This window comes from Paraplanobispora siamensis, assembly GCF_016863175.1.
GTDB lineage: Bacteria > Actinomycetota > Actinomycetes > Streptosporangiales > Streptosporangiaceae > Planobispora > Planobispora siamensis.
On record NZ_BOOJ01000051.1, the window covers coordinates 1 to 111,675 of the forward strand.

A 111,675-nucleotide genomic window follows, 5' to 3' on the forward strand; every position below is an offset into this window, starting at 1 on the left:
CTCGTCGAAGAGCAGTTCGTCCTTGTTGGAAGGGGTCAGCCGTTTGAGGGCCAGCTCGGGCTTGTGCAGGATGACCTGCCGGAGCCGGCCGACCTCGGAGTCGACGTGGAAGCTCATGTCCGTTCCTCGATCGGTAGGGGGCGGGCTGTCAGGGGACCGACACCGCTGCAACCGGCACTATCCCCCGCCCACCGGCTCCGACACCCCCGCCCCGCCCACCGGCCCGAGGCTGGGGACCAAAGTCCTCCGCTCCGGTGACCTCGGCCTCAGATGATCGCGCGGCGTCCAGCCGAAAATGAAAGTACACACACCGCACGGGAGGTCGAATAATGAGCACCACGCTTGAAACCGGTCAGATGGCGCTGGACGGTGCCTGGCGAGGGTTCCACCGGGGCGTCTGGTGCTCGGCGATCGACGTGCGGGACTTCATCCGGGCCAACTACACGCCCTACACCGGGGACGACGCCTTCCTCGCCGGGCCCACGCCGCGCACGCTCGCCGTCTGGAACCGCCTGACCGCCATGTTCCCCGAGGAGCGCCGGCGCGGGATCCACGACGTGGACGCCTCGACCCCCTCATCGATCACCTCGCACGCCCCCGGTTACATCGACCGGGAGAACGAGCTGATCGTCGGCCTGCAGACCGACGCGCCCCTGAAGCGGGCGATCATGCCCAACGGCGGGCTGCGGATGGTGGAGAACGGCCTGGCCGCCTACGGGTACACGATCGACCCGCAGGTCAAGGAGATCTTCACCAAGTACCGCAAGACGCACAACGCCGCCGTCTTCGACGCCTACACCCCGCGCGTCCGCGCCGCCCGCCGCTCGCACATCATCACCGGCCTGCCCGACGCGTACGGCCGCGGCCGGATCATCGGCGACTACCGGCGCGTTGCCCTTTACGGCGTAGATCAGCTCATCGCCGCCAAGAAGGCCGAGCTGGCCACGCTGGCCGACGTGCCCTCGCTCGAGGACGTGATCCGCGACCGCGAGGAGCTGTCCGAGCAGATCCGCGCGCTGGGCGAGCTGAAGCAGATGGCCGCCTCCTACGGCTTCGACGTCTCCCGGCCCGCCGCGACGGCCCGGGAGGCGATCCAGTGGCTGTACTTCGGCTATCTCGCGGCCGTCAAGGAGCAGAACGGCGCCGCCATGTCGCTGGGCCGTACCTCCACCTTCCTGGACGTCTATCTCCAGCGCGACCTCGACGAGGGTGTGATCGACGAGACCCGCGCCCAGGAACTGGTCGACGACTTCGTGATCAAGCTGCGGATCGTGCGGTTCCTGCGCACCCCGGAGTACGACGAGCTGTTCTCCGGCGACCCGACCTGGGTCACCGAGTCGATCGGCGGCATCGGCTCCGACGGCCGCCCGCTGGTCACCCGTACCAGCTTCCGCTTCCTGCAGACCCTCTACAACCTCGGCCCCGCTCCCGAGCCCAACCTGACGGTGCTGTGGTCGCCCGACCTGCCCGAGGGGTTCAAGCGCTTCTGCGCCAGGGTCTCGATCGAGACCAGCTCGATCCAGTACGAGAACGACGAGCTGATGCGGCCGGTGTACGGCGACGACACCGCCATCGCCTGCTGCGTCTCGGCCGCGCCCGTGGGACGGCAGATGCAGTTCTTCGGCGCCCGGGTCAACCTGGCCAAGACCCTGCTGTACGCGATCAACGGCGGCCGTGACGAGATCACCGGCGAGCAGGTCGGCCCGGCGCTGCCGCCCGTGACCGGCGAGTACCTCTCCTACGAGGAGGTCGCCGCGGCCATGGACCGGATGATGGACTGGCTGGCCGAGACCTACGTCGACGCGCTGAACGTCATCCACTACATGCACGACAAGTACGCCTACGAGCGCATCGAGATGGCGCTGCACGACTATCCGGTCAAGCGCACCCTGGCCTGCGGCATCGCCGGCCTGTCGGTGGCCGCCGACAGCCTGTCGGCCATCAGGTACGGCGGCGTGCGGGTCATCCGGGACGAGACCGGCCTGGCGGTCGACTACGTCGTCGAGGACGACTACCCCGCCTACGGCAACGACGACGACCGGGCCGACGCCATCGCGGTGGAGCTGGTGCGGAGCTTCATGGAGAAGATCCGCAAGTATCCGTCCTACCGCGGCGCCGAGCACACCCAGTCGGTGCTGACCATCACCTCCAACGTGGTGTACGGCAAGCACACCGGCAACACCCCCGACGGCCGCCGGACGGGCGAGCCCTTCGCCCCGGGCGCCAACCCGATGAACGGCCGCGACCGGCACGGCATGGTCGCCTCGGCGCTGTCGGTGGCCAAGCTCCCCTACGAGCAGGCCAGGGACGGCATCTCGCTCACCAACACGGTGACGCCGGCCGGGCTCGGCCGTACCGCCGAGGAGCGCATCGGCAACCTCGCCGGTCTGCTGGACGGCTACTTCGACGGCGGCGGCTTCCACATGAACGTCAACGTCCTCAACCGCGACATCCTGCTCGACGCGATGGACAACCCCGACAAGTACCCTCAGCTCACCATCCGGGTCTCCGGATACGCGGTCAACTTCGTCCGCCTGACCAGGGAGCAGCAGCTCGATGTCGTCAACCGCACCTTCCACGGCTCGCTCTGAGGCCGGCCTCGTGAAGGACCCCGTGACCGGCTCCGTCCACTCCTGGGACATCTCCACGGGAGTGGACGGGCCGGGCACCCGCTTCGTGGTCTTCACCGCCGGATGCCCGCTGCGCTGCCTGTACTGCCACAACCCCGACACCTGGCAGCAGCGCCGCGGCACCCCGACCACCGTCGACGAGCTCGTGACCCGCGCCGCGCGTTACCGGCGCTTCATCGAGGTGGCGGGCGGCGGGGTGACCATCAGCGGCGGCGAGCCCCTCCAGCAGCCGGCCTTCACCGGCGAGTTCCTGCGCCGCTGCCGCGAGATGGGCCTGCACACGGCGCTGGACACCTCCGGCTTCCTCGGCCACCGCGCCACCGACGCGATGCTCGCCGACGCCGACCTGGTCCTGCTGGACATCAAGTCCTGGGACCCGCAGATCTACCGGCGCGTCACCGGCAACGACCTGGCGCCCACCCTGCGCTTCGCGCGCCGCCTGGCGGAGCTGGAGCGCCCCACCTGGGTGCGGTTCGTCCTGGTGCCCGGCCTGACCGACCAGGAGGAGAACGTCGACGGGCTGGCGGCGTTCGTGGCCACGCTGCCCAACGTCGAGCACGTCGACGTCCTGCCGTACCACCGGATGGCCGAGGGCAAGTACGCCAAGCTGGGGCTGCGCTATCCGCTGCCCGACGTCGAGCCGCCGGACGCCGCTCTGCTGGAGCGCGTGCACGCGCAGTTCCGCGCCCACGGCCTCGACAGCCGCTGAACCCTCTCCCCGCCGTCCTCGGGATCGGCCGATCGCGTACGGCGGGCTGGTCACGCGGGGCGGCCGATCATAAACTGCGGCTGTGACCGATCAGGGGATGCTCCGGGCCGGTGACCGCGACCGCGAACGGATCGCCGAGATGTTACGCCTCGCCGTGGGCGAGGGCCGCATCAGCGTCGACGAGCTGACCGAACGGCTCGACCGCGTCTACGGAGCGCGCACCTTCGGCGAGCTGGACGCCGTCGTCGCCGACCTGCCGGAGGCCGCCGGAGGGCTGTCCCGCCCGGCCGCACCGCCGGTTTCCCGCTCCCATTCGTCCGCGCCGGGCTCCCAGCCGGCCCTCCCGGGCGACGTCCTGCGGCTCCACACCCGCGGCACGCGGGCCATCCGGCAGGTCGGGCGCTGGACCGTCCCCCGGCAGATCATCGTCGACTGCACCTGGCGCACCGCGGTCATCGACTTCAGGCAGGCGGCCTGCCCGCACCGCGAGGTGGACATGAGGGTGGAGTGCCACTCGCCGTTCGGCGACGTCATCATCCGGGTCCCGATCGGCTGGCAGGTCGTCTCCGAGGAGATGACCTCCGGCGGGTGGGTACGGCTCCTGCGCGTCCACAACCGGCCGCCCGAGCCCCTGGGGCCCGACGGCGTCGTGGTGCGATTGTCGGGTCACATCAGCGGCGACGTCTGGGTCCGCTACCGCCGCTGAGCCGCGTCGCCATCCGTCCTCCGCCCGCCGTCTGCCGGCCGCCGTCCTCCGCCTTCCGTCTGCCGGCCGCCGTCAGCGTCTGACGGCCCGCAGGACCACGAACTTCGGGTCGCTGGCGACGACCTCGCAGTTGCCGAAGATCCGGCGCAGCTTCACGTGATAGCCCAGGTGCCGGTTGCCGATGACCCACAGCTCCCCGCCGCGGCGCAGCGCGGCGCGCGAGCCGGTGAACATCCGCCAGGCCGTCGTGTCGCTCGTCGCCCGGTGCGTGTGGAAGGGCGGGTTGTTCAGCACCAGGTCGACCGTCCCGGCCGGCACGTCCGACATGCCGTCGCCCACCAGGAAGCCGGCCTTCGTCCCCGGCGCGGCGTTCGCCTCGAACGTGGCCCGCGCCGAGGCCACCGCCTGGTGGGACTCGTCGACGAACGTCACCTCGGCCTCGCCGTTGATCAGCGCCGCGGCCGTTCCGACCACCCCGTTGCCGCAGCCGAGGTCCACGATGCGCTCGGGCCCGCGGCTGTCGGGGAGGTTGCGCAGGAAGAACCTGGTGCCGACGTCGAGGCGGTCGGCGCAGAAGACGCCCGCGTGGTTGACGACGGTCCGGCCGGAGACCACCCCGACGTCGTCGGGCAGGGCGTAGCTGCGCGGCCACGGGCTGGGGGTCCGCGGGATCGCCGGATCTGGCGAGCAGAAGATGAGCCGCGCCTTGCGCTCCGCCAGCGAGGTCCTGGTCGGCCCGAGGACGCGCTCGAACAGCTTGAGCGTCGAGGTGTGGATCTCGGTGACCATCCCCGTCCCGACCACCAGGGTGCCCTCGTACACCCCGGGCGCCAGCCGGCGCAGCTGGTCCTCCAGGAAGGCCAGGCTCTTGGGCACCCGCACCAGCAGCACCCCGATGCGCTCCGGCGGCGTGTCCAGGGCCGACAGCAGCCGTACCGCCTCCGCGTCGATCCCGTTGCGCTTCAGGTTCGCCCGGGTCGCCTGCTGGGTGAGGAAGGAGTCGGTGACCTGCACGGGACGGCGCCCGGAGAGCGCGGTGACCAGGGCGCCCCAGCGGTCTCCCAGCACGACCACCTCACCCGGCGGATCGGCCGCCTGCCCGCCCATTCCTTCGAGGTGCCGCAGGAGGTATTCGTCGGCGGCGTCCCAGGCACGGAGCTGGTCACGGGGGTCGTCGGGGAAGCGGGCGAGGTCGAACTCACCGGTCGGCGCTGTCAGACGGTTCATCGTGCCCTCAGGCTAGCCGAGTCCCCCGCGGCCTCCCGCCCGGCTACCGGGTGTCGCCACGAGGGGCGCGTCAGAGCGCCCCGGCGTAGACCCACCGGCCCTCGTGGCGGACGAAACGGCTGTTCTCATCCATCAGACCGGCGTTGCCCCGCTCGACGTAGTGGGCCCGGAAGCGGACCGTGCCCTCGGTGTGGAAGGCGCTCCCGCCGGTGGTCTCCAGGACCTCCAGGCGCACCCACCGCACGGTCCCGTCGAGGTCGACGCGCGGCGGACGCGTGGCCGGGTGCCAGGTGCGCAGGAGGTACTGCTCGTCGCCGACGCTGAACGCGCTGAAGCGCGAGCGCATGAGCAGCTCCGCCGTGGTCGCGGCGGCCTCCCCGCGGTGCAGCCGCCCGCAGCAGTCCCGGTAGGGGGCGGGCAGCCCGCACGGGCAGGAGCCGGTGGCCGCGGGCGAGGTCCGGGGTCGTGATCCGCGTCGGGACATGCCCCTCATTGTGCCCGCCCAGCTCACCACCGGATGCGGCGGGAGCCCTCTCGGCACCGCGTCCCTCCTGCACCGCGTCCCTCCTGCACCGCGTCCCTCCTGCACCGCGTCCCTCCACCAGCACCGCGTCCCCCGGCGTCCCGGCGTCCCGGCGTCCCGGCGTCCCGGCGCTTGGAGTATCCCCGGGTTCAGGTGATCGGGGAGGCGCCCGTGGCGGCGGCGACGATCCGTTCGTACTCCTGTGGGGCGGTGGTCTCGCAGCCCAGCCGGTGGCCGGTCAGATCGCCGTGGTCGTCGCTGGAGCCGGTGACGGCCAGCCCGAGATCACCGGCCAGCCCCCGCAGGTCCGCCCGGGCCGCGGCGTCGTGGTCGGGGTGGTCGACCTCCACCCCGGTCAGGCCCGCCTGCGCCAGCTCGGCGATCCACTCGTCCGGGACGGTCCTGCCCCGCTCGACCGCCTTGGGATGGGCCAGCACCGCCGCTCCCCCGGCCGCCCGCGCCAGCCGTACGGCCCGCGCGGGATCCGGGGCGTAGCGCCGGACGTGGGCCCGGCCGCCGGAGCCGATCCACTCGGGGGTGAACGCGTCGGCGGGCCGTTCGACCACGCCCAGCTCGGCCAGGACCCGCGCGATGTGCGGGCGCCCGACCACGCCGCCGCCCGCGACCTGCGCCACCCGCTCCATCGTGATCGGCACGCCCAGCTCGGCCAGCCGCTCCACCATGGCCCGCGCCCGGTCCTCGCGGCCGCCCCGGATCATGGCGCGCTCACGCGCCAGCTCCGGCTCCTCCGGGTCGAACAGGTAGACCAGCAGGTGGACGCTCATCCCGTCCCGGCGGCAGGACAGCTCCATGCCCGGCACCAGCGTCAGGCCGCCCTCCAGGGCCCCGGCCGCCGCCCGGTGACCGGCCGTGGTGTCGTGGTCGGTCAGCGCCAGCACGTCCAGACCCGCCGTCCGTGCCCGCCGGACCACCTCCTCCGGCGGGCACGTCCCGTCCGAGGCGTCACTGTGACTGTGGAGATCGATGCGCACGGTCCCATCCTGGCGGGCGGAGCCGCGCGACGCGTCACCGGGGCGACGACCGTCAGGTGAGGCAGCCCACGTGCGCGAGGGCCTGCTTCAGCAGGACGCCCTGACCGCCGGCCATCTCCTGCTGCACCATCGGCGAGGCCGCCTCCTCCGGCGTGAACCACACCAGGTCGAGGGCGTCCTGACGCGGGCGGCAGTCCCCGGCGACGGGGACGACGTAGGCCAGGGACACCGCGTGCTGGCGCGGGTCGTGGTACGGCGTGACGCCCTTCGTCGGGAAGTACTCCGCGATGGTGAACGGCTGCGGGGAGGCCGGGACGTGGGGCAGGGCCACGGGACCCAGGTCCTTCTCCAGGTGGCGCAGGAGCGCGTCGCGGACCCGCTCGTGGTGGAGCACGCGCCCGGACACCAGGGCGCGGCTGACCGTCCCGTCGGACGCGATGCGCAGCAGCAGGCCGACGTGGGTGACCGATCCGGTGTCATCGACCCGGACCGGCACCGCGTCGATGTAGAGGATCGGCATCCGTGCGCGCGTCAGTTCCAGCTCGTCCGGAGATAGCCAGCCGGGCGTAGTTTCGGTCATTTCGGTCATTCGTCAATCGTACTTCCCGGCACCCCCGGAGAAGTGATCATCCCCCCAAGTCGGGGCGGTCGAATGGCCGTACGTCGTGAACGGCAGCCCGCCCGGCGATCTCCGCGGCCACCGTACGGGCCCGGTCCACTCGGCGATCACGAGTCCCGATCCGTCCCGGCGATCTGCGCGGCCGTCGGGTAGGAGTCCTGGGCGCCGGCCCGGCCCACCGCGTACGACCCGACGCGTACGGCGAAGCGCGCCGCCCGCGCCAGCGGCTCCCCCTCCGCCAGGCGCCACGCGAGCGCCGCGGTGAAGGCGTCCCCCGCCCCCGTGGTGTCCACCGCCTCCACGCGCGGGGCGGGGGCCCGCGTGACGGCGTGCGCGTCCGCGACCACCGCGCCCAGCGGTCCGAGGGTCAGCGCCACGGACCGGTACCCGGCCTCCAGCAGCGCGCGGGCCCACTCCTCCGGCTCCTCGCTCACCGGTCCGCCGGGGGCGGAGGGGCCGTCCAGCAGCGCCGCGGCCTCGTGCTCGTTGACGACCAGCGGGTCCACGGCCTGCCGCAGGTCCCCGGCGAGCGGTCCGGGCGGCGACTGGTTGAGCAGGCAGCGCACGCCCGCCGAGCGCGCGGTCCGGATGGCGGCGAGCACGGCGTCGTCGGGCACCTCGCGCACCACCGACACCACCCGCGAGGCCGCGATGAGCGACCGGGCCGCGAGCACGTCGTCCTCGCCCAGGCGGGCGTTGGCCCCGGGGGCGACGATGATCGAGTTGTCACCGCCCGGCTGCACCAGCACGACGGCCAGGCCGGTGGGGTCCGCGTCCCGGCGCAACGCCGACAGGTCCACTCCGGCCGACTCCAGGGAACGGCGCAGCAGCTCGCCGTACGGGTCCCCGCCGATCCGGGCCACCAGAGCGGCCCGGGCTCCCAGCCTGGCCGCGGCCACGGCCTGGTTGGCGCCCTTTCCTCCCGGATATACGGCCAGGCCGGACCCGAGGACCGTCTCGCCCCTGCCGGGCACCCGCGTGACGTCCATGACCAGGTCGGCGTTGGCCGACCCCACCACGGTCAGATGCGGCCCGATCCCGGCGCCCGTCACCGGAGCCTTCCGACGCCCGTCACGCTGTCCCGCCCCCGCCCCGCCTCGGCCCGTCTTCCACGGTCATCCAGGCTAGGTCGCCGACCGGATCCAGGCCAGTACGGCCAGCACGCGCCTTTGTCGTCCGGGTCGGACTCCAGGTCCAGTTTGGTGAAGATGGCCGCGATGTGACCCTCGATCGTCTCGACGCCGAGGTGCAGCCGGCGGCCGATGGCCCGGTCGGAGCGGCCCTCGGCCATCAGGGTGAGGACCGAGCGCTCCCGCCCGGTCAGCCGGTCCAGAGGGGAGGCGGCCTTGCGGCGGGCGAACAGCCGGCTGATGATCTCACCGTCGATGACCGACTCGCCCTCGATCACCCGGGTGAGGGCGTCACGGATCGCGGCGGCTTCGTCCACCCAGTCCTCCAGCAGGCATCCGACCCCGCGCGGCCCGATCTCCAGCAGCCGTTGCCCGTAGGCGGTCTCCGCGTAGGTGGACCACCAGCACGCCCGGGTACGGACGGGCGGCCCGCAGCTCGGCCGCGCCCGTCAGGCCCTCGTCGGTGAAGGTCGGCGGCATGCGGATGCCGAGGATGACCGCGTCGGGCAGCTGGCCGTCATCGAAGCCGCCACCCGCGCCCTTCGATCGGGACGCCCCACGTGCCCCAGGCCGGCCTGCGGACCTCGCTGGAGCCGGCCCGGGCCGCCCGCCAGGCGGCCCAGGGCCCGTCTCCCCACCCGGCGCCTCCCGAACTGGCCGAGGCCGTCCTCGACGCCGCCGTCAGCCCCGATCCCCGGGCACCCGCCGATGAGCCGGAGCCGTCACGGTGAACGCCGCGCGCCGGTGGACTCGCGTACCACGAGGTTGGTCTCCAGCCGGGCCAGGGTGGCGATCCCGGACTCCCCCGCGCTGACGGCCGCCAGCAGCAGGTCCACCGCCATCCGGCCGGCGGCCGCGGTCGGCATCGTGATCGTCGTCAGCTTCGGCCGGTTCAGCCTGCCGGGCAGGCTGTCGTCCACGCCGATGACGCTCAGGTCCTCCGGCACGCACAGGCCCTGCTTGCGCAGGCCCTCGATCAGGCCCAGCGCGACCAGGTCGTTGTAGCAGAGCACGCCGGTCACCCCGGCCCCGGCGACCGTCTCGGCCGCCGCGAGCCCGCCCTGCTCGGTCGGCCCGGCCGGTCGCAGGACCGTCAGCTCCACACCGGCCTCGGCCGCGGCGGCGGTGGCGGCGGCCTGCATCTCCTCGCTCGTCCACGAGCCGCTCGGCCCGGGCAGCAGCGCCAGCCGCCGGTGCCCCAGCGTCGCCAGGTGGGCGATCCCGGCCCGCACTCCCTGGCCCACGTCCATCAGCACCGTGGCCGACCCCTTCACCCGGCGGTTGACCACCACGAAGGGCACCTGCACCCCCAGTCGCTCGATCACCCGGTTGGACAGGCGCGGGCTGCACAGCAGCACCCCGTCCACCTGCTTGCACAGGGTCTCGATCAGCTCCTGCTCCAGCAGCGGGTCCTCGTCGGTGTCGGCCACGAACACGTGGTAGTCGCGCTCGCGCGCCTGCGCCTGGGCCGCCTTGATCAGCGGGGGGAAGAACGGGTTGGCGATGTCGGCCACGATCAGGCCGAGGTTGTGGGTACGGCCCGTCGTCAGCGCCCGCGCCGCCCGGTTCGGCCGGTATCCCAGCCCCTCGGCCACCGCCAGCACCCGGTTGCGCGTCCGCACGCTCACCAGGTGCGGCGAGGAGAACGTCCGCGACACCGTCGAGACGTGGACGCCCGACTCCCTGGCCACGTCCCTGATGGTCACCGCCATCGTGCGCCTCCGTCCTCCGTCACGTGGCGGGTGAGCCAGCCGAAGACCTGTTCCTGGGCCGTGAGGCCGAACTCGTGTCCCGCCGGGGCGAACACGCCCGTGTAGCCCTGCGGGTATCCCCGGTAGTGCCCGGTGATCGTCTCGTGGGCGCGCCGCATGCCGGCCGGCGGGAGGATCGGGTCGTGCTCGCCGTACCAGACCAGCAGCGGCCGGGGGGCGGTGCAGGCCACCAGGTCGGGCAGGTCGCACAGCCGGGACAGGCCCGGCGGGTACAGCATCCAGGTGTGGCCGGCGACGTAGCCGTCCAGCATGTCCCGGTAGGAGGAGATCATCGCGATCACCGCGACCGCCGACAGGTCCGGGTCGAAGGCCCCGAGCAGGGCCGCGCGCAGGCCGCCGCCCGACAGCCCGGCGCAGCCGACGGGACCGGTGTCCGGGCGCGAGCGCAGGTAGGCGGCCGCGGCCAGGTCCTCCCCCGCCACCACACCCGCGTAGGAGGTGCCGAGCACGGTGCAGTACTTGGCCAGCACGTGCTCGTGGTGGGCGGCCGCCACGTCGTAACGGTCCGCCTCACCGGGCGCCGCCGCAGCACCGTCCGGGGCGGCGGGCCCGGGAAGGCAGGCGAGGGCGGAGGGGGGCATGTCGGCCAGGGGGAACCTGCGACTGCCCCAGCCCAGGGCGTCGGGCACCAGTACGGTGAATCCGCGCAGGGCCAGTTCCCCCGCCCACGCCCGGCCGCCGTAGAGCGTGGTCCGCAGTCTTCTCACCTCGGCGGACGGGGCGTCCGGGCCGTCGGCGATCTTCTCCTTGCCCGCCCGCTTCATCCCGGCGTGGCAGTGCAGCGCCAGGACGCCCGGCAGCACCGCCTCGCCCGCCTCCCGGGGACGCAGTACGTAGGCGCGGGTCCGGGGGCCGAAGCCGACGTCCCAGGAGACCTCCTGCCCCGACAGCCCGCCCGAGGTCCAGGTCCGCTCGGTGCGCACGTCCGCGGCGGTCAGCTCCAGCACGCCCAGCACGTCGCGGGCCTGCTCGCGCAGGCGCGGGCCGGGCCGGGGGAACAGCCCGCGCTGCGCGGCGGCGATCCCGGCGAGGTCGGAGAACTCGCCGAGATGCCGCAGGGAGCGCGGGCCGGTTTCGCAATCCGAGGGCACGGCTCAGCTGTCCGCCATGCGGGTGCCGCCGTCGACCAGGTGGATCGGGCGGCCGGTGCGGATCGACTCGTTGGCCGAGGCGCCCACCATGACGCTGCGGATGCCGTCGAGATAGCCGGCCTGCCGGGCCAGCGGGTCGCCGTCCGGGCCGCGGAACACGTCGTTCAGCAGCAGCCGGTCACCGCCGCCGTGGCCGCCGGCGCCCTGCTCGATCGGGACCTCCTGCGGCTCCTTCCAGTGCTGGTGCAGCACGAGCTTCTCCCAGGCGCCCGTCGCGTGCTCCTTGGAGGCGGCGGTCGGGTCGATCGCGGCGTGCGGCGGCGTCCAGGCGCGCTCGCACACCTCCAGCTCGATCCGCCCGCCGGTGCCGTTGAACACGACCCGGTAGCCCTCGTAGGGCGCGTGCGCGTTGAGCGAGTAGGTGAGCAGGGCCCGGTTGTCGTAGCGGACCAGGACCGCCATGTTGTCCTCGATGGTGACGCCCTCGGCGAAGACGTCCTGGTCGCGGATGTAGCCGTCCTCGTGCTCGGCGTCCAGGTACAGGCGCTTGAGCCGCGGGTCGGCGGAGATGTCCAGGATGAACGGGTCACCGCCGAGGCCGGGCGCGCCCTGGCCGCGCTCGGGCCGGGTCTCCAGGCCGCGGGCCCGGGCGTTCTCGGCGCCGTAGAAGCGCAGGTCGCCCTGGGCGTACACGCTCTGCGCCGCCGCGGCCAGCCACCAGTTGACCAGGTCGAAGTGGTGGGTGGACTTGTGCACCAGCAGGCCGCCGGAGTTGACCTTGTCGCGGTGCCAGCGGCGGAAGTAGTCGGCGCCGTGGATGGTGTCCAGCGCCCAGTCGAAGTGCACGGAGGTGACCTCGCCGATCGCGCCCTCCATGATGAGGCGGCGCACGGCGGAGTTGCGGGGCGAGTAGCGGTAGTTGAAGGTGACGATCAGGGAGCCGGCGCTCCGCTCCGCCGCGGCGGCGATCGCGGCGCAGCTCTCTGCGTCGATCGTCAGCGGCTTCTCGACGATGACGCGCTTGCCCGCGTCCAGCGCCGTGACGACGTAGTGGGCGTGCGTGGCGTCCACGGTGGCCACGACCACCGCGTCGCACAGGTCGAGCATCTTCTCGAAGTCGTCCGGCGCGAAGCACGGGACGTCCTGGCCGATCCGCTCGACGTAGTAGTCCATACGCGTGCGGTTGGTGTCGCACAGGGCGACGACGGTGCCGGTGTCGCGCCAGTCGCCGAGCAGCGCGTCCACGTACATCTGGGCGCGGTGGCCGAGCCCGACGAATGCGTATCTCATTCCTTCTCCCCGATGGTGTGCTGCCGTACGGCCCGAGCGCTCCAGAACGGGCCGTACGGCGGGCGTGAGGGTGTCTCCCGCGGACGGGCGACTTTGAAAAGCCCCGGGAGAGGCCCTAGCCGGCGATGGCGGCGTTGGCGTCCGCGAGGAGCTGGGTGGCCGCCTCGTCAGGGCTCTGCTGGCCGGAGGTCACGGCCTCGGAGTAGCGCCGGATGATGTCCTCCATCTTGCCGCCGCCCTTCGGGGGCACGACGACCTGGTCGAGGTCGCCCTTGATGGAGTCGATGAAGGTCAGGGTCTGCTGGTCGGCCGGCGGGAGCTTGTCCTTGATGGCCGCCAGGACCTTGCTGTTGATCGGCAGGCCGCGGTCGCTGAGCAGGATGGCGCCGGCCTCGGGGTCGTTGAGCAGGAAGTCGACGAACTTCTGGGCCTCGGCCGGGTGCTCGGTCTTGCTGGAGATCGTCCAGTGCATGGCCGGCTGCAGGAACAGCCCCGACTTCTGGGCGTCCGGCAGCTTGGGCAGGCGGAGCAGGGTCAGCTCCTGGCCCGAGGACTTGGTCATGGCGCCGAGCTGGTTGGTCCACCACATCCCGAACCCGCCGGTGTTGGTCGCGATCAGCGACTGCTCCTGGCCGGCGGCGGCGACCTCGGCCATCTTGGCGGCGTCGGGCGAGCCCTTGGTCTTGATCAGCTTGTCGAAGTTCGCCCACCAGGCCTTGAGGGTCTCGGGGGTGATGCCGATCTTGCCGTTGTTGTAGAACTGCTCCCCCCGCTGCGCGGCGAAGATGGTCAGGTAGGCGGGGTTGAAGGTGTACTCGGTGCCGTAGACCGAGCCGCCGCCGCCCTTGCTGATCTTCGAGGAGAGCTCGATGTAGTCGTCCCACGTCCAGGTCGCGTCGTCGGGCATCTTCTCGCCCGCCTTCTCGATGGTGGCCTTGTTGGCGAGCATCGCGAAGACGTTGACGCCGGTGGGCAGGGCGTACTGCTTGCCCTCCACCTGGCCGGAGGGCAGCACGCCCTGGTCGAGGTCGGCGGTGTTGACCTTGCCGGAGAGGTCGGCGAGGGCGCCGCGGCCGGCGTACTCCGACAGGCCCCGGATCTCGAGGGTCATCACGTCCGGCGCGTCGTTGGCCGCGACCTTGGTGGCCAGCGACTCGTAGTAGCTCGCCCAGTCGGAGAACTCGCCGACCACGTCGATGTCCGGGTTCTTCTTCTCAAACAGGGCGATGGCCTGCTCGGTGAGCTTCTGCCGGGAGTCGGCGCCCCAGTAGGAGAAGCGGAGCTTGACCTTGCCGTCGGCGGCTTCGCCGTCCCCGCCGCCGCTGCCGCACGCCGTCAGGGTGAGAGCCGCCACCGCGAGCGCGGCGACCGTCTTGAGAGAGCGCATCTCTCGTCCTTCCTCTTTAGCTTTTCTCAGGGGGTTGAAGAGGACTGCTACTTGAGACCCGTGGTGGCCATACCGCGGATCAGGTACTTCTGGCCGGCCAGGAAGAATCCGAAGATCGGCCCGAGGGCGATGATCGACATGGCGAACATCGGACCCCACGACGACTCACCGCTGGAGTCCAGGAAGCTTCGCAGCGCCACCGGGACGGTGAAGTTGTCGGGGTTGTTCAGGTAGAGGAGCTGGCTGAAGAAGTCGTTCCAGGTCCAGATGAAGGTGAAGATCGCCGTGGTGGTCAGCGCCGGGGTGCACAGCGGGAGGATGACGCGGAAGAACGTGCGCCAGTATCCGGCGCCGTCGATCGCGGCGGCCTCGTCGAGCTCCCGCGGCAGCGTCCTGATGAACTGCACCATCAGGAAGATGAAGAACGAGTCGTGGGCCAGGAACTTCGGCAGGATCAGCGGCCAGATCGTGTTGATCATGTCCAGCTGGGAGAACATGATGTACTGCGGCACGATCACCACGTGCAGCGGCAGCATGATCGTGCCGAGCATGAGCGCGAACCACAGCTTCTTCAGCGGGAAGTTCAGCCGGGCGAAGGAGTAGGCCGCCAGCGAGCACGCCGCCAGGTTGCCGACGACCGACAGCACCGTGATGAGCGCCGAGTTCCACAGGTAGTAGCTGAAGGGGTGCGCGAGCGCGTTCCAACCCTCCAGGTAGTTGTCGAGGGTGATCTCGCTGGGGATCAGGCCCGGCTCCCGGAAGATCAGTTCCTCCGGCTTGAGCGAGCTGGAGATCATCCACAGCAGCGGGTAGAGCATGACCAGGCCGAAGCCGATCAGCATCAGGTGCTTGGCACCCCTGGTGACGCGGCGCCGGTACAGGACCGGATTCCGGCTACTTACTGTCGCCATAGAAGACCCAATACTTGGACGCGAGGAAGTTGATCCCGGTCAGACCGGCGATGATGACCACGAGCACCCAGGCCAGCGCCGAGGCGTAGCCCATCTCGTAGTCCTTGAACCCCTTGGTGTAGAGGTAGAGCGTGTAGAAGAGCGTGGAGTCGGTCGGGCCGCCGGTGCCGTTGCTGACGATGAACGACTGGGTGAACGACTGGAACGACTTGATGATCTCCAGCACGAGGTTGAAGAAGATGATCGGCGTGAGCAGCGGCAGCGTGATCGCCTTGAACTGCTGGACGGTGCCGGCGCCGTCGATCGAGGCGGCCTCGTAGTAGCTGCTGGGGATCTGCCGCAGACCGGCCAGGAAGATGACCATCGGGGCGCCGAACGTCCACACGTGCAGCAGGATCAGGGTGCTCAGCGCGGTGTCGGGGTCGTTGACGTAGCTGGTGCCCTCGATGCCGAAGACGCCGAGGATCGCGTTGATCAGGCCGTTGGCGCCGAAGATCTTCCGCCAGAGGATGGCGATCGCGACGCTGCCGCCGAGCAGTGACGGCAAGTAGTAAATCGACCGGTAGAACGACAGACCGCGCAGGCCGCGGTCGAGCAGCAGCGCCAGGGCGAGGGCGAAGGCGAGCTGGAGCGGGACCGACACGACCACGTAGATCGCGGTCACCTTCAGCGAGGTCCAGAAGCGCGGATCTTCAGTGAACAGCTTGACGTAGTTGTCCAGCCCGACCCACTTGGCCTCCTCCAGGAGGCTGTAGTCGGTGAAGGACAGATAGAACGACGCGACGATCGGCCCGATCGTGATCAGGAACAGGCCGATGAACCAGGGCACGAGGAACAGGTGGGCCGCCCACGCCTCACGGCGGGAACGGAGGGACGGCTGGGGACGCCCGCGCCCGCGCTTGACGGCGGGAGCGGGGGCGGGAGCCGCGGCCTCAGGCTTCAGCGACAGCGAATCAACCACGGCGCGACCCCTGGGCGGGTCGGCGCCGGACACGCGGTGATTCAGTCGTCATCACGGGACCTCCCGGTGAGACGTGATTGGATGGCGCTTTCCTATAGGTCCCGGAAAGTTACGTCAACCCTTTGCATGCGTTACCTAGCTGTTACCGATATATCGCTCACGGCGTTTGTCCAGCTGAAACCGGTAATGACAGATGTCCGTCAGGTAAACAATTTCGTGAGTATGACTTCGTTGCTACAAGCGGTTGCAGAACCAACGGGCGATACATCGAATCATGGGATGAATGGGCCGCAACCATCCCTCCACGAGAGCCGATGACACCGATCCTGCTACCGGTTGCGACGCCTCTCACCGCCACGCGGGGACGAAACCGCAGGTTAACGACACTGTCGAAAATGAGCCCTTGACGTTTCGGGCAGATGCCGACACTGTTCAATGCAACTGGTTGCAGTCCCTGACTCGTCCGGGACTGCCAGAAGGGAAAAGACACCCGTGAGCAGAACTCTTGTCACCGGGAGCGCCGGGCGCCTCGGGCGTAGCGTCGTGTCCGCGCTCGCCGCGGCCGGGCACGAGGTGATCGGCGTGGACCGGGCCCCGGGCACGCCCGCCGACGCCGCCGCCACCCTCCCCGCCGATCTGACCGATCTCGGCGAGGCCTACCAGGTGATCGCGCGCTTCCGGCCGGACGCCGTCGTGCACCTGGCCGCCATCGCCACCCCGTTCAGCCACAGCGACGCGGTGACCTTCCGCACCAACACGCAGCTGGCCTTCAACGTGTGCGACGCGGCGGTGGCGCTGGGCGTGGGCAAGGTGGTCGTGGCCAGCAGCCCGACCGTCATGGGGTACGGCGCGCCGGGCGGCTGGACCCCCTCCTACCTGCCCCTGGACGAGGACCACCCGGTCCTGCCCTGGAACGCCTACAACCTGTCCAAGGTGATCGCCGAGGAGACGGTGCGCTCCTTCGCCCGCACCGCGACCGCCACGAAACTGGCGGCGGTGCGGCCCTGCTTCGTGATCGCGCCGGAGGAGTGGGAGGGCGCCCCGACCCAGTCCGGGCACACGGTCGCCGAACGCCTGGACCGGCCCGAGATCGCCGGAGTCTCGCTGTTCAACTACATCGACGCGCGCGACGCGGCCGACATGCTGATGACCCTGCTCGACCGGCTGCCCGAGCTGCCCAACGGCGAGGTCTTCTTCGCCGGGGCCGCCGACGCCCTGGCGCGCGAGCCGCTGGCCGAGCTGCTGCCGGAGGTCATCCCGGCCACCGCGGGCTTCGCCGACACCCTCATCGGCACCACCCCCGCCTTCTCCTCGGCCAAGGCCGAGAAACTGCTCGGCTGGCAGGCCAAGCGCAGCTGGCGCACCGAACTCTCCTGATCCCCGAGCCATCCTTCCTGGAGCACCGATCATGAATCTCAGCGGAGTCCTGTTCTTCCCCGTGACCCCCTTCGACGGCGCGGGCGCGCTGGCGGAGGACGTGCTGGCCGAGCACGTCCGCCGTGGCCTCGCGCACGGCACCGGCGGCGTCTTCGTGGCCTGCGGCACCGGGGAGTTCTCCGCCCTGTCCCACAGCGAGCACGCCCGCGCCGTACGGGTGGCCGCCGAGACCGTCCAGGGCGCGGTGCCGCTGCTGGCCGGCGCGGGCGGCCCGCTCGGCGCCGCCCTGGAGCAGGCCCGTACGGCCCGCGAGGCGGGCGCCGACGGCCTGCTGCTCATGCCGCCCTACCTGACCCAGGGCACGGCGGCCGGATTCGCCGAGTACGTGCGCGCGATCGCCGCCGAGCTGCCCGTGATCATCTACCAGCGCGGCTCCGTGGTGCTCGACCCGGCCGCGGCGGTGGAGCTGGCCCGCATCCCCGGTGTGATCGGGCTGAAGGACGGCCTGGGCGACATCGACCGGATGCAGCGCATCGTGCTGGCGGTCCGCCGGGAGATCGGCCCGGACTTCACCTTCTTCAACGGCCTGCCGACCGCCGAGCTGACCATGCCCGCCTACCGCGGCATCGGCGTGGACCTGTACTCCTCGGCCGTGTTCGCCTTCGCCCCCGAGATCGCCACCGCCTACTTCAACGGCGACGACCGGCTGCTGACGGAGTTCTACGCGCCGCTGGTCGAGCTGCGCAGCAAGGCGCCGGGATACGCGGTCGCCCTGGTCAAGGCGGGCCTGCGGCTGCGCGGCCTGGACGTCGGCCCGGTGCGGGCGCCGCTGACCGACCTCACCCCCGAGCACCTGGCCGAGCTGGACGCGATCCTCAAGAACGGCCTCGCCCTGGTGGGCGCATGACCGGCGAGATCAAGGATCTGCGGACCACCCTGCGCTCGGCGCCGCTGCGCCGGCCGTGGGGTGCGGACGTGCCGTACAACCACGTGATCGTGTGCGAGGTCGTGCTGTCCGACGGCCGCACCGGCACCGGGTTCTCCTGGACCCCGCAGATCGGCGCGCACGCCGTGCGGGCCCTGCTGGACCACGACGTCCGCGAGGCGCTGATCGGCATGCCCGCCCACCCGGAGCTGGTCTGGGACCGGCTGCGCACGCACCTGAGCGAGGCCGGGCGCGGCGGGCTGACCACGGTCGCGATGGCCGGGGTGGACCTGGCGCTGTGGGACCTGCGCTGCGGGGAGTCCTCCCTGACGGAGGTGCTCGGCGCGCGCCGGGAGAGCCTGCCGGTGTACGGCAGCGGCGTCAACCTGCACTACTCCCTGGCGGAACTGGTCGAGCAGGCGGGCCGCTGGAAGGCCGCGGGCTACCCGGCCGTCAAGATCAAGGTGGGCCGGCCCGACCTGGGCGAGGACGTCGAGCGGGTCGCCGCGGTCCGCGAGGCCGTCGGCCCGGACACGATCCTGATGATCGACGCCAACCAGCGCTGGGACCTGCACCGGGCCCGGCGCGCGATCGCCGCGCTGGAGCCGTACGACCTGCACTGGATCGAGGAGCCGCTGCCCGCCGACGACCTCGCCGCCCACGTGGAGCTGCGCAGGAGCATCGGCGTGCCGGTGGCGGTGGGCGAGAACGTCTACAACGTCCACGGCTTCCGCGACCTGCTGGTGGCGGGCGCGTGCGACGTGGTGCAGCCCAACGTGGTCCGGGTCGGCGGGATCACCCCGTTCCTGCGCGTCGCCGAGCTGGCCCGCGCCTTCGACGTGCCGGTCTACCCGCACCTGCTGACCGAGCTGTCGGGGCAGCTGGCCCTGACGCTGCACCACCCCGCGATGGTGGAGCTGGTCGAGGACGCCTCGCTGACCGATCTCGGGCTGCTGGCCGAGCCGTGCCCGGTGGAGATCGACGGCATCGAACTGCGGTCGGCCGGCAGGCCGGGACTGGGGCTGACATGGACGCCGGCGTGAAGACCGGAGCGGTCGGGATCGTGCTGGCCGGGGCGTACGGCCACGGCCGCTCGCACCTGGAGAACCTGCGGGGGCTGACCGCGCGGGGACTGGCCGAGCTGGTCGGGGTCTGCGACGTGCGCGAGGTGGACGCGGAGTGGCTGCACGGCCTGGGCGCCCCCGAGCAGGCGCGCCCCGAGGGTCTGGCCGATCTGATCGAGCGCACCGGCGCGGAGATCACGATTCTGTGCACCCCCATCAACACCCACGCCGACCTGGCGGTGACCGCGCTGCGCGCGGGCTCCCACCTGCTGCTGGAGAAGCCGCCCGCATCGTCGCTGGCCGAGTTCGAGCGGATCGCCGCCGCGGTGCGGGAGACCGGGCTGGCCTGCCAGATCGGCTTCCAGAGCCTCGGCTCGGCCGCGATCCCGGCGCTGCGCAAGCTGATCGCCTCCGGCGAGCTCGGCGAGATCCGCGGCATCGGGGTGGCCGGCGCCTGGGAGCGGCCCGCCGACTACTTCACCCGCTCGGCCTGGTCGGGCCGGCGACGGCTGGACGACGGGCAGGACGTGGTGGACGGCGCGCTCACCAACCCGTTCGCGCACGCCACGGCCACCGCGCTGGCGGTCGCCGGGGCCGAGGAGCGCGGCTCGGTGACCTCGGTCGAGCTGGAGCTGTTCCACGCCAACCCGATCGAGGCTGACGACACCGCCGCGGCCCGGATCCACCTGGCGGACGGCCAGGTGATCACGGTGGCGGTGACGCTGTGCGCGACCGGGCGGACCGAGCCGTACGTGCTCGTGCACGGCTCGCGGGCCACCGCCCGGCTCACCTACACCACCGACGACCTCGACGGGACCGTCCACCCCCGGGCGAACCTGCTGGAGAACCTGATCGAGCACGTCAGGACCGGCGCGGAGCTGCTGGTTCCGGCGGCCCGCACCGGCGCGTTCATGGAGTTCCTGGAGGCGGTACGGCTGGCCCCCGACCCGCTGCCGATCTCCGACGATCACCAGACGGTCCACGCCGACCGGCGCGAGCTGCCCGGCATCAGGGGGCTGACCGACCTCAGCGCCGAACGGCTGGCCCTGTTCTCCGAGCTGGGCGCGCCGTGGGCGGCCGCGTCGGATCCGAGCACCGCCCAGGGAGCCGCACATGGATGAGACGACCGTCAGGGAACCGCGCGAGGGCGGCAGGGCCGCCCGGGAGCTGCTGGTCGCGGGCACGCCGGTGGCCTCCTACGTGTGGGAGCCCGACCTGCCGGCGACCGACTCGCCGCGGCCCTACCTGCACCCGGTGCGCACCCTCGCGGGCACGCCGGTCACCGAGTTCCGCCCCGACGACCACGTCCACCACCTGGGCGTCAGCCTGGCCGTCTCGGACGTCGGCGCGGTGAACTTCTGGGGCGGGCGGACCTTCGTCCGCGATCAGGGCGCGACCTGGCTGGACGACCACGGCCACCAGCGGCACGACGCCTTCGAGGATCTCGGTGAGGGAGGCGGGGACGGGTTCCGCGAGGCGCTGACCTGGATCGGCCCCGACGGCGCGACCGTCGCCCGCGAGGAGCGGACCGTGCTCACCCGGCCCGTGACCGGAACGGCGCGGGCGGGTGGGACGGAGGCGCGGGAGCAGGCGGGCGCGTGGGCGCTGGACTTCTCCTTCGCCCTCACCGTGAAGGAACCGCTGGAGATCAAGAGCTCGGCGTGCAAGGGCCGCCCGGGCGCCGGGTACGGCGGGTTCTTCTGGCGCGCCCCCAAGCGGTCGGCGGACATCGCCGTGTTCACCGCCGAGGCCGAGGGCGAGGCGGACGTGCACGGCAGCCTCACCCCCTGGCTGGCGCTGGTGTCGGACGCCTGGAGCCTGGTCTTCGTCCAGGCGGGCGCGGTGGACCCGTGGTTCGTGCGGGTGGCCGAGTACCCCGGCGTCGGCCCCGCGCTGGCCTGGGACCGGCCGCTGGCCGTGGCGGACACGCTGCGGCGGCGGGTGGTCACGGTCGTCGCGGACGGGCGGCTCGACCGGGCCGCCGCCGCGAAGCTGGCCGCCGAAGCGGCCGGAGAAGCGACCGGGGCGCCGGCGGATCCGGCGGGGGCCGCGCCGTGAAGGTCTTCATCGCCGGAGACTCCACCGCCGCCGCCTATCCGGTCACCCTCGCGCCGCAGGCGGGCTGGGGGCAGGCGCTCCCGCTGTTCTGGGACGTGCCCGTGGTCAACGAGGCCGTCCCCGGCGCCAGCGCGCGCAGCTCGATCGAGCGCCTGGGGATGCACCAGCGGATCATGTCGGCCATCGGGCCGGACGACCTCCTGCTGATCTGCTTCGGCCACAACGACCCCAAGCACGACCAGGGCCGCTTCTCCGCGCCGTTCACCGGCTACCAGGACCACCTGCGCCGCTACGTCCACGGGGCCCGCGAGCGGGGCGCACGCCCCGTGCTGGTCACCTCCGTGGAGCGGCGCGCCTGCGGCCCCGAGGGGACGCACGGCCGCTACCCCGAGGCCATGCGGGCCCTGGCCGCCGCCGAGGGGGTGCCGCTGGTCGACCTGCAGGCCGCCAGTCTGCGGCGCTGGCGCGAACTCGGCCCCGAGGCGACCAGGGAGCTGTTCCTCTGGCTCGCCCCGCACCCCAACTACCCCGACGGCAGCGCCGACGACACCCACTTCACCGGGCGCGGCGCGATCGAGGTGGCCCGGCTGCTGCTGGAGGCGGCGGGCGACCTGCTCCCGCCCGCCGTCCGGACCCCCCAAGCCGACCTCATGGATTGGAGACCCGTCATGTCCGTGTGGAGCCTCGACGCGCGCTCGGGCGAGCGCCGTCACGAGTTCCCCTCCACCAGCGTGGAAGAGCTCGGCGCGATCTGCCGCCGCGCCCACGAGCTGCTGCCCCGGCTGGAGGAGGCCGGACCGCGGGAGCGGGCGGTGCTGCTGGAGGCCATGGCCGACGCGCTGGACGAGCGGATGCAGACCCTCGTCTACGCCGCCGACGCCGAGACCGCGCTCGGCCTGCCCCGGCTGACCGGCGAGGTCGCCCGCACCAGCGGCCAGCTGCGCCTGTTCGCCGAGGTGCTGCGCGAGGGCTCCTTCCTCGACGTCCGGCTCGACAGCGCCGACGAGGTCAAGCCGGACCTGCGCCGGATGAACATCCCGGTCGGCGTGGTCGGCGTCTTCTCCGCCAGCAACTTCCCCTTCGCCTTCAGCGTCGGCGGCGGCGACACCGCCAGCGCGCTGGCCGCGGGCTGCCCGGTCGTCGTCAAGGCGCACTCCCTGCACCCGGAGACCTCCGAGCTGACCCTGGCGGCCCTGCAGGACGGCGCCCGCGCGGCGGGCTTCCCGGCCGAGGTCGTCCAGCTGGTCCACGGCCGCGAGGCGGGCGTCGCGCTGGTGAAGAACCCCCTGGTCAAGGCGGTCGGGTTCACCGGGTCGATCCCCGGCGGGCGTTTCCTGTACGACATCGCCAAGGCCCGTCCCGAGCCGATCCCGTTCTACGGCGAGCTGGGCAGCCTCAACCCGCTGGTCATCACGCCCGGCGCGGCGGCCCGCCGTACCGAGGAGATCGCGGCCGGGCTGGTGGCCTCGGCGACGCTGGGCGCCGGGCAGTTCTGCGTCAAGCCCGGCCTGGTCCTGGCCCCCGCCGACAGCGGGCTGGTCGAGGCGATGGCGCGGCACTTCACCGAGCTGGGCCCGCAGGTGCTGCTCGGCGACGGCATCAGGAAGAGCTTCGAGAGCGGCGCGGGCGAGCGGGAGGCCATCCCGGGCCTGCGCGTGGCGGCCACCGGGCAGACGGGCGGCGAGCGGCAGGTCACGGCGCGGCTGCTGACCGGGCCCGCCTCCCTGCTGGACACCTCCGAGCTGCTGCTGGAGGAGTGCTTCGGGCCGATGACCGTGGTGCTCACCTACGACAGCGAGGACGAGCTGGCCGAGATCCTGGCCACCACCCCCGGCAACCTGACCGCGACCCTGCACAGCGAGCCCGAGGAGGAGAAACTGGCCTCCCGGATCGTGGCGGTGATGCGGGACCGGGCCGGCCGGCTGGTCTTCGACGCCTACCCGACCGGGGTCGCGGTCGGCTGGGCGCAGCAGCACGGCGGGCCGTACCCGGCGACGACCGAGCCGTCGACCACCTCGGTCGGCACCGCGGCGATCTTCCGCTTCCTGCGCTCGGTCGTCTACCAGAACTGCCCGGCGCACCTGCTGCCCGATGCGCTGCGCGACGACAACCCCTGGCGGCTCCCCCGCCGCCTGAACGGAGTGCTCACCCTGCCCTGATCCGCTCCGTCCCCGCCCGCGCCCCGGCGGCCCATGCCGCCGCCGGGGCCGTCGGCATGCCCTGATTCCGGCGAGTACTGCAATCGTTTGCAACATCCGACTACGATTTTCTAGGGGCTATTGACGTAAATACGGGATTAAGCCAACGTTTCTTGCAACCGATTGCCGCATCCCCAAGGTTGCACATGCGACTTCTGAAACTCCCTCCGGTGATCGCCCTCACGATCATCGCGGCGGCCGCCCCGGCCGCCACCGCGTCGGCCGCCCCCACCCCCGCCACCATCGTGGTCGCCGCCGACGGCTCCGGGAACCACACGACCGTGCAGGACGCCGTCGACGCCGTCCCGGCCGGCAACACCAAGCGGGTCACGATCCTGGTCCGCCCGGGCACCTACAGGCAGCAGGTGGTCATTCCGGCCGACAAGCCGTACATCTCACTGGTCGGCGACACCGACGACCCGCGCAAGGTGGTGCTCACCTTCGACGCCGCCGCCTCCACCCCCAAGCCGGACGGCTCGGGCACCTACGGCACCTCGGGCAGCGCCTCCTACGTGATCGGCGCGCCCGACTTCACCGCCCGCAACCTCACCTTCGAGAACTCCTACAACGAGGCCGCGGGCGGCAACAGCCAGGCCGTGGCCGTACGGACCACCGGCGACCGGCAGGTCTACGAGAACGTCCGGTTCATCGGCAACCAGGACACCCTCTACGCCAACACCGCCTCCGCCACCGCCGTGGCCCGCCAGTACTTCCGCAACTGCTACGTCGAGGGCGACGTCGACTTCATCTTCGGCCGGGCCACCGCGGTCTTCCACAACTGCGTGATCAAGTCCCTGAACCGCGGCAGCGCCGACGGCAACAACGGCTACGTCACCGCCGCCAGCACCGAGATCACCAACCCGTACGGCTTCCTGATCTACCGCAGCCACCTGGTCAGCGACGCCCCCGCCAAGACGGTCCACCTGGGCCGCCCGTGGCCGGCCGGCGGCTCGGCCACCGCCCGCGGCCAGGTGCTGATCCGCGAGTCCTGGCTCGGCCAGCAGTTCAAGGACGCCCCCTGGACCGACATGTCCGGCCTGAACTGGCGGGAGGCCCGGCTGTCGGAGTACCTCAACCGCGGCCCCGGCGCGACCGTGAACGGCGACCGGCCGCAGATGACCAGGGAGCAGGCCGAGGACTTCGAGCCGGAGGACTATCTGAAGGGCCAGGACGGCTGGGACCCCTTCCGCAGCTTCCCCTCCTCATCCGACCGGCAGCTCGGCCGCCAGGCGCTGCCCGAGAACGACGGCTGGGCCGCCGCGGGCACCGGCACCACCGGCGGCTCGGCCGCCCGTCCCGAGAACGTCTACACCGTCTCCACCCGGGCGCAACTGCTGGCCGCGATCGGCGACCCCGCCGACAACACCCCGAAGATCATCTATGTGAAGGGCGCCATCGACGCCGACACCGACGACGCGGGCAACCCTCTCACCTGCCAGAGCTACGCGGTGAACGGCTACAGCCTCCAGGCGTACCTGGCCGCCTACGACCCGGCGGTCTGGGGCCGGGACAGGGTGCCCTCGGGGCCGCTGGAGGACGCGCGCAAGTCCTCCTACGACAAGATGGCCAAGCACGTCACCGTCACCCTCGGCTCCAACGTCACCCTGGTCGGCCTGGGCCGCGACGCCGCGCTGAAGAGCTTCGGCATCCGCGTCACCGACGCCGACAACGTGATCGTCCGCAACCTCACCATCACCGACACCTCCGACTGCTTCCCGCAGTGGGACCCGACGGACGGTGAGGAGGGCAGCTGGAACGCCTCCTTCGACAACATCGAGATCTCCGGCTCCACGCATGTGTGGCTGGACCACAACACCCTCAACGACGGCGACAACCCGGACTCGAACCAGCCGCTCTACTTCGGCCGGCCGTACCAGGTCCACGACGGGCTGCTGGACGTGGTGCGCGGCTCGAACTACGTGACCCTGTCGTGGAACCACCTGAGCAACCACGACAAGGTCTCGCTGATCGGCAACACCGACAACCCCACCCGGTACGCCGAGGCCGACAAGCTGAAGGTGACGCTGCACCACAACTACTTCGAGGGCCTGGGCCAGCGGACCCCGCGGGTGCGCTTCGGCCAGGTGCACGTCTACAACAACTACTACACCGGCTCGGACGTCCATCAGTACAGCATCGGCGTGGGCGCGGGCTCGAAGGTCTACGCGCAGGCCAACGCCTTCGACGGCATCCCCGCCGACAAGGTCCTGTCCGTTCTGAACGGCACCGCGATCACCGTCAGGGACAACGTCGTCGACGGCAGGCCGGTCGACCTGGTCGCCGCCTACAACGCCGCCCACGACCCCGACCTCGGCGCCGACGCGGGCTGGACGCCCACCCTGGTGACCAAGGTCCACCCCGCCCGCGCGCTGCGCGGTCTCGTGCCCGCCCAGGCGGGGGCCGGACGCCTCGGCTGACCGGACCCCCGTCCCCGACCCGGCCGGCACGGCCCCGCCCCGAGCAGAGCCGTGCCGGCCGCTCCATTCGGCCGTTCCATTCGGCGGGGTCGCCGGATCCGAGCGGGATCAGCGGGCGAGCAGCGCCGACGGGCCGGGCAGGGCGATGCGGACCGTGGTGCCGTGCCCGGGGGCGCTGTCGATGTGCACGGTGCCGCCGTGCATCTGAACGATCTTGTCGGTGATGGACAGGCCCACCCCGGTGCCGGCGATCGCGCGTTCCTCGACGTCGGGGGCGCGGTAGAAGTCCTCGACGACGTGCTTGAGATCGTCGGGGCCGATGCCGATGCCGCTGTCGCGCACCTCCACGGCCGGGTGGGGATCGGCGGTCACGGTGACGTCGACGCTCCCGCCCGGCGGGGTGAACTTCAGCGCGTTGTCAAGGACCTGGGTCAGCGCGTGCTCCAGCCGGCGGGCGTCGGCGCTCACCGTCACCGGCCCGTCGGTGTGCAGGTTCAGGCGCAGCTCGCAGGTGCGGGCCCGGGCGGCGATCCGGTCGACCGCGCGGCGGGTGATGGCGGTCAGGTCGACGGGGGACGGGTGGTGGGCGGCGGTACGGGCGTTGAGGCTGGCCACCAGGAGCAGTTCGTCGATCAGCTCCAGGATGCGCTGGCTGTTGCGCTCGATCACCTGCAGGAACCGCTGCTCGGTCATCGGGTCCAGCCCGCCGTCCTGGATCAGCTGCAGATAGCTGGCGATCGAGGTCAGCGGGGTGCGCAGCTCGTGGTTGACGGTGCGCAGGAACTGGTTCTTCAGCTCCTCGACGTCGCGCAGCCGCTGGATGATCTCATCGGAGCGCTGGGTGTAGTAGTGGGCCTCCAGCAGCCCGGCCGCGCCGGCGGCCAGGGTGGTCAGGGCCTGGCGCTGGGCGCCGCTCAGCCGGCGCGGTACCTGGTCCATCACGCACACCGTGCCCAGGGCGTGGTCGTGGCTGCTGACCACGGGCGCGCCGGTGTAGAAGCGCACGTACGGCGGCCCGGTGACCCAGGGGTCGTCGCGGAAGCGCGGGTCGGCCTGCATGTCGGGCACCTCCATCACCTCGCGGCCGAAGATGACGTACGGGCACACCAGCGACTGCCGGTCCATCTTGGTCGCGGCGACGCCCGCCCGGCCCTTGAAGTACTGCCCGTCGTTGCCGAGGAGGTTGACCAGCGCGATCGGCGCCTGACAGATGGCCGCGGCCAGCTGGGCGATGGCGGAGAAGTCGGGTGCCGGGAGGGTCTCCAGCGCCTGCAACGCCATGAGCTCTCCGACTCGCTCCGCTTCGTCGATCGGCCGCGGAATGAAGGACATCACACGTCGCCCACTAGAGATCCCCGGGATCATCGCAGTTTGGTGAGCTCTCGTTCTCATGGTGGCTCGTGGACTGAGCCGCTTATCGTCTTACCCACGAAAAACAGACATAACCTGCTAAATGGGACAGGAGCCCGTCCCGGTCCCGTGACCGGGAACGGCCGGACCGTCTCGATCCCGCCGACCGTCGCGGCAGGTTCGTGGAAGCGCCGCACGGAGCGTCGAGGGCATACTGGCCGCCTCGTTCACCGTCGTCGGGTCCGGGGGTCGTCGTGCACGCTGTGGTGATCGTCGTGGTGGCGGTCTTCTTTCTCGGGATGGGCGTGTTAGGACTGTTCGCGCCCGCCGCGCTGATCAGGCCGTTCCGGATTACCGCCGACTCGGCCGAGGCGCGCAGCGAGGTCCGGGCGGTGTACGGCGGTTTCGGCGTGGCCGTCGGCGGACTGCTGCTGGCGGCGCTCGCCGACGTGGGCGGGACGCGCACGGGGGTGCTCGTCACCGTCGCCGCGTCCCTGCTGGGCATGGCCTTCGGGCGGCTGGTGGGGCGGGCGATCGAGCGGCCGGAGGCGTTCTATCCCATCTGGTGCTACTTCTGGGTGGAGGTCGCCGCCGCGGGCGCGTTGCTGGCGATCGTCATGTGACGGCGTCGGATGACGGGTCCAGGCAGTGGATCACCGGGTTCCGGGAGAGCAGGGCACTGGGCGTGAGGCCGAACATGGCGTGGAATGCGGTGCTCAGGTGGGACGGGCTGGCGAAGTAGCCGTCGGCCGCCGCCCGGGTGAGGTTGTGGCCCGCCGCCAGGGCCCGCGCCGCCCGGTGCATCTGCGCCCACAGCCGGAAGCGGCGGTACGACGTCCCCGTACCGTCCCTGAACAGCCGCAGGAAGCGGGACTCCGACAACCCCAGCTCGGCGGCCAGCGGCGCGGCGGGCAGCGGCCGGCTGGCCTCGATGAGCCGCCTGGCGGCGGCCGCGATCCGCGGGTCGGCGTACGACGTCCCGGCATGGCCGGTGGCCTCGGCGATCCAGGCGGTGACCTGCGGGAGGGGAGTGTGCGGGGACAGCTCCGCCGCCCGGGCGAGCAGGGCGTCCTCGCGCCGGTGCCCGGCCAGGATCTCCCCCTCCGCGGCGGTGAAGCCGGTACGGCACGCCCGATCGTCCGCCGAGCCCGGTTCGAGGTAGAGGAACACCATGCGGTCGCCGGACATCACGAGCCGGTGCCGCACCCGAGGGGCGATGAGCGCGGTGCGCGCCCGCAGTTCGCCACCGGTCGCCGGACGGACGGCGAAGGGCGCGTCCACGCCCACGGCCAGGCACGCGACCGCGCCGGAGTGCGGTCCCAGCCGCAGGGACGGTCCGGCGTACAGGGCGCGGCCCGGCCACAACCACACCGCCGTCCCGGCTGCGGAACTACGGGTCCGTGAAGGCGCCGGCATCGGAGTCTCCTGCGGGCCGAAGGGGAAACCGGGGACGTGCGCTAGCCGGCGAGGCGGGCCTCCAGTCCGTCGAGGATGGCCCGGAGACCGAACTCGAAGCTGCCGTCGGGCGCCATGGCATAGTCGGCGGCAGCGGCGGTGTCGAGGCGTTCGCGCAGCCGCGGGAACTCCATGGCGACCTCCGCGGCCCGCGACATGGTCTCGGCCAGCAACCGCTCGGCGTCCGCGCCGTTCTTGCCGAGCCGCCGGGTCAGCGAGACCTGCGAGGCCGGCCCGAGGGCGCTGCCGAGCACGAAGACGAACACCGTGCCGGCCGCCTGGTCGGCGTCGGCGGCGGCGAATCCCGCCTTCTCGTAGATGGCGAGGCTGTGGTCGTCGAGGCGGGCCTTGCCGGGACCGTACAGCAGGTGGCTGCCGAACGCCTGTCCGAGCCAGGGGTGACGGGCGAGCATCGCGTGCATGCTGGTGGCCATGGCGGTGGCGGCCGTGCGCCAGTTGGTGCTGTCGAGGTCGGGCAGCTCGACCTCGTTCCAGACCGCGTCGCCGGCCAGCCGTACGAGGTCGTCCTTGGTCTTGATGTGCCAGTAGATCGCCGTGGCGGCCGAACCCAGCCGTTTGCCCAGGCTGCGCATGTTGAGGCCGTCCAGGCCCTCGCTGTCCAGCAGCTCGATGGCGGCACGGATGATCTGGTCTGCGGTCAGTGTGTCCCTCGACATGACCGCCAGCATAGTTGAACAAAGTTCAATCGCGCCATTGCACTTAGTTCAGGAGCGGCATAGCCTCGCCTTGCACTTAGTTCAACCAATCGAGCGGAGGATGCGATGTCCCACGAGAAGCTGTCCGGTTTCGTCGAGGCGGCGGCCCGTGAGTTCGGCCTGCCCGGCGCCGCCGCCGGAGTGCTGAGGGGCGAGGAGGAGATCCACGCCTGCTACGGCGTCACCAGTCTGGCCGACCCGCTGCCGGTCGACGGCACGACGCTGTTCCATCTGGCCTCGGTGACCAAGACCTTCACCGCGACCGCCCTGATGCGCCTGGCCGCGGAGGGGAGGATCGAGCTGGAGGCGCCGGTGCGCCGGTACGTCCCCGAGCTCAGGCTCTCCGACGAGCGGGCCGCGGCGCGGATCACCGTGCTGAACCTGCTCAACCACACCTCGGGCCTGGACTGGAACCTGATCGACCCCGGGGAGGAGGACCTGTCCCTGGCGGCGTTCGCGACGAGGCTGGCCGGCCTGAAGACGGTCGCGCCGCCCGGCGCCCGGGCCTCCTACAGCCAGGCGGGCTACAACCTGGCCGGGCTGGTCGTGGAGAGGGTCACCGGCCTGCCCTTCGAGCGGGCCGTGACCTCGCTGGTCCTGGAGCCGGCGGGGCTGTCGAACACCTTCTTCGACCTGGACGAGGTCATGACCCGGCGGTTCGCCGTGGGCCACAACCGAGACGGGGACGGAACCCTGCGGCCCGCCCGGCCGTGGAAGGCGTGGCGGGCCGGCTGGCGCGCCGACGACCCCGGCGGGGGCATCGCGTCCTCGGTGAGCGACCTGCTGCGCTGGGCCCGGTTCCACCTGGGCGCCGGGGAGGGCGTGCTGCCCGCCGGGGCGCTGCGCCGCATGCGGGAGCGGACGGTCGAGCTGCGCTCCAGCACGCTCGGCGACGCCTTCGGGATCTGCTGGTTCCTGCGGGAGGTGGACGGTGTGCGCGCCGCCGGGCACGGCGGTTCGGGCAACGGCCAGTTCGCCGAGCTGCTCATCGTGCCCGAGCGCGACTTCGCCGTCGTCTCCCTGGCCAACGCCGCTCCGGAGGGCAACCCCTTCAACCAGGCCGTCGTCCGCTGGGCACTGGAGCACTGTCTCGGCGTGGTCGAGCGCGACCCCGAACCGGTCCCCCACGACGAGACGCGGGCACGGGAGGTCGCCGGCCGCTACGAGAACGACGCCATGGACATCGACATCGCCGCCGACGGGCTCGCGCTCACGCTCGCGGCCGGGATCAAGCCGGAGATCCGCGAGGCGTCGGAGACCGGGATCCCGCCGGACCATCCGCCGGCGGCCATCGGCTTCCTGCCGGGGGACGGCGACGAGTACATCATCACCGAAGGAGGCCTGAAGGGGCAGCGCGGCTTCTTCACCCGCGACGGGAGCGGCGCGATCGTGGGCGTCGACCTGGCCGGCCGGATCTTCACCCGGCGTCCGGCCGCGTCCTGAGCCTCCGGGGCGGACGGGGCCCACGGCGGGAGCCTGCGGCCGGAGGCGGCTCCCGGAAGGCCGGGCCGTACGATCCATCGCAGCAGTCCCGACCGCCCGGACGTCTCCGGCACCCCGGAGGCCGCCGGGCGGCCGGAGAGCACGCCGGACGTGCCTTCCACGCCTCGCAACCTCGCACCAACAGCCTCGCACCAGATGCCGGAGCAGAACCGATGACCGAGCAGACACCCGCGCCGCGCCGACCGGGACGGGATCGATGACCGCGCCGCGCCGACCGGGGTGGAAGCGATGACCGAGACGGCGCCTACGCCGCGCCGGGGGGCGATGTGGCCGCTGTACGCGGCCGGGTTCACCACCGCCTTCGGCGCCCACGGCATCGCCGCCAACCTCGGCGCCCTGTCCGGTGACGCGGTCACCTCGCTGCTGGTGCTCGGCGGCCTGCTCGCCCTGTACGACGGCGCCGAGGTGGTGCTCAAACCGATCTTCGGAACGCTCGCCGACCGGATCGGCGCCCGCCCGGTGCTGCTGGGCGGGCTGGTCGCCTTCGCCGCCGCCTCCGCCGCGTATGCGGTGGTGGACGACCCCGCCTGGTTGTGGGCGGCCCGTCTCGGCCAGGGCGCCGCGGCCTCCGCCTTCTCCCCCTCGGCCTCCGCCCTGGTGGCCCGGCTCAACCCGGCGGCCAAGCAGGGGCGGGCCTTCGGTTCCTACGGCTTCTACAAGTCCATCGGCTACACCCTCGGCCCGCTGCTCGGCGGGGTCCTGGTCTGGGCGGGGGGCCTGCGGCTGCTGTTCGCGGTCCTGGCCCTCCTCGGCGCGGCGGTCGCCGTCTGGGCCCTGTTCACGGTCCCGGCCCCGGCCCCGCTGCCCAAGACCCGACAGACCTTGCTCGACCTGGCCCGGCGCCTGACCGACCCGGTCTTCCTGGGGCCGACGGCGGCGCTTGCCGCCGCGACCGCCGCGCTGTCGGTCGGGGTCGGCTTCCTCCCCGTCTCCGGCGCGGTGGCCGGGCTGAGCGCGGTGGCCACCGGCGCCGCGGTGTCCGTGCTCGCCGCCTGCGCCGCCCTGGTCCAGCCCGCGGCCGGGCGCGCGCTGGACGCCGGGCGCCTCACCGTCCGCGCCGGTCTCGGCGCGGGACTGCTGCTCACCGCCGCCGGCCTGGGCTGCGCGACGATCCCGGGACTGGCCGGGGTGCTGGCCGCGGCCGTCCTGATCGGCGCCGGCACCGGCCTGATCACCCCGCTCGGCTTCGCCGCCCTGGCCACCGCCACCCCGCAGGCGCGCCTCGGCCAGACCATGGGCGCGGCCGAGCTGGGCCGCGAGCTCGGCGACGCGGGTGGCCCGCTGCTGGTCGCCGGGATCGCCACCCTGGCCGGGCTCGCCTCCGGCTACGCGGCCCTGGCCGTCCTGCTGGCCGCGGGCACGGCTCTCGCGTTCGCCCTGGGGCGCCGCCCCGCACCGGCGTCCCCGGACGGGACGGAGAAGAGCGGGGCGGAGAGCTGACGGGCCGCCCCCTCCTCACCCGGGCGGGGCGAGCACGGCGGGCAGCCGGAAGTACGGGAAGAGCTCGGGGCCGAACTGCGCCAGCTCGGTGAGCAGCCCGTCCTCGACGGTGACGACGGACAGGGAGAAGGCCCGGTAGCGCTCGTCCCCGGGGATGCGGATGTAGGTGGCGGCGGCGGGCTGCCGGTTGGCGGCGGTGGCCGTCATCCTCAGGCTCATGCCGTACGGGCCGTGCAGCACCGGAGCCCAGCGTTCGAGGATGGTCGCGCGCCCGCCGTACCAGATCGGCTCGGCACCGTGGTGGCCGCCGGCGCCCGGCTGGTGGCTGACCCGCGCGTCGGGCGCCAGGAGATCCGCCAGGGCCCGGTGGTCGGCGGCCTCGATCGCGCGCATGTAGCGCTCCAGCACCGCGCTCTCGTGATCGGTGAGGGCCGTGGCGCGCCGCCACCGGGCGCGGTCCGGCCCGAGCCGCTCCCGCAGTCCCGTCCGTGCCCGCTGCACGGAACTGGTCACCGCGGCCACCGACACGCCGAGCAGCCGCGCACACTCAGCGGCGGGCCAGCCGAGCACGTCGCGCAGGATCAGGGCCGCGCGCTGGCCGTCCGGGAGGAACTGCAGCGCGGCGACGAACGCCAGCTCCACCGTCTCCCTGCTCACCACGGCCCCGGCGGGGTCGGCGGCGGCGTCGGGCACCCCGTCGAGCAGGCCGTCGGGGTAGGGCTGCAGCCAGGGCACCGCCACGGCGGCGGGCACCTGCGGTCCGCCGGCCAGCAGCCTGCGGCGCCTGCTGTGGCGCTTGAGCAGGTCGAGACAGGCGTTGGTGGCGATGCGGTGCAGCCAGGTGCGCAGGCCGGCGCGCGCCTCGTAGCCGCCCAGACCCTGCCAGGCCCGCAGCAGGGTCTCCTGGACCATGTCCTCGGCCTCGTCCAGCGAACCGAGCATGCGGTAGCAGTGCAGCCGCAGGTCCACCCGGTGACGCGCCACGAGGTGGCCGAAGGCGGCGTCGTCGCCGCCCCGGGCCGCCGCGACCAGATCCGCCTCGGAGGCATCGGCTCCCCCACGGGCCGCGACCGGGTCCGCCTCGGGGACGTCGCCGCGGACCGCCTCGGCGGGGTGCGGGCCGTCGCACCCGTCGCACGGCGTCACGGGTGACCACCCGCCATGCCGGCGGGGCGGTACACCAGATGCGCCACCCCGTGCGGAAGCCGGCGCGAGCCGGTCAGCTCCAGCCGGACCGGCGCGGCCCCGTCGGCGAAGAGCCGGCGGCCCCGACCGGCGACGAGGGGGTCGAGCGTGATCTGCAGCTCGCCGAGCAGTCCCCGCTCCAGCAGCTCCCGGACCAGCCGGGCGCTGCCCGCCACCAGGACGCGTTCCTCCCGCTCCGCGAGCGTGCGCACCGCCGCCCGCACGCCTTCGCCGAGCACCGTCGTGTCGCCCCACCCCGGGTTGCCGAGGGTGCGCGAGAGCACGTACTTGCGGATGCCGTTGGTCGCCCCGGCCAGCGGCACGTCATCGGGCTGGTGGGGCCAGTAGCCTGCGAACTCCTCATAGGTGCGGCGCCCGAGCAGCATCGCGGTGGCGCCGGCCAGCTGACCGGCGAGCACGGCCAGGCTCTCGTCGCTGACGTACGCCGGATGCCACAGGTGGGGCGCCTCCATGACCCCGTCCAGGGTCAGGAACATCGTCGCGCTGATGTGAACCACTCATGCCTCCTCGTCCGGGTGAGCCGGCTGACCGCCGACACCACCACTGACGGCACGAGCGGGCGGAACTCATCGGCCTCATCGGACCCGTCGGCCCGTCCCAGCGTGCCATCCCCTCTCCCGGCGCTTCATGATGCTGGGTGTGGAGAAGAGATCTGTGCCGGCGGACGCGATCGCCGCGGCCCGCGACGGTGACGCCGGAGCGTTCGCGCTGCTGGTCGAGCCGCTGCGGGGAGAGCTGCACGCCCACTGCTACCGCATGCTTGGCTCGGTGCACGACGCCGAGGACGCCCTGCAGGAGACGCTGGTGCGGGCCTGGCAGGGGCTGGCACGGTTCGACGGGCGCGGCGGGTCGCTGCGCGCCTGGATGTACAAGATCGCCACCAACCGGTGCCTGACCATGCTGGAACGGCGCCGCCGCCGGGAGCTGCCGGCCGATCTGAGCCCGGGTTCGCCGGTGACGGAGACCGTCTGGGTCGAGCCGTACCCGGACGACCGGCTGGGCTGGGTGCGGGAGCTGGATCCCGAGGCGCGGATCCTCGCCAGGGAGGGCCTTGAGCTGGCCTTCGTCGCGGCGGTGCAGCACCTGCCCGGCCGCCAGCGGGCGGCGCTGCTGCTGCGGCAGGTCCTCGGTTTCAGCGCCCTGGAGACGGCCGGGTTCCTGGACACCTCCGTCGCCGCGGTCAACAGCGCGTTGCAACGGGCGCGCGCCCTGCTCGACGGGCGGCTGCCCGAGACCACCCAGCAGGCCGTACTGCGCGCCCTGGGCGAGCGGCCGGTGCGCGATCTCGCCCGGCGCTACGCCGCCGCGTGGGAGGACGGGGACGTCGAGGCGATCGTGGCGATGCTCGCCGAGGACGCCCGCTACTCGATGCCGCCGCTGACCGCCTGGTACCGGGGACGGCCCGCGATCCGCGCCTTCCTCCTGGACGGGCCGCTGCGGGGGCGCTGGCGCTTCGTACCGGCGACGGCCAACGGGCAGGTGGCCTTCGGCACCTACCTGTGGGACGACGAGCGGGCGGTCCACCTCCCCTCGGGCCTGGACGTCCTGTGCCTGTCCGGGCCGCGGATCGCCGAGGTGGTGTCGTTCCTGACGGCGGACCTGCCCGCTTTCGGCCTGCCGGCGGAGATCGCCTGAGGAATTCCGGCGGGAGCGATGAGTCGGGACCGTGCGGCGGGGTTACAGCTGTGACCGCACCACCGACGATGAGGAGGAACCCGATGTCCGCCGACCACGCCATCGCCCGCCCCGAGGAGATCGTCCCCGCCACCGGCGACGACGCCCTGATCCGGGAGCTGATCGAGCGCTGGGTGCGCGCCGTCGACGCCGGAGACCTGGCCGGGACCCTCGCCGACCACGCCGACGACATCGTGATGTTCGACGTGCCGCCGCCGGCGGAGGGCGTGCGCGGCTCCGACGCCTACCGGGCCGCCTGGCCCGGATTCCTGGACTGGCAGGCGCGGGAAGCCCGCTTCGAGCTCACCTCGCTGGAGGTGACCGCCGGGCGGGACGTCGCCTTCGCCCATGCCCTGCTGCGCTGCGGTACCCCCGAGGATCTCGCGCGCGACCCGCGCAACCGCCTCCGGCTGACCTTCGGGCTGCGCAGGCAGGACGGGCGCTGGGTCATCGCCCACGAGCACCACTCCTTCCCCAGCCCGTAGCCCCCGGCTCCGGGCTGGGGGCTCCGGCGTCCCGGGCTCAGGCGGACGGTTTGAGGTCCAGTTTGGCGATCTTGCCGTTGGCCGTCTTGGGGAGCGTGTCCCGTATCTCCACCTGCCGGGGGTACTTGTAGGCGGCCATGCGGTCCCGGCAGTGGGCGATCAGCTCCTCCGCCGTCGCCGAAGCGCCCGGTTTGAGCGCCGCGAAGGCCTTGACCTCCTCGCCGAGCCGGACGTCCGGGACGCCGATCACGGCGGCCTCGGCCACGGCCGGATGGGTGTAGAGGACCTCCTCCACCTCGCGCGGATACACGTTGTACCCGCCGCGGATGATCAGCTCCTTCTTCCGGTCCACGATGAAGAAGAAGCCGTCCTCGTCCACGTAGCCGAGGTCGCCGGTGTGCAGCCAGCCGCCGGACATCACCTCCGCGGTCGCCTCGGGCCGACGGTGGTAGCCCTTCATCACGTGGAAGCCGCGGGTGACGATCTCGCCGATGTGCTCACGGCCCGGCGGGAGACGGTCGCCGTGCTCGTCCCAGACCTGCGACTCGGTGCCCCAGATGGGCTTGCCGACGCTGTAGGCCCGCCGCTCCTGCGCGCTGATGTTGAACGTCGTGGTCGAGGCGGTCTCGGTCAGGCCGTACCCCTCCAGAATGATCAGGCCGAACCGCTCCTCGAAGGCGTCCATGACGTGGGCGGGGATGGCCTGTCCCCCGGAGATGGCCACGCGGAGCGAGGAGGTGTCGTAGCGGTCGAGCTCCGGGTGGTCCAGCAGCGCCACGAACATGGTGGGCACGCCCTCGTAGATCGTGACCCGGTCCCGCTGGATGGCCTCCAGCGCGGCCTTGGCGTCGAAGCGGGGCACCAGCGAGAGGGTGCAGCCGAAGCGCACGCACACGTTCAGGATGCTCGACAGCCCGAAGACGTGGAACAGCGGCAGAATCGCCAGCGCGACGTCGTCGGGCCGGACGTCGAACAGCCGCCCGGGGATGTCGGCGTTCATGTAGAGCTGGAAGTGCGTCAGCTCGGCGCCCTTGGGCGCACCGGTGGTGCCGGAGGTGAACACGATCGCGGCGGTGTCGGAGGCCTCGCGTGCGGCGATCGGCCGTGTACCGGCGACCGGCCTGGGCAGCTCGGCGTACGGCCTGGCGGCGCGGGCGGGCGCGCCCACGACGAACACGTCCTTGACACCCGCCTCCTCGGCCCCGAGCGCCGCCTCCCCGGCCGCGCCCTCCCAGGTGACGAGCGCCCGGGCCAGCGAGTTGCGCAGGCTGTAGCTCACCTCCCGGGCCTTGAGCAGCGGGTTGAGCGGCACCACGACGGCGCCGGCCTTGAGGATGCCGAAGTAGGTGACCACGAACTGCGGGATGTTCGGCAGTTGCAGGGCCACGGCGTCGCCCGGCTGGACGCCGAGCGCGGCCAGCCCTTCGGCGACCGCGTCGGACGACGCGTCCAGCTCGGCGTAGGTCATGGCGCCTGCGGGGTGACGGACGGCGTCCCTGCCGGGCACCGCCGCCGCCGACTCCCGGAGGATGACGGCGAGGTTGAACATGGCGTTCTCCTTCAGGTGCCGGCCTTCTTCCCGGCCGCCGCCCGTGGGCGGGCCGCGGTCCGGCGGGGTCCGGCGGTTCTCGTGGAGGTGCGCTTGGCGGGGCGGTGGACCTTGACCAGGGCCCGCAGTTCCGCCCCGATGTCGTCGGCGAACCGGGCGACCTCGGGAGCGTTGTCGTAGTCGCCGGTGACGCCGATGGCGATCTGGTCGCAGTAGGTGAAGATGGACACGCCGGTGCGCAGCCCGGACGCGATGGGCACGTACGGGAGGATCTCCAGCGTGCGGCGGCCGAGCAGGTACAGCGGCTGACGCGGGCCCGGCACGTTCGTCGTGACGGTGACGATGTTGTGCTGCGGCAGGCGGGCGACCAGCCGCAGCCCCCAGTTGATCGGGGGGAACGGCTCGTGGCGGGCCAGCGTGGTCATCGCCTGTCCGGCCTGCGCCTCCATGCCGGCCTTGAGCTCGGCGAGGTGCTCGTGTACGGCGCGCAGCCGCTCGGCCGGTTCGGCGACGTGGACGGGCAGGAAGGGCAGCAGGCACGAGATGCGGTTGTCCGGGACACCCTCCTGGCCGCGGACCCGTACGTTGACGGGCACGAGAGAGCGCACGGCGCGCGGGCCGGGTTCCTCGCCGCGCTGGATCAGCAGTTTTCTGAAGGCGCCGCTGACGGCCGCCAGCGCCACGTCGTTGAGGCTGACGCCCGCGCGCCGCTTGACCTCCAGCAGGTCGCCGATGGGGGCGCGGACGACCGCGTACCTGCGCTGCTCGCCGATGGGGCCGGTGAGCGTCGAGCCGGAGGCGGGACGCAGAGCGCCGGCCAGGTTGAACAGGCCCCGGGTGGTCTCGGCGATGAGGCGGGCGGTGTCCTTCGGGGTGCGCAGCGCCCCGCCGATCATCCGGAGCTGCTCGACCGGGTTGAGCGCGAGGTCGCGCAGCGCGCCGGCGACCAGGCTCCAGGTGGACGGCTCCGGGCCGGGGTGCCAGGTGTCCTCGGGCATGGGGCCGCTGCCCCCGGGCGACAGGTCGAAGATCAGATAGTAGAGATGGGTGCCGGACACGCCGTCGACCATGCAGTGGTGCACCTTCGACACCAGGGCCCAGCGGCCGCCGGACAGCCCTTCGAGCACCCAGTACTCCCACAGCGGCCGGTCGCGGTCCAGCCGCTGCGACATGATGACGCCGATCAGCTCGCACATCGCCGCGTCGTCGCCGGGGGCGGGCACGCGTATCCGCCTGACGTGATACTCCAGCTCGAAGTCCGGGTCGTCCACCCAGACGGGCGAGCCGAGGTCGAACGGGAGCTGCCTGGCCTTCTGCCGATAGCGCGGGATCAGCGGCAGCCTGGCCCTGACGGCCGCGAGGAACTCCTCGTGGGCCGGCGGGGGGCCTTCGAGCACGGCGACGGAGGAGATCGCCAGCGACACCTCGGGTTCCTCGTCCTCGAGATCGAGGAACACCGCGTCAAGGGGGCTCAGATGGTCGGTCATGTCGATCGCCGCCGCTTCGCCGCAGGGGGTGGGACGTCGTCTTCAGCATCAGGGGGCGGACGCTGGACGCACAGAGCCGTTCGGCCCCGTCGCCGTCGCCGTTCGGCCCGGCCCGAACGGGTGGGTCGCGGTCCGTACGGCCTCGGCGGCGGCGTCCGAGGCGAGCCAGCGCAGGATCTCCGCGGCGGTTTCGCGGGGGGCCTCCAGCTGGGGGACGTGGCCCACGCCCGGCAGGATCACCAGTTCCCACGAGGGCTGGGTCCTGGCCAGCGCCCGGGAGGCGGCGGCGGGGACCAGGCGGTCCCGCTCGCCGTGGACGAGCAGGCCCGGGGCGCGGATCGCGCGGATCGCGCGCCGGTAGGACGAGCCGGGCGGGCCGCCCGCCGTACGCACCACTGATCGGGCCGCGTGCAGGAAGTCGCGTTCGGCGTGCTCCAGGGTCGCCCGGTGGCGTGCCAGGTCGACGTGGGCGGCGACGACCTCGGGCGGCACCCGTGAGGGGTCGGCGCAGCACATCCTGAGCACCATGCCGACCGTGGTCTCGGGGGACAGGGTACGGCGGCGGCCTATCACGAGGCGGCCGAACAACGGCGTGGCGTACGCGGCGAACAAGGCCGCCACCAGCGGGTCGGGCAGGGCGGGCACGAACGCCGCCGCCGGGTTGAGCAGCACCAGGCCCGCGACGGCCTCCGGGTGGGTGCCGGCCTCGAGGAGGGAGATCATCCCGCCCATCGAGTTGCCCATGAGGATCACCGGGCCGCCGGCGACCGCGGTGACGAAATGGTGCAGCAGGCGCCGGTTGGCCTGGACGGTGGTGGACCTGCCGTCGGCGCGGGTCAAGCCGTGCCCGGCCAGGTCCGGCGCGATCAGCCGGCAGCGGCCGGTCAGCAGCGGGGCCACGGCCAGCCAGTTGAGGGCGGACCCGCCGAGCCCGTGCACCGCGACGACCACCGGCCCGTCGGGCGGGCCGCCGTAGTCGATGTAGTGGACCGGGCCGTGGAGATCGGCCCACCGGCTCCGGCCGGGTTCCCCGGCCTGTGTCGTCCCCATGTCGCCCCCTTAGTACTGATATTTCATGAATGTTCTGGACCTGGACGGTTGCGGCCGAGACGTTCGTGGGCGTCCACCCAGTCGTCCCGGACCACGGCGCAGGCCAGGGACACCTCGCCGGCCAGTACCGTCGCCGCGCAGATCTCGGCGAGCCTGGCCGCCTTGCCGGGACCCCGGCACCCCAGCAGTTCCAGGCACTCGCGCTGGGTGGGCAGGCCGGTGCCGCCGCCGCAGGTGGCCACGATCAGTGCGGGCAGGGTTGTCGACCAGTAGTAGTCGCCCGAGTCCAGCAGCCGCGTATAGCTGAGCGCGGCGTGCGACTCGGCCACGTTGGCGACGTCCTGGCCGGTGGCGATGAACAGGGCGGCCAGCCCGTTGGCCGCGTGCGCGCCGTTGCTCGCCGAGCCCGCCAGTGTGGCGCCGGTCATCGTCACCTGGCGCCACCGGAACAGCTCGGCGGCCTCCACCCCCATGAGGGCCCGCAGCCTGCGCCGGTCCAGCACCGCCTCGGCGACCACCCGGCGTCCGCGCGTGAGCAGGGTGTTGATCTGGGAGTGCTTCTTGTCTGTGTCGATGTTGCCCGACAGCAGGTAGGCCGGCCTGCCCGGATGGGCCGCCCTGATCCACTCGCAGGCGGCCCTGGTGGCCTTGCCGGTCATGTTCTGGCCCGCCGCGTCCCCGGTGGTGTAGTTGAAGCGCAGGTAACGGAGCGGGCCCACCTGGTACTGGCCGATGTTCCGCAGCCGCCCGTGCCGCGTCGTGGCCTCGGCGACCTTCCTGATCTCGGCGAAGTGCTCCTCGACCCAGACGCCGAAGTCGCGGGCCTGGAGCGCGCCGTCGAAGGAGAACACCGGGCCGCGCTGCATGGACTCCTCCACGACGGCCGCCGTGACGCCCCCGCATTCCGTCAGCAGCCGCATGCCGCGGTTGTAGCTGGCCACGAGCGTCCCCTCGGTGGTGGCCAGCGGCACCAGGAAGTCACCGCGGGCGTGCTCGCCGTTGATCCGCAACGGCCCGGCGACGCCGATGGGGACCTGGGCGACGCCGATGAAGTTCTCGATGTTGCCCTTCGCCGCGGCGGGGTCGTACGGGCCCGCGCCGCCGACGTTCACCAGCGCGGCGCCGGTGTGCTCGGCGAGCAGGCGGCGGCGCAGGGCGGCCATGCGCGCGTTGTGGTCGTCGACGGGGTCACGCGGAACGCGCACCCGCCGGCCCGTGGCCGACCGCGCGGGGCCGGCCGGATCTGTGACACCCACGGCTCTCACTTCCCGCCATGTGCCGGATGCTCCCCCATCGTCGGCGGCCGGGCCGCGGGGAGGAAGAGTCCTTGGCCCTGTCCTGCCGGGGACCTCCGGGCCGGCCCGGCCGGCGGAACGGGCCGTAGCGGCTTGCGGATCCGCCGGGTGGCCGCGCTTTCCGGACGTGTCCGGCGGGTGCGCGTTTCAGGCCCATCCGGTCCGTACGCGCAACCACTCCAGAGCGGTCTCCCCCTGGGCCCCCTGGAAGGCGCGCAGCGTCGGCAGGCCGGGCGGGTCGGGCTGGCGGGACTGCCGGAGGAAGTATCCGGTGACCGCGGTGAGCACGGTGGTCACCGCTCCGGGGTCGGCCTCCCGTCCGACCGGGTGAGCGGTGAAGACCTCCTCAGAGGGCGGGCCTCCCTGCATCCGCACGCTGGGCAGCATGCCCAGCAGATCGAACCAGCCCGCTCCGACGAACGCCCACGGCCAGTCGACGACCATCACCCCGCCGGCGGTGAGCAGCAGGTTGTCCGCCCGGATGTCACCGTGGACCAGGCTGTCCCCCGCGATGGCGTGCGTCCAGCGCGCCTCCGTCTCCGCCAGCGCGTCCAGGTGACGCACCGCCCACGGGTCGAGGCCGGCCAGGTCGTCGGCGCCCGTCTCACGGGCCTCGACCAGGCGCCGCCATCCCTGGAACTGCTCGCCGAAGCGCTCCTCGGCGGGCGGGGCGGCGATCGGAGAGGGAGCCAGCTCCTCGGCCAGCCGGGTCAGGGAGTCCAGGACCCGGTCCAGCTCGTCGGCCCGCCACGGGTCGACCGGCGGGCGGCCGTCCACGTCCTCGAACAGCAGCGCGACCCAGCCTTCGGAGTCGAACGAGGCCAGCAGCCTGGGCGCGGGCACACCGGCGGGAAGCGCCGCGGCGATGCGGGCCTCGCTCCGGTAGATGTCGGCGGTGAACGGGTTCGGCTCGGGACCGGCGGCCTTGACGAACGCACGCCGGCCGTCGCCCAGCCTCAGCCGTACGGCCGCGCCCGGTGAGAACCCGCCGGACTGGGTCACCGCGTCGGCGACCGGCGCGCCGAGACGCGCCTCGACGGCCTGACGGATCTGCTCGGGCACGTCCTGCCACGGCAGGCGCACTCCGCTCGCGGGGGCGTTCATCACGCCATGATGGCGAAGACCGCCTTCACCGGCACTTCATTAAATCGTGGCGATCACGGCGTAGCGCTCGTCGTCGATCTCCCGCCCCCACAGCATCGGGTCGGTCAGCGGCTCCACCCGGAGTTCGGTCACCAGCTCGCGCAGGGCCCCGGTGAGGACCGCGGCGCCCACCCCGCCCATCCACGGCATGGCCTCGGCCCCGGCGACGTAGCCGGCTCCGTCCGCCGGCATGTTCCACCGGCCTTCGACCAGCACCAGCCGGCCGCCCGGCCGCAGCAGGTCCGTCCAGCGGCGCAGCGCTGCCCGGGGGTCGGGGAGGGTCCACAGCAGGTGCCGGGCCAGCACGACGTCGAAGCGGCGAGGTCCCACCGGCGGGTCTCCGGCGTCGCCCACTATCGCCTCTCCCCCGGTGCCGATCCCGGCGCCGGCGAGCTTGGCCCGGGCGTGCGCGATCATCCGCGGCGACAGGTCGACGCCGACCGGCCGGTGCCCCTGCTCGGCCAGCAGGAGCATCAGCGAGCCGGTGCCGCAGCCCAGATCGAGCACCCGTGAGGGGGCCGGTGGCAGCCACTCCCGCAGCCGCCGCCCCCAGGCGGCCCGCACCCGCACGTCGCGCAGCCCGTGGTCGGCCTCCTCGTCGAAGCGCCCGGCCGCAGCGTCCCAGTATCCGGCGATGGATGACGTCGATGCCATGACGGCATCATGGCGGCCCCCACCGACAAATCCGCGGCGTCCGGGGGCGTCCGTCAGCCGTGCTCGGCGTGTTCGCCGTGGTCGCCCACCTGGGCGTCGAACCAGGAGTGCAGCGCCGCCACCAGCGCGGGATCGGAGACGGTGTAGGTGAGCCTGGCACCGTCGGGAAGTTCGGCGTAGGCGACCTCGATGTCCCGGTAGCCGGTCGACAGCTCGCGCAGGCCCGGCATGGACGGACCGTGGATGGAGGCCGGGTCGCCGAAGTCGCCGCGCCCGAAGCGGGCGGCCTCCTCGGTGAGGTGCTCGCGGATCAGACGGATCTGCCCGGCGTCGGAGGGGTCGTCGGAGACGACGGTCTGCACCCCGCCGCCGTCGGTCTTGGTGAACCGGTGCGTGGTGCGGTCGAGGTCGAACGGCATGACGGTCCGCCCCCGGTCCGCCACCTCCCGCTGCCGGGCGTCGCCCGCCGTGGCGCTCAGGGCGGTCAGCCCGACCGCGACGACGGCGAGGGCGGCGAGGGCGGCGGCGACCGCGACGCGGTTACGGCCGCTCATCGGCGGACTCCGCAGGCCGTACGGGATCGCAGCCCCCGTCGTGACACATGGGTCTCGCAGCTCCGATGAGCAGACAGCATGGATGACATGGTTCGACCGTACAACCACATGGTTCGACTACACAACCTTTTACGACACGCCCGGGCGAGATACCCCCCATGGGCACCCGGGAGACGGGCATGCCCGGAGGGCCGATTGCGTTATACCCCATAGGGGTATATGTTCATATGCGTCGACCCGCACCGGCGAGTTAAGGAGCACACGATGTCCGGATCCGCACAGCACGTGAACCACACCGGACACGAAGACCACCGGCACCGTGCCGGCCACGGAGAGCACGGGCAGAGTCCTCGGCACCACGGACACGAGGCACGCGACCACGAGGGTCACGGGCACGAGGGTCACGGGCACGAGGGTCACGGGGGTCATCCGGCCAGGACGACCTGGCGGACGGCCGCCTCGGCCACCCTGCACTGCCTCACCGGTTGCGCCATCGGCGAGGTGCTCGGCCTGGTGATCGGCACCGCGCTGGGCTGGTCCACCGCGCCCACCATCGTCCTGGCCGTCGCGCTGGCCTTCTTCTTCGGCTATCTGCTCACCCTGATCCCGCTGCGCCGGGCCGGGGTGGCCTGGGGCACCGCGATCAAGCTCGCGCTGGCCGCCGACACCGTGTCCATCATCGTGATGGAGATCGTCGACAACGGCGTCATGCTCGTGATCCCCGGAGCCATGGACGCCGGGCTCGCCAACGGCCTGTTCTGGGGCGCGCTGGCCTTCGCCCTGCTGGTGGCCTTCCTGGTCACGACCCCGGTCAACAAATGGATCATCGGCCGGGGCAGGGGCCACGCGGTGGTCCACGCCTACCACCACTGATACCGCCGTCGGCCGCCCGCCGGGGACCGGCCCTCACCACCCCGGACACCGTCCCCGCCCTTCGCCCGATCCTGAAACTTACACACCGGTCCCGGCGGCGCCGCAGGTCAGGCGCTCGACGGGACCGGTGATCTGTTCCGTCACCGACGGCCGTCCTTACGATCTGCGCAGCCGACGACGGGAGCAGAGATGTCGAGGATCAGCGCCTTGCTGGCGGCGCTCGTCACCCTGGCCGCGGGATTCCTGGTGCTGACCGCCACACCGGCCAGCGCCGCCCCCATCAAGATCATGCCGTTGGGCGACTCGATCACCGGATCCCCCGGCTGCTGGCGGGCCCTGCTGTGGAACAGACTCCAGAGCACCGGGCACACCAACGTCGACTTCGTCGGCACCCTGCCGCCGCAGGGCTGCGGGGTCGCCCACGACGGCGACAACGAGGGTCACGGGGGCTTCCTGGCCACCGACGTGGCCCGACAGAACCAGCTGCCCGCCTGGCTGGCGGCCACCCGGCCCGATGTCGTGATGATGCACTTCGGCACCAACGACGTGTGGAGCAACGTCCCTCCCGCGACGATCCTCGACGCCTACACCACGCTGGTGAACCAGATGCGGGCGAGCAACCCCGGCATGAAGATCCTGGTAGCGAAGATCATCCCGCTGAACCCTCCCACCTGCTCCGAGTGCGCGCAGCGCGCCGTCAGCTTCAACAACGCGATCCCGGCCTGGGCCTCGGCCACCTCCACGCCGCAGTCGCCGATAGTCGTCGTCGACCAGTGGACGGGCTTCAACACGGGCACCGACACCTACGACGGGGTGCACCCGAACGCGGCGGGCGACCGGAAGATCGCCGACCGGTGGTACCCGGCGCTGGTGAACCTGCTTTCCGGGTCCTCCCCGACGCCCACGGTGACGCCTACAGTGACCCCGACGGCGACCCCCACCATCACGCCCACCGCGACCCCGACGGCGACCCCCACGGTCACGCCGGCCGGCGGTTGCACCGCCACGTTCAAGAACGCCGGCCAGTGGACCGGCGGCTTCCAGGGCGAGGTCACGGTCAAGAACACCGGCACCGCCGCGACGAGCGCCTGGACGGTCCGATGGACCTTCGCCGACGGCCAGCGGATCAACCAGATCTGGAACGGCACGCTGACCGTGAACGGCTCCGACGTGAGCGTGCGCAACGCCGGCTGGAACGGGTCCCTCCCCCCCGGGGCCTCGGCCGTCTTCGGCTTCCTGGCCTCCTGGAACGGCGGCAACGGCGCCCCCTCCCTCACCTGCACGCCCATGTGAGACGCCCCGAGTCCGGCATCACGGCTCGGGCACGCGCGGGCATCGGGCACCATGGACATGTGGCTCAGGTGGTGGGCGGGGATCCCGGCAGCGCGTTCGGCACGCCGTACGGCCCGGCGGTCGTGCCCTCCGGGCCCGCCTCCGCGGCTCCGTCCCGCGCACCCGGCCCGGCGGGCATGAGCGCCGACCAGCGGTTGCGGATGCTGGCCGATCTCGTCGCGGACGGCGAGGTGGTGGTCCTGAGCGGGGCCGGTCTGTCGACCGAGTCCGGCATCCCGGACTACCGCGGGGAGACCGGCCGCAGACGGCGGGCCGAGCCGATGACCTACCAGAAGTTCGTCGGCGGCGCCGCCGCCCGCAGGCGCTACTGGGCGCGCAGCCACCTGGGATGGCGCCACATCACCCGCGCCGCCCCCAACGCCGGTCACCACGCGGTCGCCGGACTGCAGGACCGGGGGCTGATCTCCGGGATCATCACCCAGAACGTCGACGGCCTGCACCAGGCCGCCGGGGCGCGGCAGGTGATCGAACTGCACGGCGGCCTCGACCGCGTGCGCTGCCTGGGGTGCGGCGAACGCTCCTCCCGAGAGCTGCTCGACCGGCGCCTGCGCGAGGCCAACCCCGCCTGGCACGCCCGGACCGACACGATCAACCCCGACGGAGACGCCGTCCTGGACGACGACCAGGTCGACTCCTTCCGCGTCGTCGACTGCCTGGGCTGCGGCGGGCTGCTCAAGCCGGACGTGGTGTTCTTCGGGGAGAACGTGCCCAGGCCCCGCGTCGAGGAGTGCTACGCGCTGACCGAGCGCGCCGGCCTGCTGCTGGTCCTCGGCTCCTCGCTGACCGTGATGTCCGGCTACCGGTTCGTCCGCCACGCCGCGCAACGCGCCATCCCCGTCGTCATCGTCAACCAGGGCCCGACACGGGGCGACGCCGACGCCCTGCTGACCCTGGACGCCCCTCTCGGCCCGGCCCTCACCGCGCTCCTGGCGGAGTCCGCCCCGGCCGGGTGAACCCGCCGGGCCTACTCCGTGCGCGCCCGCAGCCAGTCCAGGGCCGATCCGGCGGAGTTCATGATCGACAGGTGCCCGTCGCCCGGGGACAGCCGCAGCTCCGCCGAGGGGCAGCGGCGGGCGAGCCACTCGCCGTGCGAAGCGGGCACGACCCGGTCCCGGCCGCCGTGCATGATCAGCACCGGCGCGGTCACCTCGGCCGGGTCGAACCCCCAGGGGGCGACGTAGGCGAGGTCGTCGTCGACGAGCCCGCCGGGCCCGGCCGCGGTGGCCGGGCCGACGACGTCGCCGAACCAGGACCACTCCCCGGAGAGCGCGGTGTGGTCCTCAGGGGTGAACATCTCCGGGTCGTACTCGGCCGAGGCCTCGTACTCCTCCTTCACCGCGCGCCCCTCGGCGGCGGCCCGCAGGGACGCCGCGCCGGAGGGCGTCATGCCCGCGAACCAGTCGAGCCCTTCGGCTCCGGACGGGGCCAGTCCGGCCACGCTCACGACGCCGAGCACGCGTCCGGGCAGCAGCGCACCGCAGGCCAGGGCGTGCGGCGCGCCTCCGGAATGCCCCATGACCGCGAAGCGGCCGATGCCGAGCGCGTCGGCCACCGCGCAGACGCAGGCGGCAGCCGACGCCACGTCCCGGCCCGGCAGCGGGGTCGAGCCGCCGTATCCGGGCCGGTCGTACGACACCCAGCGGATACCGAGCCGTTCGGCGGCCGGGAACAGGGGTCTCGGGGGCGAGCCGATGTTCGGGGTGCCGTGGTGCCAGAAGACGACCAGGCGGCCGTCGCCGTCCTCGCCGGTGTCGTAGACGTGGAGCGTACGGCCGTCGCCCAGCCGCAGATCGCGTTCCTTGATCACCCGGCGAGCCTAACGACCGCGACCGCCCCGCACCAGACGCGCCGTTCAAGACCGCGACCGCCCCGCACCGTTCAAGACCGCGACCGGACGCGCCGGGACCGTGGCCGGGAGCGGCGCTTGCGGCGCTATCCCCCGGCGGCGAGCAGCGCGTCGGCCAGCACCCCCGGATCGGCCGTCGACGGCCAGTCGCTCACCTGGCCGTCGCCCACCTCGATGACCCGCCAGACCCCGTCGGCCCGCCGTACGAGATCGGTCGTGACGAACCGGGCGTCCAGCGCCCGCACCGCCGCGCGCACCTCTCCCATGTCGCCGGGGCCCTCGGTCGTGTCCCCGGGGCTGTCCGGATGCGGCCCGGTGAAGACCGGCTCGCCGTCCAGCCACCACACCCGCAGCTGCGCGCCGGTGAAGTGCTCGAACTCCCGGACCACCAGCCCGCCGGTCAGGTCCTCGCCCTGCAGTTCGACGAAGCGGGCCGCAACCCGTTCCAGCGCCTCCGGGTCCGGCGCGTAGCACGCCTCGAGCCACTCGTGCTTGCGCGACTTGACGTAGTCCTTGACGACGAAACCGCCGTCTCCCAGCCCTGCCGCCAGCCGTGTCAGCCGCTGCCCGTCCGGCGCGGGCCCGCCCGGCGCCATCGGCAGTACGGCCGTGCGCGGCGTCAGGTCCTGAAAGCAGGGCAGCCAGCCGGGCAGCTCGTGGGCGCGCCGGTAGTCCGCGGCGCCGGTGAGCAGGCGGCAGCCCCTGGCCGCCAGAACCTCCTCCAGCTCCGCGTACCGCTCGGCGCTCAGCATCCAGCCGCGGTACCAGACCGGGCCGAACCCGTCCGGCACCCGCGCCACCGCCTCCCCGGCCCGGCCCGCCTCCAGCGCGTCGTGGTCCACCAGCGCCACCCGCCCGTCCCGGTCGCGTACGGCCGACGCCTGCGCGGCGAAGTGCGGGTCGGCCCGCCGGGGCCGCAGCGGGTCGGAGCAGAACAGCACGCCTACGGTCATGATCGGCAGGATACGGCTCTTTCCCCTCACCCGGTCACGGCCGCCGGGCGGCGGGCGGCGGGGTTCATCCGGACGCCGGGTCCGGGCGAATGGAGGTCATTCGCTTCCAACCGATCCGCTTCCGATCAGAGGAGATGAACGATGCGCATCACACTGGCCCTCGCCGCCGCGGCGGCGGCCTGCGTCTGCCTGGGAGCCGCCGTCCCCGCCCACGCTGGGGACGCGGCGGCGCCCAAGGTCGTCGGCCTGGTAGGCGACGACACCCTGGTCACGTTCCGGGCCGACGCCCCGCAGCGGGTCACGCGGCTCGGCAGGATCAGCGGGCTGACCGGCGACGTCAAGGTCGTCGGCATCGACTTCCGCGTCCAGGACGGCAAACTGTACGCCGTGGGTGACAAGGGCGGGATCTACACCGTCGCCGGCACGAAGGCGACGAAGGTCTCCCAGCTCACCGTGGCGCTCGACGGCCGCGACTTCGGCGTCGACTTCAACCCGGCGGCCAACCGCCTGCGGGTGATCAGCGACACCGGGCAGAACCTGCGGCACAACATCGACGACCCGATGGGCGCGCCCGCCCGGGGGGCGACCGCGACCGACGGCACCCTCACCAACCCGCCGGTCCCGCCGGCCACGACCGGTGCGACCGCGACCGGCGTCTCCGGCGCCGGATACACCAACAACGACCTCAGCCCCGCCACCGCGACCACGCTGTTCGACGTGGACACCACAGCCGACCAGGTGTCGGTCCAGTCCCCGGCGAACGCCGGGAACCTCGCCCCCACCGGCAAGCTGGGCCTGGACGCGGCCGAGGGCGCCGGCTTCGACGTCTTCAGCACCCTGCGCAACGGCGTGACCGTCTCCAACGCCGCCTACGCCACCCTGAAGACCCCCGACGGCTACCGCTTCCACTCGGTGGACCTGCTGACCGGCACGGCCTCCCGGATCGGCGTCTTCCCCAAGAACCGCCAGGTCACCGATATCGCCGTCCAGCTCGACGGCCAGGGCTGACCCGGAGCACCGCCGGCCGTACGGTCAGCGCTGCCTCGGGGCGTACGGCCGGTAGCCGTTGCCGGCGCCCGGCTCCCTCAGGCCGAGGACGCGGGCGACGATCGAGGTCATCGTCAGCGCGTTGGAGTCGAAGTCGGAGTGGGACGTCGCGTCGCAACGACCGAGCGGTTGCGCGAAGGAGTGGGAGAAGATCGCCGTCCCCCCGACACCGGCGATCTTCTTCCGCAGGGTGCCGCCGTCCCCGTCCGGCCTGTCGAAGAACTTCTCCATGCCCAGCAGCGGGACCTCCTCGCCGTTGCTGGGCCCTTCGAAGCCGCGCGAGACCAGGTACAGGATCGACTTGTGGTACAGGGCCAGCGGGCCCACGCCGCACACGTCGTCCAGCTCCAGCCGGTCGCTCAGCGCGAAGGTGGCGAAGGAGCGCACCTGCCCGTTGCCGAGGTGCGGGAGCACGCGCTTCAGGAAGGCGTCCACCCGGATCGCGGGCGCCGTGAAGGTCAGCGTCTCGACCGGCACGCGCAGGGCCGCCAGCCGTTCCAGCAGCCCGGCCAGGAAGATCGCTCCGGCGCTGTGGCTCACCAGGTGCACCTTCACGCCCGGGTTCTCGGTGACGTACCTGCGCAGGCGCAGCGCGGTGAGCGTCGCCCCGGGCCCCTCCGCGGCGGTCGACCTCCAGTCGACCTCCCGGGTCACGGGCGCCGAGGCCAGGTCGGCGTTGTCCTTCATCTGCTTCCACGCCCACGCGAGCCTGGTCCTGGCCAGGGCCTCGGCGAGCCGGTCGACGCCCTCGAAGAACCCCAGTCCCGCCCCGACGGGCACCCGCGTGCGGAGCAGGTCGATGACCTGGTCGATCAGGGTGTCCCACGGCCCGGTCTGCCAGGAGAAGAATACCGGGTAGACCCGGTTGTTGCGCCACCACTGGAGGTTCGCCTGGGCGATCCGCAAGCCGTCGGAGACGCCGGTCAGACCGCCGTGGGCGTACAGCACGACGTGCCGGGCGCCGTCGCCTCCGTCCCGCGCCCAGGTCTCGTGGGCCGCCCTCATCCGTGTGAAGATCCCGTCGATCTGCGCGGGCGAGCTGTCGAGCGGCCCCTCGCGTGACAGCTTCCCGTCGTTGCCGATGTTGACGACGTACTCCCGCAGCTCGACCGGGTCGGGCGCGGAGACGGCGCGGATGCGCGGTCCGTCCGCGACCCGGCCGATGCTCCCGGCGGACGGGGTGCCGGGCACGCCCAGCCGCGCCACCCAGGCGTCCAGCAGGTCCAGCTCGTCGTACGGGAGGGTCGCGTACCCGCCGCGCCCCCACCGCCTGCCCCAGGAGTTCTGCACCAGGAACCCGACCGCGTTGTAGCCGACCAGGACGAAGGCGTGCCCGCCGAGCGCCGTCGGGCGGGGCGGCCGCCTGATCACGTGCATGGTCTCGCCGTCGTGCCGCTCCCGTTCGGGCCGGATCCAGCCGTCGTGCAGGACGGCGGACACGCAGACCGAGCCGATCTCCCGGATGGCCGACTGCAGGTCGTCGAAGCGCGCGAGGTCGACCCGGTAGTAGGCGCCCATCGGCCGCCGCAGGCACTCGGCCCGGATCTTGGGGTCGGACAGGTCGGGCAGCGGGTCCGGGTCGGGGAACCTCCAGTCCTCCTCGGGCAGCACGCCGTGGTGGTACCAGCCCTTCAGCGCGCCGCGCAGCGAGGAGCCGATGTCGGCGGTCCCCTCGAACTCGTCGTAGCGGCGGGCCAGGTCGTAGAGCATGTACGGGCTGACCGGCGCGCCGGTGTCGCGCAGCAGGTTGTTGATCAGCGCCGCCAGGGCGTGGCCCGTGCAGGACTCGCCCTCCTGCTTCATCACGTACCGGCCGGCACGGGTGTCGACGACCGGCTCCAGCGGCGCCAGGCTCGGCCGGTACGACAGGTCCCGCTCGTCGAACACGTCGGGCAGGACGTTGAGTGCGAAGGAACCCGCCCCGGGGATCTCGATCTCTCCTGGCGGCGCGGTCTTGGTCATGGCGCTCTCCGTTCGGGTCCTGATCCCGCGACCGTACGGCCGCCGCCCCCGGCACCGCCCCGGGTGCGGCACCGGGGGTTTCCCCGGTCCGGCGCCGCCGGCCGGGGCCTTCCCCGGGACGGCTCCCGATGCCGGTGCTCCCCGCCGCCGTGCCCGCGGGCTGGGTGACGCAGGCGCTGCCCGGCGTGAACCTCGACCAGGGGCAGCTGACGGCCTTCATGGTCGCGTCCATGACCACCGTCGTGGCCCCCGCGCTGAAGTGGCTGCAGGACCGGCAGCAGCACGAACGGCTCGTCTCCGACGGCCGGGCGGAGCCGGTCCGGCCGCCGCAGCAGAAGTAGCGGCATATCCCCCGTCCCCGTTCCCATCCCCGTCCCCCGGACCGCGGGGGACGGAAGTCCCCATCCGAAAGCGCATCCGGCGCGAACCAGTTGCGTCTCACGGTTGTCGAAATGGTTGGAACGATCCATATTTCGCCACGATACAGAGCGTCCTCACACGGCTGGACGTGTGGTGGACGGGGGGACTCGATGAAGATCAGCGGGGAGTCGCGCCTGCCGGTGCGACCGGGAACGAGGCGGTGGGCTGCGGCTCTGCTCGCCGTGGCCGCTCTGACGGCGGCGTGCGGCACCGACCGGGCGGCCGGTGCGGCCGACGGCCACGCGGACGCGGCCCGGTCCGCGCCGGCCGCCGAGGCCGTACGGGCACCGGCGACGGGCTCCGGTCATCGGGCACGGCATGCCGTACGGGCCGGCGGGGAGCCCGGGATGTCACCTGAGATGCCGGCTGAGATGTCGGCTGGGCCGGCGTTCCCCGTGCGCGCCGCCGGCCAGTCGGCCGGCTGCCGCCGGGCCAAGTGCATCGCCCTCACCTTCGACGACGGCCCCGGCCGGTACACCGGCACGCTCCTGCGCCACCTGGCGGCCCACCGGGCCCACGCCACCTTCTTCGTGGTGGGGCAGAACGTCGCCGCCAACCCCGGGCCGGTGCGGCAGGCCGTCAAGGCGGGCCACGAGATCGGCAACCACAGCTGGTCCCACCGGAACCTGACCACGCTGTCGGGCGCCGAGATCCGCTCCGAGCTGGCCCGCACCGACCGGGCCGTCAAGGCGGCCGCGGGCGTCACGCCGAAGATCGTCCGCCCGCCGTACGGGGCCTTCAACGGCACCGTCCGCAGCCAGACGACGCGTCCCGTGGTCCTGTGGAGCGTGGACACCGAGGACTGGAGATACCGCGACAGCGCCGCGGTGGCGCGCAAGGCCGTCAAGTCGGCGTCGCCGGGGGGCGTCATCCTGTTCCACGACATCCACCCCACGACGGTGAAGGCGATCCCGAAGGTGCTGGAGAGCCTGTCCGCACGGGGCTACCGGTTCGTCACCGTCAGCGAGCTGTACGGCGGGAAACCGCCGAAACTCGTCTACGGCGGCTCCCCGCGAGCCGCCGTGGCGCTGTGACCGGGCCCGCGCGCGGTGCAGACGCGCGCCGTGCAGACGCGCGCCGTACAGAACCGATCCGCACAGAATGGGGAGGGTGACTTCACGACGCCTCTACCACGGCACCGGCCCGGGCCCGATCACCCCCGACGGCTGCGCGGTGGACTACTACGCCACCCTCACCGCGAACGGCGAACCCGAGATCATCCACTCCGTGATCCCGCCCGGCGCGGGCGTCCTGGAACTCGGCGCGGGCACCGGGCGCATCACCCACCCCTTGATCGGCCTGGGCCATCCGGTCGTCGCGGTCGACGAGTCCCCCGACATGCTCGCCCACATCTCCGGCGCCGAGACGGTCTGCTCCTCCATCCAGGACCTGGACCTGGGGCGGACCTTCGAGGTGGTGCTGCTGATGTCGTTCGTCATCGAGACCGCCGACGACGACCTGCGCGCCGCGTTCATCCGCACCTGCCGCCGGCACGTCGCCGACGACGGCCGCGTCATCCTGCAGCGCAAGCCGCCCGAGTGGTACGACACCGTCGAGCCGTTCGAACGCCGCACCGACGACGGCCGGACCGTCCGCATGACCGGCGTCAGCCGCCCCGAGCCCGGCCTGCTGGCGGCCACCATGGAGTACACCGTCGGCGACCGGCACTGGACCCACTTCTTCCTCAGCCGCCGCCTCGACGACGACCGGCTCGAACGCGAGCTCAACCGGGTGGGCCTGACCGTCTACGGGTTCCTCGACCCCGACCGCGAGTGGGTGCTGGCCGTACCCCGCTGACGGGCGCAGGCCGGAGGTCAGAAGAGGGTCAGCGGCTCGGCCGGGAGCGGCTCGGGCAGCGGCTCGACCTCGGGCAGGCGGGCACGCACCTCGTCGTGGAAGCGGCGGGCGAGCGCGAGGGCGTCGGCGTTGTCGGGGGTGTGGACGAACACCGTCGGCGAGCGGCCCTCGCGCAGCCACTCGGCGACCGTGCCGACCCAGTGCTGCCAGCCCTCGACCGTGCCCGCCTCGTCGTCGCGGCCGATGTAGCGCACGATCGGGCGGTCGGTCAGGGCGAGCGACCGGCGCGGCAGGCGCGGCTTCTTCGCCCAGGCCTCCCGCTCCGCTTCACTGACCGGAGGGCTCCGGAACAGGGCGGTGGTGTCGAAGGGGACCCACTCGGCGTCCGCACCGGCGAGCACCCTCTCCAACTGGCGACCGGACTGCGGATCGTCGAAGAACGCGCGGTGCCGGACCTCGACGGCGTACCGGTGGGCGGCGGGCAGCGTGCGCAGGAACCCGGCCAGCACGGCCAGGTCGGCCGGGCCGAACGACCCCGGCAGCTGCACCCACAGGGCGTGGGCCCGCGGGCCCAGCGGCTCGATCGCCTCCAGGAAGGCCCGCAGTTCCTCCTCGGCGCCGATGAGACGGCGCTCGTGCGTGATCGTCCGGGGCAGCTTGACCACGAAGCGGAAGTCGGGCGGGGTCTGGCGCGCCCACGACTCCACGCTGCTCCTGGCCGGTGTCGCGTAGAACGTGGTGTTGCCCTCGACCGCGTTGCACCAGGTCGCGTAGGCCCGCAGGCGCTCCCCGGCGGGAAGCGGATGGGGCAGGAAACGCCCCTGCCATGGTTTGTGAGTCCACATCGCGCATCCCACGTGAAGCCGCATGACCTCGACGTTATCGAAGTCCGGCGAATGCCCGCCATCCGGGTGATCGCCGGACGCCCCGGCGCCGGGGACTGTCACCGGATCATGGTTCCCGGAGGCCGCCTGCGCCCCGGCGCCGCGCCGTCGACTCCGGTGACGATCACCCGGCCGCCGGAGTCGCGCGCGTGCCGGTCGGCGGCGTCGAGGATGGCCCAGCCCGAGGAGTCGATCGCGTCGAGCGCCCTGACGTCCACGATCACGACCGGCGGGACCCGCGCGGCCAGTTCCCTGGCCAGCAGCACGTGGAGCATCGGGGCGGTCACTCCGCTCAGGTGCCCGGTCAGGTGGAGGACGGTCAGGTCGTCGTACGGCTCGACCTCCGCGTGCAGACCGGCCGAGGAGTGCTCGCCCTCGCTCACAGCGCGGCCCCGCGGCGGTGCGGGGACATGGCGTGAACGACGGTGCTGAGCATACTTCGGTTCTCCTGGAAGACATGCGGGAACAGAGCCGACCAGTCTTCCCGGCACACCTGCGCGCAGCCTAACAGCCCGGACCCCGCGCAGGGAAAGGGCTTTCGCCGTACGGCCCGCCATCCGGTCACCGGCTGACGGCGCAGGGGTGCTGCCCCTCCCCTACCGCGGCGTGACCGCGCGTTTCCCCCGCCCGCCGTCGTCCCGGTTTTTCTTTGCCGCCCTGTGCCCGCGGGCGGTTCCGGCTCATGTGTCGGCCTCCGCACGCCGGGAAGCAGAGCCGTATGGCTGCAATCACTCCGCGGAGCACCGCGTTCAGCGATCACATGCTGATTCAGCACCGCTGTTCCCACAGGATCGAAGAGCTCGTCCTGGTCGAAATCCACGGCCGATGACCACCGAAGCCGCCAGAAACGGCGCAGATCACCGGATCGTGAACGCGGCGGTCGCCGGAGCCCGCCGCAAGGAGAAGCACGTGACGACCCGCACGACGGTGGTCGTGACCACCCGGAACCGCCGCCGCGAACTGGAACTCTCGCTGAAGCACCACGAGGGCCCGGTCATCCTCGTCGACAACGGCTCCACCGACGGCACCGCCGACGCGATACGCACGGCGTTCCCGCATGTCGAGGTGGTGGAGCTGGACCGCAACATCGGCGCGCCGGGCCGCAACGTCGGGGTACGGCTGGCCCGCACGCCGTACGTCGCCTTCGCCGACGACGACTCCTGGTGGGCGCCCGGGGCGCTGGAGCGCGCCGCCGACGTGCTGGACGACCATCCCCGCCTGGCGGTGCTGGCCGGGCGCGTCCTCGTGGGTACCGAGGAGGAGCCCGACCCGATCTGCGCGGAGATGGCCGACTCCCCGCTCAAGGTCAGGCCGGACGCGCCGGGTCCGAGCGTCCTGGGCTTCATGGCCTGCGGCGCGGTGGTGCGCCGGGAGGCGTTCCTGACCGCCGGGGGCTTCGACGACGTGGTCTTCTTCTACGGCGAGGAGGAGCGCCTCGCGCTCGACCTGGCCGCGGCCGGCTGGGACCTCGCCTACGTCGACGACGTCGTCGCCCACCATCACCCCTCGCCCGCGCGCGACCCCCGCGGCCGGCGGATCCTGGCCGCCCGCAACATGGTGCTCACCGCCGTCATGCGCCGGCCGTGGCCGGTGGTGGCGCGCAAGGTGTTCGAGGCCGCGCGCCGCGGCCCGGAGGGCAGGCGCGGACTGCGCGACGCCGTACGCCGGCTGTCCCCGGCACTGGCGATGCGGCGCCCGCTGCCACCGCACGTCGAGACGGCGCGCAGGCTGCTGGACACCGCCTGAGCTGTGCTTCCCGGACCGGAGGTGATCCCTCGCCGTACTCCCGGAACGTCCTCCGCCGCCGCGGTCCGGCGGGGGTCAGGGCCGGGAGCTTCCGGCGGAATACGGCTCTCGGCTAGGGTCACCCGATGAGAATCCGGTTCGGTCGTCCCGACATCTCCCGTTACGCGGACCGCTTCGACCTGCCCGAGGCCGGTCCCGGTCTGTCCGTCACCTTCCTGGGCGTGGCCACCCTCCTCGTCCGGGACGGGACCTCGGCCGTCATGACCGACGGATTCTTCTCCCGCCCTTCGCTCCTGTCGGTGGGCGTACGGCGCATCGCCCCGGACCGGGCGCGCATCGACGCCGCTCTGACACGGGCCGGGGTGACCTCGCTCGACGCGCTCGTCCCCGTGCACACCCACTTCGACCACGCGATGGACGCGGCGGCGGTCGCGGCCCGCACCGGGGCCCGGCTGGTCGGCGGCGCGTCGGCGGCCAACGTCGGACGCGGCGGCGGCCTGCCCGGTGACAGGATCGTGCAGGTCACGACGGGTGAACGGGTCGAGTACGGCGCCTTCGCGCTGACGCTGGCCGAGTCCCACCACTGCCCGCCCGACCGCTATCCCGGGACCATCGACCGTCCCGTCGTGCCGCCGGTCAAGGCGTCGGCCTACCGCTGCGGCGAGGCCTGGTCCCTGCTGCTCCGGCACTCGGGCGGCCGTACCGCGCTGATCCAGGGCAGCGCCGGCTTCGTCCCGGGCGCCCTGAGCGGGTGGTCGGCCGAGGTGGCCTATCTCGGCGTGGGCCAGCTGGGCGTCCAGGACGAGGACTACATCCGGGCGTACTGGAGGGAGACGGTCGAGACGGTGGGCGCCCGCCGGGTCGTCCTCATCCACTGGGACGACTTCTTCCGCCCGCTGGACAGGCCCCTGCGCGCCCTGCCGTACCTCGGCGACGATCTCGACGCCACCATGCGCGTCATCGACCGCCTCGCCGCCGAGCAGGGCGTCCCGGTGCACTTCCCCACCCTGTGGCGACGCGAGGACCCCTGGTCCGGCCTCTCCTGACTCTGTAGGACGGAACCTGGCCTACTTCCGGAATAGCGTCGCATCGACGACCCTCACACTCCCCGGAGGAACCATGACCGTCAAGCCGATCCCCGAGGGCTACACCACCGTCACACCGTGGATCATCTCCTACGACACGGCCGGGCTCATGTCCTACCTCACCCGGGCCTTCGACGCCGTGGAGCTGGCCCGGGTGGTCGACGGCGAGGGGCGCATCGGCCACGCGGAGATGCGCATCGGGAACGCGGTGGTGATGATGTTCGACTCCAAACCGGGCTGGCCGCGCACCCCGGCCTTCCTGCGCCTGTACGTCCCCGACGCCGACGCCACCCACCGCCAGGCCGTCGGAGCGGGCGGCACGTCGGTCACGGAGGTCACGCACCTGTACTTCGGCGACCGCGTCGGCCGGGTCAGGGACCCGTTCGGCAACCTGTGGTGGATCCAGACCCGCGTCGAGGACGTCTCCCCCGAGGAGATGGAACAGCGCCTGAGCGACCCGGTGTTCGCCAAGGCGATGGAGTACGTCCAGACCGCCGACTTCTTCTGATCCTCCCCTCCGGAGCCGGCAGCTCGATCTCGGTGACGGCCGCCGTGTCGTCTACGGCGGTACGATGGCCGGGACGATGGATCACGGCATTGTCCGCGTATCGGCCGCCGCATACGATCCGTCGCATGTCGGTCACCCGTGAGTTCGCCTATGTGTCCTCCTCCCGTCCCCCGGACAGCGAGTGCGTGTGGTATCGCTCGGTGGACGAGGCGTACGACCTGATCCGCACCGGCAGCCGCGGGAGTTTCCGATACCACGTCTTCGACGTACGCACCGGCCGGCACCTGCGGGAGTTCACCTCGTGGGACGAGGGCCACGCCTGGATCGAAGATCGCAGCGGCGGTCGACGGCAGGCCGCAGCCGGCTCCCAGGACTGAGCACGTGAGAGCCCGCCCATGACCCGCTCCCCGTCCCGGACGGGCCGGGCGGGGAGCGGGGCTGTCGTGCGGGAGAAGCCGGGACGGGTTCAGCGGCCCCGGCGGATCCATTCCTCCAGGTGGGGTTTCTCGGTGCCGATCGTCGTGGACGGGCCGTGGCCGGTGTGCACGACCGTTTCCCCGGGCAAGGTCAGCAGCCGTTCGCGGATCGAGGCGACGATGGTGCCGAAGTCCGAGAACGACCGGCCGGTGGCGCCGGGGCCGCCCTGGAAGAGGGTGTCACCGGTGAAGACCGCACCCAGGTCGGGGGCGTGGAGGCAGACGGCGCCCGGGGCGTGGCCGGGGGTGTGCAGGACCTCCAGGCGGGTGCCCGCGACCTTGATGACCTGGCCGTCCGTCAGGGAGCCGTCCGGGTCGCGGTCGGGGTGGGTCATCCGCCACAGCGGCAGGTCGCCGGGGTGCAGCAGGACCGGTGCCGAGGTGGCGCGGGCCAGGTCGGGCGCGACCCTGATGTGGTCGTCGTGGGCGTGGGTGGCGATGACGGCCACCACCCGCCGGTCCCCGACCAGAGCTGTGATGGCGTCCACGTCGTGGGGGGCGTCGAAGACCACGCACTCGGCGTCGTCCCCGAGCACCCAGACGTTGTTGTCGACGTCGAAGGTCTGACCGTCGAGGCTGAAGGTGCCGGAGGTGACGGTGTGGTCGATGCGCGCGCCGCCCGTCACGCCGCCCCTCACAGGGTCACCACCGAGCGCAGGACCTCGCCGTGGTGCATCTTGGTGAACGCCTGCTCGACCTCGTCCAGCGCGATGGTCTCGGTGACGAACCCGTCGAGGTTCAGCCGCCCCTGCAGGTACAGGTCGATGAGCATGGGGAAGTCGCGGCTGGGCAGGCAGTCGCCGTACCAGGAGGACTTCAGCGCGCCGCCGCGCCCGAAGACGTCCAGCAGCGGCAGCTCCAGCGTCATGTCCGGGGTGGGCACGCCCACCAGCACCACGGTCCCGGCCAGGTCGCGGGCGTAGAAGGCCTGCTTGTAGGTCTCCGGGCGGCCGACCGCCTCGATCACGACGTCCGCGCCGAAGCCGCCGGTCAGCTCCCTGATCGCCTCGACCGCGTCGGTGGTGCGGGAGTTGACCGTGTGGGTCGCGCCGAAGCCCTTGGCCCACTCCAGCTTGCGGTCGTCGACGTCCACCGCGATGATCTTCGCGGCTCCGGCCAGCGACGAGCCCAGGACGGCCGCGCCGCCGACGCCGCCGCAGCCGATGACGGCCACGCTGTCGCCGCGGGTGACGCCGCCGGTGTTGATGGCCGCGCCGAGGCCCGCCATCACGCCGCAGCCCAGCAGACCGGCCACGGCCGCCGACGCCGCCGGGTCCACCTTGGTGCACTGCCCGGCCGCCACCAGGGTCTTCTCCACGAACGCCCCGATGCCCAGCGCCGGGCTCAGCTCCGTCCCGTCGGCCAGGGTCATCTTCTGGGTCGCGTTGTGGGTGTTGAAGCAGTACCACGGACGGCCGCGCAGACACGCCCGGCACTGGCCGCAGACCGCCCGCCAGTTGAGGATCACGTAGTCGCCCGGGGCCAGACCGCTCACGCCCTCGCCGACGGCCTCGACCACGCCGGCGGCCTCGTGGCCGAGCAGGAACGGGAAGTCGTCGTTGATGCCGCCCTCGCGGTAGTGCAGGTCGGTGTGGCAAACCCCGCAGGCCTGGACGGTCACCACCGCCTCACCCGGTCCGGGGTCCGGCACGTGGATCGTCTCCACCGACACCGGCTCGCCCTTGGCCCGGGCCACCACACCGCGTACTTCGTATGCCATCGACTGCTGCCTTTCCTTCACCCCGGAAGATCCGGGGACCCACGACGGGCACCGTAGGGACATGATCACGCGAGGTGTGCCCGGACGAGAAGGGATCGCCGGGCACACGGGGTGTCGTGGTCGATATTTTCTTTCCACCGGGTACGGCCGCGCCAGCCGTGACGGCGCCGCGCGGCCGTACGGCTCACGCCTGTTCGGCGGGCACGGTGCTGAGCGGCGCGGCGGGGACGGTCAGCACGGTGGCCACCAGGGCGGCCAGCACCAGGGACGCCACGCCGATCACCCCCAGCGACAGGCCGAGTCCTCCGGTCACCGCGGCCAGGGCGCCGACCAGCAGGGGCGAGAGGAACTCCCCGAGGAACAGGGCCCCGGTCCACAGGCCGGTGCCGCGGCCGCGCTGCGCGAACGGCAGCCGGTTGACCGCCCAGGTGAGCAGGGTCGGCAGGAGCAGTCCCGTGGCGAAGCCGGTGAGCACGGCGCCCGCGACGATCACGGGGACGGCCTCGGTCGCGGAGATCAGCAGCAGGCCCAGACCCGACAGGGCGAACTCCGCGATGAGCAGCACGCGCGCCCCGCGGCCGGAGATCCTGGCGAACAGGCCGGCCCCGACGGCGGTGGCCAGCGACATGAGCGCGGTGACGCCGCCGATGACCGCCGGATCGGAGATCCCCACGCCGTCCAGGACGTAGGAGAGCTGGACGATCAGCGTGTAGAAGACGACGCCTCCGCCCACGGTGACCAGCGAGGGGACGAGCAGGGTCCGCCAGGGCCAGGGCTGCCGGTCCCCGTCGCGCGCGTCCTCCCGATGCGCGGCGGGCTGCCAGAGGAGGAACGCCATGGGGATCGCGGCGAGCGCGGCGGCGGCGTACATCCAGAACGGCGTGCGCCAGCCGCCGGCGCCGAGCAGTCCGCCGAGCGCGAAGAACGCGGTCGCGGCGACGGTGGTGACGAGGGTCTGCAGACCCAGGTAGCGGATGCGGCGCGGGCCGGACCAGTAGTCGGCGATCAGAGTGGTGCAGCAGGTCATGATGGCCGCCTCGCAGATGCCGACGAACACGCGGCTGGCCAGGATGGCCTGGATCGAGTCCAGGTAGAGCGGCGCGGTGCCGGCGATCGCGTAGCCGACCATGGTGACGATCAGCAGGCGCTTGCGGTCGAACCGGTCGGCGATGGCGCCGGCGAAGGGGGCGCCGAGCGCGACGAACAGCGCCGGGATGGTCAGGATCACCGGGACCAGGACGTCGACGCCCGGCGTTGAGGCGAAATGTTCACTGATGCGGGGCAGGACCGGGGAGAGCAGGACGGCGCCGAGCACGGGCATGCAGCTGCCGATGAGCAGCAGGACGAGCTGGGGCGCACCAGCCTGCTTCGCGGTGGCCGGCTGGGACATGCGGGCCTCGCTAGAAGTCGCGGGGATGGTGCACAGCACTGTCCGGCACGGGGTGCGGTCCGCGGAAGACGGAAATCCTGATACCCCGCATCCACGCGGTGGATGGTCCGCCCCCCGAACCACGCCGGAGGGATCCGGCCCCTGCGTCACACCGGAAGGGCCCGGCCCCTGCGTCACACCGGAAGGGCCCGGCCCCTACAGCGCGCCGGAGGGTTCCGGCCGGTCGTCGAGGCCGGCGGCCACCCGGGCGGCGGTCTCGCGCAGCCAGATGTGCGCCGCGTCCTGGCTGTGCACGGGATGCCACCACAGGGCCTCCTGCAGGGGCACCGCCTCGAAAGGGCAGGGCAGCACCCGTACCGGCGCGATCCCCTGCAGCATCCGGGCCAGGCGCCGCTGGACCAGGGTGACCCGGCGGGTCCCGGCCACCAGGTTGGGCAGCAGGGAGAAGTACTGCACGGAGACCTCCACCCGGGGCTCCAGCCCCAGCGTGCCCAGCTGCCGGGTGACCGGCGCGTCGAAGAAGCGCCGGTAGACCGCCCAGGGCAGGCGGGCCAGGTCCTCCATGGTGATGCGCTCGCCGATGTCGGGGTGGTCGGCGGAGACCAGGCACACCCACTCGTCGCGGTACAGCTCCACGGCGGGGAATCCGCTGATCACCCCGTGCGGGACCAGCACGCCGTCGACGCCGCCGAGCACGGTGTCGGTGGCCTCCACGATCCTTCCGTCCATGTTCTGGAAGTGCAGCCGGACGCCGGGCGCCTCGGCGTGCAGGACGCGGGCGAGTTCGGCGCCGAAGACCGCGATCGCGTAGTCGGAGGACAGGATGGTGAAGTCGCGCCGCTCGGTGCCCGGCCGGAAGTCCGCCCGGCTGGTGAACAGCCGCTCCAGCACTCCGCAGGCGTTCGCCGCGGGCTCCCGCAGCGCGGCGCCCAGCGGGGTCAGCTCGTAGCTGTTGCCCTTCCTGGCCAGCAGGTCGTCGGAGAAGTGTCGGCGGAGCCTGGCCAGCGCGGCGCTGGCCGCCGGCTGGCTGAGCCCGATCCGCCTGCCGGCCCGGGTGACGCTGCGCTCCTCCAGCAGGGCGTGCAGGGCGACCACGAGGTTCAGGTCCAGGCTGGCGAGGTTCACAGCTCCTCCTTCCCGGCGGTTATCCGTCCGATGGATTAACGCGATCCGGGGAATCGATTTCCCAGATCCGGCACGTTAGCTCAAGGTTAAGGGCACCGCACCGGGAGGAAACACCGTGGAAACACCCCCGCCCCTTGCCGGCCCGTTCGCGCTCGGCACCTTCTCCGCAGGAGACGACTCCGCCTTCCCCGGCCTGGTCACCGATGACCGGGTCCTGGATCTGCGCACCGTCCCCGCGCTCGGCGCGCCGGACCTGACCACGCGGGCCCTGCTGGAGCGCTGGGACGCCGTCCTGCCGCTGCTGCGGGCCGCCGCCGGATCGCCGGAGGGTACCCGGCTGCCGCTGGCGGACCTGCGGGTGCACGCCCCGGTCGAGCCCCGGCAGATCCTGCAGTCCGGCGCCAACTACCGCACCCACGTCATCGACCTGGCGGTGGCGCACGAGCCCGCGGACGGCCGCCCGGCCGAGCAGGTGCGGGCCGAGGTCGCGGCGATGATGGACCGCCGCGCCGCCGAGGACCGGCCGTACGTGTTCATCGGCCTGCCGTCCTCGATCACCGGCCCGTACGACGACGTGGTGATCCCGTCCTGGTGCGCGAAGCCGGACTGGGAGCTGGAGCTGGCCGCGGTGATCGGCCGCCCGGCCTTCCGGGTGGCTCCGGAGGAGGCCCTGGAGCACGTGGCCGCCTACACCATCGCCAACGACCTCACGGCCCGCGAGCTGGTGTTCCGCCGCGACATGCCGGAGATCGGCACCGACTGGCTGCGGGCCAAGAACGCCCCGACGTTCACCCCGCTCGGTCCCTATCTGGTGCCCTCCGCCTTCGTCGGCGACCCCGGCGACCTGCAGGTGACGCTGCGGCTCAACGGCGAGGTCATGCAGGACGAGTCCACCAAGGACATGATCTTCGATGTCGCGCGGCTGGTCTCCTACGTCTCGCAGACCGTGGAGCTGCTCCCCGGCGACCTGGTGCTCACCGGCAGCCCGGCCGGCAACGGCGTGCACTGGGGGCGGCTGCTGCGTCCCGGCGACGTGATGGAGGGGACGATCACCGGCCTGGGCGTGCAGCGCAACCGGTGCGTGGCCGAGGCCGAGGTTTCCCAGGGGGACGCGTGATGCCGGACCGGACCGACCCCGAGGGCGCCATCGCCGAGGCCGCCGCGAAGTACTCCAACTGGGGCCGCTGGGGGGACGACGACGTCCTGGGCACCGTCAACTTCATCGACGAGGCCGGGCGCCGCGCGGGTGCGGCTCTCGTACGGCAGGGCGTGTCCTTCTCCCTGTCCCAGAGCTTCGACGCCGACGGGCCGCAGAAGGGCTGGCGGCGCCGTACCAACCCGGTGCACACCATGACCGACACCGGCATGGAGGCCGTCCACGGAGACCAGGGCTTCCCGCACGGGTTCGGCGGCGCGGACGACGTCATCGCCATGCCGCTGCAGTGCTCCACCCAGTGGGACGGCCTGGGCCACATCTTCGACCACGGCCGGGCCTGGAACGGCCGCCCCGCCGACAAGGTCGTCACCAGCGAGGGCGACCGGGTCACCGGCATCGAACACCTGGCCGCCCCCGTCGCGGGCCGCGGCGTCCTGCTCGACGTCGGCCGCGTCCTCGGCGACGACGGCGAGCTGCCGGACGGCTTCGCGATCACCGAGGAGCACCTGACCGCCACCGCCGAGGCGCACGGCGTCACGGTCGGCCGCGGCGACATCGTGTGCGTGCGCACCGGGCAGCTCGCCCGGGCCCGCAGCGACGGCTGGGGCGACTACGCCGGCGGGCCCGCGCCGGGGCTGTCGTTCACCACCGCCGGCTGGCTGCACCGCACCGAGATCGCCGCGATCGCCACCGACACCTGGGGCTTCGAGGTGCGGCCGAACGAGTTCGAACACGCCTTCCAACCCCTGCACCAGGTCGTCATCCCCCACCTCGGGCTGCTCATCGGCGAGATGTGGGACCTGGACGCCCTGGCCGCGCACTGCGCCGCCGACGGCGTCCACGAGTTCCTCCTCGTCGCCGCCCCACTGCCCGTCACCGGCGCGGTGGGATCCCCCGTCAACCCCATCGCCATCAAGTGAGGCCTCCATGACAGCAGTAGGGAACGTCCTCATCGTCGGCGGCGGCACCGCCGGATCGGCCCTGGCGATCCTGCTCGCCCGCGGCGGCGTCACCGTGGACATCGCGGAGATCGATTCGAGGCCGGCCGCGCTGGGCTCGGGCATCACGCTGCAGGGCAACGCGCTGCGGGTGCTGCGCGACCTCGGCGTCTGGGACCAGGTCGGCGCCGCGGGCTTCGCCTTCGACTCCCTCGGCCTGCGGACCCCCGGCGGGGACCTGGTCGCCGAGATCCCCGACGCCCGCACCGGCGGCCCGGACCTGCCGGCCACGCTCGGCATGAACCGTCCCGAGCTGGCCGCGATCCTCACCAAGGCCGTGCACGAGTCCGGGGCGCGTCTGCGGCCGGGCCTGACCGCGACCGCCCTCACCGAGACCGAAGACGGCGTGCGGGCGGAGCTGTCCGACGGGACCACGGCGGCCTACGACCTGGTCGTGGGCGCCGACGGCATCCGCTCCGCGGTCCGCCGGCTCATCGGCGTCGACACCGCCCCCCGGCCGACAGGTATGGGCATCTGGCGCATCCACACCCGCCGCCCCGGGGAGGTCGAGCGCACCGACCTGATCTACGGCGGCCCGTGCTTCATCGCCGGGTACTGCCCGACCGGCGAGGACACCATGTACGCCTACCTGGTGGAGAAGGCCCGGCCGCGCGAGTCGATCGCCGAGGCCGACAAGCCCGCCCGCATGCGGGCCCTGGCCGAGGGGTACGGCGGCGCCTGGGACACGATCCGCGCCGACATCACCGACCCGGACCGCATCAACTACACCTGGTTCGAGTCCCTGCTGGCGGAGCGGCCCTGGAACCGCGGGCGCGTCGTCCTGATCGGCGACGCCGCGCACGCCTGCCCGCCCACCCTGGCCCAGGGCGCCGCCCAGTGCCTGGAGGACGCCGCGGTCCTGGCCGAGCTGCTGCTGGCCGGCGACCGGCTGGACCAGTCGCTGTTCGACGCCTTCATGGACCGCCGCTTCGAACGGGTGAGGGCCGTGGTCGAGGCGTCCGTGCAGCTGGCCGACTGGCAGCTGAACCCCGTGCCGGACGCGGACGTGCCGGGCCTGATGGGGCGGATCGCCGCGATGGTGACGCAGCGCCCATGAACACCGCTTCCCTGAACACCGTGCCCATGAGAACCGTCGACGCGCACGCGCACGTGATCCTGCCCCAGGTCGAGCAGGCGGTGGCCGGGCAGCCCGGCCTGCAGGAGCACCGGGAGCTGGACGCCCGCCGCAACGGCCCCGAGTCCCTGGCGGTCTCGGGCCGGATGGTCGGCGAGCGGATCGCCCGGCTCACGCAGGTTCCGGTACGGCTGGCCGACATGGACGCCGCCGGGGTGGACGTGCAGATCGTCAGCCCGTCCCCGTCGCACTACCACTACTGGGCCGGCGAGGACCTCGCCGAGCGGGTCTGCCGCCTGGCCGGCGAGGGCGTCGCCGAACACTGCGCCCAGGCCCCCGACCGGCTGTACGGCCTGGGCCTGGTCCCGCTCCGGCACCCCTCGCTGATGGTGGAACTCCTGGACCACGCTCTCGGCCTGGGCCTGAAGGGCGTGGAGATCTCCTCCCACGCCCCCGGCCGGGAGTTGTCGGATCCGGCGTACGAGGAGTTCTGGGCGCGGGCGGCGGAGAGCGGGGCGGTGGTCTTCCTGCATCCGTTCGGCTGCACGCTGGACGAGCGCCTGGACCGCTTCTACCTGTCCAACATCGTCGGCCAGCCGGTCGAGAACGCCGTCGCGCTCTCCCACCTGATCTTCTCGGGGGTGCTGGACCGGCACCCGGGGCTGAAGGTCCTCGCGGCGCACGGCGGCGGTTACCTGCCCACATACCTGGGCCGGGCCGACCACGGCCGGCGGGTGCGGCCCGAGGCGCGCGGCTGCGCCGCACCCCCGAGCGCCTACCTGGAGCGGATCTGGTTCGACTCGCTCGTCTACGAGCCCGGCGCGCTGCGCGCCCTCGTCGGCGCCGCCGGAGCCTCCCGGGTCGTGCTCGGCTCCGACTACCCCTTCGACATGGGCGTCGAGGACCCCGTGGACCGGCTGCGCGCCGCCGGGTTCGACCGGGAGACCCGCGACGCGATCCGCGGCGGCAACGCCGCCGCCCTCTTCGATCTCTAAGGAACAACCACCATGTCCGACCGTCTCATCACCCACCTGCGCCACGTCGACCTGGCGGTGCCCGACTACGAGAGGCAGCGCGGGTTCTACGCCGGCGTCTGGGGCCTGACCGAGGTCGCCAACGACTCCGGGATCAGCTTCCTGGCCGCCGAGGGCTCGCCCGAGCAGTACATCATCCGGCTGCGAAAGGATGAGGACAAGCGCCTCGACCTGGTCGCCTTCGGCGCCGCCGCCCCGGCCGACGTCGACGCCCTCGCCGAGCGGCTGCGCGCCGCGGGCGTCCGGCTGATCTCCGAGCCCGGCAAGCTCGACACCCCCGGCGGCGGGTACGGCTTCCGCTTCTTCGACCTCGACGGCCGCACCGTCGAGGTCTCCGCCGACGTCGCCGTGCGCGCCCACCGCAGGCTGGAGGCCAAGGAGGCGGTGCCGGTGCGGCTGTCGCACGTGGTGCTCAACTCCCCCGACATCGACGCCACCCGCGCCTGGTACGAGACCCACCTGGACTTCGCGCTGTCGGACACCCTGGCCCACCCGCGCATGGGCAAGGTCATGCACTTCATGCGCTGCAGCCCCCGGCATCACAGCATGGCCATCGCCCGCGGCCCGCACGCCTCGCTGCACCACATCAGCTTCGAGCTGCGGGGCCTGGACGAGTACATGTACGGCACCGGCCGGCTGCTGCGCGCGGGCGTGCGGATGATCTGGGGGCCGGGCCGCCACCTGGCGGGCGACAACACCTTCTCCTACTTCATGGACCCGCACGGCAACACCGTCGAGTACACCACCGAGCTGGAGGAGCTGGACGAGGACGCCTGGCACCCGCACGTCTACGACTTCTCCCAGCCCGAGGTCACCGACCAGTGGGGCACCGCCAACCCGATGAACGAGCTCATCGCCAAGGAGTCCTTCAACGACGTCGACCGCGGCGTCTTCGTCGCCCCGCCGGTCTGATCCTCCGATCCCTCGCTGGAGAGCACCATGCGCCTGGCCGCCTACCGCCACCGGGGACTGCGCCGCAGCGGCGTCGTGGACGGCGACGCCGTCCTGCCCTTCCCCGAGGGGACCGACCTCCTCGACGTCATCCGCACCGGCTCCGTCCCGGACACCGGGGCGGCCGTGCCGCTGGCCGAGGTACGGCTGCTCCCGCCGGTCGAACCGCCCTCGGTCCGCGACTTCGTCACCTTCGAGGAACACGTCGAGGGCGTGCGCCGCAGCGTGGGCGGCGCGGCGGGCGTCCCCGACGCCTGGTACGACGCGCCGACCTTCTACTTCACCAACCCCTACGCGATGGTCGGCGCGCACGACGAGGTCCCCGTGCCGCCGGGCTGCCACGCCCTGGACTTCGAGCTCGAGGTGGCCGCGGTCATCGGCCGCGAGGGCCGCGACCTGTCCCCCGGGCGGGCCCGCGACCACATCTTCGGCTACACGATCTTCAACGACTGGTCGGCCCGCGACCTGCAGTCGCGGGAGATGCAGGTCGGCCTCGGCCCCTGCAAGGGCAAGGACTCCGCCACCACCCTCGGCCCGTGGATCGTCACGGCCGACGAGCTGGAGCCGTACCGCGACGCCGACGGCTTCCTGCGCCTCGCCCTGACGGCCGAGGTCAACGGGGTCGAGGTGGGCCGGGACCTGCTGTCGAACATGGGCTGGCCGTTCGAGGAGCTGGTCGCCTACGCCTCCCGGGGCGCGTGGGTACGGCCCGGCGACGTGCTCGGCTCAGGCACCTGCGGCAACGGCGGCTGCCTGGCCGAGCTGTGGGGCCTGCGCGGCGAGCAGGACCCGCCCCCGCTGAAGCCCGGCGACGTCGTCACCCTCACCGTCGAGGGCATCGGCGCCGTCTCCAACACCGTCGTCCCCGGCGCCGCCCCGGAACCGGTCCCGCCCGCCCGCAAGCGCCCCCGCGACCGGCCCTGACCCCGGCTCCGGCTCCGGCTCCGGCTCCGTGAGCCGATCATCCCGGAGTCGCACACGGCACCGGGCCTCCGCCCGGAGTAGCAGGTGAAGCCGGACGTTCGGACGAAGCCGGGCCCGCGCGTGATCGAAAATCATGGGCGGCATGAAAATCAAGATCACGCGCGGCGCCGGCATCGCGGGCGCCGTCACGGCGGGCCTGCTCGCCCTTCTGGCGGCCGTACCCGCCCACGCCGCCGCCCCGGCACGACTCGAACCCGCCCCGGACGCGAGCCTGGTGCTTCCCGCGCCGACCGGACCCCGGCCGGTGGGGACGGTCCGCCTGCACCTGGTCGACCGCGGCCGCCCCGACCCCTGGGTGCCCGCGGAGAAGACCAGGCAGCTCATGGTCTCGCTGTGGTACCCGGCCGAGAAGGGCGGCGGCCGGCCCGCGCCGTACATGACCGACCAGGAGGCCGCGGCCCTGCTGGAGGGCCAGAAGGTCACCGGTGTCCCGAGCCGGGCGGTCAGCGGCGCCAGGACGCACGCCGTCGCCGGGGCCCGTCCGGCGGGGCGCCGGGGCACGCTGCCGCTGGTGGTGCTCTCGCCCGGGTTCACGATGCCGCGCTCGTCGCTGACCGCGCTGGCGGAGGAGCTGGCCAGCCGGGGTTACGTGGTCGCCGGCGTCGACCACGTCCACGAGTCGTACGGCACCAGCCTGCCCGGCGGCCGGCTGGCCCGGTGCGCAGCCTGCGCGGAGCAGGAGGCCGACCCGTGGGCGTTCGGCGCCAAGGCGGTCGCGGGACGGCAGGCTGACGTGTCGTTCGTGCTCGACGAGCTGCTCGGCAGGCACCCGGTGTGGAAGGGCGCCCGGCTCATCGACCGCTCGCGCGTCGGCATGGCCGGGCACTCGCTGGGCGGTTCGAGCACGTCCTGGACGATGCTGAAGGACGGGCGGGTGCGCGCCGGGGTCAACATGGACGGCACCTTCTTCGCGTCCCTCCCGGCCGGGGGCCTGGCGCGGCCGTTCATGCTGATGGGGGCGGGTGAGATCCACGAGCCGGGCGGCCAGGACTTCACCTGGGGCCGCGACTGGGCGCTGATGACGGGCTGGAAGCGCTGGTTCTCGGTGAAGGGCGGCGACCACGTCTCCTTCACGGACTATCCGCTGCTGGCCGGGCGGACGGCCAGGGAGCTGGAGGTCACCCGGGCCTACGTGACCGCCTTCATGGACCGGCACCTGCGCGGGCGCGGGCGGGAGCTGCTGGACGGGCCCTCCCCGGCCTTCCCCGAGGTGGCGTCCTGGAAGTGAGGTGCGCCGCGGGTCGTCCGTGAGAATCGGGGTTCTGGGTTCCGGCGGGGCGGCCGGTGCGCCGAAGCCGCACGAGAGCGGTGCGCCGTACTCCTAACCTAGGACGGTACGAACCGCCCCCACGGGGCCCGGACCGCGCCGGCCGGGCCCCGTGGCGGCACCGCCCGTTCCCGCGAACCCGCCTGCAAGGAGAGCTCCGACGCCATGGGTGCCAACCACTCGCACGGTCCCGCCGTCCCCCGATCACGGGCGACGGTGTGGGCGACCTTGGCCGTCATCGTCCCCCTGGCGGTCGCCACCCTCGCGGCGCTGGTGTGGATGTGGCCGACCGAGCCCATCTCCACCGCCGAGCAGGCGAAGCTGGAGCGGGTCACCGGAACGATCACCGGCATCACCCTCACCCCCTGCCCCGAGGAACCTCCCATCGAGGGGCAGCCCCAGCCCGCGACGGCGCCTCCCGACCCGGCCACCTGCGGTGACGCCAGGGTCATGCTCACCAGCGGAGAGGACTCCGGGCAGCGCGTCACCAGCCCGCTGCCCAGCGGTCCCGGCGCGCAGCGGTTCGCCGAGGGCGACGACGTGGTGCTGATCCACACCACCGACACCACGCTGGACGTGCCGCCGTACCAGATCTCCGACCACGACCGGTCCACCCCGCTGTGGCTGGTCGGCGCCGCGTTCTCGCTGGCCGTGATCGCTTTCGGCCGCTGGCGCGGGGTGTCGGCGCTGGTCGGGCTGGCCATCACCTTCGTCCTGCTGCTGATGTTCGTCATCCCGGGGATCCTGGCCGGCAAGCCGCCGCTGCTGGTGGGGATCATCGGCTCGGCCGCGATCATGCTCACGGTGCTGTACCTCACCCACGGCTTCAACGTCACCACCTCGACGGCGATCGTGGGCACCGTGATCAGCCTCAGCCTGACCGGCGTGCTGTCCTACGTCGCCATCGGCCTCGTCGACCTCAACGGCATCACCGACGAGAGCTCCTTCTATCTGGACAGCAGCTACCGCATCAACACCCAAGGGCTCCTGCTGGCGAGCATCATCATCGGCTCACTCGGCGTGCTCGACGACGTCACCGTCACCCAGGCCGCCACCGTCGCCGAGCTGGCCCATGCCAATCCCGGCTACGGCTTCGCCCAGCTGTACCGGGCCGCCGCCCGGGTCGGCCGCTCCCACATCGCCTCGGTGATCAACACGATCGTCCTGGCCTACGCCGGCGCGTCCCTGCCGCTGCTGCTGCTCATCAGCGTCGGCGAGGAGCCCATCGGCCAGGTCGTGACCAACCCCGTCCTGGCCCAGGAGATCGTCCGCAGCGTCGCGGGCACCCTCGGGCTGATCTCGGCAGTCCCGATCACCACCGCCCTGGCCGCGCTGGCCAGTGCCCGCCGCGCCCATCGGGACCACGACCACCCCGACCACGACCACCCGGCGCCCGGGGCCCGCCACCGCCGTCCCCCGGACGTCCTGCCCGACCCCGTCCGCTGACCGCCCGCCCCCGGCCGGCGGGCGCCGCGGCGGGTCAGGCCGCCGGCCGTACGGCCCGGACGTAGAAGAGCATGACCGGCAGGTCGCCCTCGTCCTCGACGTGGAACCCGGCCTCCGGGATCAGGCCGGCGAGCAGGTCCTTCGGGCTGTGCCGCATCTCGGGGCCGGTCAGGGCGCCGACCAGGTGGGTGAGCAGGTGGTTGGACGGCGGGCGGAACTCCGCGATCAGCAGGCGTCCGCCCGGCTTCAGCACCCGGAACATCTCCCGTACGGCGGTGCCGCGCGCGTCGGCCGGCATGTGGTGCACGGCCAGGCTGGAGACCACCACGTCGACGGAGGCGTCGGGCACCTCCAGCGCCTGGCCGGCGCCCACCTGGTAGGAGCAGTTGCCCGGGGCGCGGCGGCGGGCGTGCGCGATCATCGCCTCCGACGGGTCGACGCCGGTCACGTGCCCGGACGGGCCGGCGACCGGGGCCAGGATCCGGGTCAGGTAGCCGGTGCCGCAGCCCACGTCGAGCACGCGGGCACCCGGGCGCACTCCGGACAGCGCGGCCAGCCGGGTGAAGATCTCGCGCCGCCGCCCGAGGAAGCCGATCCCGGCCACGAGTTCGTAGGCGCGCGGGTGGTCTATCGTTCCCGCCTCGCCGGTGTGTCCGGTGTGGTCGTGCAGCAGTTTCCCGAGGGCCATCGTCTCTCTCCTCTCGAACAATGTGTTCACTTATGAATGGTCCGTTCGCTAGCGTGATGGATCAACGACCACTTTCGGCGCGGTGTGCCGTACGGGACGGGGAGCGGTGAAGTGACCGGAAACGCGGCGCCCGGAAACCGGGGGAACGCCGACCGGCGGGTACGGCGCACCCGCACGGCGATCCGGCGCGCGCTGATGGAGCTGATCCTGGAGAAGGGCTATGAGCCGGTGACCGTCACCGATCTCATCAACCGCGCGGACGTCGGCCGCTCGACCTTCTACGCCCACTTCACCGACAAGCAGGCCGTGCTGTTCGGCTCCCTGGAGGAGCTGGACTTCCTGCGTGCGTCCCCGAGCGCCGACGGCCCGCTGTTCGCCTTCAGCCTGGCGATGTTCGAGCACGTGCGGGAGCAGCGCAGGCTGGTGCGCGCGCTGCTCGGACGGCGCGGCGGCCGGGAGGTGGTGGCCCACGGAGAGCGCCTGCTGACCGCCGCCGTCCGCGACGAACTGCTCGCCCGGGGCGCCGCCCCCTCCGCCCACCTCGACCTGGTGGTCACCTGCGTCGTCGGAGCGTTCATGGCCATGACGCGCGCCTGGGCCGACGATGAGATCGTCGCCACCCCGGCCGAGCTGAACACGGCGTTCCGCGCGACCGTCGTCCCCGGCGTGCGGGCACTGCTGGAGCGGGACCCGGGCCACCGGCCCGTCGGTTGAACGCCGTCCCGGGCCGCTTCACCGCATCGGGCGCGATCGGCCAGAGGCGACCCTCAAGATCGCAATTATCGATGTGGGCGCACTATACTTCGCGATATGTCGGGTGATCTGGTGCCGGAGCGCCGTGACCTACGTGTCTCACACGAGGAGCGCGACGCGGTCGCGGAGAAGCTCAGGGTCGCCGCGGGCGACGGCCGCCTCACGATGGAGGAGCTCGACCAGCGGCTCGAGGTGGCGCTGGCGGCGCGCACGTACGGCGAGCTCGAAGCGGTCCTGCGCGACCTGCCCGCCGCTCCCGGCGTGGCCACTCCCACCCCGGTCTCCAAGGAACTCGTCCAGCTGAAGACCGGCAGCGGCCAGATCCGGCGGGACGGGGTCTGGGCGGTTCCCCGCCGCATGGAGGTGGAGATCGGCAGCGGGCACGCGATCCTCGACTTCACCCAGGCCGTCCTCACGCAGCCGACCATGGAGCTCTCGGTCGCGATCGGCAGCGGCCAGCTGCTGCTGATCGTGCCGCCCGGCGTGGCGGCGGACGTCGACAGCGTCACGGTCCGCAGCGGCAGCATCCGGCAACGCGCGCGGCTCGAACCCGGGGCACCGGTCGATCTGCTGGTCACCGTGTCGGGCTCGGTGAAGAGCGGATCCGTCGTCGTCCGGCGGCCGCGCCGCAGCTTCTGGGACTGGCTGCGCCGCCGCCCGCGCCCCTGAGGGCTACCGCTGCCTCCCGCCGCGGCAACCGGATGACCGTCCTTGTCGGACGCTGCCGCGTCATCGAGAACCGGCCGCGCCACTGAGAACCGGGACGTCACCGAGAGCCGGGACGTCACCGAGAGCCGGCAGCGCCACCGAGAACCAGGGCACCGTTGAGAGCCCGGGGCGCCATTGAGAACCGGGACGTCACCGAGACCGGGGCGCGCCGAGGACCAGGGCGTCACCGGGAGTCAGCGGCCGGCGATCGGACCGGGGTGAGCACGGAGTCCACGGTCGCCTCCAGGACGGCGGCGGCCTCCCCCGCCGGGAGCCGCCCCGCCTCGACTTCGGAGGCGGCCGCGTGCAGGAGGCTGTAGACCGTGGCGAGCAGCCAGTCACGCGGGAGATCGGCGCGGATGCTGCCGTCCTCCCGCCCGCGGTCGACCAGCGCACCGACCGCGGCCATGGGCTCGTCGTGGTGGGCGCGCATGCGTTCGGGGCCGAGAACGCGTGTGGCCGCGGCGTGCAGGCTCCGGTAACGGTCCAGGACCTGCCAGCACGAGCGGATCACCCCCGCCAGCGCCTCCCGGGCGGGCAGCCCTTCCGCAGGGAGGGCGGTCAGGACGACGCGGGCATCGTCGATCGCGCGTCTCATCACCTCGTCGAGCAGGTCCTCCCGGGACGGGAAGTGACTGTAGAGGGTGACCCGGCCGACCCCGGCGGTACGGGCGATGTCGGCCATGGTGGCGTCGGTGTCCCGGCGGAAGGCGGCGAGCGCGGCCTCGACGATGGAGGCGATGCTCCGCTCGGCGTCGGCCCGGCGCCTGGTGCGGGGGCCGGCGCCGGGAGCGGAACCGGTGGAGTCGGTGGCCATGGGGCAAGCGTACGGCCCGCCCGATGAGCGAAGATCCGGCTGATGAGGCAAGCACACGGTCCTCTCGGTGAGGGGAGATCGGACCGATAAGGCATCGGTAAGGCCTGCTCATGAGTGAAGGCCGGACCGATGGAGCATCGGTCCGGGCCGCTCAGTGGGCGAAGATCGGGCCGTCGGTCGCCGGAGGCCGGCCCTTGGGCAGGACGAAGGCGGCAGCCACCGCGACGACGGCCGCGCCGATCGCCGCCGCTCGGTAGGCGCCGGTGAAACCGTCGAGCTGCGCGGCGCCGATGCCGGTCGCGGCGAGGGTGGAGATGAGCGCGACCCCGAGACCGGCGCCGAGCTCGTGTCCGGTGTTGACCAGGCCGGAGACCACACCGGCCTCGTGGTGGGCGACGTGGGCCATGGCGGTGGTGGTGGCGGTGACGAACGCGGCCCCGAGTCCCAGTGCGGCCAGCACGAACCCGGGCTCCAGGTCGGTCAGCACGTCCGGCCGTGCCGGCAGTCGCGAGAGCAGCGCCATCCCGGCGGCGGTGAGGGCGAAGGCGGACGCGGCCACGGCCCGGCCGCCGATCCGTGCGACCAGGCGGGCGCCGAGGTGGGCGCCGACGACCGTGGCGACGGCCACCGGCAGGAACGCCAGACCGGTCTCCAGCGCGGACAGGCCCGCGACGTGCTGCATGTACTGGGAGGTGAGGAAGAAGGCCGCCAGCAGCAGCCCGGACGCGGCCAGCATGACGACGTTGCCGGCGACGACCGGGCGCCGGGTGAGCAGGCCGAGCCGGACCAGCGGTGCCGGAGAGCGCCGCTCGACCGCGACGAAGACCCCGGTCAGGACCAGCCCGCCGCCCAGCGCGGCGAGCGTCCACGGGTCGCCCCACCCCTCGTCCCCGGCCCGCACCAGACCGTAGACGACACTCGCCGTCACCGCGGTGACCAGGGCCGCACCGGGCAGGTCGAGCCGGCCGCCGCTCGCGGCGGCCGGAGCCGCGCCCACCGGCCGCGGCAGCGACACGGCGACCAGCACACCGACCGGGACGTTGATGAAGAACACCCACTGCCAGCCGGGCCCGGAGGTGAGCACCCCGCCGAGCAGGACGCCCGCCGCGGCGCCACCGCCGCCGATCGCCGCCCACACGCCGAGCGCGCGGTGCCGCTCGGGCCCGTGGAAGGCGGTGGTCACGATCGACAGCGCCGACGGCGACAGCAGCGCGGCGCCCACGCCCTGGGCGGCCCTCGCGGCGATGAGCAGCGCGCCCGAGCCGGTCAGGCCCGCCACCAGCGAGGCCAGCGTGAACACGACCAGGCCGGCCAGGAAGACGCGGCGGCGGCCGTACAGGTCCGACAGCCGGCCGCCGAGCAGCATCAGGCCGCCGAAGCAGAGCGTGTAGGCGGTGACGACCCAGGTCGCGGCGGACCGGTCGAGAGCGAGGTCGGCGCCGATGGCGGGCAGGGCGATGTTCACCACGGTGACGTCGAGGATCACCATGAACTGCGCCAGGCACAGGACGGTCAGGGCCTGCCAGCGGCGGGGGTCGGGCGGCGCGGGGTGCGGGGCCGGGTGGAGGGGGGCGGCGGGGTGAGCCATGAGACCTGCCTTAAATCGAACATCCATGTTCGGCTTAAGATAACACAACCCGAACATCAGTGTTCGGTTTATCTTCCGGTCGGCATTCGAAATACCATAGGGGGGTATAGTGTTTTGAAGGTGAAGCGAAGACGACCCGAGGCGGGGACATGGCCGGATACAGCCACGACAAGCAGGATCACCTCAAGCGGCTGCGCCGCATCGAGGGCCAGGTGCGCGGGCTGCAGCGCATGGTCGACGAGGACAAGTACTGCATCGACATCCTCACCCAGGTCTCCGCGGCCAACCGCGCCCTGCAGTCCTTCGCCCTGGCCCTGCTGGAGGAGCACATGGCGCACTGCGTGGCCGACGCCACCGCCAAGGGCGGCGCCGAGGCCGAGGCCAAGGTCAAGGAGGCCGCCGACGCCATCGCCCGCCTGGTGCGCTCCTGAGCTCCGCACCCCTTCGGCACCCTCCGCGCTCCCGTTCCCGCTACGTTCGCCGGGTCCAGTGGAGAGGACGACCGCTCGACGGCGGCACCGGCCCCGGTGCCGCCGCGGTCGAAGACGTCCCCGTCTCTCCGTGGAGGGTCTTCTTTCCCCATGGCGCCCGCCGTCCGCCGTACCGGCCGTCCCCGCGTGCTGACCGCCGCGATGGGGCTGGTCCTCGCCACCGGGGCGAGCCCGGTCACCGGCGCCGCCGCGCAGGCGGACAACGAGCGGCAGGTCATGCTGGAGGGCGCCACCACCGCCTCCTACTTCTGGGACGACGGTTCCGGCCGCGCCGGTGACACCGGCCTGCCGGCCTCGGGCAAGCCCATGCAGAAGGGCCTGGCCGCCTCGCCCTCCTGGCCGCTGCTGACCGAGGGCTACGTCCTCTACAAGGGCAGGAAGGCCCCGTTCTTCGTGGGCGACCGCGGCCCCGGCGAGCCCTCCAACCGCGGCATCATGCTGGACCTGGACGCCAAGACCTTCGCCCAGCTGACCGGCGGCACCTTCGACCCGGACACGCTGACCGTGCGGGGCAACGGCGGTCTCGGCCACATCAAGGTCGACTACGTGATCACCAAGTGGGGTCCGGGCGTGGGCAGGAAGAACCACCCGGTACCGTTCTCCACCCGTGCCTGGTCGGTCAGGGACACCGACCCCGCCGAGCCCGTGGTCATCCCGGACGACGCCGGGTCCGAACCGGTGACGACCGCTCCCCCTCCGGCGGGAGGCGCGCGGGCCGGGGTGAGGACTCCGGCGGCCTCCCCCACCGCCGGCCAGGCGCCGGAGCAGGCATCGCCCACTCCGGAGCAGACCGCCGAAGCCGTCACCGCCTCCTCGGCCGTCGACGACTCCGGCGGGATCTCCACCGGGATCCTCCTCACCGCCATCGGCGCGGCCGTCGGAGGAGCGGTCACCGGCAGGCAGCTCCTGAACCGGCGCCCGGGCGGCCGGAACGGCTCACCGGGGCCGAGGCGCCCCGCGCACAGGCGGACGCGCGGCCGGCACCGCCGTACGGGCGGCCGCCACGCCCGTCCTCGCTGAACGGGCTGCTTCTGCTTCGATGGGTGATAGTAGGGGTTTGTACGCCGGACGAGTGCCGGTCCTGCTGGAGATTTCATCCATGAGGGGTGCACCGACCGACCTACGATGGCAGATCGTAGGATGGGGACACAGATGCAGTCGGTCGCCAGGGCGCAGGGGGGGGACGATGGACGGGCAGGCCCGGCGGTTCACCGGGTGGGTGTCCCGTCTGCTCATGCTCGTCGCGCTGGTCCTGGGCGTGGCGGCCATGCACACGCTGGGACATCTGGATCACCACCAGGGGTACGGCGCCACCCCGGGCCATGAGGGAGCGCACGCGCCGCCCGCTCCCCCGCCCACCGTCGCAGTCGATGTCGGAGTCGATGTCGGAGCCGGAGCCGGAGCCGGAGCCGGAGCCGGAGTCGGGCAGGAGGCTTCCGGCCTCGGAGGCACGCTCCCGCGTCTCGATCCGGCCTCGGTCTGCCTGGCCGTCCTCCCTTCGCTCCTGCTGCTCCTGATGGCGGCGGTGCTGCTGCGCGCGCGGCACCGGAGGAACACCGGCGCCATCGGGGCCCGGCCGGGAGCCCGCGGGGCCCGGTCCCCGCCGCGGCGCACGGCCGTACGCCTGGCCCGCCTTTCGGTTCTGCGCATATAGGCCGATCACCTCGGCGGACGGTGCCCGAGTCCCGTCCGCGAACGATCGGCATGCGGAAACGACGAACCCGAAAGAGAGCCACAGATGTCCACCGATCGATTCACCGTGCGCGCAATCGCCCTGACCGCCGCGGCCGGAGCCGGCGCCCTGGTGCTGCTGACCGCCTGCGGCGGCCAGGATCACCCGACGACCGCCGGTCACGGCGGCACTCCGGCCGCCACCGCGAGCGCGCGGTCCTCGGCCGCCTTCAACGACGCCGACGTCGCCTTCGCCCAGATGATGATCCCGCACCACCGGCAGGCCGTGGAGATGGCCGACCTGGCCGCGACCCGGGCCGCCGACCCGGAGATCAAGGAGCTCGCGGCGAAGATCAAGGGCGCCCAGGATCCGGAGATCGCCACCATGACCGGCTGGCTGACCTCCTGGGGCGCACCGGTCGAGCCCGAGGGCGGCCACGGCGGTCATGACATGCCCGGCATGATGACCGAGCAGGACATGACCGCGCTCCGGGAGGCCAAGGGCGCGGTCTTCGACCGCATGTTCGCCGAGCGGATGATCGCCCACCACGAGGGCGCGATCGAGATGGCCGAGACCGAGCGGGCCCAGGGCGCCGACCCGGAGGCCAAGCGGCTGGCCGCGACCATCGCCACCGCCCAGCAGGCCGAAATCGAGCAGATGCGCCGGCTCCTGGACCGCCTCTGAGGACCGTCCGCTCTGAGGCCCGTCCGCTCTGAGGCCCGTCACCGCTGATGACCCGTCGCCGCCCGCGTGGGACTCGCGGAAACGTCGTCAGCGGTGGCTAGAAGATCGAGAGCGTGTGGCAGTGGTGGGCCAGCAACGAGCTCACGCCCGGGACGGCCGCCACGGCCACCGGGCCCGCGAGCAGCAGTGCGACGGCCGCCAGCCCGGCCAGCCGCTCGCCGCGCCGGAGCGGAGCGGCGGGGTGGAGCATGCGCCTGACCCGGGTCAGCGCCGTCTCGCCGCCCGCCCCCAGCGTGAAGACCGGGGCCCGGCCGGTGGCCAGCCGTACCAGCGCGGCGGCGATGTGGACGCGCGGATGGTGGCGGGCCGCGACGTCGTCGGCGAGCAGCTCGACCAGCCGGGCGACCTCGGCTCCGGCGCGGGTGAACAGCGGCAGGCGGGGGAAGGCGAGGCAGAACGCCTCGGCGGCGGCCAGCACCAGATGGTGGCGTCCCCGCAGGTGCGCCCGCTCGTGCGCGAGCACGGCGGCCACCTGCTCGGGGGCCAGGGCCCGCAGGGCGGCGGTCGTGATGACCGCCCTGCCCTTCCTGCCGGGCAGGCAGTACGCCGCGGCCTCGTCGTGCTCCAGCACCACCGCGCCCAGCTCGCCGTCATGGCGGCCGAGGATGGTGAGCATGCCGGCGTGACGGCGTCGTTCGCGGCGGGCCCGCACCAGCACGGCCGCCCCGCAGTAGGCGATCCTGGCGGCGATCGCGGCGGCGCCGGACAGGGCGGCGTACGCGGCCGGCGAGGCGAGGACCTCCCCGTGGGACAGCAGCGCCGCGCACGCCTCGAAGAACGCCGCCAGCCCGTGGCCGACCACGGAGGCCGGGATCGCGGCGGCGAGCGCCGCGAAGACGGCGGAGGCGACCGCGGAGACGCACGCGGCCAGCCACAGGCTGATCGCCAGCCGGGGAGCGCGCTCGGCCCAGGCGCCCCGGCTGAGCAGCCGGGGCGCCGCGATCGCAGCGGCGACGGCGTACAGCGCCAGGACGGCGGCTGCGATCATGCGTGTCCCCCGGGGGGATACACCCGGAGCGCGGCCTCCAGCGCCTGCGACTCCTCCGGGGTCAGCCGCTCCAGGAAGTGCACCAGCGTGGCCGCCTGGTTGCCGCCGGAGGACAGGGCGGCGCGCATCAGCTCGGCGGTGTAGGCCTCCTTGCTGGCCACGGTCTCGTACACGTACGCCCGGCCGACCTGCCTGCGGCGCAGCAGGCCCTTGGTGTGCAGCTTGTCCATCACGGTCATGACGGTGGTGTAGGCGATCTCCCGGTCACGGCGCAGATCCTCGAGCACGTCCCGGACCGAGGCGGGCCGGCGGTACGACCACAGCCGATCCATGATCGCGGACTCCAGGTCTCCCAGACCACGCATCACACGCGACTCCCCTCCGCCCGGACGCTTCGATGCTACCGGCCGTCGTAGGGGCGGACCGTGCCCGATCCCCGGGGGAGACCGCTCGCCGGATGGATCTCCGGAGCCGCGCCGATCCACCGTAGTAGAGCGGCGGTCAGGGGCGGCCGATGCGCACCCGCCAGACCTCCGGGCCGGACTCGGCGTACTCCCAGGTGAAGCCGCCGGGGTGCTCGGCGGCGAACTGGTAGTACAGGGGCTTGGGGTCGTGATCGTTGACGAGCACGAACGCCGTGCCCGAGGGCAGTTCCCCGAACGCGGCGAAGATCTGGGCGTGCCGCTGCGCCGGGACCAGGCGGCGCACGTCGAGCTCGCCGACGACGGGCTCCGAACCGCCGCCTGCGCCTCCCGCGCCTCCCGCGTTCCCCGCCGCCTCCCGGGCGCCGCATCCGCAACCGCCGCAGCCGCAGCCCTCGGGCTCGGCCGGGGCGCCGAGGATCTCGTGCATCCCCTCCAGCAGGGCGGCGAGGTCGAAGCCGGCGTCGGCGAGCGCGGGCAGCAGGAGCGTGTTCTCCTTGTCCAGGTGCGACTGGAACAGGGCGTTCAGCGCGGCGGCGGCCGCGACGATCTCTCCCCACGTGCTCGCCCGCTCCAGCTCGCCGACCCGCTCGCGCAGCAGGACGTGCTCTTCGCGCATGGCCCGCACGAGCAGCCGGGTGGCGGGCAGCGCGTCGGCGACGCGGTACAGCGTCTCCTCTTCGGCCTCCGCGTGCGGGAGCACCTCCTCGGCGCAGAACGCGACCAGCACCGCCTGGCGGGCGGACGGCGAGGTCAGCTTGTCGATGGAGCGCGCGATGGTCACGGTGTGGTCGGAGACCGTACGGCCCAGCTGGTCGTGGTGGGCGCGGATCGCCGCCAGGACGGCGTCCTGCGGGTCCGTTGTCGTCTGCGCGGTCATGGGGACTCCTTGTCGTCCTCCGGCCGGTGGGCCGGTCGGTTCTTCACGGCCGGTGGGTTCTTCACAGCCGGTGGGTCCTCCGGGGCCGGTGGGCCGCCGGTCGTACGGCGCCCCCTACGCCGTGAACAGCGGGGTGCTGAGGTAGCGCTCGCCGGTGTCGGGCAGGACCACGACGACGAGCCTGCCCTCGTTCTCCGGCCGCGCCGCGACGACGGCGGCGGCGTGCAGGGCGGCGCCGCCGGAGACGCCCGCGAGGACGCCCTCGGTGCGGGCCAGCCGCCGGGCGGTGTCCCGGGCGCCGTCCACGTCGGTCCGGATGATCTCGTCGTAGACCCCGACGTCCAGCACCTCGGGCACGAAGCCCGCGCCGATGCCCTGGATGCCGTGCGGTCCCGGCTCGCCGCCGGAGAGCACCGGGGACTCGGCTGGCTCGACCGCGACCACGCGCACGCCGGGCTTCTTCTCCCGCAGGAACCGGCCCACCCCGGTGACGGTGCCGCCGGTGCCGACGCCGGAGACCAGGACGTCGACCGCGCCGTCGGTGTCGTCCCAGATCTCCTGGGCCGTGGTGCGCAGGTGCACGTCGGGGTTGGCGGGGTTGGCGAACTGCTGGGGCATGAACCAGCCGTGCTCGCCGGCCAGTTCGGCGGCCGCGGCGACCGCGCCCTTCATGCCCGCCAGGGCCGGGGTCAGGACGATCTCGGCACCGTACGCGGCGAGCAGGGCCCGGCGTTCGATGCTCATGCTCTCCGGCATGGTGAGCGTCAGCCGGTAGCCCCTGGCCGCGGCCACCATGGCCAGGCCGATGCCGGTGTTGCCGCTGGTGGGCTCGACGATGTGCGCCCCGGGGGTGAGGCGGCCCTCGTCCTCGGCCGCCTCGATCATCGCGCGGGCGATGCGGTCCTTGACGCTGCCGCCCGGGTTGGCGGACTCCAGCTTGGCGACGAGGTCGCCGGGCAGGCCCGCGCCGAAGCGCGACAGCCGGACCAGCGGGGTGCGGCCGATGAGGGACAGGACGTCGGGGTGGATCGCGGACACGGCGGCTATCTCCTGGTGATCGGGAGCGGGCGGACGTTCGGGGCGGCGGCAGCGGCGGCTGTGGGAGCGGTAGCCGTGGTGGCGGTGACGAAGGCGACGGTGGAGGGCGGGGCCGAGACCCGGGCCCCGGCGGGCACGTCGGCCAGGACCAGGCAGTGGGCGCCGATGGAGGCGTCGTCTCCGACGTACACCCTCCCGAGGACCGAGGCGCCCACGCCGACGGTGACCCGGTCGCCGAGGACCGGGTGGCGGGCGGCGCCCTTGCCGTCGGACCGGAAGCCCCGGCCGCCGAGGGTGACGTGGTGGTAGAGCGTGACGTCGTCGCCGACGACGGCGGTCTCGCCGATGACGACGCCGGCCCCGTGGTCGATGAACAGCCGTCGTCCGAGGCGGGCGCCGGGATGGATCTCGACGCCGGTCAGGGCCCGGGTGAGCTGGGAGATCAGGCGTGGCGCGAACGGCACGCCCCGCAGGTGCAGCCGGTGGGCCGGGCGGTGGGCCCACACCGCCCACAGGCCCGGGTACAGCGCGGCTTCGAGCACGCGGGAGCCGTACAGGGCGGGATCGCGGCGGCAGGCGGCGTGGAGGTCTTCGAGTATGGATTCGAACATGGAGAGGTGTCCTCGGCGAGGTCGCGGCGGCGAAGGCCGCAGGAAGCGGTCGGAAGGCCCGGGCGGGCGTCAGGCCGCGGGACAGCGCTCGTCGAAGACCCGGCGGATGTGCAGGCCGGTCATGGGAGTGGCGAACCGCGAGCCGGCCAGGCGGCGGAACGGGTACGCATCGGACATGGCTGGAACGTTAGGACCCGACCTCCGCGCGGCGTCACCGGCTCAGGTCACTTCGGGACGGGACCTTGGACCCTGGAACGCGGGGACCTTCGCCTCCCCGCGGCGGTCTTCCGCTCTCCGGTCTACTCCCCGACCGCGGACGGCTCCGGGGTGACGCGGTCCCAGGCGGCGATCGGCAGCATGATCACCGAAGCGGGGAACAGGCCGTGCTCCCCGCCGCCGATGTGCCAGTGCTCCTCGGAGAGCCGGCCGATCAGCGGGAAGTCCCGGCAGCCGCAGTAGTTGCACATGGTGTTACCGCTCGATTTCCGTCAGTGACTCCAGGGTGCCCGGTGACGGCCGGTCGGGGGCGGGGAGAACCGTCCCCGGGGACGGGGCCTTCCGTCCCGGCCTCAGGCCAGCAGCGCCGGGCCGTACTTCAGGACGATCGCCAGGATGAGGACCAGGATCCAGATGGTGACGGCGATGAGGTCGAGGTCGGCGTCGATGAACCTCTTGGCCGCCGCCTGCGCGCGGGGCGGCAGGAACAGGTTGCCGTCGCGGATGTTGACGTGGGTCAGCGTGGCGAACACCAGCGTCGTGGAGACGGTCACCAGCAGGCACCACGGGCACAGCGCGCCGATGACGAACATCGACTGGGAGAACAGCCAGTAGGCGAAGACGAGGCCGAGGGCGTAGACCACCTGGGCGGCGAGCATGAACCAGCGCGGGAAGCGCACCCCGCCGAGGCTCGCGACCGCGATGGTGATCACGACGGGTTCGGCCACCAGTCCCAGGAAGGCGTTGGGGAATCCGAACAGCTGCGCCTGCCAGGAGGTGGCGACCGTCCCGCAGCTGATGACGTCGTTGATGTTGCACGACAGGCTGGTGCCGGGGTCGGCCGCCAGGCGCAGCGCGTCTATGGACAGCACGAAGGACGCGGCCAGGCTCAGGCACGCCGACAGCAGCATGGTTCCGAAGATCCAGCCGTCGGTGTGCCTGATGCCGTGAAGGCGTGTCAGGAGGGGGGTGGTCACCGCGCGTCCTCGGCGGCGGCCACGGCCGAGGTCAGCGGCCCGGCGGTGTACAGGTCACCGGTGAAGACCGTGCCGTTGATCTTCACGGTGGGCGTGCCCTCGATGCCCGTCTCGAACACCGCGGCCGTGGACTTGGTGACCCACGGCTGGAAGATCCGGTCGTCGAAGGCGTCCACGACGTCCTCCGGCACGCCCGCCCCTCGGGCCAGGTCGGCGATCTCGCCGTCGGACAGGCCCTTGGTACCCTCGGCGGGCTGGCGGGCGAACAGCGCCGTGTTCAAGGCCAGCAGCTTGCCGGGCGCCCGGTCGGCGACGGTGGCGACCGCGTTCGCGGTCCGGGTCGAGTACTGCGAGCCGTCGGACATCCGGTCCAGGAACGACAGCGGGTACAGCTCCAGGCGCACCGTGCCCTCGGCGACCATCCGGTCCAGCTCACCGCTGTTGGCCTGCTCGAAGCGCCCGCAGAAGGGGCACATGTAGTCGAGATAGACCTCGAGCTTCACCGGTGCGGCGGCGTCGCCGACGGCCAGGGCCCCACCGGGCGTGGCGATCGCCGGGGCGACGGCCTTGCCCTGCGGCGCCGCGGCGGTCGGGGAGTCCCCGCTCCCCGCCGCGTTGACCAGGCCGACCACGATCGCGATCAGGAGACAGGCGATGACCACCGCGCCGCCCGCGGCGATCGCGCGGTTGCGCTTTCTCCTGCGGCGTTCGGCGGCGGCCCGGGCGTCGCGTAGTTCCCGGGATCTGATGCGTGCCTGCGTGCTCATGGTCGTCCTCGCTCCTGCGGGAGATGGAAGATCGGGTACGGCGGGCCGCGGCGTCGTCCGCCTCGCGGTCACGCTCCGGCGTGCGGTGCGCACGGCGTGTCAGTGCCCGCGGTCCACAATGCCGCAGGACCGCCCGGATCCGCCGGGGTCGAAGGTCCTTTACGGCCACGACCTCGGTCCCGGATCGGGCATCCGGGCCCCGGGAGCCCTCAGGCGGGAGTGACGCCGCCCCCTCCGGGCTCGCCGGTGGGACTTTCATCCCGGATATCAGGGACCGGTGGCTCTGTCCGGCACCGGTGCCGCTGCCGACTCTTTCTTTGCGGGCCTGTCGGAGAGGGGCCCCGCGCCGGACCGGTCGCAGACCGGCCGCCCACCCCATGGATCTCATCGTGAGTCGGCAAGGAGAAGAACCGGTGGACAACGTGCGAGGGCTGACGGTGATGCTGCTGCTGGGCGGCGTCGGTGTCGCCATGCTGACGGCGGGCGCCGTGATGACGGTGCGCGGCATGCGCGGCAAGGAGGAGATCCGCGACGAGCTCATCCGCCAGAAGATCACTTTCCCGGAGAAGGGCCTGTCCGCCGAGCGCAGTCGTTACGCCGGACGCCGGGTGGAGAACGGCACTCAGGCCCGCGTCTTCTCCGAGATGATCGGCGACAACGTGCGCAAGGCCACCGGGGGGCGCAGCTATTCGGAGATCAGCGCCGACCTGCACGCCGCCGGAGGCGAGGACTCCGCTCTGGCCACGCTGCGCCAGACGGCCTTCATGGGTGAGACCCTGCGCGCCTCGCTGATGAGCGCCTACCAGGCCTGGCAGGTCACCTCCCTGGCGATCGGCCTGGGCGCGGTGCTCATGGGTGCGGGTGCGGCGTTCGTCGCGGTGGGCACCGTCCTGTTCACGGTCCAGTAGCCCGGTCCGCGGGTGACCGGCTGCTCTCGATCCGGCAGGACGGTCCGCAGGTGACCGGCGACCTCTGCCTTCGGGACTTTGGTCACTACGCCGCCCGTGCGCGGGCCCGGTTGAATCTCACCCGCACCCGGCCGGTGCAGAGCCGGCCGAACCGCCGTCGAGCAGGAGGTCTCCCCCGTGACGATCGCCGAAGCGTCCACCGGCGCCGCACCCCCGGACAGGCTCCCCCGGATCATCCAGGGCGGCATGGGAGTGGGCGTCTCCGGGTGGCGGCTCGCCCGGGCCGTCGCCCGCACCGGACAGCTCGGCGTGGTCTCCGGCGTCGCCCTCGACGTCATGCTCGCCCGCCGCCTCCAGCAGGGCGACCCCGGGGGCGACCTGCGCCGCGCTCTGGCCGCCCTGCCCCTGCCCGGCGTCGCCGACCGCATCCTGGCCCGCTATCACGTCGAAGACGGCATCGCCCCCGGCACGCCGTACCGGCCCGTGCCCCGGCTCGGCCTGCGCCCGAACCGCGACCGCACCGAGCTCACCGTCGCCGCCAACTTCGCCGAGGTGTTCCTCGCCCGCGAAGGACACGACGGCCCCGTCGGCGTCAACTACCTGGAGAAGATCCAGATGGCCACGCCCGCCGCGGCCTACGGCGCGCTGCTGGCCGGAGCCGACTACGTGCTCATGGGCGCGGGCATCCCCTCGGAGATCCCCCGGCTGCTCGACGCCCTCGCCGCCCACCGCCCCGCCGAGGTGTCGGTCACCGTCGCCGGAGCCGCCTCCGCCGACCGCCACACCGCCGGCGTCGATCCGGCCGATCTGCTCGCCGGCGCCCGGCTGCCCGACCTGAAACGGCCCCGGCTGCTGGCCATCGTCTCCTCCGACGTCCTGGCCGCCTACCTGGCGCGCAGGCCCGAGACCCGGCCCGACGGCTTCGTCCTGGAAGGCCCCTCCGCCGGCGGCCACAGCGCGCCCCCGCGCGGCCGCATGCGCCTGGACGAGACCGGGGAACCCGTGTACGGGCCCCGCGACCACCCCGACACCGCCAAGGTCGCCGCGCTCGGCCTGCCGTTCTGGCTGGCCGGCGGCTACGCCGGTCCCCGCGGCCTGGCCCGGGCGCTGCTGGCCGGCGCCTCCGGCGTCCAGGTCGGCACCGCCTTCGCGCTGTGCCGTGAATCCGGCCTGGACGACGCGCTCAGACGCACCCTGCTGCGCCGCGCCGCCGACGGCGCCCTGACCGTCCGCAACGACCCGCACGCCTCACCGGCCGGGTTCCCCTTCAAGGTGGCCGACGTCCCCGGCACCCTGTCCGAGGCCGCCGTCTACGCCGCCCGGCCCCGCCTGTGCGACCTGGGGCACCTGCGCACGCCCTACCTCAGACCCGGCGGCGCGCTCGGCTACCGCTGCCCAGCCGAACCCGTCGACGCCCACCTGCGCAAGGGCCGCACCGTCGAGGACACCGACGGGCGCCGCTGCCTGTGCAACGGCCTGGTCAGCGCCATCGGGCTGGGCCAGCACCGCTCCGACGGCTACGCCGAACCTCCGCTGCTCACCCTCGGCGCCGACCTGGCCTTCCTGGGCGACCTGCCCGACGACCACACCGCCGCCGACGTCGTCGGCCACCTGCTCGGCGCCGGCCGCGGCGAAGGGAGCGCGTCATGAACCCCCCGGGCACCCCCGGCACGCCCGTCGCGGCGGGCGTCCCCGATACGGCGGTCGCGGCAGACGACTCCACCGCATCCGTCGCGGCGGAGACGCCGGGCGCGGGAGAGCGGCGCCCGCGCCCGGTCCGGCACGTCCGCCGCGACGTCGCCACCGCCCCGTTCATCGTCATCTGGGAGGCCACCCGCGCCTGCCCGCTGGCCTGCCTGCACTGCCGGGCCGAGGCCAGCCCCGACCGCGACCCCGCCGAGCTGACCACCGCCGACGCCACCGGCCTGATGCGGCAGATCGCCGCCTTCGGCCGCCCCGCCCCGCTGTTCGTCATCACCGGCGGCGATCCCTTCGAGCGGCCCGACCTGTACGAACTGGTCAGCCGCGCCCGCGAACTCGGCCTGTCCCCGTCGGTCTCCCCCTCGGCCACCCCCGCCCTGACCCCCGCCGCCCTCACCCGCCTGCGCGACGCCGGCGCCTCGGTGATCTCTCTCAGCCTCGACGGCGCCACCGCCGCCCGGCACGACGACTTCCGCGGCTTCGGCGGCGTGTTCGGCCGGACCCTCGCCGCCTGGCGGCAGGCCCGCGAGGCCGGGCTCAAAGTGCAGGTCAACACCACCGTCACCCGTACCAACCTGATGGACCTGCCCGACATCGCCCGCCTGGTCCGCGACCGGGGAGCGCTGCTGTGGAGCCTGTTCCTGCTCGTCCCCACCGGCCGGGGCCGCAGCCTGACCTCGCTGAGCGCCGCCGAGACCGAGGACGTCCTGAACTTCGCCCACGACGTCGGAGCCGCCGTCCCGGTCAAGGCCACCGAGGCCCACCATTTCCGCCGGGTCGCCATCCAGCGGCACATCCTGCACGAGCGCGGCGCCGACCACGTCGCCGCACTCGGCCTGGGACCGCTCTATCAGAGCCTGCGGCGGCGCGCCGTGCACTCCGGCCTGATCCAGGCCACCCGCACCCGCCGCCCGCCGATCGACGTCGGCGCCGGCCGCGGCCTGGTGTTCGTCTCCCACACCGGGGAGGTCTCCCCGTCGGGCTTCCTGCCGCTGTCCGCCGGCAACGTACGGGACCGGCCGCTGGCCGAGATCTACCGGACCTCCCCGGTGTTCACCGCGCTGCGCGACCCCGACCGGCTGGCCGGGCGGTGCGGCGCCTGCGAGTTCCGCACCGTGTGCGGCGGCTCCCGCTCCCGCGCCTACGCCGTCGGCGGCGACGCCCTCGCCGAGGAGCCCTGGTGCTCGTACGAGCCCGGGAGCTTCCCCTACCAGGACGAGCTGGCGCGCCATCTCGGCGCGGGCGGCGGGGTCACCCGCCGGTGATCTCGCGGCCGGACACCTGCTCGGCCGCGATGACGATGTAGTGGTCCCGGCTGCCCGGCGCCCACGGCGTCAGCGGCAGCCCCGCCAGCCGCTCGGCCTCCGCCGGGTCGTCCACCGCGCGCGCGTGCCCCACCACCGTCACCGACCAGCCGGTCCGGCCCTCCGGATCGAAGGCGTCGGCCTCGAAGGCCACGATGGCCCGGCGGGTCGCCGCGGCCAGCTTGGAGCCGACCGTGGTGCGGATGACGATGTCGGTGCCGTCCAGCACGAAGTTGACCGGCTGCACCGCCGGGAGGGCACGATCGGTGAAGACGATCCGCCCGATCGGCGCCGTCGCCAGCAGATTCATGCACTCCTCGTGGGAGAGCACCCGCAGACCGGCAGAGTCGAGTTTCATACTTCCAGCATCGCCGATCGCCCACGTGCGAGGTCAGGGACCAAAGTCCTCTCCTGTTTTCACGCCGGAGCAAGCTCGCCGTCGTCCGGGGGACCGCAACCTGCGGCATTCCCGTCAGTCGCGGGGCCGCATCGCACGGTCGCGAGACGTCCCGGCGCGACGGGTGAGGCGGGACTTTGGTCCCCGCGGTAACGGCCTTTACGCCCGGTCTCCGGCGGGGTGGCCGAACCTAGGCTTGGCTGCGTCCGTTCCACGCGACGATCAGCGGAGAGAGCCCGGCCGTGGCCACAGAACCGACGGCGGCGCCCCCACGCGGGCGTCGCCGGCCCCCGCGTGACGATCCGGGCCCCGCGTCCCCGTCGGAATCCGGTGCGGGACCCGGGGCGGCGCCCGGGGCCCGTCCCGCCGTCGCGCGGCTCCCCCTGCTGGCCGGCGCCGCCGTCGCCCTGGTCGCGGGCCTGTACGGCGGGCTCGCGCTGCTGGTCGAGGCCGCTCCGGCGCCCGCGGCCTTCACCGAGCGGCACGGCCCGCTGATGGCCCTGGGCTTCCTGGGCACGCTGATCTGCCTGGAGCGGGCGGTCGCGCTGCGGAGCCGGTGGGGCTACGCGGCTCCGGCGCTGTCGGCCCTGGGCGCCGTGGCGCTGGCGGCGGGGGCCGAGCCGGTGGGCCGGCTGGCGCTGACCGCCGGCGGCGGCTGGCTGGTCGGGGTGTACGTGGCGTTGCTGGGCCGCCGGATGAGCCGTGAGACGGTCGTGCAGCTGGGCGGAGCGCTGGCCTGGTACGCGGGCGGGCTGTTGTGGCTGGGCGGTCGGCCGGTGCCGGAACTGGTGGTGTGGTTCGCGGCGTTCCACGTGCTGACCATCGCCGGAGAACGGCTGGAACTGGCGCACGTGGCGTTCCTGCGGCGCGGGGCCGCGAGCGGCCTGGTCGCGGCCGCCGGAGTGCTGGGGGCCGGGGCGGTCTGCTCGATATGGGCGCCGGAGGCCGGGGCCCGGATCGCCGGCGCGGCGATGGTGGCGGTGGCCGCCTGGCTGGCCTGGCACGACGTCGCCCGCCGTACCGTACGCGGACGCGGGCTGTCCCGATATGCGGCCGTATGCCTGCTGGCCGGGTACGGCTGGCTCGCGACGGCCGGGATCCTGTGGACCGCGAGCGGTCTGACGGCCGGGCCGTACCTCTACGACGCGGCGCTGCACGCGCTGTTCCTCGGGTTCGTGATGTCCATGGTGTTCGGGCACGCGCCGGTGATCCTGCCCGCGGTGCTGCGCATCCGGCTGCCGTACCGGCCGGTGCTGTACGCGCCGCTGGCGGTGCTGCACACGGCGGTGGCGGTCCGCGTCGCCGGTGACCTGGCCGGCGCAGGCGCAGTCCGTACGGCGGGCGGCCTGCTGGCCGAGGCCGCGCTGCTCGCGTTCGCCGGCTGCGCGATCGCGACCGCCCGCTCGCGAACGGGCGCTGCCGGCGGAATACCGCCGCGATGACGGACGCAAGTTGAGTAGACATCACTCAGGACCGTCGCCGGCCGCCTCGGCATCCTGAAGGAGCGCACATGCGTGCTGACCGTCGAGGCGCACGAGGAGGCAGTCGGGGGCGCCTGGCGCGACCGGCTGGTGATCGCTTCGAGGACCGTTCCATCGAGTTCCAGAGAAAGGTCACGGAATGCTCTTCCGCCTGCTGGGTCGCGTCCAGGTCGAGACCGGCGACACCTCCTCCGTCATCGCCTCGGCCCCGATCAGGGGCCTGCTCGCCGCGCTCCTCCTGGAGGAGGGACGCTTCGTTGCGGTGGAGCAGCTGATGGGGTCCCTGTGGGACAACCCGCCCGACTCGGCTCGCAAGAACCTGCGGTTGCACGTGGCCCGCCTGCGCGGCCAGCTGGAGCCCCTGGGCCTGCGTGAGCGCCTGAGCACTCTGCGGGGAGGCGGCGGCGGTTACCGTCTGCTGGCCGTCCCCGAAGAGGTCGACGCGGTGCAGTTCAAACGGCTGGCCTCCAGGGGCTTCGCCGAGCTGCGCGCGCGGTGCACCGCGGCGGCGGAGACGACCCTCGCCCAGGCCCTCGATCTGTGGCAGGGGCCCATCGGGCAGGACTGCACCGCCTCCGGACGACTGAGATCCCGGTTCCTCGCTTTCGACGAACTGCACCTGACCGCGCGGGAACGGCTGGTGGAGGCCCGTCTGTGCCGCGGCCGTACGATCGACCTCATCCCGGAGATCCTCGACATCCTGGCCGCCGCGCCCTTCCGGGAGACCTCCTGGGCGCATCTGATGCGCGCCTGCTACCTGGGCGGTGACGTGGCGGGGGCGATCTCGGCGTGGGACCGGGCCACCGTGACGCTCGGCGACCAGCTCGGCCTGGACCCGTCCGCCGAGCTGTGCAACCTGCATCTTTCCGTGCTCCGCCGAGACGATCACGCCGTTCGCGGCTCGTTGGCCCCGCGTCCGAGCGAGCTTTCGGCCTCGGGACATTCCACGGCCGTGCGCTCCCAGCGGGCCGCCGGCCGCGGCCGCGGGCCTCGGAGCCTGTCGCGCAGCGGTCTTCAGCTGTAGCGGTGGTCTTCAGCTGTAGAGGCGGGCGGACAGTTCCCGGCGAGTGGTGATACCGAGCTTCATGTAGACGTGCCGCAGATGGTTGTCGACCGTACGGACTGAGATGCTCAGTTTCGCGGCGATGTCCCTGCTGGAGATGCCCGCCGACGCCAGCAGCGCGATCTCCCGCTCTCTTCCCGTCAGCGCCGAGGTGGTCTGGCCCGTCGTGAGAGCGGGGGTCCTGGCCTCCTCGCAGCGGGCCGCCAGCGTCTGCGCGCGGAGCGCCGCGGCCTGGGCGCGGCGGGAGTGACCGGTCCGTTTGAGGATCGTGGCCGCGGTGCCGGCGGCCTCGGCCGCCAGCAGGTCGGCGCCGATGGCCTCCATCTCCTCGGACGCCGAAAGCAGGAGGTCGGGAGACTGCATGCTCCATGCGGCGGCCAGCTGCGCCCGGGCCCGGTGGAACCGGCTGCCGCACGCCTCGCCGATCTCCGCCAGTCGTTCCGCGACCTCATCGGCTCCTCCGAGCCGGACGATGTCGGTCAGCAGAATGGCCTCGAAGGCGACGTGCCCGCGGCTTCTGGCGTCCTGCGCGGCCGCCACGAGTACGGCACGGGCGCGGGAGAGCTCGCCCCGGGCGGCGTGCAGCCAGGCCTCTCCCAGAGACTCCTCGGGGAAACGCACCGCGCATGTCAGCCCGCCGTGCTCGGCCAGGGCGGCCTCGGCCGCCTCGATGTCACCCTGCACGGCGGCGGCCGCCGCCAGCCCGGCCAGCGCCATGGGCAGCAGGACCGCGGTATGGGGCCGCGAGGCCCGGACGACCTCGGCGTACCAGCGGCGGGCCTGCGCGGGGTGACCCGCCAGCCACGCCGCGCGTCCCAGCTGGAAGGCCAGCAACTTGTGCTCGACACTCATCAGCCCCTGGGCGACCGCCTCGTGGGCCCGCCTGCCCACCGACCGGGCCTGGACCAGGTCGCCGCTCTCCGCCAGGGCCAGGACCAGGACGGACTGGTGCGACGACTCGTGCGTGGTCATGGAGTAGGTTTCGGCGTCGACGGCCGCGCTGACGGCGACGGCGCGACGTGCCCAGTCGACCGCTTCCTCCCCCCGTCCCAGGAACGCCAGGTTTATCGATCTGGTTGTCACGGCGACCAGCCACGTCATCACATCCGGCTGGTGTCCCTCCTCCAGGGGCAGGGATTCGAGCAGCGCGAGGCTGCGCTCCCACTCCCCCACGGCGAAGGAACCGGCGGCTTCGGCGACCGTGAGAACCTGATGACCGGTAGGACTGCCGACCCGGCGGCGGGCCCCGGCGATGACGTCGAGGAGGTTCCGGTAGGTGGTTCCCAGGCCCCAGCTGAGGTTCTGAACCCGCTGGCACACCACGGGCAGGACCTCGTGCTCCCCGCGGGCCAGCGCCTCGGCCTCGGCCAGCACGGCCTCGGCCCGCTCGAACTCGCCCACCTCGTAGAGCGTCTTGCCCAGGAGCAACCGGACCTGCACGTCGTACAGTTCCTCGGGGACAGCCTGCAGGAGCGAGAGCGCGCATGAGTACTGACGCGTGTGGGTGGCCAGGCTGGCGGCCTGGACGAGCAGCGCGGGGTCCGCCGTGCCCGTGGCCGCCAGCTGGTAGGTCGCCAGGTGGATCGCGTCCTCGCGCCGGCGGGCTCCGCTGTCGTCCAGCGCGGCGATGTGGCCCAGCAGCGTCTCGCGGTGGCGCACCGCGGTCATGTCGGCGCGCAGGACCTCGCCGTACAGGGGGTGGGCCAGCCGGACCGCGGTGCGCCGCCCGTCGCGGCTGGTGACGATCAACCCCGCCTCCTCGAGCCGGTTCAGTGTGTGCGAGGAGGCCTCCGTGGCGAGCCGGGCCATCGACAACGGCTCGCACAACGCCAGCAGGTCGAGCACGCGGCGGCTCTCGGGGGGCGCGGCCGACAGCCGGCAGCGGATGATGAGGTCCCGCAGGCGCCGGGTTCCCGAAAGACGGCCCGGGACCACCTCCCACAGCTCGCCGTCGCTGACCAGGTCGCCGTTCGCCGTCATCCCGACCACCAGCTCACGCAGGTACAGGGCGTTGCCGCCGCTGGCGGTGAACAGCTGGCTGACGGTGTTGCTCCCGACGGGCCCGCCGAGAACCCGTTCCAGCAGCGTTTCGACCTCCGGCCGGTCGAGGGGGGTCAGGTCGACGTGATGGACGGCGTCACCGCAGGACAGGGCGGCCACGGCGGTACCCGGTGGCTCGCCTGAGCGTACCGAGGCGATCAGGAAGATCGAGTCGGTGTCCATCAGCTGCCTCAGCAGCACCGCCGAGGTCGCGTCGAGCAGGTGCAGGTCGTCGATGAAGACCACCGTCGGGGACGACTGCGAGGCGGATCGCGACATGATCCGGGTGACGGAGGAGAACCCCGCGACGGGGTCTCGCAGATCGATCCCTGCGGGCAGCAGGTGAGCGATGGCTCCCAGGGGCACCGAGGCGGATGGGACGGTGGCCGTCGCGCGGCCGACACGCCGGCCGCTCTCCTGCGCCCGTTTCAGGCATTCCTCACCCAGCCGGGACTTTCCCACTCCTGCGGGGCCGAAGATGAAGAACCCCCTGCTCGCCGGGTCCCGCACGAGCTCATCGAACACCTGAAGCTCGAATTCGCGCCCCACCAACGGCCATCGCCCCAGCACACTCCCCCGGCCCATCCCCACCCGACCTTCGCCGCCGCCGACATTCCGCCATGCCGGCGTAGCGGCGTGGCGGCTCGTGCCCAGATTCAGGTGCAGATGTTATGGCAGCAATGATTAGAAAGTCGACCGATTTGTTACGAAAACCTCATACGAAAAAGACAAATGTCGCATAGGACAGAGGCCCCCGAGGGATGGAACCGCTGGTCATGGCGCCGATCCGGGACTACCGGACGGCGGAGAACTCGATCGCGAAAGCCGGCGACCCGGGCGGGCGCCCGCCGGCACGAGAGGGCGGACGACTTTACCGATCATCGCGACCGCCGGAACATAACCGAAATGGCGGGAATCTAGGCTAAATCGGGAATTGTCACCGAAAAGGATGAAACACTCATCAGGGACGGAATTCTCATCCGCCCGGCGGGGCACCGAGGCGGGGACGGGGTCTCCGGGGACGGCGGCGACCCTTTTCACCACCCGCCCAGGGGCCGGACCGGGGACGCCGGGCCACGGGCCCGCAACCATGACGTCGGCCACGACGACGTCTCCGGGGCGTATCCGGCCCGGAGGCAGCCGCCGTACCAGCACCTTGTCACCGGACCGGTGGGCGGGATGCATGCTCTCACCCCGGATGTGGGCCACCAGGAAGTTCCTGCGCGCCCAGAGCAGGGTCGCGGCCCCGGCCACGAGCGGCACGAGGAGGAGGACCCCGGTCATCGGCGGGCCTGCCCGGGCACGGACTCCAGGTAGCCCTCGGCCTGCAGGGAGAACAGGTCGGCGTACAGACCGCCGCGGGCCATCAGCTCCTCGTGGACGCCCTGCTCGACCACGGCCCCTTCGTCGAGTACGACCAGCAGGTCGGCCTCGCGCACGGTGTTGAGCCGGTGGGAGATCAGTACGTTGGTACGGCCCGCGCGACGTCGCCGCAGTCCCTGGTGGATCTCGTGCTCGGCCTCGGCGTCCAGACCGGAGCTCGGCTCGTCCAGGATCATCAGGTCGCGCTCGGCCCGCAGGTGCGCGCGGGCCAGGGCCAGGCGCTGCCACTGGCCTCCCGACAAGGTCACGCCGACGGCGTCGGCGGTGCCCTCCGCGGCGTCGTCCCCCTGGAAGAACAGCCGGGACAGCAGGGTGTCGTAGGAGCGGGGCAGGTGGCTGACGAATTCGTGGGCTCCGGCGTCGGCGGCCGCGGCGGTGACGCGCTCGCGGTCGTGGAGGTGCTCCAGAGCGCCCAGGCCGATGTTCTCGGCGGCGCTGAGGTCGTACTCCATGTAGTCCTGGAATACCACGCCGATGCGGGCGCGCAGGTCGGCCGGGTCCAGCTCGCGCAGGTCGACGCCGTCCCACAGGATCGCACCGCGCTCGGGATCGTACATCCGGCACAGCAGCTTGATCAGGGTGCTCTTGCCGGCGCCGTTGCGGCCGACCAGGCCCACCGTCCGGCCGTGCGGGATGGTCAGGTCCAGGCCGCGCAGCGCCCAGGGGTGGTCGGGAGAGTAACGGAACCACACGTCCCGGAAGACGATCCCGCCCGCCAGCGGCGCGATCGCCTTGGGAGAGCGGGCGACGGGAAGGTCGGGTCCGGCGGTGACCACCTGCAGGTAGTGGTCGAACAGCAGCAGTTGCTGGTGGCATTGGGCGACGGTGTGCACCAGCGACACGCCCGCGTTCTGTACCCCGGCCACCGAGGCCACCAGCAGTGAGACGTCGCCGATGCTGATCCGGCCGCCCGCGGCGGCCAGCACCGCCCACAGCAGGGCCCCGCCCGTCACCGCGGTGCCGCCCACGCCGATCAGGGACTGGGCGCCGACCTGGCGGTGGTCCAGGCGGCGGTTCTCCCTGTTGGACAGGCGCCGCTGCGCGGTCATCCGCTCGCGCAGGTAGGCGCCGACGCCGAACAGCCGGATCTCCTTGGCGGCCTGGGTGCTGGTCAGCAGGTCGCGAAAGAACATCTCCCGGCGCTCGACGGGGCTCAACCGCCACGACAGGCCGGCACGGCCACGGGCCAGCCACAGCTCGACGGCCAGCACCGGCAGGACCGATGCCAGGATCACAACCGGCATCCAGGGCGAGATCACCGTCAGGGCCCCCAGGAAGCCCAGCCCGGTGACGACGGAGCTGACGATCGACAGAGCGGCGGAGACCACCACCCCCGGGGTGGTGCCGCCGTGTCGCAGGGCCATCTGCATCCGGTTGAGGAAGACGGGGTCCTCGAAACGGGCCATGCCCACGAACCGCTCGGTCGCGACGAACAGGTGCTCCTGGGCCAGGAGTCCCACGCGGCGTTCGGTCTCACGGGAGGCGTAGTGGCTGAGGTGCGGTATCAGGCCGGTGGCCACGCCTGCGGCGGCGAGGGCGACGCCTTTCCCGAGCACCGCGCCGGGTCCCGCTCCGGCGGTGATGTCGTCCAGCACCACCTTGGTCAGCCACGCCGTCACGACCGGCATCGGTGCGGTCAGCAACGTGAGCGTGACGAACACCACGGTGAACAACGGGCTGGCCTGCCAGCTCAGCCGCAGGGCACTCATGATCTTCCGCATCGCTCAGACCTTCTCCAGAGCGACTGCCACGTCCTGGAGGAGGGAACCCGAGGCGCGAACCACGCCACCGGGCTCGATGATCCCCAGGGCCGGATACGCCGTGACGCCCAGCGACATGCAGACCGGCCCGCCGTGGGCGGCCTCCACCACTGTGGTGGCCACCGGCTCCAGCAGCGCGACCTTGTCGGCGACGCCGTCGCTGCCGACCACCAGGGCCAGTACCCGCTGCCGTCCTCCGGGGAAGTCCTCGGCGAACCGGATGAACTCCGGCAGGCGCTCTTCACAGGCTTTGCACCCCATGGAGAAGGCGGCCACCAGCGTGGTGGTCCCGGCGAGGAAGCCCTCGTCGATCGGCGCGCCGTCCACGGTGGTGGAGCTGAAGGCCCCCAGCCGTTCTCCGGCCCCGCGCATCACCGGCGGGAACCCGCCCGGCGGAGGATGGCCGCCCGGCGCCGCGGCGGGCAGCCGGATCAGCAGCTCACCGTGGGCGCGTAACCGCCTGGCCACTGCCACGGTGAAGAGGAGGTTCAACGCGCCCAGCACGCCGAGCAGACCGATGAGCGCCACCACGATATTCGACACGACAACCCCCAGGTTTCAACGGTTGCACCGTCACCGGCACGGGCGACGGTGATCAGACGAGCGGCCGGAACAGCTCGGCGATGTCCTCGGTGAGCAGGACCAGGCCGGCTCCCGCCAAGCCGGCGACCGCCGCCGTCACGAACCCGGCCCCCTCCGGCGCCGGGTTCGTGACGGTGACGGTGAGCACCATCCCGATCAGCCCGGCGGTCAGGAGCACCCCGTTGCGGACGAGCTGGGCCGGTCCCACCGGCGCGGAGGAGGTGCCGAAGCAGTTGCAGGCCACACGGCGGCGGGAGCGCACGGCCATCGCGATCGCGGCCGTGAACACGCTCAGCAGCACCAGCGCGGTCGCGAACCCGGCACCGGCCGCGCCCGGAACCGCGAGCAGTACGGCCACGGCCAGTTCACCGGCGACGACCGCGGGCGGTACGAGGGCCGCCGGCACCACCGGCACCCGCGGTGCCAGCTCGCCGGCGGCGGCACGGAAAGAGGCGTAGGCGTCGCGGCTGCGCATCTTGCCCGCCGCCGAGACCACGAAGACCACACCGATCAGAGTCCGGCAGCAGACCAGGACGTACTCCATGACAACCCCTGTTCCGGGAGGGGCGCCGCGGTTTTTCGCCCGTCGCGGCGCCCCGTTGTCCTCTACGGGCGGGAGCGGTCACCCGGCCGGGCCGGCCCGGATCGCCGGATGACCCGGCTCAGCACATCATGAACGGCGGGCAGGTGGGAGGCGGGCACGGACCCGAGTAGGCGGGACCGTAGGTGCTCGGGCCGTAGGGCCCCATGCCCCCGTGGCACGTCGGCGTCCCGTAGCTGCACGGCTCGCTCCGGACCGCGACCGCGTGGCCGTCGCAGACCCGCATCAGGGTCCTGCCCTTGGCGTAGTTGGGGCACCAGTCCTCCCGCCAGTACTCGTAGCACCCCATGGCCTGCGCCTGCGTACCGGGGAGCAGACCTGCCAGCAGCCGGCCGGTGAACGACCGGATGGTTCGAACCATTGGTTGGCCTTCTTTCTCTGGACGGCCCCTCTGTCAGGAGCCGAATGCTGCGACCCAGGCCAACCTAGGGACCGCCCGCATGGAAACGACATGCAAGCGGCATGGGCCGTGACCAGGCATGCGTGGTCCGTCGAATGAGTAGTGATTACTCTGCTGCCGCCCGGCGCCGATTGAAGATCCTCGAGGGGCGGGAGGGCCGGACCCCGGCTTTCCGCCGATCGGAGAACCCGGCCTGCCGAGGAGCTGTCGAAATGAGTGACTCCGTTTTCACCCTGCTTCACCTGGCGGCGACCGCCGCGGAACAGAACCGGGAATACGAGTTGAGAACGCTGCTCGCGCGAGTGCGTTCCGGCCTCGATCCCGACGCCGACTCCCGGGACACGCTGGCCGCCTACTATCTGGCGGGCCTGTCCGGCCGCGTCGAGGGGCGGCACAGGGCGAACCTCTATCTGAGGACGTACGAGCAGCCGCAGATCGACCTGTTCCGCACCCTTACCGAGCACCTGCCTTTCGTGCGCGTGGGCATGCTGGCCAACGAGCACCTGCTGGACAACCTGCGACGGCACACCATCGCCACCGTGCTGTCGATCGGCATCGGCCAGGGGCACCAGGAGAGCGCCCTGCCGGCCCGGGCCGCCGCCCGCGGTCTGCCCCTGCGCCGTCTGGTCGTCATCGGCGTCGATCCCGCCGCGGACAGCCTGGCCGCCGCCGAGGTCAATCTGAAGCGCGCCGGCGCCGAACACGGAATCGACGTGACGTTCCACGCCGTGCCGGCCGCCACCGAGGAGATGGACGAGGAGGTCTGGGCGCTGATCGGCCGGTCACCTCGCCCGTTGCTGGCGACGGCCTCCTTCGCCCTGCACCACATGGTCGATCCCCACCCGGGATTGGACGCGCGCGCGGTCTTCCTGCGCCGCCTGCGCGCCCTGGAGCCGGCCGCTTTCGCACTGTGCGAACCCGACTCCGACCACCACCGGGTGAGCCTGCCGGAGCGTTTCACCAACTCATGGCGGATGTTCAGCACACTTTTCGAGGCCATCGACGCCACCCCGCTCACACGTGCCGAGCACGACGCCATGAAGAGCTTCTTCGGCCGGGAGATCATCGACATCACCGGCGCCGTCGACGAGCGCAGCCGGTACGAACGGCACGAGCCCACCGCCACCTGGCTCCGGCGGCTCCGCCGTTGCGGCTTCCGGACCATCGTCCCGGAGATCACTCCGGAGGTGGAGGGGATGCTGACGGCCCCTCCCGATTTCACCCTCTCCGTCCGGCCCGACCACGTGCGGCTCGGTTACCGGCAGGCCGGCCTCGTGTCGATGATGGCGGCCGTCCCCGACCGCTGATCGAGGCGATCGGGCCGGAACGGGCGCAGGCGCGCACCGTGAGGACGGGGTTCTCCGTCGGGTGCTCATATATGCGTTGCCCCTGGTAGAGGTGGGGCCGTAAGGTCCTGGGACTGTGATGCGGACGGCAATTGGGCGATTCGTGCCCGAACGGTTGGGACCATCCTTCCGGTGGTTGCTGGGATCGAGCTGGGTGACCAACTTCGGTGACGGCGTGGCGATGGCGGCGGCGCCGTTGCTCATCGCGTCGCTGACGCGCGACCCGTTCCTGATCTCGCTGGGGGCGCTGATCAGCTGGGCGCCGCCGCTGGCGTTCAGCCTCTACGCGGGGGTGCTGTCGGACCGGCTGGACCGGCGGCGGATCGTGCTGGTGGCCAATGCCGTACGGCTGGCGCTCCTGATCGGGCTGGTCGCGATGATCGCCACCGGGACCGTGACGGTGACCGGGGCGCTGATCGCGCTGGCGCTGATCGGGGTCACCGAGGTGTTCGCCGACAACACCACCTCGACGCTCACCCCGATGCTGGTCGCCCGCGACGATCTCGTGGTCGCCAACGCCCGGCTGCAGACCGGCTTCCTCACCCTCAACCAGCTCGCCGGACCGCCGTTGGGCGCGCTGCTGTTCACCGCCGGGGCGACCTGGCCGTTCGCCGGGCAGCTCCTGCTCGTCGCGGCCGGGCTCGTCATGATCTCCCGGATCACCCTGCCGCCGCACGGGCGGGAGAACGGCGCCGGCCGCTCGAATCTCCTGCACGACCTGAAGGAAGGAGTCGGCTGGACGATCCGGCACGCCGCCGTACGGACCCTTGCCCTCACCATCCTGATCTTCAACATCACGTTCGGCGCCGCCTGGTCGGTGCTGGTCCTCTACAGCCTGGAACGGCTCGACCTCGGCCCGATCGGCTTCGGCCTGCTCACCACGATCAGCGCGATCGGCGGGCTCGTCGGCACCGCCTTCTACGGGGCGATCACCCGCCGGCTCAGCCTCGGAGTGATCATGCGCGTCGGGCTGATCCTCGAGACGCTCACCCATCTCGGCCTCGCGCTCACCACCTCCCCCTGGACAGCCTCCGCGATCTTCCTGGTATTCGGCGCGCACGCCTTCATCTGGGGCACCACCTCGGTCACCGTCCGCCAGCGGGCCGTCCCGGCCGAACTGCAGGGCCGGGTGGGCAGCGTGAACACCATCTGCGTCTTCGGCGGCCTGGTCGCCGGTTCGCTCATCGGCGGAGCCCTGGCCGCCCACTACGGCGTGACCGCCCCCTTCTGGTTCGCCTTCGCCGGCTCCGCCGTCTTCGTGGTGGCACTCTGGCGCCAGCTCATGCACATCACCCACGACGAACCCGAGGCCGCCCTGAAGGGCGAACCTCAGCAGATCCGTTAATCCGTTGATCCGTGGCCCGGCCGGCGGCCCTCGTCCTCGCGGTCACCCGGTCCGCCGTGATAGCGCGTCTCCAGGACGTCGTCGCGCCGCTGGCCGAGGTACCAGTCGGAGACGGCCGCCAGGTCGACGGTCGCGCGCAGCACCGCCCGCTCCCCGCCGGTCGTCTCGGCGACGACCTCACCCCGCGGCGAGATGATCATCGACGGGCAGTGCGAGGCCTCGTCGGCGACGTTGGCGGCCAGCAGCCATCGCTGGTTCTCCGCCGCCCGGCTGATCAGGTGACTGCGCCACACGCCGGGAGGCTCGGCGGGGTTGGCCGCGTGGGTGAGATAGGCGAACACCTGCGCGCCGGACCCGGCCAGGTGACGCCACTGCTCGGGGAAGCGGACCTCCCGGCAGATCTGCACACCCGTGTCGACTGCGCCGCCGGCGCAGTCGAGCCGGTGGACGGGAAGGCCGGACCCGGCGCTCAGCACGCCACGCTCGTTGACCGCCAGGTTCACCTTCCGGTACGGCTTGCGCCGCCCGGCGGGGGTGACGACCAGCGCGCCGTTCCACCAGCGGCCGTCCCGGCGCAGCAGCGAACCGCAGACCAGATGGACGCCGGTCCGCCGGGCCAGGACCGCCAGTTCGTCCACGGCTCCGTCCAGTTCCGCGGGGTCGAGCCGGTCCAGCGGCGACAGGTCCGCGCCGTAACCGGACAGCGCGCCTTCGGGCAGGACCACCAGTCGGAACGGGGGTCCCGTTCTCCAACGCCTTGTCCAGGTGACCGCTGACAGCGCCCAGATAGAGCATCAGGCTGATGCCGGAGCCCCGCGCCTTCCGTTGGGAGCATCGATCAGCCCGTCAGAGCGATCAAGACTTGGCTCAAGGCGAGGCGGCATCGGCCCGATCTCTGCGGAGCGGGGCCCGCCGACAGGGGGCGAAGGACACCGGCAGACGTGACCTTCGCCCCCTGTGCAGCCCTGGGCTCCGCATGGACGGTGAGGTGGAGGGCCCTGCCGGGAGCCCATGGGGAGGAGGGCGACGTGCGTACCAAACTGACCATCATGGGGCTGGTCCTGGCCGCGGCGCTGGTCGCCGTCGGTGTCGTGACGGCTGTGGCGCTGGTCGTCGATCTCCGGGCGGCGCTCGCTCTCGTGGCGGTCGCCGTACTGGGATACCTGCTGGTGATCGAACCGCGGATACGCCGATGGGGCGCCACCGACGTCGAAGTCGATCGGGCCATGCCCGGTGACGAGATGATCCCGGACGGCAGGGGGCCCACCCGTGCGATCACCATCCACGCCGCGCCGCACGAGGTGTGGCCCTGGCTGGTCCAGATCGGGTACGGCCGCGCGGGCTGGTACAGCTACGACTGGATCGACAACGACGGCCGCCCCAGCGCCGACCGGATCGTCCCGGAGTTCCAGGATCTCAAGGTGGGCGACCCGATCCTCATGCTGCCCGGTTACGGCCCCGCGGTCCGCGCCATCGAGCCGGACCGGTGGATCGTGTCCGGTGACCCGGAGTTCGGCACCTACTGCTGGGCCCTGTATCCGGCCCGGGACGGCGGCACCCGGCTGGTGTGCCGCTTCCGCCAGAACTGGCCGATCACTCCGGGCACCCTCTTCTGGACGCTCATCGTCGGCCCCGGTTCCTTCATCATGGAACGCAAGATGCTCAAGACCATCAAGGCACGCGCCGAGCGGGCCACCGCGGGTCACCGGACCGTCGTGCCCTGATCAGGCAAGGAGTCCTCGCCGGCCGGAGGCGATGCGGTGACTCAGGCGCCGCCGTCGCCTCCGCGCAGGGCCACCGCGAAGCGCCTGCCCGGCGCCGGGTCGACGCCGAAGCGCTCGGCGTAACCCTCGTGGATCTCCTCCCATCCCTCGTGCGCCTCCTCTTCGGAGATCTCCTTGCCCGCCAGGTGGGGCTCGAGCCTCGAAAGGTAGGACTCCCAGCCGGCCGCGGTCTGCGCCGAGAGGCCGAGGTCGTCGATGACGTGGATGAAGACCAGGCGGCAGCCGTCGCCGTCGGGGGCCAGGTCGAAGCTGTACGGCTGGCCGGCATAGGTCCAGGCCAGGCGGCGGGGCGGATCGACCTCGGTCACCTCGACGGTCGCGCCGCCCGCCTCGAAGGTCTCACCCACCGCCGGGGTCCAGTCGACGGCCGCGGGGAACCAGCGTCCGAGCTCCGCCGGCACGCTGACGGCCCGCCACACGCGCTCGACCGGGTGGGAAAGCGTGCGCTCGAAGCGCAGCGCCGGGCGGCCGTCGATCGTCTCCAGGGTTCCGTCGATCATGGGTTCTCCTCCAGGTGTCGTTCCAGGGCGTCGAGGCGCCGGGACCAGAACGCGCGATAGGGCTCCAGCCACTGATCGACCTCGGCGAGGGGTTCCGGGCGCAGCGCGTACACACGCTGCCTGCCCTCCGTGCGCACCGCGACGAGTCCGGCCTCGCGCAGCACCTTGAGGTGTTTGGACACGCCGGGCTGACTGAGACCCAGGTGTCTCACCAGTTCTCCGGCGGGCCGCTCGCCGGAGAGCAGCAGGTCGAGAATCTGTCTGCGGTGCGGCTCAGCCAGGGCTGCATAGGCGCTCACGTGCTCATATTTCCATATGGAAATATGATTCTGCAACCCCGGGGCCGGTCCGCCGTCGTTTCAGTAGGTGGCGCGGCCGCCGCTGATGTCGTAGACGGCGCCGGTGGAGAAGCTGACCTTGTCGGAGACCAGCCAGGCGATCAGTTCGGCGACCTCCTCCGGCTTCCCGACGCGGCGCATGGGGATGAGGCCGGTGATGCGGGCCAGTTCCTCTGGGCCGGTGGCGGCGTTCATCGGGGTCTCGATCACGGCCGGGGCGATGGCGTTGACCAGCACGCCGCTGGTGGCCAGCTCCTTGCCGAGCGACTTGGTCAGCGCGATGACGGCGGCCTTGGAGGCGGAGTACGGCGACATGTTCGGGTTGCCGTCCTTGCCGGCCATACTGGCGATGTTGACGATGCGGCCCCAGCCGCGCTCACGCATGGCCGGCACGAAGGCGCGGCAGGTGTGGAAGGTGCCGTCGACGTTCACCTCGAAGGTGCGCCGCCAGCCGTCGGGCGGGATCTCCCACAGGGGTGCGTTGGGGCCGACGATCCCGGCGGAGTTGACCAGGATGTCGACCGGGCCGATCTCCTCGGCGGCGGCCCGGACGGCGGCGGCGTCGGTGACGTCCGCGACCAGGTCGGCTCCGTCGGCGACGTCGAGGGTGACGACCCTGACGCCGTCGGTCTCCAGCCGGACGGCGGCGGCCCGGCCCAGGCCGCTGACCCCGCCGGTGATGAGCGCGGTACGCATGGCACGTCCTTTCCGTGGGTTCGCCTCAGGGGGTTCGCCTCAGGGGGTTCGCCTCTGGAGGGTTCACGTCAGTGGGACTCACGCGGTACGGCGTCGCCGCTGGAGCCGACCAGGAAGTCCAGGTCGGCTCCGGTGTTGGCCTGCTGCACGGTCTCGACGTACAGGCGCTGCCAGCCGCGGGCCGGGCGGGCGAACGCCGCGGTCATCTCCGGGGACGGCCGGCGGACGGCGAGCTCCCCGGCCGGGACGTCGATGTCGAGCCGTCTCCCGGGCACGTCGAGGATGATCACATCACCGGTGCGCACCAGGCCGAGAGGGCCCCCGGCGGCGGCCTCGGGGGCGACGTGCAGCACGACGGTGCCGTAGGCGGTGCCGCTCATGCGGCCGTCGCAGATGCGGACCATGTCCCGCACCCCTCGGGCGAGCAGCTTGGCCGGCAGGGGCATGTTGGAGACCTCGGGCATGCCGGGATAACCCTTCGGCCCGCAGCCGCGCAGGATGAGCACCGAGTCGGCGCCGACCTCCAGACCGGGATCGTCGAGGCGGGCGTGCAGATCCTCGACGGAGTCGAACACGACGGCGGGACCGCGATGCCGGAGCAGGTGCGGCGAGGCGGCGGCGGGCTTGATCACGGCGCCGTCCGGGGCGAGGTCGCCGTACAGCACGGCGATCCCGGCGTCCTCCTGCAGCGGCCTGGCACGGGGCCGGATGACCTCGCGGTCGTAGACCTCCGCACCGGCCAGATGCTCGGCGAGCGGGCGGCCGGTCACCGTGAGCGCGGCCCGGTCGAGCAGGTCGCGGATCTCGTTCAGTACGGCGCGCAGCCCGCCGGCCCGGTACAGGTCGTCCATCAGGAAGCGGCCGGCGGGCTGCAGGTCCGCCAGCAGCGGGACGCCGGAGCCGGTGCGGTCGAAGTCGTCCTGGGTCAGTCCGACGCCGAGCCGTCCGGCGATGGCCAGCAGGTGCACGACGGCGTTGGTGGAGCCGCCGAGCGCGGCCAGGGCGACGATGGCGTTGAGGAACGAGCCGCGCGTCATGACATCCGACGGGCGGCGACCGGCGGCGATCATCTCCACGATCAGCCGGCCGCTCTCGTGGGCGCCCTCCAGCAGGCGGCTGTCGGGGGCGGGGGTGCCGGCCAGGCCGGGCAGGGTCATGCCGAGCACCTCGGCCAGCAGGCCCATGGTGGAGGCCGTGCCCATCGTGTTGCAGTGGCCTCTGCTGCGGATCATCGACGACTCCGAGCGCAGGAACTCGGCCCGGCTCAGCGTCCCGGCGCGGACCTCCTCGCTGAGCTTCCAGACGTCGGTGCCGCACCCCAGCGGCACGCCGCGGAAGGTGCCGGTGAGCATCGGCCCGCCGGGCACGACGAGCGCGGGCAGGTCGACCGAGGAGGCGGCCATGAGCAGGGCGGGGACGGTCTTGTCGCAGCCGCCGAGCAGCACCACGCCGTCGATCGGGTTGGCGCGCAGCATCTCCTCGATCGCCATGGCCGCCATGTTGCGCCACAGCATGGCGGTGGGCCGTACCTGGGTCTCACCGATGGAGACGACCGGCAGGTTCAGCGGAACGCCACCCGCCTCCCACACGCCGCGCTTGACGTGCTCGGCGACCTCGTCCAGGTGCAGGTTGCAGGGGGTGAGGTCGGAGGCGGTGTTGGCGATGGCGACGTGCGGGCGGCCGTCGAAGGCGCCGGGCGGCAGGCCGCGCCGCATCCACGCCCGATGGATGTAGGCGTTGCGGTCGCTGCCGGCGTACCACTGCGCGCTGCGGCTCGTCGCCATACGGCCACCGTACTTTCCCACGGCCGGAATTCTGATCCGATTCCAAGCCCGGCCCGTCCGGCAGCGACACGATCCGGGAATCTCGAAACGGCCCTTGAGACGTCGTGAACCACACGGTCGCCGGCCGTTGACATCTGTGAAACTTTCACCCACGCGAAACATTTCGACACGGTCCCCCGGAGGCGGAAGTCCAGGCCGGAAGGCCGTTTCGAGGACAGCACCCGGGCCGGCGGAAGTCACCCTCGTTGACGGCGGATCCGGCGGTCGGATGTACTCCGCGGCAACGCACCCACCGCAGTGAAGCCCCGCAACTCTGCAAATCCGAATGTTAGCGCTAACAAAACTCATGACCTCATCTGGAAACGAGTTCCGGGCGACGTCGCGGGTGAAATGTTAACGCTAACAAAACCCTTCGGAGGTTCCTGTGAGACGCATGCTCACGGTTCTCCCGTCGCCCGACGACGGCACCGACCAGCAATGGCAACTCGTCCGAGCCGGATGAATTGGAGTACATCGTGAAACCCAGATCCCTGGCCGTCCTCGCAGCGGTGGCCACCTTACTGGCGAGCCTTTTCGTCGCCATGCAGATCCAGCCCGCCAACGCGGCCACCGTCGACACGAACGCGTGGTACGTGCTGATCAACCGCAACAGCGGCAAGGCCCTGGACGTCTACAACCTGGCCACCGGCGACGGCGCCCGCATCACCCAGTGGACCCGCAACAACGGCAACCAGCAGCAGTGGCAGTTCGTCGACTCCGGCGGCGGCTACTACCGCATCAAGTCCCGCCACTCCGGCAAGGTGCTGGACGTCTACAACTTCTCCACCGCCAACGGCGGCGCGATCGTGCAGTGGGCCGACGGCAACGGCAACAACCAGCAGTGGCGCCTGGCCGACAGCCCGGACGGCTATGTGCGGTTCATCTCCCGCCACAGCAACAAGGCCCTGGAGGTCCAGGGCGCCTCCACCGCCGACGGCGCCAACATCGTCCAGTACGACGACTGGGGCGGCAACAACCAGCAGTGGCAGCTCGTCCGGGTCGACGGCGGCGGCCAGAACCCGGCGTGCGACCTCCCCTCGACCTACCGCTGGACGTCGACGGGCCCGCTGGCGACCCCGAGGTCGGGCTGGGTCTCGCTCAAGGACTTCACCGTCGCTCCCTACAACGGCAGGCACCTCGTCTACGCGACGACCCACGACACGGGCACGAGGTGGGGTTCGATGAACTTCGGCCTGTTCACCAACTGGTCGGAGATGGCCTCGGCCAGCCAGAACGCGATGTCCTCCTCCGCTGTCGCGCCCACGCTCTTCTACTTCGCCCCGAAGAACATCTGGGTGCTGGCCTACCAGTGGGGCAGGACCGCCTTCTCCTACCGGACCTCGAGCGATCCTGCCAACCCCAACGGCTGGTCGGCCGAGCAGACGCTCTTCTCCGGAAGCATCTCCGGCTCCTCGACAGGGCCCATCGACCAGACGCTCATCGGTGACGGCACGAACATGTACCTGTTCTTCGCCGGGGACAACGGCAGGATCTACCGCGCGAGCATGCCGATCGGGAACTTCCCCGGCAGCTTCGGCAGCACCTCGACGGTGATCATGAGTGACACGACGAACAACCTGTTCGAGGCCGTGCAGGTCTACAAACTCCAGGGCCAGAACAAGTACCTCATGATCGTCGAGGCGATCGGCGCGCAGGGCCGCTACTTCCGCTCGTTCACCGCCACCAGTCTGAACGGCTCGTGGACGCCGCAGGCCGCCACCGAGGGCAACCCCTTCGCCGGCAAGGTCAACAGCGGCGCCACCTGGACCAACGACATCAGCCACGGTGAGCTGATCCGCACCAGCGCCGACCAGACCTTCACCGTGGATCCCTGCAACCTGCAGCTGCTCTACCAGGGACGCAGCCCCAACTCCGGCGGCGACTACGGCCTGCTGCCCTACCGGCCCGGTGTCCTGACACTGCAACGATGACGGCGTGAGTCCGGCTGCGGCCGGCAGGGCGCCCGGACATGCCGGTGCCCCACCCCGGTCCGGGGTGGGGCACCGGCTGCGAGGCCGTGGCGCGGCCCCTGGAGAGCTACTTCAGGATCGGCAGTCGCCGTACCAGGGCGGTGGAGGCCCACCAGCGGCCCAGGCCCAGCGTGTCACCGGCGCCCGCCAGGGCCAGCCCGGCCAGCACGATGGCGTAGACGATGTGGTCGTCCATGAACGGGTTGTTGGCCAGCGGCAGCTCCGCGGCCCACATCAGCACCAGCATCAGCCCGCCGGCCCCGGCGGCGATGCGCATGCCGATGCCCAGCAGGAGCGCGACGCCGACGCCCAGCAGCCCGGCCATGAACAGCCAGTCCACCCAGGCCTGGCCGGCCAGGCCGGAGAAGAAGCCGCCCAGGGCGTTCTCGCCGGTGCCCTTGAGGAAGCCGGTGGTGGGGCTGCCGCCATTGATCCAGGCGCGCTCGGCCGGCGTGGCGAAGCCCCAGCCGAAGGTCTTGTCCAGGAACGCCCACAGGAAGATCCAGCCGAGGCTGATCCTGGCCAGCGCCCAGACGTAGTCGGCCGAGTGGGACACTGTCGCGCGGGGGGTCGTGACGGGGTTGGCAGGGACAGCGTGCCGTCCTTCGATGGTGGCCACCGTCGGCCTCCTTTTCCATATTGTCCGTCGCTGCTTCTCGCACCTCCAGCACACCGTTTTCCCGATCCGGCGGGCAGGGCTGTACGACTCGACCGGACGGAGCCCAAGACCCGATTCCTCGGGACCTATGGCCCTGGCAGGCTCAGGCCGGCGCCTGCGCGGGCGGCTCCTCGGCGGTGACGGTGATCAGAACGCGGCTCGTCACCTGCTCGGCGGTCATGGTCCCGGCGTTCATCGCCGGTCGCTCCGGGGCCGGACGACGGCGACCGGGCAGTGCGCGCGGTGCAGCACGCCGTGGCTGACCGAGCCGAGCACGGCCGAGCCGAATCCGCCCCGCCCGTGCGAGCCCACCACGACCAGGTCCGCCCGGCGTGAGGCGTCCGACAGCACGGGGACCGGGTGGCCGTGGACGGCCGACTCCTCCAGCTCGACGTCCGGGTGCTTCTCCCGCCAGGGCTCCAGACGCCGCCGGACCGAGTCGGCCGACTCCTCGAAGAGTCCGTCCGGCACCAGGCTGTAGCCCAGGGCGTAGGCCGACAGCACCGGCGGCTGCCAGGCGTAGACCGCCCTGAGCCGGGCCCCGCGCCGCCGGGCCTGGGTGAAGGCATAGTCCAGCGCGGCCTCCGAATGCTCCGAACCGTCGAACCCGACGACGATCACGTCGTGCACGGTCCGGCTCGGGGCGCGAACGACGACGACGGGACCGGCCGCGTGCCCGGCCAGGCCGAGTCCCGCCGAACCGAGCACCAGACCGGCGAAACCGCCGATGCCTCTGCTGCCGACCACCAGCGTGTCAGCCCGCTCGGACTCGCTCTTGAGCCTCTCGACCGCCTTGCCGGCTGCGAGATCGGTAGTGATCTCGATGCCGGGCGCACGGTCGCGGGCCCGTTGCGCGGCCGCGGTCAGCACCTCCCGCGCGTGTCCGGCCACAGAGCCGCCGGGCTCGTCCGCCGGGGACACCAGGGACAGAGGAGGGACACCGGCCCCCGTGTCATGCACGTGCACGATCTTCAGCGCCGCGCCGCCGCGCGCGGCGTCCTGGGCCGCCCACTCCACCGCCGCCATCGCGGGCGCGGATCCGTCGACACCGACAACGATCAGTCCGGCCACGGCCGGCCTCCTCCCAGAGGATCTCTGTACCTTCGCGCCCATCGCACACCCTGGCGAAAGTCCGGGGCATCGGCCCAACGTCACCTGCCCTCAGGACCAACGTCTTCTGCCGGCGCCTGCGCGCCGGGCCGCTTCACCGGCCGATCCGGCGGGTTCGGGCCCATCGGTGCGGCCGTTCGGGACTTTCGGCAAGCGAGAAGGGCGGCGAGGGCGTGATGGGCTGGCGGGGTGAGCCGCTTCCGCACAGGAGGGCAGCCCCGTGACGATTCCCCGGACAGCCGCGCAACCCGGCGAGTTCACCGGTACGGCAGGCGAGCACACCGTCACCGCCGTCCCGGTCTTCGATCCCTCGGCCACGGCGCGGGAGGCCTGGACCCGGATGCTCGGCACGCGCTTCGACAGCGCCTCCGACATCGTCGTCCGCGACGCCGGCGGCCGCCTGTACGGCCTGGTGAGCGTCGAACGGCTGCTCGCCGCCGCCCCCGCCGCCACACTGGCCGACCTGGCCGATCGCGATCCCCCGATCGTGACCCCCGGCACCGACCAGGAGATCGCCGCCTGGCACGCCGTCCGGCACGGCGAGAGCGGCCTGGCGGTCGTCGACCCGTCCGGCCGCTTCACCGGCCTGGTCCCCCGCCGCAGGCTGCTGCGCGTCCTGCTCCAGGAGCACGACGAGGACATGGCCCGGCTCGGCGGCTATCTGAAGGGCTCGGCCACGGCCAGGACCGCCGCCGAGGAGTCCGTCACCCGGCGCTTCGCCCACCGGATGCCCTGGCTGCTGCTGGGCCTGGCCGGCGCGATGGCCTCGGCGGGCATCGTCGGCTCCTTCGAGGACCGCCTGGCCGCCAACGTCGCCCTGGCCTTCTTCCTGCCCGGCGTGATCTACATGGCCGACGCGGTGGGCACCCAGACCGAGGCCGTCGTGGTCCGCGCCCTGTCGGTGGGGGTGTCCATCCGCCGCCTGGCCCGCGGTGAGAGCGCCACCGGCCTGATCATCGGCCTGGCCATGGCCCTCGCCTTCCTGCCCTTCGCCCTGCTGTACGGCGGCGACGCGCAGGTGGCGCTGACCGCGGTCATCTCCCTGTTCGCGGCCTGCTCGGTGGCCTCGGCCCTGGCCATGGTCCTGCCGTGGCTGCTCAATCGCCTCGGCCGCGACCCCGCCTTCGGCTCCGGGCCGCTGGCGACCGTCATCCAGGACCTGCTGTCCATCACCGTCTACCTGTTCACCGCGACGCTGATCGTCGGCTGACCCCGCCCCGCCGGGCGTGCCGGGGACCTTCGTCCGGCCCGGCACGAGGGGACTTCCGGCCCTGCCCGGCCGCCCGGAAAGGCGATGGGATGGAACAGGAACCCCTGTGCTTTCGAGGAGGATGCGATGCGGGTGAAGGTCAGTGAGGTCATGACGCGCGAGGTCGCGTCCGTCGACGGCGCCACGCCGTTCAAGGACGTCGCCAAGGTGCTCACCACCCGTGGGGTGAGTGCGGTCCCGGTCGTCGACGGCGACAACCACGTCATCGGCG

The 111,675-nt window shown here is 72.6% G+C and carries 110 protein-coding genes (1 of these 110 only partly in view); 52 read left to right on the top strand and 58 right to left on the bottom strand.

Going from position 1 to position 111,675, the window contains the following annotated elements; all coding sequences use genetic code 11:
* Positions 1-329 precede the first annotated feature (329 nt).
* The 3 genes from pflB (at position 330) to Psi01_RS28540 (ending at position 4,045) form a co-directional block, all read left to right on the top strand.
* Positions 330-2,591, top strand: coding sequence for a formate C-acetyltransferase (gene pflB / locus Psi01_RS28530; protein ID WP_373872517.1), 2,262 nt, complete (start codon positions 330-332; stop codon positions 2,589-2,591).
* A gap of 22 nt (positions 2,592-2,613) precedes the next feature.
* Positions 2,614-3,339, top strand: a complete 726-nt coding sequence (gene pflA / locus Psi01_RS28535) for a pyruvate formate-lyase-activating protein (protein ID WP_204067216.1) — start codon at positions 2,614-2,616, stop codon at positions 3,337-3,339.
* 82 nt (positions 3,340-3,421) lie between these two features.
* Positions 3,422-4,045, top strand: a complete 624-nt coding sequence (locus Psi01_RS28540) for a DUF1707 SHOCT-like domain-containing protein (protein WP_204067217.1) — start codon at positions 3,422-3,424, stop codon at positions 4,043-4,045.
* A 72-nt stretch (positions 4,046-4,117) separates the two neighbouring features.
* On the opposite strand, the gene Psi01_RS28545 is transcribed toward Psi01_RS28540, so the two are convergent.
* The 6 genes from Psi01_RS28545 to Psi01_RS28570 all read right to left on the bottom strand — a co-directional run bounded on the left by Psi01_RS28545 (position 4,118) and on the right by Psi01_RS28570 (position 8,853).
* The gene (locus Psi01_RS28545) at positions 4,118-5,272 is read right to left on the bottom strand and encodes a methyltransferase (RefSeq protein WP_204067218.1); all 1,155 of its coding nucleotides are present in this window, start codon (positions 5,270-5,272) and stop codon (positions 4,118-4,120) included.
* A gap of 70 nt (positions 5,273-5,342) precedes the next feature.
* The gene (locus tag Psi01_RS28550; RefSeq protein WP_204067219.1) at positions 5,343-5,756 is read right to left on the bottom strand and encodes a YchJ family protein; all 414 of its coding nucleotides are present in this window, start codon (positions 5,754-5,756) and stop codon (positions 5,343-5,345) included.
* 188 nt (positions 5,757-5,944) lie between these two features.
* On the bottom strand, positions 5,945-6,787 hold the full coding sequence (locus Psi01_RS28555; protein ID WP_204067220.1) for a PHP domain-containing protein: 843 nt from the start codon (positions 6,785-6,787) through the stop codon (positions 5,945-5,947).
* Positions 6,788-6,839: 52 nt separating this feature from the next.
* Positions 6,840-7,376, bottom strand: coding sequence for an NUDIX hydrolase family protein (locus Psi01_RS28560; RefSeq protein WP_204067221.1), 537 nt, complete (start codon positions 7,374-7,376; stop codon positions 6,840-6,842).
* Between the two features lie 137 nt (positions 7,377-7,513).
* A complete protein-coding gene (locus tag Psi01_RS28565) occupies positions 7,514-8,458 on the bottom strand; it encodes a ribokinase (protein ID WP_239128104.1) in 945 nt (314 codons plus the stop codon).
* On the bottom strand, positions 8,455-8,853 hold the full coding sequence (locus tag Psi01_RS28570) for a helix-turn-helix domain-containing protein (protein ID WP_204067222.1): 399 nt from the start codon (positions 8,851-8,853) through the stop codon (positions 8,455-8,457). Before Psi01_RS28570 ends, Psi01_RS28565 begins: the two co-directional genes overlap by 4 nt.
* A gap of 243 nt (positions 8,854-9,096) precedes the next feature.
* On the opposite strand from Psi01_RS28570, the gene Psi01_RS28575 reads away from it, so the two are divergent.
* Positions 9,097-9,267, top strand: coding sequence for a hypothetical protein (locus Psi01_RS28575; RefSeq protein WP_204067223.1), 171 nt, complete (start codon positions 9,097-9,099; stop codon positions 9,265-9,267).
* On the opposite strand, the gene Psi01_RS28580 is transcribed toward Psi01_RS28575, so the two are convergent.
* The 6 genes from Psi01_RS28580 to Psi01_RS28605 all read right to left on the bottom strand — a co-directional run bounded on the left by Psi01_RS28580 (position 9,259) and on the right by Psi01_RS28605 (position 15,948).
* Positions 9,259-10,248, bottom strand: a complete 990-nt coding sequence (locus Psi01_RS28580; protein ID WP_204067224.1) for a LacI family DNA-binding transcriptional regulator — start codon at positions 10,246-10,248, stop codon at positions 9,259-9,261. The genes Psi01_RS28575 and Psi01_RS28580 overlap by 9 nt on opposite strands.
* The gene (locus Psi01_RS28585) at positions 10,239-11,399 is read right to left on the bottom strand and encodes an alpha/beta hydrolase family protein (protein WP_204067225.1); all 1,161 of its coding nucleotides are present in this window, start codon (positions 11,397-11,399) and stop codon (positions 10,239-10,241) included. The genes Psi01_RS28580 and Psi01_RS28585 overlap by 10 nt, the downstream gene beginning before the upstream one ends.
* 3 nt (positions 11,400-11,402) lie before the next feature.
* Positions 11,403-12,689: a Gfo/Idh/MocA family protein gene (locus tag Psi01_RS28590; protein ID WP_204067226.1), complete on the bottom strand. Its 1,287-nt coding sequence runs from the start codon at positions 12,687-12,689 to the stop codon at positions 11,403-11,405.
* Positions 12,690-12,804: 115 nt separating this feature from the next.
* Entirely contained in the window at positions 12,805-14,076 is a 1,272-nt protein-coding gene (locus tag Psi01_RS28595; RefSeq protein WP_204067227.1) for an ABC transporter substrate-binding protein, read from the bottom strand.
* Between the two features lie 47 nt (positions 14,077-14,123).
* A complete protein-coding gene (locus Psi01_RS28600; protein WP_204067228.1) occupies positions 14,124-14,987 on the bottom strand; it encodes a carbohydrate ABC transporter permease in 864 nt (287 codons plus the stop codon).
* Complete coding sequence (locus tag Psi01_RS28605) at positions 14,971-15,948, bottom strand: carbohydrate ABC transporter permease (protein WP_204067229.1); 978 nt, start codon at positions 15,946-15,948, stop codon at positions 14,971-14,973. Before Psi01_RS28605 ends, Psi01_RS28600 begins: the two co-directional genes overlap by 17 nt.
* A 492-nt stretch (positions 15,949-16,440) precedes the next feature.
* Here Psi01_RS28605 and Psi01_RS28610 point away from each other — a divergent pair, with 492 nt between their 5' ends.
* The 7 genes from Psi01_RS28610 to Psi01_RS28640 all read left to right on the top strand — a co-directional run bounded on the left by Psi01_RS28610 (position 16,441) and on the right by Psi01_RS28640 (position 25,987).
* Complete coding sequence (locus Psi01_RS28610; protein ID WP_239128105.1) at positions 16,441-17,325, top strand: NAD-dependent epimerase/dehydratase family protein; 885 nt, start codon at positions 16,441-16,443, stop codon at positions 17,323-17,325.
* Positions 17,326-17,356: 31 nt separating this feature from the next.
* Entirely contained in the window at positions 17,357-18,232 is an 876-nt protein-coding gene (locus Psi01_RS28615; RefSeq protein ID WP_204067231.1) for a 5-dehydro-4-deoxyglucarate dehydratase, read from the top strand.
* Positions 18,229-19,293 carry a mandelate racemase/muconate lactonizing enzyme family protein gene (locus tag Psi01_RS28620; protein ID WP_204067232.1) on the top strand — a complete coding sequence of 355 codons (1,065 nt, stop codon included), beginning with the start codon at positions 18,229-18,231 and terminating at the stop codon, positions 19,291-19,293. The genes Psi01_RS28615 and Psi01_RS28620 overlap by 4 nt, the downstream gene beginning before the upstream one ends.
* Positions 19,278-20,435 carry a Gfo/Idh/MocA family protein gene (locus tag Psi01_RS28625; RefSeq protein ID WP_204067233.1) on the top strand — a complete coding sequence of 386 codons (1,158 nt, stop codon included), beginning with the start codon at positions 19,278-19,280 and terminating at the stop codon, positions 20,433-20,435. Before Psi01_RS28620 ends, Psi01_RS28625 begins: the two co-directional genes overlap by 16 nt.
* Complete coding sequence (locus Psi01_RS28630; RefSeq protein ID WP_204067234.1) at positions 20,428-21,372, top strand: DUF6807 domain-containing protein; 945 nt, start codon at positions 20,428-20,430, stop codon at positions 21,370-21,372. The genes Psi01_RS28625 and Psi01_RS28630 overlap by 8 nt, the downstream gene beginning before the upstream one ends.
* Positions 21,369-23,531, top strand: coding sequence for an aldehyde dehydrogenase family protein (locus tag Psi01_RS28635; protein ID WP_204067235.1), 2,163 nt, complete (start codon positions 21,369-21,371; stop codon positions 23,529-23,531). The genes Psi01_RS28630 and Psi01_RS28635 overlap by 4 nt, the downstream gene beginning before the upstream one ends.
* 185 nt (positions 23,532-23,716) lie before the next feature.
* The gene (locus Psi01_RS28640; RefSeq protein WP_204067236.1) at positions 23,717-25,987 is read left to right on the top strand and encodes a pectinesterase family protein; all 2,271 of its coding nucleotides are present in this window, start codon (positions 23,717-23,719) and stop codon (positions 25,985-25,987) included.
* A 108-nt stretch (positions 25,988-26,095) separates the two neighbouring features.
* On the opposite strand, the gene Psi01_RS28645 is transcribed toward Psi01_RS28640, so the two are convergent.
* Positions 26,096-27,268, bottom strand: coding sequence for a GAF domain-containing sensor histidine kinase (locus Psi01_RS28645; protein WP_204067237.1), 1,173 nt, complete (start codon positions 27,266-27,268; stop codon positions 26,096-26,098).
* Positions 27,269-27,591: 323 nt separating this feature from the next.
* Here Psi01_RS28645 and Psi01_RS28650 point away from each other — a divergent pair, with 323 nt between their 5' ends.
* Positions 27,592-27,960 (top strand): DUF4345 family protein, encoded by a 369-nt coding sequence (locus Psi01_RS28650; protein ID WP_204067238.1) that lies wholly within the window; start codon positions 27,592-27,594, stop codon positions 27,958-27,960.
* Here Psi01_RS28650 and Psi01_RS28655 read toward each other — a convergent pair.
* Together Psi01_RS28655 and Psi01_RS28660 are read right to left on the bottom strand one after the other, a co-directional pair.
* Complete coding sequence (locus Psi01_RS28655; protein ID WP_204067239.1) at positions 27,953-28,753, bottom strand: helix-turn-helix domain-containing protein; 801 nt, start codon at positions 28,751-28,753, stop codon at positions 27,953-27,955. The two genes, Psi01_RS28650 and Psi01_RS28655, sit on opposite strands and share 8 nt — an antisense overlap.
* Positions 28,754-28,794: 41 nt before the next feature.
* Entirely contained in the window at positions 28,795-29,469 is a 675-nt protein-coding gene (locus tag Psi01_RS28660; RefSeq protein ID WP_204067240.1) for a TetR/AcrR family transcriptional regulator, read from the bottom strand.
* Positions 29,470-29,574: 105 nt separating this feature from the next.
* Between Psi01_RS28660 and Psi01_RS28665 the strand changes: the two genes are divergently transcribed.
* Both Psi01_RS28665 and Psi01_RS28670 read left to right on the top strand, forming a co-directional pair.
* A complete protein-coding gene (locus Psi01_RS28665) occupies positions 29,575-30,951 on the top strand; it encodes a serine hydrolase domain-containing protein (RefSeq protein WP_204067241.1) in 1,377 nt (458 codons plus the stop codon).
* Positions 30,952-31,239: 288 nt separating this feature from the next.
* Positions 31,240-32,451: an MFS transporter gene (locus Psi01_RS28670; protein WP_239128106.1), complete on the top strand. Its 1,212-nt coding sequence runs from the start codon at positions 31,240-31,242 to the stop codon at positions 32,449-32,451.
* A gap of 15 nt (positions 32,452-32,466) precedes the next feature.
* Here the strand turns inward: Psi01_RS28670 and Psi01_RS28675 are convergent, their stop codons facing one another.
* The gene (locus Psi01_RS28675; RefSeq protein WP_239128107.1) at positions 32,467-33,597 is read right to left on the bottom strand and encodes an RNA polymerase subunit sigma-70; all 1,131 of its coding nucleotides are present in this window, start codon (positions 33,595-33,597) and stop codon (positions 32,467-32,469) included.
* Positions 33,594-34,154 (bottom strand): dihydrofolate reductase family protein, encoded by a 561-nt coding sequence (locus Psi01_RS28680; protein WP_204067242.1) that lies wholly within the window; start codon positions 34,152-34,154, stop codon positions 33,594-33,596. Before Psi01_RS28680 ends, Psi01_RS28675 begins: the two co-directional genes overlap by 4 nt.
* A 142-nt stretch (positions 34,155-34,296) precedes the next feature.
* Here Psi01_RS28680 and Psi01_RS28685 point away from each other — a divergent pair, with 142 nt between their 5' ends.
* A complete protein-coding gene (locus tag Psi01_RS28685; RefSeq protein WP_239128108.1) occupies positions 34,297-35,292 on the top strand; it encodes a sigma-70 family RNA polymerase sigma factor in 996 nt (331 codons plus the stop codon).
* An 83-nt stretch (positions 35,293-35,375) separates the two neighbouring features.
* On the top strand, positions 35,376-35,816 hold the full coding sequence (locus Psi01_RS28690) for a YybH family protein (RefSeq protein ID WP_204067243.1): 441 nt from the start codon (positions 35,376-35,378) through the stop codon (positions 35,814-35,816).
* Positions 35,817-35,853: 37 nt separating this feature from the next.
* On the opposite strand, the gene Psi01_RS28695 is transcribed toward Psi01_RS28690, so the two are convergent.
* The 7 genes from Psi01_RS28695 to Psi01_RS28725 all read right to left on the bottom strand — a co-directional run bounded on the left by Psi01_RS28695 (position 35,854) and on the right by Psi01_RS28725 (position 43,548).
* On the bottom strand, positions 35,854-37,365 hold the full coding sequence (locus Psi01_RS28695; protein WP_204067244.1) for a long-chain-fatty-acid--CoA ligase: 1,512 nt from the start codon (positions 37,363-37,365) through the stop codon (positions 35,854-35,856).
* A gap of 11 nt (positions 37,366-37,376) precedes the next feature.
* Positions 37,377-38,852, bottom strand: coding sequence for a WS/DGAT/MGAT family O-acyltransferase (locus Psi01_RS28700; protein WP_204067245.1), 1,476 nt, complete (start codon positions 38,850-38,852; stop codon positions 37,377-37,379).
* Between the two features lie 48 nt (positions 38,853-38,900).
* Positions 38,901-39,902, bottom strand: a complete 1,002-nt coding sequence (locus Psi01_RS28705) for an alpha/beta fold hydrolase (protein WP_204067246.1) — start codon at positions 39,900-39,902, stop codon at positions 38,901-38,903.
* A 23-nt stretch (positions 39,903-39,925) separates the two neighbouring features.
* Positions 39,926-41,107 (bottom strand): hydroxymethylglutaryl-CoA reductase, encoded by a 1,182-nt coding sequence (locus Psi01_RS28710; RefSeq protein ID WP_204067247.1) that lies wholly within the window; start codon positions 41,105-41,107, stop codon positions 39,926-39,928.
* 237 nt (positions 41,108-41,344) lie between these two features.
* Positions 41,345-42,301: a phosphotransferase family protein gene (locus tag Psi01_RS28715; protein ID WP_204067248.1), complete on the bottom strand. Its 957-nt coding sequence runs from the start codon at positions 42,299-42,301 to the stop codon at positions 41,345-41,347.
* A 39-nt stretch (positions 42,302-42,340) separates the two neighbouring features.
* Positions 42,341-42,994 (bottom strand): class I SAM-dependent methyltransferase, encoded by a 654-nt coding sequence (locus Psi01_RS28720; RefSeq protein WP_204067249.1) that lies wholly within the window; start codon positions 42,992-42,994, stop codon positions 42,341-42,343.
* Positions 42,995-43,047: 53 nt separating this feature from the next.
* Complete coding sequence (locus Psi01_RS28725) at positions 43,048-43,548, bottom strand: hypothetical protein (protein WP_204067250.1); 501 nt, start codon at positions 43,546-43,548, stop codon at positions 43,048-43,050.
* Between the two features lie 264 nt (positions 43,549-43,812).
* On the opposite strand from Psi01_RS28725, the gene Psi01_RS28730 reads away from it, so the two are divergent.
* The 3 genes from Psi01_RS28730 (at position 43,813) to Psi01_RS28740 (ending at position 46,727) form a co-directional block, all read left to right on the top strand.
* Positions 43,813-44,421 (top strand): DUF4396 domain-containing protein, encoded by a 609-nt coding sequence (locus tag Psi01_RS28730; protein ID WP_204067251.1) that lies wholly within the window; start codon positions 43,813-43,815, stop codon positions 44,419-44,421.
* Positions 44,422-44,610: 189 nt separating this feature from the next.
* Positions 44,611-45,714, top strand: coding sequence for a cellulose binding domain-containing protein (locus tag Psi01_RS28735; RefSeq protein WP_204067252.1), 1,104 nt, complete (start codon positions 44,611-44,613; stop codon positions 45,712-45,714).
* 176 nt (positions 45,715-45,890) lie between these two features.
* Complete coding sequence (locus Psi01_RS28740; RefSeq protein ID WP_204067334.1) at positions 45,891-46,727, top strand: NAD-dependent protein deacetylase; 837 nt, start codon at positions 45,891-45,893, stop codon at positions 46,725-46,727.
* Between the two features lie 11 nt (positions 46,728-46,738).
* Here Psi01_RS28740 and Psi01_RS28745 read toward each other — a convergent pair whose 3' ends face one another.
* Positions 46,739-47,581, bottom strand: coding sequence for an alpha/beta fold hydrolase (locus Psi01_RS28745; RefSeq protein ID WP_239128109.1), 843 nt, complete (start codon positions 47,579-47,581; stop codon positions 46,739-46,741).
* A gap of 125 nt (positions 47,582-47,706) precedes the next feature.
* On the bottom strand, positions 47,707-48,573 hold the full coding sequence (locus Psi01_RS28750; protein ID WP_204067253.1) for an ATP-grasp domain-containing protein: 867 nt from the start codon (positions 48,571-48,573) through the stop codon (positions 47,707-47,709).
* 141 nt (positions 48,574-48,714) lie between these two features.
* Between Psi01_RS28750 and Psi01_RS28755 the strand changes: the two genes are divergently transcribed.
* On the top strand, positions 48,715-49,581 hold the full coding sequence (locus tag Psi01_RS28755) for a DUF4394 domain-containing protein (protein ID WP_204067254.1): 867 nt from the start codon (positions 48,715-48,717) through the stop codon (positions 49,579-49,581).
* A 24-nt stretch (positions 49,582-49,605) separates the two neighbouring features.
* Here the strand turns inward: Psi01_RS28755 and Psi01_RS28760 are convergent, their stop codons facing one another.
* On the bottom strand, positions 49,606-51,582 hold the full coding sequence (locus Psi01_RS28760) for a C1 family peptidase (RefSeq protein WP_204067255.1): 1,977 nt from the start codon (positions 51,580-51,582) through the stop codon (positions 49,606-49,608).
* A 128-nt stretch (positions 51,583-51,710) separates the two neighbouring features.
* Between Psi01_RS28760 and Psi01_RS28765 the strand changes: the two genes are divergently transcribed.
* From Psi01_RS28765 to Psi01_RS28775, 3 genes are all read left to right on the top strand, one after another.
* Positions 51,711-51,923 carry a hypothetical protein gene (locus Psi01_RS28765; protein WP_204067256.1) on the top strand — a complete coding sequence of 71 codons (213 nt, stop codon included), beginning with the start codon at positions 51,711-51,713 and terminating at the stop codon, positions 51,921-51,923.
* Between the two features lie 189 nt (positions 51,924-52,112).
* Positions 52,113-53,036, top strand: coding sequence for a polysaccharide deacetylase family protein (locus tag Psi01_RS28770; RefSeq protein WP_239128110.1), 924 nt, complete (start codon positions 52,113-52,115; stop codon positions 53,034-53,036).
* A gap of 76 nt (positions 53,037-53,112) precedes the next feature.
* Complete coding sequence (locus Psi01_RS28775) at positions 53,113-53,799, top strand: class I SAM-dependent methyltransferase (RefSeq protein ID WP_204067257.1); 687 nt, start codon at positions 53,113-53,115, stop codon at positions 53,797-53,799.
* A gap of 17 nt (positions 53,800-53,816) precedes the next feature.
* Here the strand turns inward: Psi01_RS28775 and Psi01_RS28780 are convergent, their stop codons facing one another.
* Both Psi01_RS28780 and Psi01_RS28785 read right to left on the bottom strand, forming a co-directional pair.
* Positions 53,817-54,668: a DUF72 domain-containing protein gene (locus Psi01_RS28780; protein ID WP_239128111.1), complete on the bottom strand. Its 852-nt coding sequence runs from the start codon at positions 54,666-54,668 to the stop codon at positions 53,817-53,819.
* Between the two features lie 74 nt (positions 54,669-54,742).
* On the bottom strand, positions 54,743-55,066 hold the full coding sequence (locus Psi01_RS28785; protein ID WP_204067258.1) for an STAS domain-containing protein: 324 nt from the start codon (positions 55,064-55,066) through the stop codon (positions 54,743-54,745).
* Between the two features lie 442 nt (positions 55,067-55,508).
* On the opposite strand from Psi01_RS28785, the gene Psi01_RS28790 reads away from it, so the two are divergent.
* The 4 genes from Psi01_RS28790 (at position 55,509) to Psi01_RS28805 (ending at position 58,399) form a co-directional block, all read left to right on the top strand.
* Positions 55,509-56,429 (top strand): glycosyltransferase family 2 protein, encoded by a 921-nt coding sequence (locus Psi01_RS28790; protein ID WP_204067259.1) that lies wholly within the window; start codon positions 55,509-55,511, stop codon positions 56,427-56,429.
* A gap of 125 nt (positions 56,430-56,554) precedes the next feature.
* Positions 56,555-57,475: an MBL fold metallo-hydrolase gene (locus tag Psi01_RS28795; RefSeq protein WP_204067260.1), complete on the top strand. Its 921-nt coding sequence runs from the start codon at positions 56,555-56,557 to the stop codon at positions 57,473-57,475.
* A gap of 73 nt (positions 57,476-57,548) precedes the next feature.
* Positions 57,549-58,022, top strand: a complete 474-nt coding sequence (locus Psi01_RS28800) for a VOC family protein (protein WP_204067261.1) — start codon at positions 57,549-57,551, stop codon at positions 58,020-58,022.
* 125 nt (positions 58,023-58,147) lie between these two features.
* Positions 58,148-58,399, top strand: coding sequence for a hypothetical protein (locus Psi01_RS28805; RefSeq protein ID WP_204067262.1), 252 nt, complete (start codon positions 58,148-58,150; stop codon positions 58,397-58,399).
* 89 nt (positions 58,400-58,488) lie between these two features.
* Here Psi01_RS28805 and Psi01_RS28810 read toward each other — a convergent pair whose 3' ends face one another.
* The 4 genes from Psi01_RS28810 to Psi01_RS28825 form a co-directional block, all read right to left on the bottom strand.
* A complete protein-coding gene (locus Psi01_RS28810; RefSeq protein WP_239128112.1) occupies positions 58,489-59,124 on the bottom strand; it encodes an MBL fold metallo-hydrolase in 636 nt (211 codons plus the stop codon).
* A gap of 8 nt (positions 59,125-59,132) precedes the next feature.
* Positions 59,133-60,218 carry an S-(hydroxymethyl)mycothiol dehydrogenase gene (locus tag Psi01_RS28815; protein ID WP_204067263.1) on the bottom strand — a complete coding sequence of 362 codons (1,086 nt, stop codon included), beginning with the start codon at positions 60,216-60,218 and terminating at the stop codon, positions 59,133-59,135.
* A 184-nt stretch (positions 60,219-60,402) separates the two neighbouring features.
* A complete protein-coding gene (locus Psi01_RS28820) occupies positions 60,403-61,608 on the bottom strand; it encodes an MFS transporter (RefSeq protein WP_204067264.1) in 1,206 nt (401 codons plus the stop codon).
* A 195-nt stretch (positions 61,609-61,803) separates the two neighbouring features.
* Positions 61,804-62,733, bottom strand: coding sequence for a LysR family transcriptional regulator (locus Psi01_RS28825; RefSeq protein WP_204067265.1), 930 nt, complete (start codon positions 62,731-62,733; stop codon positions 61,804-61,806).
* 115 nt (positions 62,734-62,848) lie between these two features.
* Between Psi01_RS28825 and Psi01_RS28830 the strand changes: the two genes are divergently transcribed.
* The 8 genes from Psi01_RS28830 (at position 62,849) to Psi01_RS28865 (ending at position 71,644) form a co-directional block, all read left to right on the top strand.
* Complete coding sequence (locus Psi01_RS28830) at positions 62,849-63,850, top strand: fumarylacetoacetate hydrolase family protein (RefSeq protein ID WP_204067266.1); 1,002 nt, start codon at positions 62,849-62,851, stop codon at positions 63,848-63,850.
* A complete protein-coding gene (locus Psi01_RS28835) occupies positions 63,850-64,809 on the top strand; it encodes a cyclase family protein (protein ID WP_204067267.1) in 960 nt (319 codons plus the stop codon). Before Psi01_RS28830 ends, Psi01_RS28835 begins: the two co-directional genes overlap by 1 nt.
* A gap of 7 nt (positions 64,810-64,816) precedes the next feature.
* Positions 64,817-65,944 (top strand): FAD-dependent monooxygenase, encoded by a 1,128-nt coding sequence (locus Psi01_RS28840; protein ID WP_204067268.1) that lies wholly within the window; start codon positions 64,817-64,819, stop codon positions 65,942-65,944.
* On the top strand, positions 65,941-66,957 hold the full coding sequence (locus Psi01_RS28845) for an amidohydrolase family protein (protein WP_239128113.1): 1,017 nt from the start codon (positions 65,941-65,943) through the stop codon (positions 66,955-66,957). Before Psi01_RS28840 ends, Psi01_RS28845 begins: the two co-directional genes overlap by 4 nt.
* Before the next feature lie 12 nt (positions 66,958-66,969).
* Positions 66,970-67,908, top strand: a complete 939-nt coding sequence (locus Psi01_RS28850) for a VOC family protein (RefSeq protein WP_204067269.1) — start codon at positions 66,970-66,972, stop codon at positions 67,906-67,908.
* A 27-nt stretch (positions 67,909-67,935) separates the two neighbouring features.
* Positions 67,936-68,871, top strand: a complete 936-nt coding sequence (locus Psi01_RS28855) for a fumarylacetoacetate hydrolase family protein (protein WP_204067270.1) — start codon at positions 67,936-67,938, stop codon at positions 68,869-68,871.
* Between the two features lie 142 nt (positions 68,872-69,013).
* Positions 69,014-70,159 carry an alpha/beta hydrolase family protein gene (locus Psi01_RS28860; RefSeq protein WP_239128114.1) on the top strand — a complete coding sequence of 382 codons (1,146 nt, stop codon included), beginning with the start codon at positions 69,014-69,016 and terminating at the stop codon, positions 70,157-70,159.
* Between the two features lie 204 nt (positions 70,160-70,363).
* On the top strand, positions 70,364-71,644 hold the full coding sequence (locus Psi01_RS28865) for a YibE/F family protein (RefSeq protein WP_204067271.1): 1,281 nt from the start codon (positions 70,364-70,366) through the stop codon (positions 71,642-71,644).
* 34 nt (positions 71,645-71,678) lie between these two features.
* On the opposite strand, the gene Psi01_RS28870 is transcribed toward Psi01_RS28865, so the two are convergent.
* Positions 71,679-72,332, bottom strand: a complete 654-nt coding sequence (locus Psi01_RS28870; protein WP_204067272.1) for a class I SAM-dependent methyltransferase — start codon at positions 72,330-72,332, stop codon at positions 71,679-71,681.
* A gap of 111 nt (positions 72,333-72,443) precedes the next feature.
* Here Psi01_RS28870 and Psi01_RS28875 point away from each other — a divergent pair, with 111 nt between their 5' ends.
* Both Psi01_RS28875 and Psi01_RS28880 read left to right on the top strand, forming a co-directional pair.
* Complete coding sequence (locus Psi01_RS28875; protein WP_204067273.1) at positions 72,444-73,046, top strand: TetR/AcrR family transcriptional regulator; 603 nt, start codon at positions 72,444-72,446, stop codon at positions 73,044-73,046.
* A 96-nt stretch (positions 73,047-73,142) separates the two neighbouring features.
* Positions 73,143-73,754 (top strand): DUF1707 SHOCT-like domain-containing protein, encoded by a 612-nt coding sequence (locus Psi01_RS28880; RefSeq protein WP_204067274.1) that lies wholly within the window; start codon positions 73,143-73,145, stop codon positions 73,752-73,754.
* 223 nt (positions 73,755-73,977) lie between these two features.
* Here Psi01_RS28880 and Psi01_RS28885 read toward each other — a convergent pair whose 3' ends face one another.
* Both Psi01_RS28885 and Psi01_RS28890 read right to left on the bottom strand, forming a co-directional pair.
* The gene (locus Psi01_RS28885; protein ID WP_204067275.1) at positions 73,978-74,610 is read right to left on the bottom strand and encodes a TetR/AcrR family transcriptional regulator; all 633 of its coding nucleotides are present in this window, start codon (positions 74,608-74,610) and stop codon (positions 73,978-73,980) included.
* Positions 74,611-74,761: 151 nt separating this feature from the next.
* Positions 74,762-76,198 carry an MFS transporter gene (locus Psi01_RS28890; RefSeq protein WP_204067276.1) on the bottom strand — a complete coding sequence of 479 codons (1,437 nt, stop codon included), beginning with the start codon at positions 76,196-76,198 and terminating at the stop codon, positions 74,762-74,764.
* Positions 76,199-76,347: 149 nt separating this feature from the next.
* Between Psi01_RS28890 and Psi01_RS28895 the strand changes: the two genes are divergently transcribed.
* The 4 genes from Psi01_RS28895 (at position 76,348) to Psi01_RS28910 (ending at position 79,045) form a co-directional block, all read left to right on the top strand.
* Positions 76,348-76,629, top strand: a complete 282-nt coding sequence (locus tag Psi01_RS28895; RefSeq protein WP_204067277.1) for a metal-sensitive transcriptional regulator — start codon at positions 76,348-76,350, stop codon at positions 76,627-76,629.
* A 150-nt stretch (positions 76,630-76,779) separates the two neighbouring features.
* Entirely contained in the window at positions 76,780-77,709 is a 930-nt protein-coding gene (locus Psi01_RS43560; protein WP_373872518.1) for a hypothetical protein, read from the top strand.
* A gap of 166 nt (positions 77,710-77,875) precedes the next feature.
* The gene (locus Psi01_RS28905; protein ID WP_204067278.1) at positions 77,876-78,343 is read left to right on the top strand and encodes a DUF6153 family protein; all 468 of its coding nucleotides are present in this window, start codon (positions 77,876-77,878) and stop codon (positions 78,341-78,343) included.
* Positions 78,344-78,427: 84 nt separating this feature from the next.
* Positions 78,428-79,045: a DUF305 domain-containing protein gene (locus tag Psi01_RS28910; RefSeq protein WP_204067279.1), complete on the top strand. Its 618-nt coding sequence runs from the start codon at positions 78,428-78,430 to the stop codon at positions 79,043-79,045.
* Positions 79,046-79,142: 97 nt separating this feature from the next.
* Here the strand turns inward: Psi01_RS28910 and Psi01_RS28915 are convergent, their stop codons facing one another.
* From Psi01_RS28915 to Psi01_RS28950, 8 genes are all read right to left on the bottom strand, one after another.
* Positions 79,143-80,093 carry a M56 family metallopeptidase gene (locus tag Psi01_RS28915; protein WP_204067280.1) on the bottom strand — a complete coding sequence of 317 codons (951 nt, stop codon included), beginning with the start codon at positions 80,091-80,093 and terminating at the stop codon, positions 79,143-79,145.
* Positions 80,090-80,458, bottom strand: a complete 369-nt coding sequence (locus Psi01_RS28920) for a BlaI/MecI/CopY family transcriptional regulator (protein ID WP_204067281.1) — start codon at positions 80,456-80,458, stop codon at positions 80,090-80,092. The genes Psi01_RS28915 and Psi01_RS28920 overlap by 4 nt, the downstream gene beginning before the upstream one ends.
* A 136-nt stretch (positions 80,459-80,594) precedes the next feature.
* Positions 80,595-81,395, bottom strand: coding sequence for a DUF2249 domain-containing protein (locus Psi01_RS28925; protein WP_204067282.1), 801 nt, complete (start codon positions 81,393-81,395; stop codon positions 80,595-80,597).
* Between the two features lie 114 nt (positions 81,396-81,509).
* Positions 81,510-82,433, bottom strand: a complete 924-nt coding sequence (gene cysK / locus Psi01_RS28930) for a cysteine synthase A (RefSeq protein ID WP_204067283.1) — start codon at positions 82,431-82,433, stop codon at positions 81,510-81,512.
* Between the two features lie 5 nt (positions 82,434-82,438).
* Positions 82,439-83,044: a serine O-acetyltransferase EpsC gene (gene epsC, locus Psi01_RS28935; RefSeq protein WP_239128115.1), complete on the bottom strand. Its 606-nt coding sequence runs from the start codon at positions 83,042-83,044 to the stop codon at positions 82,439-82,441.
* A gap of 299 nt (positions 83,045-83,343) precedes the next feature.
* On the bottom strand, positions 83,344-83,511 hold the full coding sequence (locus Psi01_RS28940) for a hypothetical protein (RefSeq protein WP_204067284.1): 168 nt from the start codon (positions 83,509-83,511) through the stop codon (positions 83,344-83,346).
* A gap of 102 nt (positions 83,512-83,613) precedes the next feature.
* Complete coding sequence (locus tag Psi01_RS28945; protein ID WP_239128116.1) at positions 83,614-84,237, bottom strand: vitamin K epoxide reductase family protein; 624 nt, start codon at positions 84,235-84,237, stop codon at positions 83,614-83,616.
* Positions 84,234-85,004, bottom strand: a complete 771-nt coding sequence (locus Psi01_RS28950; RefSeq protein WP_204067285.1) for a DsbA family protein — start codon at positions 85,002-85,004, stop codon at positions 84,234-84,236. Before Psi01_RS28950 ends, Psi01_RS28945 begins: the two co-directional genes overlap by 4 nt.
* 413 nt (positions 85,005-85,417) lie before the next feature.
* On the opposite strand from Psi01_RS28950, the gene Psi01_RS28955 reads away from it, so the two are divergent.
* The 3 genes from Psi01_RS28955 to Psi01_RS28965 all read left to right on the top strand — a co-directional run bounded on the left by Psi01_RS28955 (position 85,418) and on the right by Psi01_RS28965 (position 88,878).
* On the top strand, positions 85,418-85,912 hold the full coding sequence (locus tag Psi01_RS28955) for a hypothetical protein (RefSeq protein WP_204067286.1): 495 nt from the start codon (positions 85,418-85,420) through the stop codon (positions 85,910-85,912).
* Positions 85,913-86,089: 177 nt separating this feature from the next.
* Complete coding sequence (locus tag Psi01_RS28960) at positions 86,090-87,562, top strand: nitronate monooxygenase (protein WP_239128117.1); 1,473 nt, start codon at positions 86,090-86,092, stop codon at positions 87,560-87,562.
* Positions 87,559-88,878, top strand: a complete 1,320-nt coding sequence (locus tag Psi01_RS28965; RefSeq protein ID WP_204067287.1) for a TIGR04053 family radical SAM/SPASM domain-containing protein — start codon at positions 87,559-87,561, stop codon at positions 88,876-88,878. The genes Psi01_RS28960 and Psi01_RS28965 overlap by 4 nt, the downstream gene beginning before the upstream one ends.
* Here the strand turns inward: Psi01_RS28965 and Psi01_RS28970 are convergent.
* Positions 88,865-89,275, bottom strand: coding sequence for a pyridoxamine 5'-phosphate oxidase family protein (locus tag Psi01_RS28970; RefSeq protein ID WP_204067288.1), 411 nt, complete (start codon positions 89,273-89,275; stop codon positions 88,865-88,867). The genes Psi01_RS28965 and Psi01_RS28970 overlap by 14 nt on opposite strands.
* Before the next feature lie 281 nt (positions 89,276-89,556).
* On the opposite strand from Psi01_RS28970, the gene Psi01_RS28975 reads away from it, so the two are divergent.
* Together Psi01_RS28975 and Psi01_RS28980 are read left to right on the top strand one after the other, a co-directional pair.
* A complete protein-coding gene (locus Psi01_RS28975) occupies positions 89,557-90,756 on the top strand; it encodes a DUF8744 domain-containing protein (RefSeq protein ID WP_204067289.1) in 1,200 nt (399 codons plus the stop codon).
* A gap of 178 nt (positions 90,757-90,934) precedes the next feature.
* Positions 90,935-91,819, top strand: a complete 885-nt coding sequence (locus Psi01_RS28980) for an AfsR/SARP family transcriptional regulator (RefSeq protein WP_204067290.1) — start codon at positions 90,935-90,937, stop codon at positions 91,817-91,819.
* A gap of 9 nt (positions 91,820-91,828) precedes the next feature.
* Here the strand turns inward: Psi01_RS28980 and Psi01_RS28985 are convergent, their stop codons facing one another.
* From Psi01_RS28985 to Psi01_RS29010, 6 genes are all read right to left on the bottom strand, one after another.
* Positions 91,829-94,483 (bottom strand): LuxR C-terminal-related transcriptional regulator, encoded by a 2,655-nt coding sequence (locus Psi01_RS28985; RefSeq protein WP_275424608.1) that lies wholly within the window; start codon positions 94,481-94,483, stop codon positions 91,829-91,831.
* Positions 94,484-94,672: 189 nt separating this feature from the next.
* Positions 94,673-95,182, bottom strand: a complete 510-nt coding sequence (locus tag Psi01_RS44595) for a S26 family signal peptidase (protein ID WP_204067292.1) — start codon at positions 95,180-95,182, stop codon at positions 94,673-94,675.
* Positions 95,179-97,002, bottom strand: coding sequence for an ABC transporter ATP-binding protein (locus tag Psi01_RS28995; protein ID WP_239128118.1), 1,824 nt, complete (start codon positions 97,000-97,002; stop codon positions 95,179-95,181). The genes Psi01_RS44595 and Psi01_RS28995 overlap by 4 nt, the downstream gene beginning before the upstream one ends.
* Before the next feature lie 3 nt (positions 97,003-97,005).
* Complete coding sequence (locus Psi01_RS29000; protein WP_204067293.1) at positions 97,006-97,584, bottom strand: thioredoxin domain-containing protein; 579 nt, start codon at positions 97,582-97,584, stop codon at positions 97,006-97,008.
* 52 nt (positions 97,585-97,636) lie between these two features.
* A complete protein-coding gene (locus Psi01_RS29005; protein ID WP_204067294.1) occupies positions 97,637-98,167 on the bottom strand; it encodes a MauE/DoxX family redox-associated membrane protein in 531 nt (176 codons plus the stop codon).
* Between the two features lie 118 nt (positions 98,168-98,285).
* Positions 98,286-98,585, bottom strand: a complete 300-nt coding sequence (locus Psi01_RS29010) for a hypothetical protein (RefSeq protein WP_204067295.1) — start codon at positions 98,583-98,585, stop codon at positions 98,286-98,288.
* Positions 98,586-98,836: 251 nt separating this feature from the next.
* Between Psi01_RS29010 and Psi01_RS29015 the strand changes: the two genes are divergently transcribed.
* Entirely contained in the window at positions 98,837-99,931 is a 1,095-nt protein-coding gene (locus Psi01_RS29015) for a GRAS family protein (protein ID WP_204067296.1), read from the top strand.
* A gap of 175 nt (positions 99,932-100,106) precedes the next feature.
* Entirely contained in the window at positions 100,107-101,315 is a 1,209-nt protein-coding gene (locus Psi01_RS29020) for an MFS transporter (protein WP_204067297.1), read from the top strand.
* Here Psi01_RS29020 and Psi01_RS29025 read toward each other — a convergent pair.
* Entirely contained in the window at positions 101,312-102,040 is a 729-nt protein-coding gene (locus Psi01_RS29025) for a carbon-nitrogen hydrolase family protein (RefSeq protein WP_204067298.1), read from the bottom strand. The genes Psi01_RS29020 and Psi01_RS29025 overlap by 4 nt on opposite strands.
* A gap of 303 nt (positions 102,041-102,343) precedes the next feature.
* On the opposite strand from Psi01_RS29025, the gene Psi01_RS29030 reads away from it, so the two are divergent.
* On the top strand, positions 102,344-103,039 hold the full coding sequence (locus tag Psi01_RS29030; protein WP_204067299.1) for an SRPBCC family protein: 696 nt from the start codon (positions 102,344-102,346) through the stop codon (positions 103,037-103,039).
* A gap of 41 nt (positions 103,040-103,080) precedes the next feature.
* Here the strand turns inward: Psi01_RS29030 and Psi01_RS29035 are convergent, their stop codons facing one another.
* The 4 genes from Psi01_RS29035 to Psi01_RS29050 all read right to left on the bottom strand — a co-directional run bounded on the left by Psi01_RS29035 (position 103,081) and on the right by Psi01_RS29050 (position 106,417).
* Entirely contained in the window at positions 103,081-103,599 is a 519-nt protein-coding gene (locus Psi01_RS29035; RefSeq protein ID WP_204067300.1) for an SRPBCC domain-containing protein, read from the bottom strand.
* A complete protein-coding gene (locus Psi01_RS29040) occupies positions 103,596-103,898 on the bottom strand; it encodes an ArsR/SmtB family transcription factor (protein WP_239128119.1) in 303 nt (100 codons plus the stop codon). The genes Psi01_RS29035 and Psi01_RS29040 overlap by 4 nt, the downstream gene beginning before the upstream one ends.
* 60 nt (positions 103,899-103,958) lie before the next feature.
* Positions 103,959-104,633 carry an SDR family NAD(P)-dependent oxidoreductase gene (locus Psi01_RS29045; protein ID WP_204067301.1) on the bottom strand — a complete coding sequence of 225 codons (675 nt, stop codon included), beginning with the start codon at positions 104,631-104,633 and terminating at the stop codon, positions 103,959-103,961.
* Positions 104,634-104,701: 68 nt separating this feature from the next.
* Positions 104,702-106,417, bottom strand: coding sequence for an IlvD/Edd family dehydratase (locus Psi01_RS29050; protein ID WP_204067302.1), 1,716 nt, complete (start codon positions 106,415-106,417; stop codon positions 104,702-104,704).
* Positions 106,418-106,998: 581 nt separating this feature from the next.
* Between Psi01_RS29050 and Psi01_RS29055 the strand changes: the two genes are divergently transcribed.
* On the top strand, positions 106,999-108,387 hold the full coding sequence (locus Psi01_RS29055) for a non-reducing end alpha-L-arabinofuranosidase family hydrolase (protein WP_204067346.1): 1,389 nt from the start codon (positions 106,999-107,001) through the stop codon (positions 108,385-108,387).
* A gap of 106 nt (positions 108,388-108,493) precedes the next feature.
* Here the strand turns inward: Psi01_RS29055 and Psi01_RS29060 are convergent, their stop codons facing one another.
* Together Psi01_RS29060 and Psi01_RS29065 are read right to left on the bottom strand one after the other, a co-directional pair.
* Positions 108,494-108,982, bottom strand: coding sequence for a hypothetical protein (locus Psi01_RS29060; protein WP_239128126.1), 489 nt, complete (start codon positions 108,980-108,982; stop codon positions 108,494-108,496).
* A 294-nt stretch (positions 108,983-109,276) separates the two neighbouring features.
* Entirely contained in the window at positions 109,277-110,155 is an 879-nt protein-coding gene (locus tag Psi01_RS29065) for a universal stress protein (RefSeq protein ID WP_204067303.1), read from the bottom strand.
* A gap of 259 nt (positions 110,156-110,414) precedes the next feature.
* Between Psi01_RS29065 and Psi01_RS29070 the strand changes: the two genes are divergently transcribed.
* Together Psi01_RS29070 and Psi01_RS29075 are read left to right on the top strand one after the other, a co-directional pair.
* Positions 110,415-111,404, top strand: a complete 990-nt coding sequence (locus tag Psi01_RS29070) for a magnesium transporter (RefSeq protein WP_204067304.1) — start codon at positions 110,415-110,417, stop codon at positions 111,402-111,404.
* A gap of 126 nt (positions 111,405-111,530) precedes the next feature.
* Positions 111,531-111,675, top strand: the 5' end (the start) of a protein-coding gene (locus Psi01_RS29075; protein WP_204067305.1) for a CBS domain-containing protein. It continues 557 nt past the right edge of the window; the window shows 145 of its 702 coding nt (coding positions 1-145); its start codon is at positions 111,531-111,533; its stop codon lies off the right edge, out of view.

What these genes read in the sequence shown, in the direction of transcription:
- pflB (WP_373872517.1), top strand. Translation starts at nt 330, where the DNA reads ATGAGCACCACGCTTGAAACCGGTCAGATGGCGCTGGACGGTGCCTGG.
- Psi01_RS28545 (WP_204067218.1), bottom strand. Translation starts at nt 5,272, where the DNA reads ATGAACCGTCTGACAGCGCCGACCGGTGAGTTCGACCTCGCCCGCTTC.
- Psi01_RS28550 (WP_204067219.1), bottom strand. Translation starts at nt 5,756, where the DNA reads ATGTCCCGACGCGGATCACGACCCCGGACCTCGCCCGCGGCCACCGGC.
- Psi01_RS28560 (WP_204067221.1), bottom strand. Translation starts at nt 7,376, where the DNA reads ATGACCGAAATGACCGAAACTACGCCCGGCTGGCTATCTCCGGACGAG.
- Psi01_RS28580 (WP_204067224.1), bottom strand. Translation starts at nt 10,248, where the DNA reads ATGGCGGTGACCATCAGGGACGTGGCCAGGGAGTCGGGCGTCCACGTC.
- Psi01_RS28590 (WP_204067226.1), bottom strand. Translation starts at nt 12,689, where the DNA reads ATGAGATACGCATTCGTCGGGCTCGGCCACCGCGCCCAGATGTACGTG.
- Psi01_RS28595 (WP_204067227.1), bottom strand. Translation starts at nt 14,076, where the DNA reads ATGCGCTCTCTCAAGACGGTCGCCGCGCTCGCGGTGGCGGCTCTCACC.
- Psi01_RS28600 (WP_204067228.1), bottom strand. Translation starts at nt 14,987, where the DNA reads ATGGCGACAGTAAGTAGCCGGAATCCGGTCCTGTACCGGCGCCGCGTC.
- Psi01_RS28615 (WP_204067231.1), top strand. Translation starts at nt 17,357, where the DNA reads ATGAATCTCAGCGGAGTCCTGTTCTTCCCCGTGACCCCCTTCGACGGC.
- Psi01_RS28620 (WP_204067232.1), top strand. Translation starts at nt 18,229, where the DNA reads ATGACCGGCGAGATCAAGGATCTGCGGACCACCCTGCGCTCGGCGCCG.
- Psi01_RS28625 (WP_204067233.1), top strand. Translation starts at nt 19,278, where the DNA reads ATGGACGCCGGCGTGAAGACCGGAGCGGTCGGGATCGTGCTGGCCGGG.
- Psi01_RS28630 (WP_204067234.1), top strand. Translation starts at nt 20,428, where the DNA reads ATGGATGAGACGACCGTCAGGGAACCGCGCGAGGGCGGCAGGGCCGCC.
- Psi01_RS28640 (WP_204067236.1), top strand. Translation starts at nt 23,717, where the DNA reads ATGCGACTTCTGAAACTCCCTCCGGTGATCGCCCTCACGATCATCGCG.
- Psi01_RS28645 (WP_204067237.1), bottom strand. Translation starts at nt 27,268, where the DNA reads ATGGCGTTGCAGGCGCTGGAGACCCTCCCGGCACCCGACTTCTCCGCC.
- Psi01_RS28655 (WP_204067239.1), bottom strand. Translation starts at nt 28,753, where the DNA reads ATGCCGGCGCCTTCACGGACCCGTAGTTCCGCAGCCGGGACGGCGGTG.
- Psi01_RS28660 (WP_204067240.1), bottom strand. Translation starts at nt 29,469, where the DNA reads ATGTCGAGGGACACACTGACCGCAGACCAGATCATCCGTGCCGCCATC.
- Psi01_RS28665 (WP_204067241.1), top strand. Translation starts at nt 29,575, where the DNA reads ATGTCCCACGAGAAGCTGTCCGGTTTCGTCGAGGCGGCGGCCCGTGAG.
- Psi01_RS28670 (WP_239128106.1), top strand. Translation starts at nt 31,240, where the DNA reads ATGACCGAGACGGCGCCTACGCCGCGCCGGGGGGCGATGTGGCCGCTG.
- Psi01_RS28690 (WP_204067243.1), top strand. Translation starts at nt 35,376, where the DNA reads ATGTCCGCCGACCACGCCATCGCCCGCCCCGAGGAGATCGTCCCCGCC.
- Psi01_RS28695 (WP_204067244.1), bottom strand. Translation starts at nt 37,365, where the DNA reads ATGTTCAACCTCGCCGTCATCCTCCGGGAGTCGGCGGCGGCGGTGCCC.
- Psi01_RS28700 (WP_204067245.1), bottom strand. Translation starts at nt 38,852, where the DNA reads ATGACCGACCATCTGAGCCCCCTTGACGCGGTGTTCCTCGATCTCGAG.
- Psi01_RS28705 (WP_204067246.1), bottom strand. Translation starts at nt 39,902, where the DNA reads ATGGGGACGACACAGGCCGGGGAACCCGGCCGGAGCCGGTGGGCCGAT.
- Psi01_RS28715 (WP_204067248.1), bottom strand. Translation starts at nt 42,301, where the DNA reads ATGAACGCCCCCGCGAGCGGAGTGCGCCTGCCGTGGCAGGACGTGCCC.
- Psi01_RS28720 (WP_204067249.1), bottom strand. Translation starts at nt 42,994, where the DNA reads ATGGCATCGACGTCATCCATCGCCGGATACTGGGACGCTGCGGCCGGG.
- Psi01_RS28725 (WP_204067250.1), bottom strand. Translation starts at nt 43,548, where the DNA reads ATGAGCGGCCGTAACCGCGTCGCGGTCGCCGCCGCCCTCGCCGCCCTC.
- Psi01_RS28730 (WP_204067251.1), top strand. Translation starts at nt 43,813, where the DNA reads ATGTCCGGATCCGCACAGCACGTGAACCACACCGGACACGAAGACCAC.
- Psi01_RS28735 (WP_204067252.1), top strand. Translation starts at nt 44,611, where the DNA reads ATGTCGAGGATCAGCGCCTTGCTGGCGGCGCTCGTCACCCTGGCCGCG.
- Psi01_RS28740 (WP_204067334.1), top strand. Translation starts at nt 45,891, where the DNA reads ATGAGCGCCGACCAGCGGTTGCGGATGCTGGCCGATCTCGTCGCGGAC.
- Psi01_RS28750 (WP_204067253.1), bottom strand. Translation starts at nt 48,573, where the DNA reads ATGACCGTAGGCGTGCTGTTCTGCTCCGACCCGCTGCGGCCCCGGCGG.
- Psi01_RS28755 (WP_204067254.1), top strand. Translation starts at nt 48,715, where the DNA reads ATGCGCATCACACTGGCCCTCGCCGCCGCGGCGGCGGCCTGCGTCTGC.
- Psi01_RS28760 (WP_204067255.1), bottom strand. Translation starts at nt 51,582, where the DNA reads ATGACCAAGACCGCGCCGCCAGGAGAGATCGAGATCCCCGGGGCGGGT.
- Psi01_RS28765 (WP_204067256.1), top strand. Translation starts at nt 51,711, where the DNA reads ATGCCGGTGCTCCCCGCCGCCGTGCCCGCGGGCTGGGTGACGCAGGCG.
- Psi01_RS28770 (WP_239128110.1), top strand. Translation starts at nt 52,113, where the DNA reads ATGAAGATCAGCGGGGAGTCGCGCCTGCCGGTGCGACCGGGAACGAGG.
- Psi01_RS28780 (WP_239128111.1), bottom strand. Translation starts at nt 54,668, where the DNA reads ATGCGGCTTCACGTGGGATGCGCGATGTGGACTCACAAACCATGGCAG.
- Psi01_RS28790 (WP_204067259.1), top strand. Translation starts at nt 55,509, where the DNA reads ATGACCACCGAAGCCGCCAGAAACGGCGCAGATCACCGGATCGTGAAC.
- Psi01_RS28795 (WP_204067260.1), top strand. Translation starts at nt 56,555, where the DNA reads ATGAGAATCCGGTTCGGTCGTCCCGACATCTCCCGTTACGCGGACCGC.
- Psi01_RS28800 (WP_204067261.1), top strand. Translation starts at nt 57,549, where the DNA reads ATGACCGTCAAGCCGATCCCCGAGGGCTACACCACCGTCACACCGTGG.
- Psi01_RS28805 (WP_204067262.1), top strand. Translation starts at nt 58,148, where the DNA reads ATGTCGGTCACCCGTGAGTTCGCCTATGTGTCCTCCTCCCGTCCCCCG.
- Psi01_RS28815 (WP_204067263.1), bottom strand. Translation starts at nt 60,218, where the DNA reads ATGGCATACGAAGTACGCGGTGTGGTGGCCCGGGCCAAGGGCGAGCCG.
- Psi01_RS28820 (WP_204067264.1), bottom strand. Translation starts at nt 61,608, where the DNA reads ATGTCCCAGCCGGCCACCGCGAAGCAGGCTGGTGCGCCCCAGCTCGTC.
- Psi01_RS28835 (WP_204067267.1), top strand. Translation starts at nt 63,850, where the DNA reads ATGCCGGACCGGACCGACCCCGAGGGCGCCATCGCCGAGGCCGCCGCG.
- Psi01_RS28840 (WP_204067268.1), top strand. Translation starts at nt 64,817, where the DNA reads ATGACAGCAGTAGGGAACGTCCTCATCGTCGGCGGCGGCACCGCCGGA.
- Psi01_RS28845 (WP_239128113.1), top strand. Translation starts at nt 65,941, where the DNA reads ATGAACACCGCTTCCCTGAACACCGTGCCCATGAGAACCGTCGACGCG.
- Psi01_RS28850 (WP_204067269.1), top strand. Translation starts at nt 66,970, where the DNA reads ATGTCCGACCGTCTCATCACCCACCTGCGCCACGTCGACCTGGCGGTG.
- Psi01_RS28855 (WP_204067270.1), top strand. Translation starts at nt 67,936, where the DNA reads ATGCGCCTGGCCGCCTACCGCCACCGGGGACTGCGCCGCAGCGGCGTC.
- Psi01_RS28860 (WP_239128114.1), top strand. Translation starts at nt 69,014, where the DNA reads ATGAAAATCAAGATCACGCGCGGCGCCGGCATCGCGGGCGCCGTCACG.
- Psi01_RS28865 (WP_204067271.1), top strand. Translation starts at nt 70,364, where the DNA reads ATGGGTGCCAACCACTCGCACGGTCCCGCCGTCCCCCGATCACGGGCG.
- Psi01_RS28870 (WP_204067272.1), bottom strand. Translation starts at nt 72,332, where the DNA reads ATGGCCCTCGGGAAACTGCTGCACGACCACACCGGACACACCGGCGAG.
- Psi01_RS28880 (WP_204067274.1), top strand. Translation starts at nt 73,143, where the DNA reads ATGTCGGGTGATCTGGTGCCGGAGCGCCGTGACCTACGTGTCTCACAC.
- Psi01_RS28885 (WP_204067275.1), bottom strand. Translation starts at nt 74,610, where the DNA reads ATGGCCACCGACTCCACCGGTTCCGCTCCCGGCGCCGGCCCCCGCACC.
- Psi01_RS28890 (WP_204067276.1), bottom strand. Translation starts at nt 76,198, where the DNA reads ATGGCTCACCCCGCCGCCCCCCTCCACCCGGCCCCGCACCCCGCGCCG.
- Psi01_RS28895 (WP_204067277.1), top strand. Translation starts at nt 76,348, where the DNA reads ATGGCCGGATACAGCCACGACAAGCAGGATCACCTCAAGCGGCTGCGC.
- Psi01_RS43560 (WP_373872518.1), top strand. Translation starts at nt 76,780, where the DNA reads ATGGCGCCCGCCGTCCGCCGTACCGGCCGTCCCCGCGTGCTGACCGCC.
- Psi01_RS28905 (WP_204067278.1), top strand. Translation starts at nt 77,876, where the DNA reads ATGGACGGGCAGGCCCGGCGGTTCACCGGGTGGGTGTCCCGTCTGCTC.
- Psi01_RS28910 (WP_204067279.1), top strand. Translation starts at nt 78,428, where the DNA reads ATGTCCACCGATCGATTCACCGTGCGCGCAATCGCCCTGACCGCCGCG.
- Psi01_RS28915 (WP_204067280.1), bottom strand. Translation starts at nt 80,093, where the DNA reads ATGATCGCAGCCGCCGTCCTGGCGCTGTACGCCGTCGCCGCTGCGATC.
- Psi01_RS28920 (WP_204067281.1), bottom strand. Translation starts at nt 80,458, where the DNA reads ATGCGTGGTCTGGGAGACCTGGAGTCCGCGATCATGGATCGGCTGTGG.
- Psi01_RS28925 (WP_204067282.1), bottom strand. Translation starts at nt 81,395, where the DNA reads ATGACCGCGCAGACGACAACGGACCCGCAGGACGCCGTCCTGGCGGCG.
- epsC (WP_239128115.1), bottom strand. Translation starts at nt 83,044, where the DNA reads ATGTTCGAATCCATACTCGAAGACCTCCACGCCGCCTGCCGCCGCGAT.
- Psi01_RS28940 (WP_204067284.1), bottom strand. Translation starts at nt 83,511, where the DNA reads ATGTGCAACTACTGCGGCTGCCGGGACTTCCCGCTGATCGGCCGGCTC.
- Psi01_RS28950 (WP_204067285.1), bottom strand. Translation starts at nt 85,004, where the DNA reads ATGAGCACGCAGGCACGCATCAGATCCCGGGAACTACGCGACGCCCGG.
- Psi01_RS28965 (WP_204067287.1), top strand. Translation starts at nt 87,559, where the DNA reads ATGAACCCCCCGGGCACCCCCGGCACGCCCGTCGCGGCGGGCGTCCCC.
- Psi01_RS28970 (WP_204067288.1), bottom strand. Translation starts at nt 89,275, where the DNA reads ATGAAACTCGACTCTGCCGGTCTGCGGGTGCTCTCCCACGAGGAGTGC.
- Psi01_RS28980 (WP_204067290.1), top strand. Translation starts at nt 90,935, where the DNA reads ATGCTCTTCCGCCTGCTGGGTCGCGTCCAGGTCGAGACCGGCGACACC.
- Psi01_RS28985 (WP_275424608.1), bottom strand. Translation starts at nt 94,483, where the DNA reads ATGGGCCGGGGGAGTGTGCTGGGGCGATGGCCGTTGGTGGGGCGCGAA.
- Psi01_RS44595 (WP_204067292.1), bottom strand. Translation starts at nt 95,182, where the DNA reads ATGACCGGGGTCCTCCTCCTCGTGCCGCTCGTGGCCGGGGCCGCGACC.
- Psi01_RS28995 (WP_239128118.1), bottom strand. Translation starts at nt 97,002, where the DNA reads ATGCGGAAGATCATGAGTGCCCTGCGGCTGAGCTGGCAGGCCAGCCCG.
- Psi01_RS29005 (WP_204067294.1), bottom strand. Translation starts at nt 98,167, where the DNA reads ATGGAGTACGTCCTGGTCTGCTGCCGGACTCTGATCGGTGTGGTCTTC.
- Psi01_RS29010 (WP_204067295.1), bottom strand. Translation starts at nt 98,585, where the DNA reads ATGGTTCGAACCATCCGGTCGTTCACCGGCCGGCTGCTGGCAGGTCTG.
- Psi01_RS29015 (WP_204067296.1), top strand. Translation starts at nt 98,837, where the DNA reads ATGAGTGACTCCGTTTTCACCCTGCTTCACCTGGCGGCGACCGCCGCG.
- Psi01_RS29035 (WP_204067300.1), bottom strand. Translation starts at nt 103,599, where the DNA reads ATGATCGACGGAACCCTGGAGACGATCGACGGCCGCCCGGCGCTGCGC.
- Psi01_RS29045 (WP_204067301.1), bottom strand. Translation starts at nt 104,633, where the DNA reads ATGCGTACCGCGCTCATCACCGGCGGGGTCAGCGGCCTGGGCCGGGCC.
- Psi01_RS29050 (WP_204067302.1), bottom strand. Translation starts at nt 106,417, where the DNA reads ATGGCGACGAGCCGCAGCGCGCAGTGGTACGCCGGCAGCGACCGCAAC.
- Psi01_RS29055 (WP_204067346.1), top strand. Translation starts at nt 106,999, where the DNA reads ATGCAGATCCAGCCCGCCAACGCGGCCACCGTCGACACGAACGCGTGG.